Annotated in this window: 106 protein-coding genes, 1 tRNA gene and 1 pseudogene; 67 read left to right on the top strand and 41 right to left on the bottom strand. The window is 70.8% G+C overall.

Going from position 1 to position 104998, the window contains the following annotated elements; genetic code table 11:
• Positions 1-95: 95 nt before the first annotated feature.
• Together AB0N03_RS36725 and AB0N03_RS36730 are read right to left on the bottom strand one after the other, a co-directional pair.
• Positions 96-2363, bottom strand: coding sequence for a helicase-associated domain-containing protein (locus AB0N03_RS36725; protein ID WP_364381885.1), 2268 nt, complete (start codon positions 2361-2363; stop codon positions 96-98).
• Between the two features lie 14 nt (positions 2364-2377).
• Positions 2378-3136: an excalibur calcium-binding domain-containing protein gene (locus tag AB0N03_RS36730; protein ID WP_364381888.1), complete on the bottom strand. Its 759-nt coding sequence runs from the start codon at positions 3134-3136 to the stop codon at positions 2378-2380.
• 192 nt (positions 3137-3328) lie between these two features.
• On the opposite strand from AB0N03_RS36730, the gene AB0N03_RS36735 reads away from it, so the two are divergent.
• Positions 3329-4720, top strand: a complete 1392-nt coding sequence (locus AB0N03_RS36735) for an exonuclease domain-containing protein (RefSeq protein WP_364381891.1) — start codon at positions 3329-3331, stop codon at positions 4718-4720.
• A 70-nt stretch (positions 4721-4790) separates the two neighbouring features.
• A complete protein-coding gene (locus AB0N03_RS36740) occupies positions 4791-5129 on the top strand; it encodes a DUF3024 domain-containing protein (protein WP_364381894.1) in 339 nt (112 codons plus the stop codon).
• Here AB0N03_RS36740 and AB0N03_RS36745 read toward each other — a convergent pair.
• Positions 5126-5449 (bottom strand): nucleotide pyrophosphohydrolase, encoded by a 324-nt coding sequence (locus tag AB0N03_RS36745; protein ID WP_364381897.1) that lies wholly within the window; start codon positions 5447-5449, stop codon positions 5126-5128. The two genes, AB0N03_RS36740 and AB0N03_RS36745, sit on opposite strands and share 4 nt — an antisense overlap.
• A 133-nt stretch (positions 5450-5582) precedes the next feature.
• Between AB0N03_RS36745 and AB0N03_RS36750 the strand changes: the two genes are divergently transcribed.
• From AB0N03_RS36750 to AB0N03_RS36760, 3 genes are all read left to right on the top strand, one after another.
• Positions 5583-6503: a nitrate- and nitrite sensing domain-containing protein gene (locus tag AB0N03_RS36750; RefSeq protein ID WP_364381900.1), complete on the top strand. Its 921-nt coding sequence runs from the start codon at positions 5583-5585 to the stop codon at positions 6501-6503.
• An 88-nt stretch (positions 6504-6591) separates the two neighbouring features.
• Positions 6592-7917 (top strand): hypothetical protein, encoded by a 1326-nt coding sequence (locus AB0N03_RS36755; RefSeq protein WP_364381902.1) that lies wholly within the window; start codon positions 6592-6594, stop codon positions 7915-7917.
• Between the two features lie 189 nt (positions 7918-8106).
• Positions 8107-9618, top strand: a complete 1512-nt coding sequence (locus tag AB0N03_RS36760) for a hypothetical protein (RefSeq protein WP_364381905.1) — start codon at positions 8107-8109, stop codon at positions 9616-9618.
• A gap of 31 nt (positions 9619-9649) precedes the next feature.
• Here AB0N03_RS36760 and AB0N03_RS36765 read toward each other — a convergent pair whose 3' ends face one another.
• The 3 genes from AB0N03_RS36765 to AB0N03_RS36775 form a co-directional block, all read right to left on the bottom strand.
• Positions 9650-9838, bottom strand: coding sequence for a hypothetical protein (locus AB0N03_RS36765; protein ID WP_364381908.1), 189 nt, complete (start codon positions 9836-9838; stop codon positions 9650-9652).
• A 229-nt stretch (positions 9839-10067) separates the two neighbouring features.
• The gene (gene coaA / locus AB0N03_RS36770; protein ID WP_364381911.1) at positions 10068-11000 is read right to left on the bottom strand and encodes a type I pantothenate kinase; all 933 of its coding nucleotides are present in this window, start codon (positions 10998-11000) and stop codon (positions 10068-10070) included.
• A gap of 113 nt (positions 11001-11113) precedes the next feature.
• Positions 11114-11728 (bottom strand): macro domain-containing protein, encoded by a 615-nt coding sequence (locus AB0N03_RS36775; protein ID WP_364381914.1) that lies wholly within the window; start codon positions 11726-11728, stop codon positions 11114-11116.
• Between the two features lie 98 nt (positions 11729-11826).
• On the opposite strand from AB0N03_RS36775, the gene pheA reads away from it, so the two are divergent.
• The 3 genes from pheA (at position 11827) to AB0N03_RS36790 (ending at position 14110) form a co-directional block, all read left to right on the top strand.
• The gene (pheA, locus tag AB0N03_RS36780) at positions 11827-12735 is read left to right on the top strand and encodes a prephenate dehydratase (protein ID WP_364381917.1); all 909 of its coding nucleotides are present in this window, start codon (positions 11827-11829) and stop codon (positions 12733-12735) included.
• Positions 12732-13349, top strand: a complete 618-nt coding sequence (locus tag AB0N03_RS36785; protein ID WP_364381920.1) for a histidine phosphatase family protein — start codon at positions 12732-12734, stop codon at positions 13347-13349. Before pheA ends, AB0N03_RS36785 begins: the two co-directional genes overlap by 4 nt.
• A gap of 113 nt (positions 13350-13462) precedes the next feature.
• On the top strand, positions 13463-14110 hold the full coding sequence (locus tag AB0N03_RS36790; RefSeq protein ID WP_364382157.1) for a DUF4232 domain-containing protein: 648 nt from the start codon (positions 13463-13465) through the stop codon (positions 14108-14110).
• Here the strand turns inward: AB0N03_RS36790 and AB0N03_RS36795 are convergent.
• From AB0N03_RS36795 to AB0N03_RS36810, 4 genes are all read right to left on the bottom strand, one after another.
• Positions 14107-14589, bottom strand: a complete 483-nt coding sequence (locus AB0N03_RS36795) for a hypothetical protein (RefSeq protein WP_364381923.1) — start codon at positions 14587-14589, stop codon at positions 14107-14109. The two genes, AB0N03_RS36790 and AB0N03_RS36795, sit on opposite strands and share 4 nt — an antisense overlap.
• A gap of 38 nt (positions 14590-14627) precedes the next feature.
• Positions 14628-15872 (bottom strand): MFS transporter, encoded by a 1245-nt coding sequence (locus tag AB0N03_RS36800; protein ID WP_364381926.1) that lies wholly within the window; start codon positions 15870-15872, stop codon positions 14628-14630.
• Positions 15873-15972: 100 nt separating this feature from the next.
• On the bottom strand, positions 15973-16323 hold the full coding sequence (locus tag AB0N03_RS36805; RefSeq protein WP_155548455.1) for a metallopeptidase family protein: 351 nt from the start codon (positions 16321-16323) through the stop codon (positions 15973-15975).
• Positions 16323-17369: a septum formation family protein gene (locus tag AB0N03_RS36810; protein WP_364381929.1), complete on the bottom strand. Its 1047-nt coding sequence runs from the start codon at positions 17367-17369 to the stop codon at positions 16323-16325. The genes AB0N03_RS36805 and AB0N03_RS36810 overlap by 1 nt, the downstream gene beginning before the upstream one ends.
• Before the next feature lie 95 nt (positions 17370-17464).
• Here AB0N03_RS36810 and AB0N03_RS36815 point away from each other — a divergent pair, with 95 nt between their 5' ends.
• The 4 genes from AB0N03_RS36815 to AB0N03_RS36830 all read left to right on the top strand — a co-directional run bounded on the left by AB0N03_RS36815 (position 17465) and on the right by AB0N03_RS36830 (position 20713).
• Positions 17465-18076: a hypothetical protein gene (locus tag AB0N03_RS36815; RefSeq protein ID WP_364381931.1), complete on the top strand. Its 612-nt coding sequence runs from the start codon at positions 17465-17467 to the stop codon at positions 18074-18076.
• Positions 18077-19243 (top strand): glutathionylspermidine synthase family protein, encoded by a 1167-nt coding sequence (locus AB0N03_RS36820; protein WP_364381934.1) that lies wholly within the window; start codon positions 18077-18079, stop codon positions 19241-19243. It begins immediately after the preceding gene.
• Positions 19244-19287: 44 nt separating this feature from the next.
• The gene (locus tag AB0N03_RS36825; protein ID WP_364381937.1) at positions 19288-19740 is read left to right on the top strand and encodes a DUF350 domain-containing protein; all 453 of its coding nucleotides are present in this window, start codon (positions 19288-19290) and stop codon (positions 19738-19740) included.
• Between the two features lie 67 nt (positions 19741-19807).
• Positions 19808-20713, top strand: a complete 906-nt coding sequence (locus tag AB0N03_RS36830) for a haloalkane dehalogenase (RefSeq protein WP_364381939.1) — start codon at positions 19808-19810, stop codon at positions 20711-20713.
• 71 nt (positions 20714-20784) lie between these two features.
• On the opposite strand, the gene AB0N03_RS36835 is transcribed toward AB0N03_RS36830, so the two are convergent.
• A complete protein-coding gene (locus tag AB0N03_RS36835) occupies positions 20785-22077 on the bottom strand; it encodes an aspartate aminotransferase family protein (RefSeq protein ID WP_364381941.1) in 1293 nt (430 codons plus the stop codon).
• Between the two features lie 119 nt (positions 22078-22196).
• Here AB0N03_RS36835 and serS point away from each other — a divergent pair, with 119 nt between their 5' ends.
• Both serS and AB0N03_RS36845 read left to right on the top strand, forming a co-directional pair.
• Positions 22197-23456 (top strand): serine--tRNA ligase, encoded by a 1260-nt coding sequence (gene serS / locus AB0N03_RS36840; RefSeq protein WP_364381944.1) that lies wholly within the window; start codon positions 22197-22199, stop codon positions 23454-23456.
• Positions 23457-23525: 69 nt separating this feature from the next.
• A complete protein-coding gene (locus tag AB0N03_RS36845) occupies positions 23526-24530 on the top strand; it encodes a DUF3558 family protein (RefSeq protein ID WP_364381947.1) in 1005 nt (334 codons plus the stop codon).
• On the opposite strand, the gene lhgO is transcribed toward AB0N03_RS36845, so the two are convergent.
• Positions 24527-25714, bottom strand: coding sequence for an L-2-hydroxyglutarate oxidase (gene lhgO, locus AB0N03_RS36850; RefSeq protein WP_364381950.1), 1188 nt, complete (start codon positions 25712-25714; stop codon positions 24527-24529). The genes AB0N03_RS36845 and lhgO overlap by 4 nt on opposite strands.
• An 11-nt stretch (positions 25715-25725) precedes the next feature.
• The gene (locus AB0N03_RS36855; RefSeq protein ID WP_364381953.1) at positions 25726-28866 is read right to left on the bottom strand and encodes a BTAD domain-containing putative transcriptional regulator; all 3141 of its coding nucleotides are present in this window, start codon (positions 28864-28866) and stop codon (positions 25726-25728) included.
• Positions 28867-28994: 128 nt separating this feature from the next.
• On the opposite strand from AB0N03_RS36855, the gene AB0N03_RS36860 reads away from it, so the two are divergent.
• The 5 genes from AB0N03_RS36860 to AB0N03_RS36880 are packed head-to-tail and all read left to right on the top strand — an operon-like array spanning position 28995 to position 33600.
• Complete coding sequence (locus AB0N03_RS36860) at positions 28995-30167, top strand: DegT/DnrJ/EryC1/StrS family aminotransferase (protein ID WP_364381956.1); 1173 nt, start codon at positions 28995-28997, stop codon at positions 30165-30167.
• A 23-nt stretch (positions 30168-30190) separates the two neighbouring features.
• On the top strand, positions 30191-31120 hold the full coding sequence (locus tag AB0N03_RS36865) for an NAD-dependent epimerase/dehydratase family protein (RefSeq protein ID WP_364381959.1): 930 nt from the start codon (positions 30191-30193) through the stop codon (positions 31118-31120).
• Between the two features lie 32 nt (positions 31121-31152).
• Positions 31153-32349, top strand: coding sequence for a glycosyltransferase family 4 protein (locus tag AB0N03_RS36870; protein WP_364382160.1), 1197 nt, complete (start codon positions 31153-31155; stop codon positions 32347-32349).
• Entirely contained in the window at positions 32336-32965 is a 630-nt protein-coding gene (locus AB0N03_RS36875) for an acyltransferase (RefSeq protein ID WP_364381961.1), read from the top strand. The genes AB0N03_RS36870 and AB0N03_RS36875 overlap by 14 nt, the downstream gene beginning before the upstream one ends.
• 59 nt (positions 32966-33024) lie before the next feature.
• On the top strand, positions 33025-33600 hold the full coding sequence (locus AB0N03_RS36880; RefSeq protein WP_364381964.1) for a Uma2 family endonuclease: 576 nt from the start codon (positions 33025-33027) through the stop codon (positions 33598-33600).
• Here AB0N03_RS36880 and AB0N03_RS36885 read toward each other — a convergent pair.
• The gene (locus tag AB0N03_RS36885) at positions 33597-33788 is read right to left on the bottom strand and encodes a hypothetical protein (protein WP_364381967.1); all 192 of its coding nucleotides are present in this window, start codon (positions 33786-33788) and stop codon (positions 33597-33599) included. The two genes, AB0N03_RS36880 and AB0N03_RS36885, sit on opposite strands and share 4 nt — an antisense overlap.
• A 22-nt stretch (positions 33789-33810) precedes the next feature.
• Between AB0N03_RS36885 and AB0N03_RS36890 the strand changes: the two genes are divergently transcribed.
• Complete coding sequence (locus AB0N03_RS36890; protein WP_364381970.1) at positions 33811-33957, top strand: hypothetical protein; 147 nt, start codon at positions 33811-33813, stop codon at positions 33955-33957.
• A gap of 61 nt (positions 33958-34018) precedes the next feature.
• On the opposite strand, the gene AB0N03_RS36895 is transcribed toward AB0N03_RS36890, so the two are convergent.
• Positions 34019-34609, bottom strand: coding sequence for a hypothetical protein (locus tag AB0N03_RS36895; RefSeq protein WP_364381973.1), 591 nt, complete (start codon positions 34607-34609; stop codon positions 34019-34021).
• A 118-nt stretch (positions 34610-34727) separates the two neighbouring features.
• Here AB0N03_RS36895 and AB0N03_RS36900 point away from each other — a divergent pair, with 118 nt between their 5' ends.
• Genes AB0N03_RS36900 through AB0N03_RS36910 form a run of 3 tightly spaced genes read left to right on the top strand, consistent with a single transcriptional unit; the run spans position 34728 to position 37400 of the window.
• Positions 34728-35240, top strand: coding sequence for a SigE family RNA polymerase sigma factor (locus AB0N03_RS36900; RefSeq protein WP_364381976.1), 513 nt, complete (start codon positions 34728-34730; stop codon positions 35238-35240).
• The gene (locus AB0N03_RS36905; protein WP_364381979.1) at positions 35237-35953 is read left to right on the top strand and encodes a hypothetical protein; all 717 of its coding nucleotides are present in this window, start codon (positions 35237-35239) and stop codon (positions 35951-35953) included. The genes AB0N03_RS36900 and AB0N03_RS36905 overlap by 4 nt, the downstream gene beginning before the upstream one ends.
• 55 nt (positions 35954-36008) lie before the next feature.
• The gene (locus AB0N03_RS36910) at positions 36009-37400 is read left to right on the top strand and encodes a M20/M25/M40 family metallo-hydrolase (protein ID WP_364381981.1); all 1392 of its coding nucleotides are present in this window, start codon (positions 36009-36011) and stop codon (positions 37398-37400) included.
• On the opposite strand, the gene AB0N03_RS36915 is transcribed toward AB0N03_RS36910, so the two are convergent.
• A complete protein-coding gene (locus tag AB0N03_RS36915) occupies positions 37397-38353 on the bottom strand; it encodes a Gfo/Idh/MocA family oxidoreductase (protein WP_364381984.1) in 957 nt (318 codons plus the stop codon). The two genes, AB0N03_RS36910 and AB0N03_RS36915, sit on opposite strands and share 4 nt — an antisense overlap.
• On the bottom strand, positions 38350-39456 hold the full coding sequence (locus tag AB0N03_RS36920) for a DegT/DnrJ/EryC1/StrS family aminotransferase (protein ID WP_364381987.1): 1107 nt from the start codon (positions 39454-39456) through the stop codon (positions 38350-38352). Before AB0N03_RS36920 ends, AB0N03_RS36915 begins: the two co-directional genes overlap by 4 nt.
• A gap of 149 nt (positions 39457-39605) precedes the next feature.
• Here AB0N03_RS36920 and AB0N03_RS36925 point away from each other — a divergent pair, with 149 nt between their 5' ends.
• Genes AB0N03_RS36925 through AB0N03_RS36955 form a run of 7 tightly spaced genes read left to right on the top strand, consistent with a single transcriptional unit; the run spans position 39606 to position 45973 of the window.
• Positions 39606-40325, top strand: coding sequence for a UDP-N-acetylglucosamine acyltransferase (locus tag AB0N03_RS36925; RefSeq protein WP_364381990.1), 720 nt, complete (start codon positions 39606-39608; stop codon positions 40323-40325).
• A gap of 11 nt (positions 40326-40336) precedes the next feature.
• Complete coding sequence (locus tag AB0N03_RS36930; RefSeq protein WP_196425827.1) at positions 40337-40579, top strand: acyl carrier protein; 243 nt, start codon at positions 40337-40339, stop codon at positions 40577-40579.
• Positions 40572-41303: a glucose 1-dehydrogenase gene (locus tag AB0N03_RS36935; RefSeq protein WP_364381993.1), complete on the top strand. Its 732-nt coding sequence runs from the start codon at positions 40572-40574 to the stop codon at positions 41301-41303. Before AB0N03_RS36930 ends, AB0N03_RS36935 begins: the two co-directional genes overlap by 8 nt.
• Positions 41300-42694 (top strand): AMP-binding protein, encoded by a 1395-nt coding sequence (locus tag AB0N03_RS36940; RefSeq protein ID WP_364381996.1) that lies wholly within the window; start codon positions 41300-41302, stop codon positions 42692-42694. The genes AB0N03_RS36935 and AB0N03_RS36940 overlap by 4 nt, the downstream gene beginning before the upstream one ends.
• Positions 42691-43743: an acyl-protein synthetase gene (locus AB0N03_RS36945; protein WP_364381999.1), complete on the top strand. Its 1053-nt coding sequence runs from the start codon at positions 42691-42693 to the stop codon at positions 43741-43743. The genes AB0N03_RS36940 and AB0N03_RS36945 overlap by 4 nt, the downstream gene beginning before the upstream one ends.
• Positions 43740-44984 (top strand): acyl-CoA reductase, encoded by a 1245-nt coding sequence (locus AB0N03_RS36950; RefSeq protein ID WP_364382002.1) that lies wholly within the window; start codon positions 43740-43742, stop codon positions 44982-44984. The genes AB0N03_RS36945 and AB0N03_RS36950 overlap by 4 nt, the downstream gene beginning before the upstream one ends.
• An 11-nt stretch (positions 44985-44995) precedes the next feature.
• Positions 44996-45973: a lysylphosphatidylglycerol synthase transmembrane domain-containing protein gene (locus AB0N03_RS36955; protein ID WP_364382005.1), complete on the top strand. Its 978-nt coding sequence runs from the start codon at positions 44996-44998 to the stop codon at positions 45971-45973.
• A 309-nt stretch (positions 45974-46282) separates the two neighbouring features.
• Here AB0N03_RS36955 and AB0N03_RS36960 read toward each other — a convergent pair.
• A pseudogene (locus tag AB0N03_RS36960) lies at positions 46283-48170 on the bottom strand (DUF6541 family protein).
• Positions 48171-48300: 130 nt separating this feature from the next.
• Here AB0N03_RS36960 and AB0N03_RS36965 point away from each other — a divergent pair.
• Genes AB0N03_RS36965 through AB0N03_RS36975 form a run of 3 tightly spaced genes read left to right on the top strand, consistent with a single transcriptional unit; the run spans position 48301 to position 52247 of the window.
• On the top strand, positions 48301-50073 hold the full coding sequence (locus tag AB0N03_RS36965; protein WP_364382008.1) for a hypothetical protein: 1773 nt from the start codon (positions 48301-48303) through the stop codon (positions 50071-50073).
• Positions 50070-51509 carry a hypothetical protein gene (locus AB0N03_RS36970; RefSeq protein WP_364382011.1) on the top strand — a complete coding sequence of 480 codons (1440 nt, stop codon included), beginning with the start codon at positions 50070-50072 and terminating at the stop codon, positions 51507-51509. Before AB0N03_RS36965 ends, AB0N03_RS36970 begins: the two co-directional genes overlap by 4 nt.
• A gap of 9 nt (positions 51510-51518) precedes the next feature.
• Positions 51519-52247 (top strand): lysophospholipid acyltransferase family protein, encoded by a 729-nt coding sequence (locus tag AB0N03_RS36975; protein ID WP_364382014.1) that lies wholly within the window; start codon positions 51519-51521, stop codon positions 52245-52247.
• Here the strand turns inward: AB0N03_RS36975 and AB0N03_RS36980 are convergent.
• Entirely contained in the window at positions 52244-53041 is a 798-nt protein-coding gene (locus tag AB0N03_RS36980) for an HAD family hydrolase (RefSeq protein WP_364382163.1), read from the bottom strand. The genes AB0N03_RS36975 and AB0N03_RS36980 overlap by 4 nt on opposite strands.
• 150 nt (positions 53042-53191) lie before the next feature.
• Between AB0N03_RS36980 and AB0N03_RS36985 the strand changes: the two genes are divergently transcribed.
• On the top strand, positions 53192-54079 hold the full coding sequence (locus tag AB0N03_RS36985) for an LLM class flavin-dependent oxidoreductase (RefSeq protein WP_364382017.1): 888 nt from the start codon (positions 53192-53194) through the stop codon (positions 54077-54079).
• Between the two features lie 168 nt (positions 54080-54247).
• On the opposite strand, the gene AB0N03_RS36990 is transcribed toward AB0N03_RS36985, so the two are convergent.
• Entirely contained in the window at positions 54248-56257 is a 2010-nt protein-coding gene (locus AB0N03_RS36990; protein ID WP_364382020.1) for a DUF6541 family protein, read from the bottom strand.
• 79 nt (positions 56258-56336) lie between these two features.
• On the opposite strand from AB0N03_RS36990, the gene glf reads away from it, so the two are divergent.
• From glf to AB0N03_RS37015, 5 genes are all read left to right on the top strand, one after another.
• A complete protein-coding gene (glf, locus tag AB0N03_RS36995) occupies positions 56337-57560 on the top strand; it encodes a UDP-galactopyranose mutase (protein ID WP_364382023.1) in 1224 nt (407 codons plus the stop codon).
• The gene (locus tag AB0N03_RS37000; protein ID WP_364382026.1) at positions 57553-58071 is read left to right on the top strand and encodes a phosphatase PAP2 family protein; all 519 of its coding nucleotides are present in this window, start codon (positions 57553-57555) and stop codon (positions 58069-58071) included. The genes glf and AB0N03_RS37000 overlap by 8 nt, the downstream gene beginning before the upstream one ends.
• Positions 58068-59063, top strand: a complete 996-nt coding sequence (locus AB0N03_RS37005; RefSeq protein WP_364382029.1) for a decaprenyl-phosphate phosphoribosyltransferase — start codon at positions 58068-58070, stop codon at positions 59061-59063. Before AB0N03_RS37000 ends, AB0N03_RS37005 begins: the two co-directional genes overlap by 4 nt.
• 106 nt (positions 59064-59169) lie before the next feature.
• Complete coding sequence (locus tag AB0N03_RS37010) at positions 59170-59760, top strand: hypothetical protein (RefSeq protein WP_364382032.1); 591 nt, start codon at positions 59170-59172, stop codon at positions 59758-59760.
• Between the two features lie 71 nt (positions 59761-59831).
• The gene (locus AB0N03_RS37015) at positions 59832-61349 is read left to right on the top strand and encodes a hypothetical protein (RefSeq protein ID WP_364382034.1); all 1518 of its coding nucleotides are present in this window, start codon (positions 59832-59834) and stop codon (positions 61347-61349) included.
• Here the strand turns inward: AB0N03_RS37015 and AB0N03_RS37020 are convergent.
• From AB0N03_RS37020 to AB0N03_RS37035, 4 genes are all read right to left on the bottom strand, one after another.
• Positions 61331-61951 (bottom strand): VC0807 family protein, encoded by a 621-nt coding sequence (locus tag AB0N03_RS37020; protein ID WP_364382037.1) that lies wholly within the window; start codon positions 61949-61951, stop codon positions 61331-61333. The genes AB0N03_RS37015 and AB0N03_RS37020 overlap by 19 nt on opposite strands.
• 50 nt (positions 61952-62001) lie before the next feature.
• Positions 62002-62616, bottom strand: a complete 615-nt coding sequence (locus tag AB0N03_RS37025; protein ID WP_364382040.1) for a VC0807 family protein — start codon at positions 62614-62616, stop codon at positions 62002-62004.
• An 89-nt stretch (positions 62617-62705) separates the two neighbouring features.
• A complete protein-coding gene (locus AB0N03_RS37030; RefSeq protein ID WP_364382043.1) occupies positions 62706-63461 on the bottom strand; it encodes a decaprenylphospho-beta-D-erythro-pentofuranosid-2-ulose 2-reductase in 756 nt (251 codons plus the stop codon).
• Positions 63458-64831, bottom strand: coding sequence for an FAD-binding oxidoreductase (locus AB0N03_RS37035; protein WP_364382046.1), 1374 nt, complete (start codon positions 64829-64831; stop codon positions 63458-63460). The genes AB0N03_RS37030 and AB0N03_RS37035 overlap by 4 nt, the downstream gene beginning before the upstream one ends.
• Before the next feature lie 125 nt (positions 64832-64956).
• Between AB0N03_RS37035 and AB0N03_RS37040 the strand changes: the two genes are divergently transcribed.
• Together AB0N03_RS37040 and AB0N03_RS37045 are read left to right on the top strand one after the other, a co-directional pair.
• On the top strand, positions 64957-65430 hold the full coding sequence (locus AB0N03_RS37040) for a GtrA family protein (RefSeq protein WP_364382049.1): 474 nt from the start codon (positions 64957-64959) through the stop codon (positions 65428-65430).
• Between the two features lie 8 nt (positions 65431-65438).
• Positions 65439-67358, top strand: a complete 1920-nt coding sequence (locus tag AB0N03_RS37045) for a glycosyltransferase (protein ID WP_364382052.1) — start codon at positions 65439-65441, stop codon at positions 67356-67358.
• Between the two features lie 55 nt (positions 67359-67413).
• Here the strand turns inward: AB0N03_RS37045 and AB0N03_RS37050 are convergent, their stop codons facing one another.
• On the bottom strand, positions 67414-67659 hold the full coding sequence (locus AB0N03_RS37050; protein ID WP_364382055.1) for a hypothetical protein: 246 nt from the start codon (positions 67657-67659) through the stop codon (positions 67414-67416).
• 114 nt (positions 67660-67773) lie between these two features.
• On the opposite strand from AB0N03_RS37050, the gene AB0N03_RS37055 reads away from it, so the two are divergent.
• The 9 genes from AB0N03_RS37055 to AB0N03_RS37095 all read left to right on the top strand — a co-directional run bounded on the left by AB0N03_RS37055 (position 67774) and on the right by AB0N03_RS37095 (position 75287).
• Positions 67774-68535, top strand: coding sequence for an ESX secretion-associated protein EspG (locus AB0N03_RS37055; protein ID WP_364382166.1), 762 nt, complete (start codon positions 67774-67776; stop codon positions 68533-68535).
• 124 nt (positions 68536-68659) lie between these two features.
• Complete coding sequence (locus AB0N03_RS37060) at positions 68660-69106, top strand: hypothetical protein (protein WP_364382058.1); 447 nt, start codon at positions 68660-68662, stop codon at positions 69104-69106.
• Between the two features lie 4 nt (positions 69107-69110).
• Positions 69111-69683 (top strand): DUF3558 domain-containing protein, encoded by a 573-nt coding sequence (locus AB0N03_RS37065; protein WP_364382061.1) that lies wholly within the window; start codon positions 69111-69113, stop codon positions 69681-69683.
• Positions 69684-69692: 9 nt separating this feature from the next.
• Positions 69693-71174 (top strand): hypothetical protein, encoded by a 1482-nt coding sequence (locus AB0N03_RS37070; protein ID WP_364382064.1) that lies wholly within the window; start codon positions 69693-69695, stop codon positions 71172-71174.
• 103 nt (positions 71175-71277) lie between these two features.
• The gene (locus AB0N03_RS37075; protein WP_364382067.1) at positions 71278-71781 is read left to right on the top strand and encodes a YbaB/EbfC family nucleoid-associated protein; all 504 of its coding nucleotides are present in this window, start codon (positions 71278-71280) and stop codon (positions 71779-71781) included.
• A gap of 13 nt (positions 71782-71794) precedes the next feature.
• Entirely contained in the window at positions 71795-72613 is an 819-nt protein-coding gene (locus AB0N03_RS37080; protein WP_364382070.1) for a WXG100 family type VII secretion target, read from the top strand.
• A gap of 1 nt (position 72614) precedes the next feature.
• Positions 72615-73916: a hypothetical protein gene (locus tag AB0N03_RS37085; protein ID WP_364382073.1), complete on the top strand. Its 1302-nt coding sequence runs from the start codon at positions 72615-72617 to the stop codon at positions 73914-73916.
• Entirely contained in the window at positions 73909-74322 is a 414-nt protein-coding gene (locus tag AB0N03_RS37090) for a hypothetical protein (RefSeq protein ID WP_364382076.1), read from the top strand. The genes AB0N03_RS37085 and AB0N03_RS37090 overlap by 8 nt, the downstream gene beginning before the upstream one ends.
• Positions 74319-75287: a hypothetical protein gene (locus AB0N03_RS37095; RefSeq protein WP_364382079.1), complete on the top strand. Its 969-nt coding sequence runs from the start codon at positions 74319-74321 to the stop codon at positions 75285-75287. The genes AB0N03_RS37090 and AB0N03_RS37095 overlap by 4 nt, the downstream gene beginning before the upstream one ends.
• On the opposite strand, the gene AB0N03_RS37100 is transcribed toward AB0N03_RS37095, so the two are convergent.
• The 3 genes from AB0N03_RS37100 to AB0N03_RS37110 are packed head-to-tail and all read right to left on the bottom strand — an operon-like array spanning position 75281 to position 77963.
• A complete protein-coding gene (locus AB0N03_RS37100) occupies positions 75281-76189 on the bottom strand; it encodes a glycosyltransferase family 2 protein (protein WP_364382082.1) in 909 nt (302 codons plus the stop codon). The two genes, AB0N03_RS37095 and AB0N03_RS37100, sit on opposite strands and share 7 nt — an antisense overlap.
• Entirely contained in the window at positions 76189-77004 is an 816-nt protein-coding gene (locus AB0N03_RS37105; protein ID WP_364382085.1) for an ABC transporter ATP-binding protein, read from the bottom strand. Before AB0N03_RS37105 ends, AB0N03_RS37100 begins: the two co-directional genes overlap by 1 nt.
• 5 nt (positions 77005-77009) lie before the next feature.
• The gene (locus AB0N03_RS37110) at positions 77010-77963 is read right to left on the bottom strand and encodes an ABC transporter permease (RefSeq protein ID WP_364382087.1); all 954 of its coding nucleotides are present in this window, start codon (positions 77961-77963) and stop codon (positions 77010-77012) included.
• Between the two features lie 144 nt (positions 77964-78107).
• Between AB0N03_RS37110 and AB0N03_RS37115 the strand changes: the two genes are divergently transcribed.
• From AB0N03_RS37115 to pseI, 4 genes are read left to right on the top strand one after another with little or no spacing between them, the layout of a single operon-like run.
• The gene (locus AB0N03_RS37115) at positions 78108-78734 is read left to right on the top strand and encodes a glycosyltransferase family 29 protein (RefSeq protein ID WP_364382168.1); all 627 of its coding nucleotides are present in this window, start codon (positions 78108-78110) and stop codon (positions 78732-78734) included.
• 31 nt (positions 78735-78765) lie between these two features.
• Positions 78766-79200, top strand: a complete 435-nt coding sequence (locus tag AB0N03_RS37120) for a hypothetical protein (protein ID WP_364382090.1) — start codon at positions 78766-78768, stop codon at positions 79198-79200.
• Position 79201: 1 nt separating this feature from the next.
• A complete protein-coding gene (locus tag AB0N03_RS37125; RefSeq protein WP_364382093.1) occupies positions 79202-79654 on the top strand; it encodes a GNAT family N-acetyltransferase in 453 nt (150 codons plus the stop codon).
• A 26-nt stretch (positions 79655-79680) separates the two neighbouring features.
• Positions 79681-80730, top strand: a complete 1050-nt coding sequence (pseI, locus tag AB0N03_RS37130; RefSeq protein WP_364382095.1) for a pseudaminic acid synthase — start codon at positions 79681-79683, stop codon at positions 80728-80730.
• Here pseI and AB0N03_RS37135 read toward each other — a convergent pair.
• Both AB0N03_RS37135 and pseB read right to left on the bottom strand, forming a co-directional pair.
• Complete coding sequence (locus AB0N03_RS37135; protein WP_364382098.1) at positions 80727-81857, bottom strand: aminotransferase class I/II-fold pyridoxal phosphate-dependent enzyme; 1131 nt, start codon at positions 81855-81857, stop codon at positions 80727-80729. The genes pseI and AB0N03_RS37135 overlap by 4 nt on opposite strands.
• Positions 81850-82833: a UDP-N-acetylglucosamine 4,6-dehydratase (inverting) gene (gene pseB / locus AB0N03_RS37140; protein WP_364382101.1), complete on the bottom strand. Its 984-nt coding sequence runs from the start codon at positions 82831-82833 to the stop codon at positions 81850-81852. Before pseB ends, AB0N03_RS37135 begins: the two co-directional genes overlap by 8 nt.
• A 41-nt stretch (positions 82834-82874) precedes the next feature.
• Here pseB and AB0N03_RS37145 point away from each other — a divergent pair, with 41 nt between their 5' ends.
• Both AB0N03_RS37145 and AB0N03_RS37150 read left to right on the top strand, forming a co-directional pair.
• The gene (locus AB0N03_RS37145) at positions 82875-83621 is read left to right on the top strand and encodes a glycosyltransferase family protein (protein ID WP_364382104.1); all 747 of its coding nucleotides are present in this window, start codon (positions 82875-82877) and stop codon (positions 83619-83621) included.
• Between the two features lie 980 nt (positions 83622-84601).
• Positions 84602-85744: an epoxide hydrolase family protein gene (locus AB0N03_RS37150; RefSeq protein ID WP_364382171.1), complete on the top strand. Its 1143-nt coding sequence runs from the start codon at positions 84602-84604 to the stop codon at positions 85742-85744.
• A 57-nt stretch (positions 85745-85801) separates the two neighbouring features.
• Here the strand turns inward: AB0N03_RS37150 and AB0N03_RS37155 are convergent, their stop codons facing one another.
• Positions 85802-86344, bottom strand: coding sequence for a bacterial proteasome activator family protein (locus AB0N03_RS37155; RefSeq protein WP_364382107.1), 543 nt, complete (start codon positions 86342-86344; stop codon positions 85802-85804).
• Positions 86345-86478: 134 nt separating this feature from the next.
• Between AB0N03_RS37155 and AB0N03_RS37160 the strand changes: the two genes are divergently transcribed.
• Positions 86479-87678, top strand: coding sequence for a cysteine desulfurase-like protein (locus AB0N03_RS37160; protein WP_364382110.1), 1200 nt, complete (start codon positions 86479-86481; stop codon positions 87676-87678).
• On the opposite strand, the gene AB0N03_RS37165 is transcribed toward AB0N03_RS37160, so the two are convergent.
• Positions 87675-88652: an NAD(P)H-quinone oxidoreductase gene (locus AB0N03_RS37165; RefSeq protein ID WP_364382113.1), complete on the bottom strand. Its 978-nt coding sequence runs from the start codon at positions 88650-88652 to the stop codon at positions 87675-87677. The two genes, AB0N03_RS37160 and AB0N03_RS37165, sit on opposite strands and share 4 nt — an antisense overlap.
• A gap of 82 nt (positions 88653-88734) precedes the next feature.
• Between AB0N03_RS37165 and AB0N03_RS37170 the strand changes: the two genes are divergently transcribed.
• Positions 88735-90276, top strand: a complete 1542-nt coding sequence (locus AB0N03_RS37170) for a M28 family metallopeptidase (RefSeq protein WP_364382116.1) — start codon at positions 88735-88737, stop codon at positions 90274-90276.
• Positions 90277-90338: 62 nt separating this feature from the next.
• Here AB0N03_RS37170 and AB0N03_RS37175 read toward each other — a convergent pair whose 3' ends face one another.
• Entirely contained in the window at positions 90339-91265 is a 927-nt protein-coding gene (locus AB0N03_RS37175) for a neutral zinc metallopeptidase (protein ID WP_364382119.1), read from the bottom strand.
• Between the two features lie 599 nt (positions 91266-91864).
• Between AB0N03_RS37175 and AB0N03_RS37180 the strand changes: the two genes are divergently transcribed.
• Positions 91865-92338, top strand: coding sequence for a MarR family transcriptional regulator (locus AB0N03_RS37180; protein WP_364382121.1), 474 nt, complete (start codon positions 91865-91867; stop codon positions 92336-92338).
• A 35-nt stretch (positions 92339-92373) separates the two neighbouring features.
• Here the strand turns inward: AB0N03_RS37180 and AB0N03_RS37185 are convergent.
• The 3 genes from AB0N03_RS37185 to AB0N03_RS37195 all read right to left on the bottom strand — a co-directional run bounded on the left by AB0N03_RS37185 (position 92374) and on the right by AB0N03_RS37195 (position 93677).
• Positions 92374-92460: transfer RNA gene (locus AB0N03_RS37185), tRNA-Ser, on the bottom strand.
• A 64-nt stretch (positions 92461-92524) separates the two neighbouring features.
• Entirely contained in the window at positions 92525-93364 is an 840-nt protein-coding gene (locus AB0N03_RS37190; RefSeq protein ID WP_364382124.1) for a patatin-like phospholipase family protein, read from the bottom strand.
• Positions 93365-93395: 31 nt separating this feature from the next.
• Positions 93396-93677 carry a DUF2277 domain-containing protein gene (locus tag AB0N03_RS37195; protein WP_364382127.1) on the bottom strand — a complete coding sequence of 94 codons (282 nt, stop codon included), beginning with the start codon at positions 93675-93677 and terminating at the stop codon, positions 93396-93398.
• Positions 93678-93779: 102 nt separating this feature from the next.
• Between AB0N03_RS37195 and AB0N03_RS37200 the strand changes: the two genes are divergently transcribed.
• Positions 93780-94721 carry an Ldh family oxidoreductase gene (locus AB0N03_RS37200; RefSeq protein ID WP_364382130.1) on the top strand — a complete coding sequence of 314 codons (942 nt, stop codon included), beginning with the start codon at positions 93780-93782 and terminating at the stop codon, positions 94719-94721.
• On the opposite strand, the gene AB0N03_RS37205 is transcribed toward AB0N03_RS37200, so the two are convergent.
• Together AB0N03_RS37205 and AB0N03_RS37210 are read right to left on the bottom strand one after the other, a co-directional pair.
• Entirely contained in the window at positions 94718-94942 is a 225-nt protein-coding gene (locus AB0N03_RS37205; RefSeq protein WP_364382133.1) for an RNA-binding S4 domain-containing protein, read from the bottom strand. The two genes, AB0N03_RS37200 and AB0N03_RS37205, sit on opposite strands and share 4 nt — an antisense overlap.
• Positions 94943-94959: 17 nt before the next feature.
• The gene (locus AB0N03_RS37210; protein ID WP_364382174.1) at positions 94960-95763 is read right to left on the bottom strand and encodes a trypsin-like peptidase domain-containing protein; all 804 of its coding nucleotides are present in this window, start codon (positions 95761-95763) and stop codon (positions 94960-94962) included.
• Between the two features lie 142 nt (positions 95764-95905).
• Between AB0N03_RS37210 and AB0N03_RS37215 the strand changes: the two genes are divergently transcribed.
• Positions 95906-96724, top strand: coding sequence for an SDR family NAD(P)-dependent oxidoreductase (locus AB0N03_RS37215; protein ID WP_364382136.1), 819 nt, complete (start codon positions 95906-95908; stop codon positions 96722-96724).
• A gap of 133 nt (positions 96725-96857) precedes the next feature.
• Positions 96858-97487 (top strand): hypothetical protein, encoded by a 630-nt coding sequence (locus tag AB0N03_RS37220; RefSeq protein ID WP_364382139.1) that lies wholly within the window; start codon positions 96858-96860, stop codon positions 97485-97487.
• Position 97488: 1 nt separating this feature from the next.
• On the opposite strand, the gene AB0N03_RS37225 is transcribed toward AB0N03_RS37220, so the two are convergent.
• Together AB0N03_RS37225 and AB0N03_RS37230 are read right to left on the bottom strand one after the other, a co-directional pair.
• On the bottom strand, positions 97489-98148 hold the full coding sequence (locus AB0N03_RS37225; protein ID WP_364382142.1) for a response regulator: 660 nt from the start codon (positions 98146-98148) through the stop codon (positions 97489-97491).
• Positions 98145-99722, bottom strand: a complete 1578-nt coding sequence (locus AB0N03_RS37230; protein ID WP_364382177.1) for a sensor histidine kinase — start codon at positions 99720-99722, stop codon at positions 98145-98147. The genes AB0N03_RS37225 and AB0N03_RS37230 overlap by 4 nt, the downstream gene beginning before the upstream one ends.
• A gap of 190 nt (positions 99723-99912) precedes the next feature.
• Between AB0N03_RS37230 and AB0N03_RS37235 the strand changes: the two genes are divergently transcribed.
• The 4 genes from AB0N03_RS37235 (at position 99913) to AB0N03_RS37250 (ending at position 103606) form a co-directional block, all read left to right on the top strand.
• Positions 99913-100719 carry an ABC transporter ATP-binding protein gene (locus tag AB0N03_RS37235; protein WP_364382145.1) on the top strand — a complete coding sequence of 269 codons (807 nt, stop codon included), beginning with the start codon at positions 99913-99915 and terminating at the stop codon, positions 100717-100719.
• Positions 100709-101596, top strand: coding sequence for an ABC transporter permease (locus AB0N03_RS37240; RefSeq protein WP_364382148.1), 888 nt, complete (start codon positions 100709-100711; stop codon positions 101594-101596). Before AB0N03_RS37235 ends, AB0N03_RS37240 begins: the two co-directional genes overlap by 11 nt.
• 1 nt (position 101597) lies before the next feature.
• Positions 101598-102653, top strand: a complete 1056-nt coding sequence (locus tag AB0N03_RS37245) for an ABC transporter substrate-binding protein (RefSeq protein WP_364382151.1) — start codon at positions 101598-101600, stop codon at positions 102651-102653.
• 227 nt (positions 102654-102880) lie between these two features.
• Positions 102881-103606, top strand: coding sequence for a G1 family glutamic endopeptidase (locus tag AB0N03_RS37250; protein WP_364382154.1), 726 nt, complete (start codon positions 102881-102883; stop codon positions 103604-103606).
• Between the two features lies 1 nt (position 103607).
• Here the strand turns inward: AB0N03_RS37250 and AB0N03_RS37255 are convergent, their stop codons facing one another.
• Positions 103608-104216, bottom strand: a complete 609-nt coding sequence (locus AB0N03_RS37255; RefSeq protein ID WP_364382179.1) for a hypothetical protein — start codon at positions 104214-104216, stop codon at positions 103608-103610.
• A 454-nt stretch (positions 104217-104670) separates the two neighbouring features.
• Between AB0N03_RS37255 and AB0N03_RS37260 the strand changes: the two genes are divergently transcribed.
• The coding region (locus AB0N03_RS37260; RefSeq protein ID WP_364382182.1) for a transposase at positions 104671-104998 on the top strand (328 nt) is incomplete at its 3' end.

Raw genomic sequence — 104998 nt, forward strand, 5'->3', positions numbered from 1 at the left:
CGCGATCCGCTCATGCACCCGGTCCAGCTGATCCATCACCACATCGACCACCACCAGGATGATCTACCACACGCCACCCGACTGCCGTTGCAGTACTAACCCAGGTCGATCCGCGCCAGCTCGAGCCGGCGGTACGCGCGGTCATCGAGCGACCAGACGTCCAGGACGTCGCCGTCGAGCTCCGGGTACGCGATCACGAGCCGGGCGGGACCGTCGTCCGCCCGGTAGACGACGTCCGCCGGGATCCCGGCTTCGAGCTGCCAGCAGAGTTGTTGCTGCTTCGGCGTGAGACGTCCGGAGTAGCGGTCGCTCATCGCCCGCGCGACCTGCCCGCGCAGCAGGTTCGGGCCGCTCGCGGGCGCCGCGAGCAGTCGTTCGGCGTGATCGAGGGGAGAGGGTGGCCGGTCACCGGGGCCGGCGTCGCGGACGGCGACCCGGGGCGCGGCCGCTTCGGCTTCGCGGGCGGGCAGCACGATGCTGCCGTCGGCGGCGTGGTGGGTCGGCGCGTAGCCGGCTCCGCGCAACGCGGCGAGCGTGCCGGCAGCGTCCACTGTGGACGTCAGGACGGTCGGCGCCACCGAGCGCAGGCCGAGCTTCGCGAGCTTGCGGTGCGCGGCCAGCTCGGCGAGCAGCGCGGGTTCGCCCACGACGACGCTCGCGACGTCCAGTACCCGCGCCTCACCGTGGCGCCGCGCGACGTCGTTGACCAGGTACACCAGCGGTTGCGGCAGCTCGCCCGCGGCGATCGCGCCCAGCTCATCGAGGAGCCCGGCCGCCGTGGCGCCCTGGTCGAACGCCCGCCGGACGCTCGCGGGGGAGAACCGCCAGCTGGTCGCGGTGCCCTGGGCCTCCCGGTCGGCGACGCGGTCGAGCGAAGCGGCGAGCCGGGCGTCCGGGGAGCCGGGCACGATCGCGGTCAGGTCGGTGCCGAACAACGCCGTCGTGCGCGCGCGGGCGACCAGCTCGTCGGTGACTTCGACGAGCCCGTCTTCCTCGAGGAGGGCGCGGCCGGTTGCGGTGACGGCGCCGTGCGCGACGACGCCGAGGAGTTCGGCCGCGTCGAGTGCGTCCCGGACGTAACCGGCGAAGTCCTCGGTCGCCAGCATCGGCGCGTGCCACGCGGCGAGGCGGGTCAGCGCGTCGGCGTCGACGATCGCGGCGCCGGGCTCGAGCCGCGCCAGCAGCCGCACGACCAGGCGTCGCACCAGCGCGTCGACGTCGGTCCCGTACTCCGGCGGCGCCGGCTCCCACCAGGTCGTCAGCAGGAGCCGGTAGAGCAGCGCCGGCGCGGGCCGGGCGAGGCCGGGGTCCAGCGCCAGCGTGGGCGGCGACGCCTTCTGGCCGCGGCGCGGCGCCGGCGGCTCGTCGGCCAGCAGCAGCCCGGCCTGCGCCGCGAGGTCGATGGCCAGCTCGATCTCCGCGGGCGTCCCGCCGGTGTCCTTGGCGAGCTTCTTGACGAGGCGAGCGCCGATCGTGCCGTCCTTGAGCAGCGGGAGCGGCTCCGCGCCGGCGCGGTCCAGGACGGCCGAGACGCGGTCGAGCAGCCGCAGCGCGGCGGCCGACGAGGTGGCCTCGGCCGGCTCGGCGCCGACGTGCGTGACGGCGTACTCGGGTTCGTCGGGCGTGAACGGCAGCTGGTGCTCCGGGCCGCGCAGGGCGAGCGACACCTCGATCGGCATGACCGCGCTGCCGTAGTAGGTGCCGAACAGGAAACCGTGGTCGAACGCCCAGCCCTCCGCGGTGTGGAAGGGCAGCACCACGCCTTCGGCCTCGGGGACGCCGTCGGCCATGTCCTGCAGCAGTTTCCGCGTCGGCTCGGGAGCGGTGCGGAACAGCTCGCGCACGCGGTCGCCGTCGCGGAAGAAGTGGACGAGTTCCTTCAGGCCTTCGGGCAGTCCGAGGGTTCGGGACAGGTGCGCCGCGCGGCTCCGGCCGATCTCCCCGAGCAGTTCGGCGACGGGGAGACCGAGGCCTTCGTCGCTGAAGTTCGCCTTGTGCAGGAGTCCCGGGAGCCGGATGCCGTCGGGGTCGTGCCACAGCAGGGCCCGTTCGGCGAGTTCGTCCACAAAGGACTCGACCGTTGCGGGTGCCGCGTCGAGGAGCTTCGCGACTTCGCCGATGGGGGTCGGCCGCCGCCCGAGCGCGTGACAAAGCTGGACGGCGCTCAAGACCTGCGCTTGGGGCGAGGACAACCCGAGCACGGCATCTTCCACGGACTGCACAGAGGCAAGCCGGGCCGCGACGACGTCGAGCCGCCGCGGCCACGGTTCCTGCAGCACGTCCGGCCGGTGCGCCAGCACTTTCGCCAGCTCTTTACGGCTCAGGGCGGCGAGCCTGCCGAGCAGGTCGTCGGCGGTGGTCATCGGTCCAGGTTAGATCACCGTTCGCAGGCCACGCCGTCGCCGTCGCGATCGAGCGCGGCCCGGTAGCCGGGCTCGCCGCGGTGCAGCGGTGCGGCTCCGGCGGCCTTCGCGGCCGTGCAGTTCTTGTAGTACGCGGCGGAATCGGGTTCTGGGGTGGGTTCCGCTTCGGTGGTCTGCACGGGTGGGGCCGCCTTCGTGACCGGCGGTTCCGGGGTCGGCGTCGGCGTGGGTGTCGGTGCCGGGACGTCGATGGTCCCGTTGCACGGCGGTCCCCACAGCCCGCCGGCCGCCTGCTTCGCCGCGCTCTCGGCGGCCGCGAGCGCGGGCAACGCGGCGTCCGTCGCGTACTTGAGATAACCCCGTTGAATCGCGAGGGCCGCGTAGTCTTCGCCGCCGGCCAACGTCACGGCGATGCCGTGCGCCGTTTCCGCGCCGAGCGTCACGGCTTTGCCGGAAAGCGTCGTGGTGGCCCAGGCGAGCGATTCCGCCGAGTAGCACCCGGTGGTGACGACCGGTGGTGTGACGCCGAGGACGTGCACCGTTTTACTGGTGCCGTCACTGCCGTTCACCACCACGGTCGCTCCGTCCGTCACGGTCCCGATCGTGTAGGTGACGGGAGCCGGAGCCGCGCTGCTCGCCGTGGTCGCCGGGGGTGCCGGAGATGCGACGGCCGCGGGCTTCGGCTCCGGCGCCTTCCCGAAGATCGCGCCCAGCACGAACAGGACGGCGAAAGCGGCCAAGACGATCTTCAGCCAGTTCGGAAGGCGTTTCATCCCGGATTCCTCGTTCCTCGAACGCGACGTGCCGACGGTGTACTCGGGAAAACTCCCGCCCTTGTTACGCAGGGGCTCGTGATCGCCCATCAGTCGTTATCGGACGGATTGTTGCCGTCACGATCGCGTCACGAACCACGGCCGCGCGCCGAAAAGCTGTCACAAGACGCCGCGGGGAAACGACCAGCGGACGTGATCGAATCCCTCTCGCTGCTCGGCGCGGGCGGCTACCCCGCGCACGGAATCGACTTCACCGCGGTGGACGTCCGCACGACCGGGCTGCGCCCCGGCCGGGTGGTCGAGGTCGCCGCGGTGCGGGTCCACGCCGACGGCTCGATCGTGGGTGAGCTGACGACGCTGGTGGATCCCGGAGCCGGGCTGCCGCCCGGTCCGGCGCTCGTGCACGGCATCACGCGCGGCGAACTCGACGACGCGCCGTCGTTCGGCGAGGTGCTGGGGCCGCTGCTCGATCTGTGCGCGGGCAGTGTGATCGTGGCCCACGACCTGGCGTCCGTCACGGCCTTCCTCGACTCCGAGGTCAAGTTCCTCGGCGTCCGGATGCCCGTGCTGCCGGGCGTCTCGACGTTGCCGGCCGCGCGGTCGGTCGTGCGGCTGCCCAACTACCGGCTCGCCACCGTGGCCCACGCGCTGGGCGTGTCCACGCGGCCCGGCCAGTCGGCGCTGTCCGGCGCGAGGACCGTCGCCCAGCTCGTCACCGGCATGTTCGGGCGGTACGGGTTCACGTTCGCGTCGCCACCGGTCTTTCCCGGTCTGCCGCGGTTCGCCGGCGGCCGGCTGCTCCCGCGCGCCGAGGCGTTGCCGGCCGAGCCGGGGTGGATGGCCGAGGCGCTCGAGCGGATCGCCGCCGGCCGGAGCGGGGACGCTTACCTGGACCTGCTCGCCGAGGTCGTCTCGGACCAGCACCTGTCGCGGGAAGAGGTGGCCGCCTTGGCCGCGTCGGCGACCGAGGCGGGGCTGTCCGACGCGCAGGTGCGGGCGACGCACGAGCAGCTCGTGACGGCCCTGCGGGAGATCGCGGAACGCGACGGCGTCGTGACCGCCGCGGAGGCGCACGAGCTGCGCCAGGTGGCGACGGCGCTCGGCGTCACGGGCGCCGGCGACCTGCGCCCGGTCGCGGGCGGCAAGCCGGCCCGGGTGCTGGTGCTCGGCACGACGGTGGCGGCGGACCGCATGCGGGCGCGGGTGCTCGCCGAGGGCGTCCAGCTGGCCAAGAAGCTGACCGCGAGCGTCACGCACCTCGTGGTCGACGCCACGACGCCGGCCGACGAGCCCCGGCTGGCCCGCGCCGCCGAGCTGGGCGCCGAAGTGCTCGACGTCCGCACCGCACCGGTGGCGCTCGGCTTCGAGCCACCGCCGGCACCACGGGCCGCGTCCGCCGCGTCCGGTCGCCTGGCGAAGGTGGTCGGCGGCCGGATCCTGATGGGCGCCGGGCTGCTGCTGATGGTCATCGTCGTGCTCGCGATGTTCGCCGGCTCACCACTGGCGGCGGGCATCTTCCTGGCGGCGCTGGGGGTCGGCGCGCTGCTCGGCGGGTGGCGGATCGCCGAGCCCGCGCCGCGGTGACCGGAAGCGGACGACGGCCGGGCCCGGGGCCGGGGAGGCGGGCGCCCGCGGGCTCGGGTTCACTGTGACCATGGCGGGAATTCCGGAACTCGCGCTCCGGCAGATCGAACGGTGGTGCTCGCGACGCGTCCCCGAGCACCTGCACGACCAAGTTCGTGTCGAGTGCCGGACCCGGGGCCGGGCGGTCACCATCGTCGAATGCCGCGCGCCGTGGTCGCCGCAGGCCGGGCCCGAGTGGACCGAACAGAAGATCGCGCAGCTCCGGCTCGACGAGTTCGGGATCTGGTCGGTGCGCTGGTCCGATCGGAACGGGCGGTGGCTGACCTACCCGGACGCTCCCGTCGCGAGCACGCCGACCCCGCTGCTCGCCGAGGTCGAGCGCAACCCGGACGGGATCTTCTGGGGCTAGCTCGCGTCCGGGGGCGGGAACCGGAGCTCGTTGCGGTCGATCTTCGCGTGGGCCGCGGCCGTCAGGTCCACGCCCAGGCGGTCGGCCAGCTGGAGCAGGTACAGCGTGACGTCCGCGATCTCGTCCAGGACGTTCGCTTCCAGCGCGGGATCCTCGCGCCACGCGTCCGACTCCGCCGGCGTCAGCCACTGGAACAGCGAGGTCAGCTCGCCGACCTCGCCGGACAACGCCATCACGAGGTTCTTCGGGGTGTGGTAGGGCTCCCAGGCGCGGGCCGCCGCGAAGCCGCGGAGGCGCTGGGTCACGTCGTCGAAGGTCACCCGGTGATTGTCCTCGGTGGTCACGGTGCGCTAACGGCCGTATGGCGGACCGGCGTTGACCGGTGAATCTCTCACTCAATAGGTTGAACTTCGTCGGGATGCCTGCGGGGCTCAAAGCACGGAAAGGCACGCCTTGAAGTACCTGCGATCCGTCCGCGGCCGCATGCTGTGCATCGCGTTCGTGCCCGGTGGCGCGCTCGTCGTCGTCGCCGTCGTGATCGCGTTCTTCCTGGTCCACCAAGCGAACCGGACGTGCGACAGCGCCATGGACACGGCCGGCGCGGCGGGGCGGACCGCCCGCGCCGTCGTCGCCCTGCAGGGCCAGCGCAGCGAAGCGATGTCCGTGCCCGACCAACGGACCGCCGCGTACGCGAATTTCACCCAGCGGATCGATACCGCCATCGCCGGCCTCCGCGACAACGCCCGCCACGCGCCCGACGCCGAATCCGGGTACCAGCAGACCACCGCCGTCGAGCTGCTTTCCGTCGCCGAAGGCATGGATCGCTCCGATTCCCTCGCCCTGGCGGGGATCGACGGCGTGACGCGGCGGCCGTTCGCCGAGGCCGTGGCCGCTTACCGGGCCCAGCTGGACCGGATCGCCCCGCAGCTCACCGAAAGTGGCCGTATCGCGTACGAATCGCTCACCCGCAGCGCCGATTGGAGCAGGCTGGCGGCCGTCGAGGACGCGTTCGCGGCCGGCGAGCCGTTGCCCGTCCCCGAATCCACGTGGCGCGGCTCCGCCTACACCGTCTCCCGGCAGCTCGGCCTCCTGTACTCGCAGCAAAGCCAGTACGCCGTGCAGCTCACCCTCGACGACGGCCGCCGCACGCTCGCCGCCGCGATCGCCGCGAGCTCGGCCCTGCTGCTGTGCGCCGCGCTCCTGCTCGTCGTCGTGCGCCGGCTCGTCGCGCGGGTGCCCGTGCCGGTCGTGCCGATCATGGTGCCGACGATGCGGGCCGCGATCCCCCGGCCCCGGCACACACGGTCACGACGGCCGCGGATGCCGGAACCGTGGCCGATGAAAGCCGTGCTCGACGACTTGCGGCGCCCATGAAACCGTCACGCAAAGTCAAGGATTACGCCGAAAAGAGCACGCGGTTGGCCCACACGCGCGCTTGCCGGGCTCGGGCAGACTGGTCCGCGTGAGTCCCCCCTCGGATCTCCGCCCTTACCTGCGCACTTTGGACGCGGAGACGCTGGCGGACCTGCTGCACGCCCAGGCTGAGCGTGACCCTGAGTTGTGGCATTCCCTCGAATTGCGCGCCGCCACCCAATCCGGTGACGTCAGCGAGGCGCACCGGCTGCTCGACACCGCGGTGACCGACGGGAACGGCGAGTACACCGCGAAAGTCGGCGCGGTCCTCGACACGCTGCGGCGGATGCTCGACGCGGGCAGCCGCGCCGACCTGGCCCCGCTGGCCCGCCGGACGGTCGACGACATCAGCGAGGTGCTCGAGCAGTCCGGCGACCACGCCGGCGACCTCGGCGACCGGCTGGACCGCGCCGTGGAGCTGTACGCCCGCGCGTGCGCCGCCCGGCCGCCGGACCCGGAGAAGCTGGCCGACTGGATCCTCGAGGTCGAGTTCGACGGCCCGGGCCGCCCGTCGATCGACCTCGCCGGCTTCGCGACGGCGCTGGGCGAAACCGGCCTGCGCCGGATCAAGTCCACTGTGGACGACGTACTGACGGCGAGCGGGCCCGGCCACCGCCGGGACGTCGCCGAACGACTGCGGGAACAGCTGGCCGAGGTCCTCGGCGACGTCGACGAGCTGGTCGCGATCCTGTCCGCCAAGCCGCCGCGCCGCGACGTCAGCCTCAAGATCGTCCGGGTGCTGCGGGCCGCCGGGCGGCACAGCGAGGCCATCGCGCACGCCGCCCGCGCGCTCACCCACGACAAGAACCCGCCGCCGCCCGGACCCGAGGACGAAACCTCCCGCCGTCGCAAGGCGTTCGACGCCGGGCCGGACCGCGAGACGTTCGCCGCGCTGCGCGAAGCCGCGACCGCCGACGGGAAGTGGACGACGCAGCGCCGGGCCGCGCTGGCCCGCCTGCGCGAGCTGGCCGCCGAGAGCGTCGGGCACGCCGACGAGCTGGCCCGCGTCCTGCTCGACGACGGCCGTCCCGACGAAGCCTGGCGCGCGTGCGTGCGGTTCGGGGCGTCGCCGGAGCTGAAGCTCGAACTGGCCGAGCAGCGGGCCGCGGAGCACCCGGCCGAGCCGATCCCGGTCTTCCGCGAGCACGTCGAGGAGCTCATCGAGCGCAAGGACCCGGAGGCCTACCGCGAAGCCGCGCGCCGGCTGAAGCTGTTGCGCACCTTGCACAAGCGCGCCGAAACCCCGGACGAATTCACCGCTTACCTCGCGACGTTGGTGGAAACCCACCGCCGGAAAACCCGGCTGATCACGGAAATCCGGACCGCGCGCATTGCTTTGCCCAAAGCCGTAACCCCTCCGCGCGCACCTCGTTGACGGAGGTGAACCGGTGTTTCACGTGCACCGGGACAGCGAAGTTCCGCCAAGGCGGTCACCTCCTTGGCCAGCGATGTCGCGGTGGTCCTGTTCCGCCGTCCGGCTCGGCGCCTCCCCGTCGAGCACGCGGCGGGACCCGCGCCAGGGCCACCGCGACCGTCTCGCTCAAACGCATGGAAGCATGAGCGCATGTCTCCGGTCAGCCGCGCCCGCAAGAAAGCCCCGCAGCCCGTCACCCACAGCGTGACCGGCTTGTTCAAGGACGTCCTGAACGACTTCTCGGCGCTGGGCGCCGACCCCGCGCCGGTGGACGTCGAGCTGCTCGCCTCCGAGGTCCTCGGCCAGTTCCACGACGTGCCCCTCGAAGAAGGCGACGAGCCGCTCGGCCTCGAGCTGATCGCGTTCGCGCAGCGCAAGATCACCCCGGCCGCCGCCGCGCTGCTGGCCGCGCTGAAGGTCGTCGCGGAGACCGACGTCGAGCGCAAGGCCGCCGAAGACGGGCTGCAGGTCGTCCTCGGCCGCGGCATCCCCGCGCCGGCCTGGGCCGCGGACCTGGGCCAGGTCACCGCCGGCGAGTGCTGGCGGACCGGTGACGTCTACGGCGACGAGTCGTCCCTGCTCTGCGTCTTCGGCCACGGCGACCAGGCGCACGGCCTGCTCGCGCTGCTCGACTTCACCGAGGGCGGCCGCGTGCGGGACCTCGTCGTGATCGAGCAGCCCGGCGAGGTCCTCGCCGAGATGCGGGCGCAGGCCGACGCCGACCCGGAGCTGGTCGTGGCGGAGGCCGTCGACCCGGCCGAAGCGCACCGCCTGCTCTCGGACGGCCTCGACGCCACCGATCACCTCGACGAAGCCGACGTCAGCGAGGACTACGCGCGCTTCCACGCGATCGCGCTGACGTGGTCCCGCGCACTGCCGGAACCCGCGCTCGTCCCCGAGGTCGCCGAGTGGTCCGACGCCGAGCGGGCCGCCGTCGTCGAGCAGTTCGTGACGGCGAGCGGTGAGGACGCCGGCGCCGCGCGCGCGATCGGGCGCCTGCTGCTGGAGCACGGCCTGGCCACCGACCCCGCGAACCCGCTGCGCGTCGGGCCGGAGAAGATCGCGCGGTTCCTCGAAGGGCTGCTCGGCGAGGAGCTCGAGCTCGACGCCGACCACGAGGAGGCCGTGGAGCCGGTCGTGCTGGCCTGGGTGCAGTGGACGGGGGAGCGGGCCGGGCTCACCGAGACGGCGATCGCCGCGCTCGACGAGGCCGTCGCCGACTACCTGAGCGAGTACGCCGACGAAGACGACTCACCGCTGGAGCGCTACTTCGGCGACGTCGGCGACCTGTCGCCGACCGAGCTGGCGGACGCGCTGGAACGCCGGATGTTCGCGGTGCCGTCGCTGACCACGGAGATCGAGGACGAAGAGGTCGACCTCGATCCCACCGACCCCGACCAGCGCCGGGCGCTCGTCATCGCCGAGGCCGACGAGGACGAGGAAGAGCAGCGGCTGGTGCTGCGCGCGACGATCGTCGACCAGCTGTGGGACGACGAGCCCGCCGAAGCCTGGCTGGCCGTGCAGCGCCTGCAGGAGGGCGAACTCGACCGCGACGAGGTCTTCGAGCAGCTGATCGACGCGCTGGAAGGCACCCTGCTGGAGTCCGAAACGCTCGAATACGACGCCGATGGCTACCTCGAGGCACTCGCCGAGCTGGGCTGATTCAGGGGAGCGGGCCCGCCGGTTCGATCGGCTACCCGGGATTTCGGGGGTTCCGGGTGGCGAAGCCCCCGGCCCGGGGCGAAGCCCCGGAGGTCACAGTCTTGCGACGGCGCTCCTGCAGCCTGTCGTCGAAGTCCACGGCGAACGTTCCGGCGGCCATCGCGACCAGCAGGGCCAGACCGAGCACCGCACCGACCCACGTGAGGATCATCGTGAACATCGTGGGCCTCCTCCCCAGCTCAGAGTCGTTTTCCTGACTCCTTCAGGGTCGCTTTCGCGGGAGGCGCCCGGTATCGGCCAACCGGTTACGGCAGCTCGGCCGATCGGCCGGGTTCCGGCGCGGAGAGTCGCGGGCGTGCAACAACGAGTGCCCGGACGTTCGCCCAGCGTGGAAATGAGTCGCATGTGGGTGACGGGCCGCGTCACCGATCCGACGAATCCGGCCGGCGTCAGAGCTTGCGCAGGCGGACCCGGTTGATGGTGTGGTCGGCGTCCTTGCGCAGCACCAGCGTGGCCCGTGGGCGGGTCGGCTTGATGTTCTCCATCAGGTTCGGCTCGTTGATCGAGCGCCACAGGTGCCGCGCTTCGGCGCGGGCCTCGTCGTCGGGCAGGCCGGCGAAGTGGTGGAAGTGCGACGCCGGGTCGGCGAACGCCGTGTGCCGCAGCTCGAGGAACCGCTCGATGTACCAGCGCTGGATGTCGTCGGTGTGCGCGTCGACGTAGATCGAGAAGTCGAAGAGGTCGGACACCATCAGCCGCGGGCCCGGCTGCAGCACGTTCAGGCCCTCGAGGATGAGGATGTCCGGCTGCTGCACCACCTGCTCCTGGCCCGGCAGGATGTCGTAGGCCAGGTGCGAGTACACCGGCGCGGTGACGCGCTCGGCCCCCGACTTCACCTCGGTGACGAACCGCAGCAGCGCGCGGCGGTCGTAGCTCTCGGGGAAGCCCTTGCGGTGCATGATGCCGCGCCGCATCAGCTCGGCGCGCGGGTGCAGGAAGCCGTCGGTGGTGACCAGGTCGACGCGGGGGTGGTCCGGCCAGCGGGCGAGCAGCGTGCGCAGGATGCGGGCGGTGGTCGACTTGCCGACCGCCACGCTCCCGGCGATGCCGATCACGTACGGGACCTTCGTGCCGCGGGAGTCGTCACCGAGGAACGTCGTGGTCGCTTCGTAGAGCCGCTGGCGCGCGGCGACCTGCAGGTTGATCAGGCGGGACAGCGGGAGGTAGACGTCGGCCACCTCGGCCAGGTCGACCTGCTCGCCGAGCCCGCGCAGCCGCAGCAGCTCGGCCGCGGTCAGCGGCAACGGCGTCGAACTTCGCAGTTCTTTCCACTGTTCCCGGTGCAGCTCGACATACGGGCTGAGTTCGCGGACCCGGGTCATCGCATACTCCTCCGGCCGTCGCCTGCACTGGCGGACGTTCACCTGCGTGATTAACGGTAGGGCTTACGGCCGGTGAACGCGCTGTGATGTAGTCCACGCCGGGTTTCGGTTGATCACCGCGAGTTACGGAAGACCTCGTCCCACGCCGCCGCGACCTGACGCGCGCACGTCGCGGGGTCGACGCCGCCGACGCCCGTGCCGAGGCCGGGCATCGCGATCGTGTCGACGAACTCCCGCACCGGGCCCTGGTCGAGCCGGCCGTCGCGCCACTGCAGGAACACCGCGCGCGCCGCGAGGTAGGGGTGCACGGTGTCGGCGGGCAGCCGCTCGCCGGGCTCGCGCATGGTCGGCGCGCTGATCAGCCACGCCGGCTCGGCCTCGCCGGTCGGGACGATCACGGATTCGCCGATCGGCAGTTCACCGCCGTGAAATGCCAAAACGGCACTTCGGACGCTCTGCTCCACGCCGGGGAACGCCCGCGCGTAGACGGCGTCGATGCCCCCGCGCATCCAGCCGTAGGAGTTGGCCGGGCTGACCACGGCCTGGGCGACGACGTCGAGCACCGACCCGCGGTGCACCCGGACCCGGCCCGCCACCGCTTTCGCGGCGGACGTCCAGGCGGTGGCGAGTGGTTCATCGACGGCGCACAGCACCAGCTCCGGTGTGCGAGGGGAGACCGGCGGGTGCGTGCCCTCACGGCCGGTGTGCGTGCCCGAGTCGGCGGTCACGTCCCTAGCATCGCAAAAAAAGCCACCCGGCGTAACCGGTTCTGGTACCGGCTGTCCGAGTGAAAGTCACCACGGTGCTGACCCGTAACCTGGGTGTTGTGTCACGGATCGCATACTTCGGCCCCCAGGGGACCTTCACCGAACAGGCCGCGCGGGCCCTCGCCGGCGGCGAAGAACTGATTCCGGTCGAGACCGTCCGGCTGGCGATGACGGCCGTCCGCAAGGGCGAGGCGGACGCCGCGTGCGTCCCCATCGAGAACTCGGTCGAGGGCGTGGTGCCCACCACGCTCGACGCGCTCAGCGAGTCGACCCCGCTGGTCGCCGTCGCCGAACACATCCTGCCGATCCACTTCAGCGTGCTGACGCGCCGCGGCGGCGGGGACATCAAGACCGTCGCCAGCCACCCGCACGCGCTCGCCCAGGTCCGCGAGTGGCTGGAAGCGAACCTGCCGGACGCCCACCCGGTGGCGTCTTCGTCGACGTCGGCGGCCGCGGTCGGCGTGCTCGAGGGGCAGTTCGACGCCGCGGTCTGCGCGCCGGTCGCCGTCGAGCACTACGACCTCGAGGTGCTGGCCACCGAGGTCGGCGACGTCAGCGACGCCGCGACGCGGTTCCTGCTGGTCCGCCCGCCGGGTGAGCTGCCAGAGCCGACGGGCGCCGACCGGACGTCCGTCGTCGCCGCGGCCGTGAACCGCACCGGCACGCTCGCCGAGCTGCTCACCGCGCTGGCCGACCGCGGGATCAACCTCACCCGGCTCGACGCCCGCCCGACGCGCAACAACTTCGGCGAGTACCGCTTCTTCATCGACTTCGAGGGCCACGTGGCCGAGCCGCGGATCCTCGACGCGCTGACGGCGTTGCGCCGGCACTGCCGCAACCTGCGGTTCCTCGGTTCGCACCCGCGTGCCGACGGGACGCGCACCACGATCGAGCCCGGAGCCGGCAACGACGACTTCGTCGACGCCGCCGTGTGGGCCGACGCGGTTCGCAAGGGGGACCTGGCGTGAGGCTGCTGCTCATCCGCCACGGTCAGACCGACGGGAACGTCCGCGGCGCGCTCGACACCACCCTGCCCGGCCCGCCGCTGACCGAGCTCGGCCACACCCAGGCCGCCGACCTCGCGTTCCGGCTGTCGGAGGAGCCGATCGTCGCGGTCTACGCGTCGCAGGCCACCCGCGCGCAGCAGACCGCGGCGCCGCTGGCCGCCCAGTTCTCGCTGGAGGTGCAGGTCGTCGACGGTGTCCACGAAGTCGTCGCGGGTGACCTCGAAGGGGCGACCGACCACGAGTCGATCCGCACCTACATGGAGACGGTGCGGCGGTGGACGCTCGGCGAGCTGACGCCGTCGCTGCCCGGCGGCGAGAGCGGCACGAGCGTGCGCACCCGCATGCTCGACGCGGTCGGCCGGCTGCGCGCCAAGCACGAGCAGGCCGACCCGGACGGGGTGATCGCGCTGGTCAGCCACGGTGGGGCGATCCGGCTGTCCGCCGAGTGGCTGGCGCCGAACGTCCACGCGGACGTCGCCAACGCGGCGCTGATCCCGAACACCGGCCTGGTGGAGCTGAACGCCCTTCCGGACGGCCAGTGGCGCTGCCTGAGCTGGGTCGACACCCCGCTCTGACCGTCCCGAGTGTGATCCCGTCACGTTTAGAACACTTTTGGTGGGGAATTAACGGTTCGAACAACCTGCCGGAGATCCGTACGTCTACCCAGTAGCACCACACCAGGGAGGCGATTGACATGGTTCGGACGAAGCTCTCACGGTTGCTGCCGGTCGTCGCGGCTTCGGCGGGCGTCCTCGCGCTTTCCGCCTGCGGAAGCGGCGGGACCACGAACGCGGCGAGCAGCTCGACGCCGTCGACCACGGCGTCGCCCACCTCGACCACCGCCACCGCGGCCGAGCCGAGCCCGAGCAGCCCCGCGCCGGCTTCGTCGCCGGCCGCCCAGCCGGTGGACAACGGCCTCTGCAAAGCCGGCGACGTCACGCTGTCGCTCGGCCAGGGCGACGCCGGCGCCGGTTCGACGTTCCGGCCGCTGCTCATCAAGAACGCCAGCTCCAAGCCGTGCGAGATCCAGGGCTTCCCCGGGGTCTCCTACGTGGCGGGCAACGACGGGCACCAGGTCGGCAAGGACGCGTTCCGCGAAGGCACCAAGGGCAACGCGGTGAAGCTGAACCCGGGCCAGACGGCGGTCGCCGACATCCAGTTCGTGAACGTGCAGAACTTCGACTCGGGCACCTGCCAGCCGACCGCGGTGAAGGGCCTGCGCATCTACCTGCCGCAGGAGACGGCGTCGAACTTCGTGCCGACCGACGGGACCGCCTGCGCGAGCACGAAGATCCCCGGCAACCAGCTCTCGGTGAAGACGGTCCACACCTCCTAGAGGCGGCCGCAGATTTCTTGGGCCTGGACCAGGTGCCGCTGGCCGGAGATGTCGTTGAAGTGCAGGCTGAGCACCATGCGGCTGACGCCGTCGATGTGGTCGGCCAGCGGCTGGTAGGCCGCGTTGACCTGGGCGGCGGCCGCGGACAGCTCGCGGGCCGCCGTCATCCGGTGCAGCCGTTCGGGCGTGAGGCCGGGCGTCAGCGACGGCTGCGCGTCCCGGCTCGTGTCCGGCAGCTCGCCGACCCGGTCGAGGGACTGGCACGCGGCCAGCGCGTCGTCGAGCGCGCCCGCGTGCACGCCGGACAGGCCCCACAGCAGCCCGAGCACGCCGCCGCCGAGCACGAACCCGGCGACCGCGCACAGCACGAGCATCCGGCGTGACTGCGGCGGTGCCGCCTTGACCTCCCCGGACTCGGTCGGGGACTCGTCGAAATCGGGCTCGGCGTCGGTGCCGGTGCCCTGGTCCACGGTGCGCATAGCCGCCTCCCACCACCCGGGTGATGAGATATTTCAGCTCACAAACCCGGATCCTGGTGCCGTAGCGCCCCGGCTGAGTCCGATTCGTCATCGAGCGAGGAGCGCCGCAGCGCGACGGAGGCGAACCCGGCGATCACCAGCATCGCCAGCCCGGACACCGCGAACGTGTGCGCCGCGGCGCCGAGCGCCTCGGTCAGCACGCCGCCGAGCAGGGCGCCGAGCGGGATCGCGCCCCAGACGACCGTGCGCCACACCCCGAGCACCCGGCCGAGCAGCTCGCCGGGCACCAGCGTGTGCCGGGCCGTGGCGAGCACGACGTTCACCGCGACCACCGCGGCCGCGAACAGGCCGAACAGCGCCGCGCCCGCCACCGGCGAGCGCACCAGGCCCATCCCGCCGAACCCGGCACCGCAGCAGAGGATCCCGCCGGCCACGACCACGCGCCGGTCGGCCGCGCGCACCAGCCGCGGCGCGACGCCCGCGCCGAGCAGCCCGCCGATGCCGCCGACGAACGCGAAGAGCCCGAAGGTCGCGTCGGACAGGTGGAGGTCGTCGAGCGCGTAGAGCACCAGTTGCGCCTGCGCGAGCTCGCTGACCAGGCTGAGCAGGCCGGCGATGACGACCAGCCGCTTGAGCAGCGCGTTCCCGCGCAGCCAGCGCAGGCCGTCGGCCAGCTCGGTGCGCAGCCGCGTGGGCCGGTGCACCGCGGCCTGGCCGCGGTAAGTGCCGGCGAGGCCGAGCAGGACCGCGGCCGCGATCGCGAAGCCCGCGGAGTTGAGGATGAACGGGAAGGCGGCGAAGAGCGCGAAGGCCAGTCCGCCGAGCGGGCCGCCGAGGAACGTCTGGCCGACGATCTCGCACGCCTGCAGCTTGCTGTTGGCCGCGTCGAGCGAGCCGTCGCCGACGACCGCCGGGACCAGGGCGTTGGCCGCGCTGTCCGCGATCGTTTCGGCGGTCCCGATGACCAGCGCCGTCAGGTAGACCAGCCAGATCGTCATCCCGCCGGTGGCGACGAGCACCGCGAGGGTGCCGACCGCGACGGCGCGGGCGGTGTTGGCGGCGATCATCGCGCGCCGCCGGTCGATCCGGTCGACCAGCGCGCCGGCGACGGCGGCGAACAGCAGCCAGGGCAGGAACTGGGTGGCGGAGAGCCCGGCGATCAGCACCGGATCGCGGGTCAGCGTCGTCGCCAGCAGGGGCAGGGCCACCTTGCCGATGCCGTCGCCCAGGTGGGAGGCGGCGCTCGACGTCAGCAGCCACGTGAGTCTTCGAGCAGGGTTCACCGGAGCCCCCAGCACTCATCGCGATCACCCAATGACTTCGAGTAACAGAATAAGGGTGATGTCACTCGATGGTGGTCACGGTGTCACTACTAGTGCGCGCTCAGCCCCAGCCGAGCTCGTGCAACCGGGCGTCGTCGATCCCGAAGTGGTGACCCAGCTCGTGCACGACGGTGATGAGGACCTCCTCGACGACCTCGTCCTCGTCCTCGCACATCGAGAGGATCGGCTGCCGGTAGATCGAGATCCGGTCGGGCAGCACCCCGCCGTACGACGACGTCCGCTCGGTCAGCGCGATCCCGTGGTAAAGCCCGAGGATGTCCGGAGCCTCGTCGTTGAACTCCTCGACCAGCACGACGACGTTGTCCATCGCCTTCGCGAACTCGGCCGGCACCTCGTCCAGGGCTTCCGAGACCAGTTCCTCGAACCGCTCCCGGCTCATCTCGACCGGCATCAGCCGTTCTGCTTCGACGTCGGCGGGGCGGAGCTCGACGTCGCCGGCCCGCCGCCCCCGTCCGAAGGCGGGCCGCCGTCCTGCGGCTGGCCGCCGTCCTGGGGCTGGCCACCGTCGGCGCCCGCCGGGGCCGCCTTGACGCTGCCGGTCACGGCCTGCAGGCCGCTCTTGTCCGGCAGGAGCGCCGCCACCTTGCAGTTGACCTTGGTCGACCCGGCGTCCCAGCTCTCCTGCTCCCGCAGGTCCCAGGTCAGGATCAGCTTCTTCGCGTCCAGGTCGGCGCCGCCCGTGTAGTCCGACGCCTGCTTGGTGCACTCGGTGTCGAGCCAGGCCTTCTGGTCGTCCTGCGACGGGTAGGTGTCCTTGAACTTCGTCTTGAGGTCGAGGGTCGCGATGATCTCGTAGGAGTGCGGCTTGGTGCACTCGAGCGGGTCGCCGACGCCCTTGCCCAGCAGCGCGAGGCAGGTGCCCGGCTCGAACACCAGCGACTGGTCCTGCTCCTTCGCCGGCCCGGTGGTCGTCAGCAGCGTGCCGCCGGGGCCCGCCCACTGCAGGCCGCACCGCAGCTGGCGGTCGCCGTCATCCCACTGTGACGGCGTCGGGCGCAGCAGGTTCGTCGTGAGCTTGCCGTACGGATCGAGGTTGTGGCCGAGGTACGGCTTCACGTCCGACGTGCACTTCTGCTGCGCTATCTGCTGCCATTGGTCCAGCGACGGCACCGGCGCGCCCTCCGGGAACTGCGCGCCGATGTCCACGAGCGCGGTGACCTCGAACTTGTGCGGCTGCGTGCAGGCCACCTTGTTCGCGTCGCTCGCGTCCGGGTTGGTCCAGGTCAGGCAGCTGCCGGGCGGGGAGTGGAAAGCCTCCTCGGCCTCCGCCGAGAGCTTGCCGGCACCGCCGCCGGACCCGCCGGTGACGCCGTCGCTCCAGGAGAACACGACGCTGAGGGCGAGCGCGATGAGCGCGCCCGCGAAGATCCCGCCCATCACGACGCGGGTGCGCAGCGTCTGCGTGGCGGCGGGGAACCGATCGGCGCTGGGAGACATCGCAGTCCATGATGCCCGCGCCGCGCGCGACGTGCGCGACCTAGGGTGGTTAGGGTGGGTCACGGTTTCGTGGTGGCCGGGATTACGGAGCGCACATGACGCAGGACAGCAACACTGGGGACCAGCCGCCCCCCGAGCCGCCGAAGCGCGGTTCGATGAGATTTCAGGACGCGAACACGCAGCCCAAGGAACCCTCTCTCGCCGAGCAGCGCGCGCGTCAGCAGGCGCTGGTGCAGGAGGAGCGCGACGAGGAGGTGGCCCGCCAGGCCGACGCCAAGGCGGCGACCCGGCGCAAGATCCTCATCGGCAGCGGCGTCACGGTCGGGCTCGTCGGCCTGGTCGCAACGTTCTACACGGTCGCGAAGCCGGCCGGCGACGTCACCGCCGTCTGCACCGACGCGAGCGGCGTCGTCCAGAACGACGACAACTGCGACGAGAACTACGTCACCAGTCACGGCGGCTACAACAGCGGTGGCTTCCTGTTCCTGCCGATCGGCGGTGGCGGCTACAACAGCTACCGCTACAACTACGGCGGCACCGGCGTCATCGGGCAGCGCGTGACCGGTGGCTCGTACGACGCGCCGTCGTCGCGCACCAACGTCAACACGAAGTCCGGCAAGTCCGTCCAGCGCGGCGGCTTCGGCATCAGCGGGAAGAGCGGCAGCACCGGGGGCACCGGCGGCAGCGGCAAGAGCGGGGGATCTTAGGTGTACCGGGACCGGCGTGAGCCGCGGCGCGACTGGCAGCGGATCGTCGAGGAGCAGGGGCTCGTCTACGGCACGCCGGCCCGCGACAGCAGCGGCCGGGTGCGGCCGTACTGGGACGAGTCCGTGCACTACGTCTTCGACATGGACGAGGTCCTCTCGCTCGAGGCCGACGTCGAACTGCTGCACTCGATGTGCCTGGAGGCCGTCGACAACGTCGTGACGACCGAGGGCTACCAGCGCTTCGGCATCCCGGAATGGGTCTGGCCGCACATCGCCGAGTCGTGGAAGCGGCAGGACCCGCACGTCTACGGCCGGTTCGACCTGCGCTACGACGGCAAGTCGCCGGCGAAGCTGCTGGAGTACAACGCGGACACGCCGACCACGCTGCTCGAGGCGTCGCTGCTGCAGTGGCACTGGAAGACCGACGTCTTCCCGGACGACGACCAGTGGAACTCGATCCACGAGAAGCTCGTCGAGCGGTGGGCGTTCCTGCAGGACAAGCTGCCGTCGAACGAGCTGCACTTCACCTGGTCGGCGGCCGACCCCTCCGGCGAGGACAACGTCACCACGGCGTACCTCCAGGAGACGGCGGCCGAGGCCGGGCTCGACACGGTCGGACTGGCGATCGAAGAGATCGGCTGGGACCCGGTGCTCAAGCGGTTCGTCGACCTCGAAGAGCGGCAGATGGCGACCGTGCTGAAGCTGTACCCGTGGGAGTGGGCGGTCGACGAGGAGTTCGGTCGCCACGCCGTCGAGTCGCTGCCGCGGACGCTGTGGATCGAGCCGCTCTGGAAGATGATCCTCTCCAACAAGACGCTGCTGGCGATCCTGTGGGAGAACTACCCGGGCCACCCGAACCTGCTGCCCGCGTTCGCCGACGACCCCGGCCTGCTCACCGAGTACGTCCGCAAGCCGAAGCTGGGCCGCGAGGGCGCGAACGTCCAGATCGTCGCGACCGGCTACGAGACCCAGACCGACGGCGTCTACGGTGCCGAAGGCTTCGTCTACCAGGCGTTCGACCCGCTCCCCGAGTTCGACGGCTACCGGCCGGCGCTCGGCGCGTGGATCGTCGGCGACAGCGCCGCCGGCCTGGGCATCCGGGAGACCGGTGGCCTGGTCACCGACGACGGTGCGGCATTTGTCCCACATCGCATCCCCGAAGCGTGATACAACACCGCTGCTGATCAGCTCTTTCTCCTGGGAGACAACTCGTGAACACGACCCTTGCGCTGTCCGACACGTTCGGCTCCGACCTCGTGCGGGGGATCGGCGCGATCCTGCTGTACGGCGTCATCGGCCTGCTGCTGATGTTCGCCGGCTTCTACGCGATCGACTGGACCACACCGGGCAAGCTGTCGAAGCTCGTGCACGCGGGTCTGCCGAACGCGGTGATCGTGACCGCATCCGGGCTGCTCGCGATGTCGTTCATCGTCGTCGTGGCGATCTTCAACTCGGCCAGCGACCTCACCGAGGGGCTCATCACCTCGCTGGTCTACGGCCTGATCGGGATCATCGTCCAGGTCGTCGCGGTCCGGCTGCTGGAGTGGGCGACCCGCATCGACGTGGCGTCGACCATCGAGAGCGAGAAGTTCGCCCCGGTGAGCATCGTCGTCGCGGCCGCGCACATCGGCCTGGGCCTCGTGGTGGCGGTCGGCATCTCCTGACCCGCCTTTGTGAGCCGGGTCACGCGACGCGTGGCCCGGCTCTTCCATTCGCACTAGCGTGGGGTTCGTGCGCCTGCTGAGGACACCGGACAACCGGTTCACGGACCTGCCCGACTTTCCCTTCGAGCCTCGCTACGTCGAACTCGACGACCCGCACGGCGGCCGGATCAGAGTCGGCTACGTGGAGGCGGGCCCGGCCGACGGCCCGCCGGTGCTCCTGCTGCACGGCGAGCCCAGCTGGTCCTTTCTGTACCGCAAGATGCTTCCGGTGCTGGCCACGGCCGGCCTGCGCGCGATCGCCCCGGACCTGGTCGGCTTCGGCCGGTCCGACAAGCCCGGCGACCAGGTGGACCACACGTACGCGCGCCACGTCGAGTGGATGCGCGGCTTCGCGTTCGACGCGCTGGACCTGCACGACGTGACGCTGGTCGGCCAGGACTGGGGCGGCCTGATCGGCCTCCGGCTGGTGGCGGAGAACCCGTCGCGGTTTTCGCGGGTCGTGGCGGCCAACACGGGGCTGCCCACCGGAGACGTCGACATGCCGCCGGTGTGGCACTCGTTCCGCGAGGCCGTGAAGAAGGCCCAGGTGCTGGATGTCGCACGGTTCGTCCAGTCGGGGTGCCGTTCGTCGCTGTCCGAGGCGGAGCGGGCGGCTTACGACGCGCCGTTCCCGAACGAGATGTACAAGGCGGCCCCGCGGGCGATGCCTTCGCTGGTGCCGTACCGGCCGGACGACCCGGCGTCCTCGGCGAACCGGGACGCGTGGAAGACGCTGACGGAGCTGGAGATCCCGTTTTCGGTGGCGTTCTCCGACGGCGACCCGATCACCGGCGGGATGGCACCGATCCTGAAGCGCTCGATGCGGGGTGCGCAGGGGTTGGAGCACCCGGTCATCGCCGGTGCGGGGCACTTCCTGCAGGAGGACGCGGGCGAGGAGCTGGCCGAGCACGTGGCGCGCTTCGTGCGGAGCTGAGCAGCCCCCGATTTCCACGCTAACGGAGGGCACCGACGGAATCGGTGCCCTCCGTTCGCGTTGTCCACAGGTCAGGTGAGCGCCGCGTGGGTTGCCGCCAGTGAGTCGACCAGGATGTCGAGCCCCTCCTGGGCCTCCTCCGCCGTCAACGTCATCGGCGGGCCCAACCTCAGGACGTTGCCGTGCAAACCGCCCTTCCCGACCAGCAGCCCGCGTTTCTTCGTCTCTTCCAGCATCCTCGCCGCCGCGGCCACGAAAGGCTCCGTCGTGCCCGGCTTGATCAGCTCCACCCCGATCATCAGCCCCTTGCCGCGCACCTCGGCCACCAGCGGGCTGCCGGAAGAACGCAGACCGGACAGCAACTGCGCACCCCGAGCCGCGCAGTTCGCCTGCAGGTCGTGGTCCTTGATGTAGTCCAGCACCGCCGTCGCGCCGGCCATGGACACCGGGTTGCCGCCGAACGTCGAGAACGACTGGGCCTGGAAGCAATCCAGGACGTCCCCGCGGGCCACCACCCCGCCGACCGCGAGCCCGTTCCCCAGGCCCTTCGCGAACGTCATCATGTCCGGCGTCACGCCGTGCGCGTCGATGCCCCAGAAGTGCTCGCCCGTGCGGCCCCAACCGGTCTGGACCTCGTCCGAAATGAACAGCACGCCGTAGGAATCCAGGACCTCCTTCATCGCCCGGAACAGGCCGTCCGGCGGGAGGCTGAACCCGCCGACGCCCTGGATCGGCTCGGCGATCAGGCACGCGACGTCGCCCGCCGTCGCCGTGTCCAGGACGTCCACCAGGTCCGCGACACACGCCTTGATGTAGTCGGCGTCCGACATGTCCCGGAACGGGCTTCGATAGCGATAACCGCCGTGGACGTAGTTGACCTTGACCGGGCTCAGCGCCGACGCCGACCAGCCGCGGTTGCCGGTGATCGCGACCGTTCCGAACGACCGGCCGTGGTAGGAGTTGCGCATCGCCAGCACCTGGTTGCTGCGCCGGAACTGCGTCGCCAGCATCAACGCCGTGTCGTTGGCCTCGCTGCCGGAGTTGGTGAAGAACACCTTCGCGTCCGGGATGTTCGAGAGCTTGGCGATCCGCTCGGCCAGCTCGACCTGCGACCGGATCAGGTACAGCGTCGAGGTGTGCAGGATGCCCGTGTCGAGCTGCTTGCGGACCGCGTCGCCGATCTCGGCGACGTCGTAGCCCATCGAGTTGGTCAGCACCCCGGCGAAGAAGTCGAGGTAGGTGCGGCCCCGCGAGTCCGTCATCCGCCGGTCGTGCGCGTGCACGATCTCGATCGGCTCTTCGTAGAGCAGGGACATCCAGGACGGCATGACAGCGCGGTGCCGGGCGAGCAGCTCATCGGTCATCGGGGCGCCTCCTCCGTGTTTCCTGGAGTATGAGGACGCCGTGAACAGCGCTTCAACGATCAGACTGTCGGGATAACCCAGTAGGGACGCACAGTCTGTACGGACTACCCTCTGTCTTCGTGATTGACCCCAGGACTCTGCGCGATGACCCGGAAGCCGTGCGCGCGTCGCAGCGCGCCCGTGGCGAGGACGAAGGAGTGGTCGACAAGCTGCTCTCGCTCGACTCCCGCCGCCGCTCTTCCATCGCGGCCGCCGACAAGCTGCGCAACGAGCAGAAGCTCCTGGGCAAGCAGATCCCGAAGGCCCCGCCGGCGGAGAAGCAGCAGCTGCTGGCCACCGCCAAGGAGCTCGCCGCGCAGGTCAAGGCCGCCGAGGCGGAACAGAACACGTCGTCGGAGGAGTTCGACCAGCTCTTCCGCACCGTGGCGAACCTCGTGCACCCGGACGCGCCGGTCGGCGGCGAGGACGACTTCGCCGTCGTCAAGCACGTCGGTGAGCCGACGAAGTTCGACTTCACCCCGAAGGACCACCTCGAGCTGCTCGAAGCGCTCGGCGGCGTCGACATGGAACGCGGCGCGAAGGTCTCGGGCTCGCGGTTCTACTTCCTCACCGGCGTCGGCGCGCAGCTGCAGCTCGGCCTGCTCAACATGGCCATCGCGCAGGCCCTCGAGAACGGCTTCACGCCGATGATCACGCCGTCGCTGGTCCGTCCGGAGATCATGGCCGGCACCGGCTTCCTCGGCCAGCACTCGAGCGAGATCTACCACCTCGAGGACGACGACCTGTACCTCGTCGGGACGTCGGAGGTGCCGCTGGCCGGCTTCCACTCCGACGAGATCCTCGACCTGACCGACGCCAAGCGGTACGCGGGCTGGTCGTCCTGCTACCGGCGCGAGGCCGGCTCGTACGGCCGGGACACCCGCGGCATCATCCGCGTCCACCAGTTCGACAAGGTGGAGATGTTCGTCTACACCAAGCCGGAGGACGCCGAGGCCGAGCACGAGCGGCTGCTCGGCTGGGAAGAGCAGATGCTCGCGAAGATCGAGGTGCCCTACCGGGTCATCGACACCGCGACCGGCGACCTCGGCACGTCCGCGCACCGCAAGTTCGACTGCGAGGCGTGGATCCCGACGCAGGACACCTACCGCGAGCTGACCTCGACGTCCAACTGCACGACGTTCCAGGCCCGCCGCCTGGCGATCCGCTACCGCGGCGAGAACGGGAAGCCGCTGATCGCCGCGACGCTCAACGGCACCCTGGCCACCACCCGGTGGATCGTCGCGATCATCGAGAACCACCAGCAGGAAGACGGCTCGGTCCGCGTGCCGGAGGCACTGCGCCCGTTCGTCGGCGGCAAGGAAGTCCTCACGCCCCGCTGATTCGGCCTTATGCCAGGTGCGCCCCCGTTCGGCCCAGTAGTGTCCGAGCCGAACGGGAGGATCCTTCGCATGCGCATGAAGTGGCAGGCCGTGGCGTCGCTGGCGGCCCTGGCCGTGGTGGTGTCCGGCTGCACGGTGGCCGTCGGCGGTTCGGCGTCGCCGGTGCCGGGCCAGGGCCCGATCGTCAAGGCCGTCGACGCCTGCTCGCTGCTGGACGAGGGCCAGCTCGACGCCCTCGGCTACGAGGCCAAGGGCCGCTCGGTGCCGGAGAACAAGGACCGGAACCAGTCGGCGATGTGCCTGTGGAACACGAAGGACGACGTCGAGCCGTCAGCCATCCTGAACGTCGGCTACACGACGGACATCGACTTCAACGAGTACATCGCCGGGGCCGTCCCGAAGGGCGACCCGCAGCAGATCGCCGGCTTCAGCTGGCGGCAGTATCCGTCGCTCCTCTCCGACGACTGCGTGCTGTACGCCCTCCTCGGGGACAAGTCCTTCGCGTACGTCAGCGTCTCGGAACCGCCCCTCGAAAAGTCGTGCGAGCTGGCCAAGGCGGCGGTCCCGCAGGTCGCGGCCCACCTGCCCGGCGGCCAGGACGCGCCGTCGATCACCCCGACGGCGCCGGCCAAGACCGAGCCGGGTGGCCCACTGCTCTCGGCCGACCCGTGCGCGACGTTGAAGCCGGACCAGGTGGCGCAGCTGAAGAACATCTCGCCCACTGGTGAGAAGGACAACTCGTCGGCGGTGCCCAACGCGACCTACTGCCTCTGGGACGACACCGACGGCGACGAGGGCCAGAAGGCGTTCGAGGTCTGGTTCGGTCCCAGCACGCCGGTCGGGGACTGGCCAGGCGCGAACAACGTCGCCCCGACCGAGACCGTCGACGTCGGCGGGAAGAAGTGGGGCGTCTTCCCGAACATGGGCGGCCTGCGCGCGACCTGCGGCGCGACCCTGCCGATCACCGACACGTCGTCGGTGCAGGTGGTCAGCGGGTTCATCGGCGACGACACCAAGACGTGCGACGCCGTCAAGCAGGGCCTGCCGCTGGTGACGGCGAACCTGCCGAGTTAGGCCTCTGAGACCTGGTCGGCGATGTGGCGCGCGATCTCGAGCGCGCTCGTCGCGGCCGGCGACGGCGCGTTCAGGACGTGCACCTGGTCGCGCGCGGTTTCGATGAGGAAGTCGTCGACGAGCGAGCCGTCGCGGCGCATCGCCTGCGCGCGCACGCCGGAGCCGTGGCGGACGATGTCGTCCTCGGTGACGGCCGGGACGAGCCGGGCGAGGCTCGCGGCGAACCGCTTCTTCGAGAACGAGCGGCGGACCTCGTCGAGCCCGGTCGGGAACGCGTACTTCTTCGCGAGCCGCCAGACGCCGGGGAAGGTCGCGACCTCGGCGACGTCCTTGGCGGAGAAGTCGGCCCAGCGGTAGCCCTCGCGGCGCAGCGCGAGCACGGCGTTCGGGCCCGCGTGCACGCTGCCGTCGAGCATCCGCGTGAGGTGCACGCCCAGGAACGGCAGCGTCGGGTCGGGCACCGGGTAGATCAGGCCCTTGACCAGGCCGCGGCGTTCGGGCTTGAGCTCGTAGTACTCCCCGCGGAACGGCACGATCTTCGCCGACGGCGTCAGCCCGGCCAGCCGCGCGACGCGGTCGGAGTGCAGGCCGGCGCAGTTCACGAGCCCGTCCGCGACGATGACGTCTTCGCCGGTCGCGACCTCGACGCCGCCGTCGCTCCCGGCGCGGATGGCCAGCGCGGGGCTGTTCAGCCGGAGGTCGACGCCGGCTTCGTCGAGCAGCCGGACGAGCGCCTGGCAGACGCCGGGGAAGTCGATGATCCCGGTGGACTCGACCCGCAGCGCGGCGACGCAGGCGACCTCGGGCTCGTGTTCGCGGGCTTCGGCGGGGGAGATCTTCTTCGCCGGGACGCCGTTGGCTTCGGCCCGCTCGGCGAGGGTGTTCAGCGCGGGGATCTCCTTCTCGTCGGTGGCGACGACGAGCTTCCCGCAGACCTCGACGGGCACGCCGTACTGGCGCGCGAAGTCCACGATGGACCGGTTCCCGGCCACGGACATGCGTGCCTTGAAGGACCCCGGCTTGTAGTAGAGCCCCGCGTGGACGACGTTCGAGTTGTGCCCGGTCTGGTGCGCCGCCCAGCGCGGCTCCTTCTCCAGCACCGTGACGTCCAGCCCGCGCCTGGTCAGCTCCCAGGCCACGGCCAGACCGACGATCCCGCCCCCGACGACCACCACGTTGCGCACGATCGACCAGGCTACGCGAGCGGCGAAGGGCGCGGACCAGCGGCTGAGCCGGAACGCGGCTGCTCGCCGTCCAGTCCGGCCGCGGTCAGCGCCTTCTGCGCGCTCATCCCCAAGCCCGTCCGGTAAGCCCGCTCGAACCCGGCCGTCCCCAGCGACTCCGCGACCCGGGACCGCACCGACGAGGCGTCCGGGTCGCCGGCGATCGACGTCCCCCGCACGCCCGCCGCCGCGCCGAGCAGGGTCGCCGCCTGCGCCGGCCGAGCCACCCCGGCCAAGCCCTCCAGCGCGAACGCCACGACGTCGCCCGCGTGCCACTGCCGTCCGGTCAGCAGGGCCGAGCGGTGCAGCCGGGCCGCTTCGGCCGGACGCCCTTCGGCCAGCGCCAGCCAGCCCAGCGAGATCAGCGCCATCGCGCGGACCGTCTCCGCCGCGAACGAGCCGCCCGGGCACTCCGCGAGCGCGCGCTCGCACCACTCCCGGGCCGCGGCCAGCTCGCCGGACAGGCGGGCCAGGTTCGCCAGCCCGACGTGAGCCGCCGCGCGGGACTCGGGCATCCCCGTGCGGCGAGCCGTCGCCGCCGCCAGTTCGTAGTCGGTGCGGGCGCCGGCCGGGTCGCCCGACAGCAGCCGGGTCCAGGCGCGGCGGCAGATCAGGTCGGCGGCGTCGTCCGTCGCGCCGATCTCGTGGATCAACCCCAGCGCCTCGTCCATCAGCGGCAGCGCGGCGTCGTGCTCGCCGCGCCACGTGAGCAGCTGGGACAGGTGGTCCAGCGCCATCGACAGGCCCCACCGCTCACCCAGCGCGCGGAACTGCGCCGCGCCCTCGCGAAGGCCGTCCTCGGCCCCGGTCAGGTCGCCGGACATCATCGCCCGCAGGCCGATGCCCGTCGGCAGCAACGCCCAGCCCCAGGCGTCCCCGGCCGCCAGCAGCCCCTCGCCGCGGCCGGCCAGCTCGTCGTCGTCGGCGGGCGGGCCCACGACGACGCCGAGCAGCATCACCAGCATCGGGTTCCGGGGCGACCAGTCGCCGTCGGTCGCGTAGCGCCGCACCAGCGGCAGGTACTGCTCCAGCGACTCGTGCGGCGAGCCCGACATCGCCCCGAGCACGCACACCAGGAACTCCTCGACGTACTCATCGCGCAGCTCCGGCGTGACCCGCGAGACGACCGCGAGCGACAACCCGGCGCCCTCGAACCGCCGTCCGCGCATCCACCAGTACATCGCCAGCAGCGGAACCAGCCGCAGCGCGAGCGCGACGTCGTGCTCGGTCGCCCAGCGCAGGGCGGCCAGGAGGTTGTCGTACTCGGCGTCGAGCCGGTCCAGCCACGCCAGCTGCGCGGCGGTCCGCAGCATCGGGTCGGCTTCCTCGGCGAACCGCAGGAAGTACTCGGCGTGCGCGCGGTGGACGGTCTCGGTCTCGCCCGCTTCGGCGAGCTTCTCGGCGCCGAACGCACGGATCGTCTCCAGCATCCGGAACCGTCCGCCGACGGCTTCGACCAGCGACTTGTCGGCCAGTTCGAGCAGCAGGTCGGAGTCGGCGCCGCAGACCTCGGCCGCCGCGGCGAGCGTCGCGCCGCCGGGGAACACCGTCAGGCGCCGCGCCAGCTCGCGTTCGTCGTCGCCGAGCAGGTCCCAGCTCCACTCGACGACCCCGCGCAGCGAGCGGTGCCGCTCCTCGGCCGTCCGGCTGCCGCGGGCGAGCAGGCGGAACCGGTCGTCGAGCCGGGCCGCGATCTCGCCGAGGTCCAGGCTCCGGACGCGCGCCGCGGCCAGCTCCAGCGCCAGCGGCAGGCCGTCGAGGGCCGCGCAGACGTGCTGGACGTCGCCGATCGTCGCCTCGCCGACGGTGAACGCGGGATCGCTCGCGGCCGCGCGTTCGGCGAACAACCGGATCGCCGGGTACGCCAAGGCCTCCGGGGCGGGCGTCCCGGGCGGCGGCACGGCCAGCCGCGGCACCGGCGCCAGCTGCTCGCCGGTGATGCCGAGCGGCTCGCGGCTCGTGGCCAGCACCCGCAGCCCGGGACACGCGCCGAGCAGCCGCGCGGCCAGCCGGGCCGCGACGTCGACGACGTGCTCGCAGTTGTCGAGCACCAGCAGCGCCGCCCGGTCGCGCAGCGCCGAGATCAGGCGGTCGGCCGGGTCCTGCGGGCCGCCGCGCGAGCTTTCGCGCAGGCCGAGCGCGCCCAGGACCGCCCCGGCGACACCGGGACCGTCGTGCGGGGCCAGCTCGACGAACGCGACCGGCCCGGCCTCGGCCGCGGCTGCTTCGACGGCCAGCCGCGTCTTGCCGGTACCGCCCGGCCCGGTCAGCGTCACGAGCCGGCTGCGTTCGAGCAGCTCGGCCACCTGCCGCAGCTCGTCGTCCCGGCCGACGAAGCTGGTCAGCTGCGCGGGCAGCGCGGACATCGCCGGCTTCTCGGTTTCGCCGCGAAGCACGGCGAGGTGGGCTTCGGCGAGGTCCGGGCCCGGGTCGGCGCCCAGCTCGTCGGCCAGCGTGCGGCGGGCGTCTTCGAACGCGGCCAGCGCGTCGGCCGGTCGGCCCGCGGCGGCGAGCGCCCGGACGAGCTGCGCGCGCGGGCGTTCCCGCAGCGGCTGCGCGGCGACGGTCTCCCGCAGCTCGGCGAGGACGTCTTCGGCCTGCCCGAGGGCCAGCCGGGCCTCGACGTGGTCGTCCGCCGCGTCGGCCCGCAGCTCCTCGAGCCGGGCGGCCTGGGCGGCGGCGAACGGCGCGTCGGCCAGGTCGGTGAACGCCGTCCCACGCCACAACGCCATCGCTTCGCCCACTGTGGACGCCGCTCGTGCGTGCTCGCCGCTCTTCAGCAGCGCCCGGCCTTCGCGCGCCAGACGTTCGAAAGCGTGAACGTCCACTTCGTCCGGTTCGACGACCAGGCGGTACCCGGCCGCGGTGAACTCGACCGGTGCCAGCTCCTTCAACGCCGTCCGCAGCCGGGACACCTGTGATTGGAGCGCGTTGGCCGCGCCGTCCGGCGGGTGCTCGCCGTACATGCCGTCGATCAGCCGTTCGGCCGGGACGAACCGCCCGGCCTCCAGGGCGAGCAGCGCCAGCAACATCCGCGACCGCGGGCCGCCCACCGCCACCGGCGTGCCGTCCCGGCTCCACGCGGCGACGGCCCCCAGTACCCCGAATCGCATGGGCCCCAGCCTAAGACGTCCCCCGACCTGGGGAAGTCTTCACACCGTGGTGGTCTTCGGTGTGGGGCTGTGAATCACCTGAGAGAGCGTCTATACACTTCGCCGGGTCCCCACGCAATGGGAGAGGTATGTCGACCGACAGCATCAGTAGCCGCCTCCGCGGGAAAGAGCACGTCGGCGGGATTGCCCTCGGCCAACCCACCGTGGGCGAAGAAGAGCTCGCCGCCGTGGCCGAGGTCTTCCGATCCGGCTGGCTGGCCGGTGCCGGCCCGGCGTGCCGCCGCTTCGAGGAGCGGTTCGCCCAGGTCACCGGCACCGCGCACGCGTTGACGACCGCGAACTGCGGTTCCGCGCTCTTCCTGGGCCTCAAGGTGCTGGGCGTGCGGCCCGGCGACGAGGTCATCGTCGGCGACTACACCTTTCCCGCCACCGGCCACGCCGTGGTGCAGGCCGGCGCGACCCCGGTGTTCGCCGACATCCGCCCGGACGTCTTCAGCGCCGACCCGGCCCACGTCGAGTCCCTGATCACGTCGAAGACCGTCGGCATCCTCGTCGTCGACGTCGCGGGCCAGCCGGGCGACTTCGACGAGTACCGCGCGATCGCCGACAAGCACGGCCTCTGGCTCTTCGAGGACGCCGCGTGCGCCGCCGGCGCGACGTACAAGACGCGCCCCGCCGGCAGCCTCGCCGACCTCGCCGCGTTCTCCTTCCACGGCCGCAAGGGCATCACCGCGGGCGAAGGCGGCGCGCTGGTCTCCGACCGCGAAGACCTCATCGCGCACGCCCGCAAGCTCCACACCTACGGCATCGAGCCGGCGATCAGCCGCGAAGGCTCCGACACGCTGCCGATCCCGGAGTTCCACGAGCTCGGCTACAACTTCCGCATGTCGGACGTCCAGGCCGCGATCATGAACGTCCAGCTCGACCGGCTGCCGGACCTCCTCGCCGCCCGCCGGTCCGTCGCGAAGCGCTATCACGAGGCCTTCGAGGACGTCGACGCGCTGACCGTCCCGGTCGAACTGTCCGATCGGGAGCACCCGTGGCAGGCCTACCTGCTCACGGTCGCGCCGCAGGTCAGCCGCGACACTCTCGCCCTGCGCGTCCGCGAGCGGGGCGTCCAGTGCAACTTCGGCACCTACGCCTCGCACCTGCAGCCGATCTACGGTCCCCAGGCCCCGCTGCCCGTCTCGGCGGACGCGTTCGCGCGTCAGCTCGCGATCCCCATGCACGCCAACCTCACCGACGCCGAGGTCACCCGCGTCGGCGAGGTCGTGCGCGAAGCCGTGCAGTCCCTGTCCTGAAGCCGCCTACCGAGGAGAAATTGGTGTCCGACAAGAAGGTGCTCTTCACCGGGGCTGGCGGGTTCATCGCCGCGCACGTGATCCCGCTGCTCATCGAGGGCGGCTACACGGTGCGGATCTTCGACAACATGACCCGCGGCGACCGCGCCCGCGTCGACGAGTTCGTCGCCACCGGCAAGGTCGAGCTCGTCGAGAAGGACGTCCGCTACGGCGGGGCGGTGCGCGAGGCCATGCGCGGCTGCACGCACGTCATCCACTTCGCGACGGTGTCGATCAACAAGTCGATCGCCGACCCGCACGAGTCGATCGACATCAACATGGTCGGCAACCACAACGTGTTCGCCGCGGCGGCCGACGAGGGCGTCGAGCGCCTGGTGTTCGCTTCGACCGCGTCGGTCTACGGCGAGCCGAAGCGGCTGCCGATGCACGAGGACGACGAGCTCAAGCCGCTCACGCCGTACTGCATCTCGAAGCGCGCCGGCGAGGACATGCTCGGCTTCTACGAGCGCACCAAGGGCCTGTCCTGGAACGCGCTGCGGTTCTTCAACGTGTACGGCCCGGGCCAGAAGATCGAGGCCTACTACACGTCGGTGATCAACCACTTCATCCAGCGCCTGCGCGCCGGCCAGCCGCCGATCATCGACGGCCGCGGCGACCAGTCGATGGACTTCGTGCACGTCGCCGACCTCGCGCGCGCCGTCGTCGCCGCGCTGGAGTCGGAGCGGGCGAACCTGCCGATCAACATCGGCACCGGCATCGACACGTCGATCGCCGCGCTGGCGAAGATCCTCATCGAGGCCGTCGGCGTCGACGTCGAGCCGCTGTTCAACGAGCGTGACGTGCTGGTGTCGCGGCGCGCCGCCGACATCAGCCGCGCCCGCGAGGTGCTCGGCTGGGAACCGCGGATCACCGTCGAAGACGGGATGCGGGAACTGGTCAAGGAAACCGAGTGAGTGCCACGGCGGGGCCGGCTCGGGGACGCGCGATGCGCATCGCGGTGGTGAACAACTTCTTCCCGCCGCGGGTGGGCGGGAGCGCGCACATGTCGGCCTCGCTGGCGGCGCAGTTCGTGGCGGCGGGGCACGAAGTCCTGGCGATCACGGCCGCCTACGCCGACGCCCCGGCCGAGGAGGAGCGCGACGGCTACCGCGTCGTGCGCGTCCCGGCGGTGAAGATGCCGCAGGTCGGCCTGTCGATCGACTTCGACATGAGCTTCGCGTCGCCGCGGCCGGGCAACTGGCGGCGGCTGTGGAAGCTGCTCAACGAGTTCCAGCCGGACGCGATCCACCTGCACGGCCAGTTCTTCGACCTGTCGTGGCTGGCCGGGATCTACGCGCGGCGGCGGGACATCCCGGTGCTGCTCACCATCCACACCCTGCTGATCAGCGACAACAAGCTGTACGGCGGGGTGTTCCGGATGCTCGACGCGGTCCTGGTCCGGCCGATCCTGAAGTACATCCGGCCGAAGTACGTCATCCTCGACAAGCTGGGCGTCGACTACTGCGTCGAGCGCTACGGCACCAGCGACGCGAACTCGGAGTACTTCCCGATCGCGGTCGACACGGGTCACTTCGCGAAGCCGGTGACCAAGGACGTCCGCGCGGAGCACGAGATCGGTGACGCGCCGCTGATCGTCTCGCTCGGGCACGTCATCCCGCTGCGCAACCGGCTGCCGTTGATCGAGGCACTGCCGTCCATTTTGGACAAACACCCGGGCGTGCGCGTGGTCATCGTCGGCCGCGTCTACCACGACGCGTTCCTGAAGCGCGCCGCCGAACTGGGTGTTTCGGACGCGCTGGTGGTCACGGGCGCGGTGCCGAAGGCTGACGTCCCGGCGTACTTCGCGGCGGCGGACATCGTGACGCACGACCTCAACGGCGGCTGCGGTACGGCGTCGCTGGAGGCGATGCTCTCCGGCACGGCGACGATCGCGTCGGTCACCGAGGACAACTACCCGGGCATCGAGCTGCGCAACGGCGAGAACGTGCTGCTCGTGCGCCCCGACGACGCGGAAGCCGTCGCGCGCACGGTGATCGAGCTGCTCGACGACCCGGATCGCCGGGCCCTGATCGCGCAGCGCGAGAGCGAGCTGGTGCGGTCGAACTTCGGCCTCGACGTCGTCGCCGAGGAACACCTTCGTACGTTCGAGAAACTGGTGTCGGAAGCGGATGTTCTTCGATGACGAGCGCAGCCACCGGCTGCGCCCGCAGATCCTGACCGAGCTCGTCTCGCAGTACCTGAACGACGCCGAGCGGGCGGCTTTCTACGGCCTGCCGGAAACGTGCCGGGTGCGCGAGCGCGTCAAGATCATCAGCCCCGAGAACCTGAAGATGGGCGACCACTGCTGGATCGGCGAGGGCGCGGCCCTCGACGCGAGCGGCGGCCTGGAGATCGGCGAGCACACCAGCATCGGGCTCAACACGCTGATCTTCACGCACTCGAGCTGGCTCGCGAACATGACGCTGCAGAACCATTCGGGCAGCGACCTGATCGAGCGCAAGCCGGTGAAGATCGGCAAGGGCTGCTTCATCGGCGGCCTGGTGGTGATCATGGCGGGCGTGACGATCGGCGACTTCGCGACGGTGCAGCCGAACTCGGTGGTGGCGAAGGACGTTCCGCCGCGGACGTTGGTGGCGGGCAACCCGGCGCGGGTGTTCCAGCGGTACGACGAGGAGTACATCCAGTCCGAAGTGGACCGGGTGCGCGCGGAGAACGCGCGCCGCCGGGAGATCGCGGAGTCACACGGGCAGAACACATCGGGCTGGGGAGCCCCATCGGGCGACTACTCAGAGCACTAGCCTTCCGGCAGGATGACGTGGGAAGATGACGGCCAGTAACTGACGGCGAGGAGAAGGCGATGAGTGTCATGGAGTGGCCTCACCACCTCCTGTCCCTCGAAGACTGGATCGATCTGCCGGAAACCCCGGAGTACCAGGTCGAAGCGGTCGAAGGGGTTCTTGTCGTGGCACCGCGTCCGATTTCGTTCCACCAGCGAGCTGTTATCCGGCTGGGCTACTTGCTCAATGAGCAGCTCGTGGACGAGTACTGCGCGCTGAGCGAAGTCGAGATGGTCGTCGGTGTATCGCCGCTCACCGTTCGGGTGCCTGATGTGCTGGTGGCCCCAGCCGCTCTGGTGGAGACGAATCCGGCTCGGTTGAGCGTCGGCGACGTGCGGTTGGTGATCGAGGTTCTCTCCGAAGGCACCAAGCGGACCGACCAGGTCACGAAGTTCTCCGAGTACGCCGAAGCCGGGATCGAGCACTACTGGATCGTGGATCTCGATTCCCTGGTCAGCATGATCACCTACCGGCTGGTGGACGAGGATTACGAGAACTTCGGCGAGTTCTCCGGAGCAGCCGAGCTCGAGTTCGCCGGTACTGCGCTCGCCATCGACCTGAACGCCCTGACGACTCGGCGGGCTCAGCGACTCTAGAGCCGGTCCGCCAGCGGCTTTCCGAGCTGCGTGAAGGTGTCGTCGCGGCCTGAGGGTGTCTCGCACCCCGACTTCGCGCCCGCGATGAACCGGGCCACCGACGTGTCCGGGCCGATGAACAGCTCAGCGGTCTGGCCGGCGCCGTACTCGCACACGTAGTCGCTCAGGAACGGACAGGCGGCGGTCACCTCGGCCGGCGAGGCGGCCGGCGTGAAGGTCGGAGCCGTCGGCTTCGGCTTGCTCGCCGAAGTGGATGACGGCGGCACCGACGTCGTCGCCGGCGCCGCCGTCGTGGAACCGCCCGAACACGCTGTGACGCAGGTCAACAGGCGTGCGGCGGCGAAGATTCCCCCGTGAAGCGCACGCAAGACAATCTAGCCCTCGGTAACCGAGCGCAGGATTGCGGTTACGCAACGTTTCAGCCGTGCCCGACGTCGGGGTTGCCCCCGGGCAGCTTGTCGCCGGCCGCGTCGTAGGCCTTCAGGCGTGCCGGGTCGGGCGTTCCCGGGTCGAACCAGAACACGACCACGTTGGGGTCCGCGCTCCAGCGAGCCTGGTGCGCGACCCCCGCCGAGCTCGTGATCTTCGCCGCCGGGCCGACGTAGTAGCCGAAGCCCGGTACGTCGTGGCCGTTGACGTTCATGCCCCCGGTCACCGCGTGGAAGCCCGGCGCCTTGTCGGAACCCGAGGTCTCGTTCGCGATGACCAGGTCTCCGCCGGCGCGCGTCCCGGCCATGATGCCGAACGTCGTCCGCGGGAGCCGCGGTTCCCGCACCTTCACGCCGTAGAAGACCAGGTCGCCGAAGCCCGACGGGATCACCTCGCCCAGCACCTCGTGCTCGGGCTCGGCAACGCGGGTCGGCGGTGGTGAGACCGGCGCGGCCGCGAGCGCAACCGGCGCGGCCGCGAGCGCAACCGGTGCGGCGTTCGCGCTGGTCAGCACGCCGGACACGGCCAGCGCGCCGCACGCGGCGACGACGGTTCCGGCGATGACGAGGCGTTTCCTCATGCGGTTCCTCCCTCGGAGACAAGATCGTCCGGGGGAACGACGGGCGTACGCTCGAAAAGGTTGAGAGCAACCTTTCCGCGGCCCGGCCGTCGCTGGGAGAGACGGAATGAGGTGACGCATGGCGCGCGGCGACGACGAGTTCGCGGACTTCGTGCGCGCGTCCTCGGCCCGGCTCACCCACGCCGCCTACCTGCTCACCGGTGACCGCCACCAGGCCGAAGACGCCGCGCAGACCGCCTTCACCCGCACCTACGCGGCTTGGTCGCGGGTCCGGCACAAGGACGCCTACGGCTATGCCCGCACCGTGCTGATGAACCACGTCATCGACGGCTGGCGGCGCCCGATCCGCGAGTACGCCACCGAGGCGATGCCCGACCAGCAGGACCGGCTCGACGTCGACAAGGTCGTCACCCAGCGCGCGTGGCTCACCGCCGTGCTGCGGACGCTGAGCGCCCGCGAACGCGCTGTCGTCGTGCTCCGCCACTTCTTCGACCTGCCCGAAGCCGACGTGGCTCGTGAACTCGGCGTTTCGCTGGGTACCGTGAAGAGCACCAACTCGCGGGCGCTGGCCAAGCTGCGCCTCGAGGCCGACACCGACGAGGACACGCTGATCGGAGGGAGCGGACGATGAACGACCTCGACGACTTCCGCGCCGCCCTCCGGCAGCCGCCCGCCGAACCCTTCGCGGAGCCGGACCTGGCCAAGATCATGGCCGGCGGCACGCGCATCCGGCGTCGCCGCCGCGTGCTGACGACCACCGCCGGCGCCGCCGCCGCGGCCGTCGTCGTGCTGGTGGTCGTGTTCGCCGTCCAGCTGCGGCAGCCCCCGCCCGCCCCGGTCGCGCAGCCGCCGGCCCCGCCGACGTCGGCCGCACCGGCGTCGACCACCACGCCGCCCGAAAAGTCGCCGATCGGCGACGTCGTCGGCACCGGCATCCAGACACAGGCAGGCGAGATCGTCTTCTTCGCGTGGGCCGTGGACCAACCGCAGCTGCTGCCGGACATCCACTTCGGCCTGGTGGCCGGGTTCCGCTCCGGCACGTCGCTGCGGGCCGCGCTGGCCACGAACGAGGTCCGCGGCTCCGACCGGTCGTTCGGCTTCCACGCCACCGACGGCGGCGAGGTCCTCCAAGACCAGCTCATCCCGGTCTTCGGCTACTTCGCCGGCCCGGCGGCCCGGATCACCACGACGGTGCACGGCAAGACCGTCGAGGCCAGCCTGACCAAGTGGACCGAAGACCCGAACGTGGTCTTCTTCTGGTTCGACCCCGTCGCCGTGCCGGACTCGGCGTCGCTGACCCCGCTGATCGCCTACGACCCCAACGGCCAGCGGCTCACCAAGTAGCCGGGCGTCCGGTCGGCGGTACACGGCGGGCCCGTGCTGGCGTAAGACCGGATCCGTGACCTCTCGACGAGCGTTCCTCACCGCTTCAGCCGTGCTGGGAGCCGCTTCCGCGGTCGGTGTCCCCGCCGGCGCCGCCGAACTCGGGGACCGCGGGCCCGGCGGCCCGGTGCGGCCCCAGCGTCCCGGCCCGGACCTGCGGGCGCTGCTCCGGCAGGTCGACGAACGGCGGATCGAGGCGACCGTGCGGCGGCTGGCCGCGTTCGGCACCCGGCACACGCTGTCCGCGCAGGACGACCCGCTCCGTGGCATCGGTGCCGCGCGCGACTGGCTCTACGCCCAGTTCCAGCAGGTCGCGGCCGCTTCCGGCGGCCGGATGACCGTCGAGCTGCAGTCGTACGTCCAGCCGCCGGCCGACCGGATCCCGGTCCCGACGAAGATCACGAACGTCGTCGCGACGCTGCACGGGTCCACCGAACCCGGCCGCGTGTACGTCGTTTCGGGGCACTACGACTCGCGTCGCACCGACGTCATGGACTTCACCGGCGACGCGCCGGGAGCGGACGACGACGCTTCGGGCGTCGCCGTCTCGCTGGAGCTGGCGCGGGTCCTCTCGACCCGGCAGCCGGCCGCGACGATCGTCTTCGCCGCCGTCGCGGCCGAGGAACAGGGTCTCTACGGCTCGCGGTACATGGCGCAGCGGTTCAAGGCCGCCGGCACCGACGTCCAGGCGATGTTCACCGACGACATCGTCGGCTCCAGCCGCGCCGACGACGGCGCGCGGGACCCGACGACGATCCGCCTCTTCGCCGAGGGCGTCCCGACCGCGGAGACGCCGGCCGAGGCGAACCTGCGGCGCAGCATCGGCGGCGAGAACGACTCACCGCCGCGGCAGCTGGCCCGGTTCGTGAAGTCCGTGGCGGAGAACGACGCGACCGGCATGAACGTCCGGATCATCTACCGCCGCGACCGCTACCTGCGCGGCGGCGACCACATCGGCTTCCTGGAGCAGGGCTACCCGGCGGCGCGGTTCACCGAGCCCGCCGAGGACTTCGCGCACCAGCACCAGGACGTGCGCGTGGAGAACGGCGTCCAGTACGGCGATCTGCCGGAGTTCTGCGACTTCCCGTTCATCGCCCGGGTCGCGCGGGTGAACGGCGCCGCGCTGTGGTCGCTCGCGACCGCGCCAGGCACCCCGAAGGGCGTCAAGATCCGCACGGCGGCGCTGACGAACGACTCGGAACTGCTGTGGGACGCAACGCCGGGCGCCGTGGGCTACGAGGTCCTCTGGCGCGAGACGACGGCGCCGGACTGGACGCACGCGATCGGCGTCGGCCCGGCGTTGACAGCGAAGATCGACCTGTCCAAGGACAACGTCTTCTTCGCCGTCCGCGCGGTGGGCCAGGAAGGCCGCCGGAGCCCGGCGGCCTTCCCGGCGCCGGTGAGCTAGGCCGCGGCCTGCGTCAGGACCTGCTCGACGACGTGGTGCGAGGGCAGGATCAGGTCGCGCTCGGTGTCGGCGTCGACCTTGCCCTCCAGCAGGTCGCAGAACCGGTCCAGCTGCGAGGCCAGCGGCTCGCGGGCCGTGATCAGCTCGGGGATCTCGATCACCGTCTGCTGCCGGTAGCCGAGGCCGTCCGGGGTGACGGAGTCGTGGGAGATGTGCCGGTAGATCGTGACGTCGCGGCGGAGCAGGTCGATCTCGATCGAGCGGTCGATTTCGGACACCACCAGCGACCGGACTTTCCGCTGCCCCAGCCGGGAGGCCGAAACCGTGGCCAGGCCGGTGTCGAACGACAGCACCGTCTCGATGGTGTCCTCGGCACCTTCGACCGACGACGGGTGGAAGTACCCCGCGCCGGACGTCACACGCGACGGCGTCGCGCCGCCGAAGAACTGGATCGCCAGGTCGACGTCGTGCACCAGCAGGTCCCACGCGACGCCGGTCTTGATGCGTGGCGCGTACGGGCCGTGGCGGCGGGCCATCAGGTGGATCGGCTCCTGCACCAGTGCCCGCGCGGTCATGACCGCCGGGTTGTAGCGCTCCAGCAGCCCGCACATCAGCGCGACACCCTGCTTCTTCGACAGCGCGACGATCTCCTGCGACTTCTCGAAGCTGTTGCACACCGGCTTTTCGACCAGCATCGGCTTGCCCTGGCCGAGGATCTCCTGCGCCAGGTCGTAGTGCACCTCGGTGGCCGAGGCGAGCACCACGGCGTCCACATCGGACAGTGAGCCGATCTCCGGCGTCCACTGCGTTTCGTACCGCTCGGCGACGGCCTTGCCGGCCTCCTCGCGCGGATCGATCACGCGGACCAGCTCCACGCGTTCGTTGCCGGCGAGCACACGAGCGTGGAGGGAACCCATGTTCCCGGTTCCGACAAGAGCGATCCGATGCGTCATGCGCCCAGTACCTCGCGAACGGTCTCGATGATGGTGTCCAGTTGGGACTCGGTCAGGTGCGGGTGCACCGGCAGCGAAAGCGCCTGGTCGGCGACCGACTTCGCCACGGGGAAGTCCTCGACGCGCGCGCCCGGGATCAGGTCGTGCCCGCGGTAGCAGTCGTAGTCGAAGACGATCTTCGGGTAGTAGATGCCGTTGCCGATGCCGCGCTCGGTCAGCGCCGCGGCCAGCTCGTCACGCGAGAGGAACGCGTGCGGCCCGACCAGCACGGTGTACTGGTGCCAGACGTGCTCGCGGCCCGGAAGGACCTTCGGAACCTCGAGGCCCGGCGTACCCGCGAGGCCCTCCGAAAGCCGCTTCGCGTTCGCCTGGCGGGCGGCGGTCAGCTGGTCGAGTTTCTCGAGCTGCGGGATGCCGACCGCCGCGTGGAGGTCGGTCATCCGGTAGTTGTGCCCGGCGACCTCGTACTGGTAGCGGGCGCGCATGCCCTGGTTGCGCAGCACGCGCAGCTTGTCGGCCAGCGCGTCGTCGTCGGTCGTGATGACGCCGCCCTCGGCGGTCGTGATGTTCTTCGTCGCGTACAGCGAGAAGCAGCCGATGCCGAACGAGCCGGCCTGCTTGCCCTCGAACGACGCGCCGACGGCCTGCGCGGAGTCCTCGATGACCTGGAGGCCGTGCTCGGCGGCCAGCGGGGCGAGCTTGCCCATGTCCGCGGTCTGGCCGTAGAGGTGCACCGGCATGAGCACCTTCGTGCGGTCCGTCACGACCTTCGCCACGGCGTCGGTGTCGATCGCGAAGTCGTCGCGCCGGATGTCGGCGAAGCGGACGGTCGCGCCGGCCTCGAGGATCGCGTTCAGGGTCGCGACGAAGGTGAACGGCGACGTCACGACCTCGTCGCCCGGCTTCAGGTCGAGCACCTGGAGCGCGGCGACCAGCGCGGTGGTCCCGTTGTTGACCGCGATCGCGTGCTTCGTCCCGGAGACGGCCGCGAAGGCGTCTTCGAAGCGCTTGACCATCGGTCCCTGTGCGATGGCGCCGGAGCGCAGCACCTCGACGACGAGGTCCTCCGCGTCGCGGACGTCGACCACGGTGATGGGGATCATGGGCTGTCTCTCTCGGCAGGCGATTTCGGCGCGTCCGGTACAGTGAGCTGCCGGTTCTGCGCCCGGCCGCCCTGCATGAACGCGGGCCACACGTTACCGGGCGCGGTAGCACGCCCAGTACCCAGCCGCCGACGAACGGATACCCGCCCGTGGCCAACCGCATCCACCCGACCGCCGTCCTCGGCGAAGGCGTCGAAATCGGGGACGACAACGTGATCGGGCCGTTCGCGGTGATCGTCGGCCCGGCGCGGATCGGCGACGGCAACTGGATCGGCCCGCACGTGACGATCGGCACGCCCGGCGAGGACCGCGGCCGCCCCCACCCCGCGGCCTGGGACGAGGCGCCGACGGGTGACGCGGATCACGACGGCCACGGCGTCGTCATCGGCAGCCGCAACCGGCTCCGCGAGTACGTGAGTGTCCACCAAGGGACCTGGCGGACGACGACGATCGGCAGCGACGGCTACTTCCTGCGCAACTCCCACGTCGCGCACGACTGCCTGGTCGGCGACGGCGTGACCGTCGCGTCCAACGCCGTCACCGGTGGCCACTGCCACATCTGGGACGGCGCCAACCTCGGCATGGGCGCGATCCTGCACCAGAAGGTCGTGATCGGGCCCGGCGCGATGATCGGGATGGGCTCGGCGGTGCGGCGCGAGATCGGCGCGTTCACGATCGCCGTCGGCAACCCGGCCCGCGTCACCGGCGTCAACGTCGTGGGCCTGTCCCGCCGCGGCGTCGACGAGGCGACGATCGAGGCGCTCGGGCCGTGGCTGAAGGGCAAGGAAGGTCTCCCGGACGTCACGCTGCCCGGCGACCTCTCTACCTTGGTCAAGGCGTGGGACGCCCGCCCGCGCGAGGAACACTAGGAGTCATGGCTATGTCGGTTGCCCCCAAGCTGCGCGAGGTCTTCGTCGAGGCGCTGGACCTCGACGCGGACGTGGACGTCGAGAACCTGAAGTACCGCGACCTCGAGGCGTGGGACTCGGTCGGCCACATGGCGCTGGTCGCGGCCATCGAGGACGAGTTCGACGTCGAGTTCGACACCGACCAGGTGATCGACATGTCGAGCTTCAAGGTCGCCGTGGACATGGTGACCGAGCTGCAGGCGAAGAATGACTGATCTGTCCGGTCGCGTCGCGCTCGTCACCGGCGGGACGCGGGGGATCGGCCTGGCCACCGTGCGCGCTTTGGTGAACGCGGGCGCGACGGTGGTGCTCACCGGCCGCGACGAGGCCCGGGCCAAGGAAGCGGCCTCCTCGGTGGGCGCCGCGGCCGGGCTCGCGCTGGACGTCACCGACGCGAAGGCAGTGTCTTCGCTGGTCAGAGGCGTCGCGAAGGAGCACGGCAAGCTGGACATCGTCGTCGCGAACGCCGGGATCATGGAGGACGCGCTCCTCGGGATGATCCGCGAGGACCTGGTCGACACGACGCTGAGCACGAACGTCGCCGGCACGCTGCACACCGTCCAGGCCGCGGCCCGGGCGATGATGCGCAAGAAGACCGGCTCGATCGTGGTGCTCGCGTCGATCGTCGGCGAGTACGGAAGTGCCGGTCAGACGGTGTACGCGGCGTCGAAGGCGGCGGTGGCGAACATCGCGAAGTCGGCGGCGAAGGAGCTCGGCCGGTCCGGGATCCGGGTCAACGCGGTCGCGCCGGGCGTGATCGAGACCGACCTGACCGCGGGCCTGAGCGAGGACGCGAAGACGGAGAACGCCGGCAAGACGCCGCTCGGGCGCCTGGGCCGGGCGGAAGACGTGGCGAACGCGATCCGGTTCCTGGTGAGTGATGAGGCGTCCTTCGTCACCGGCCAGGTGCTGGGCGTCGACGGAGGCTTGGTGCTGTGACTTTGCTGGGTGCGGGAGCTCGGCTGGTGGACGTGGCCGGGGGCCGCACACTGGCGGGCGCGGAACTGTCGGCCGAGGTCGGCCGGCGGGTGGAAGAGCTGGCCACGCTGCCGGTCGGCGTCGTGTTCGCGCGGATGTCGATCGACCTGCCGAGCGTGCTGACCTACCTGGGCGCGTTCGAATCCGGGCGGGCGATCGCGCTGATCGACCCGGCGCTGGACGCCGACGTGCTGGCCGGGCTGATTTCGCGCTTCCGCCCGGCGGCCGTGCTGGCGGCTTCGGGTGACGCCCCTGAGGGGTACTCGGTGCGAGGCCCGGACTGGGTCCGCGACTCCGCCGAGGGCGTCGCGCCCCACCCTGACCTCGCCGTGCTGCTCCCGACCAGCGGGTCCACCGGGAACCCGAAGCTCGTCCGGCTCTCGCGGCCGGGGCTGCTGGCCAACGCCGACGCCATCGCGCAGGTGCTGCACATCGACGCCGACGAGGTCGCGCCGACTTGCCTGCCGCTGCACTACAGCTACGGCCTTTCGGTGCTGAACTCGCACCTCGTGCGCGACGCGACCGTCGTGATCGAGCCGTCCGGCGTGCTCGGCCGGGGGTTCTGGGACGCCGTGACCACCTACGGCGTCACGTCCCTCTCGGGTGTCCCGTACCACTACGAAATGCTGCGGCGGCTCAAGTTCGACCCCGCGAAGTACCCGACGCTGCGCACGCTGACGCAGGCCGGCGGGAAGCTGCGCGACGAGCTGATCACCGAGTTCAACGACAAGATGCTGGCCGTCGGCGGCCGGATGTACGTCATGTACGGCCAGACGGAAGCCGCGCCGCGGATGACGACGGTGCCCGCCGAAAGACTGGCCGAAAAGCTCGGTTCCGCCGGGCCGGCGCTGCCGGGCGGCAAGTTCGCGGTCCGTCGTGACGACGGGTCGGAGACCACGCATCCGAAAATTGTCGGTGAGGTCGTCTACCGTGGGCCCAATGTGATGCTGGGTTACGCGGACGACGAGTCCGGCCTGGCCAAGGGCGACGAATGCGGCGGCGTGCTCGCCACCGGTGACCTCGGATACCTCGACGAAGAGGGGTACCTGTTCATCACCGGGCGGCTCAAGCGCATCGGCAAGGTGTTCGGCAACCGCATCAGCCTCGACGACCTCGAACAAGCCGCGCGCACGGCGGCGGTCGGGATCGACGTGGTGGCGGCGGTGCCCGCCGGCGACAAGGTGGTGCTGTTCGCCGAGGGCGTCGACAAGGACATCTGCAAGGACGCGTCGCGGGCGCTGTCCGAGCGGCTGCACCTGCACGCCAGCGGGTTCGACGTCCGCCCGATCGACACCGTGCCGCTGCTGGCCAGCGGCAAGATCGACTACCGGTCATTGGAGGCGAAGGTATGAACGTGTTCACTCGGTCGCAGGCCGACCGGGAGGCGTTGCTGCTGCCCGAGCTCGCCTCGTTGACGGCCCACCACCGGGCGAACTCCGAAGGTTACGAGCGGATCCTGTCGTCGCTGGGGATCGCGCCATCCGCTTCCTTCGCGACGATCGCCGACCTGCCCTGGCTGCCGGTGCGGATGTTCAAGACGCACGACCTGAAGTCCGTCCCGGACAGCGAGGTGTTCAAGACCCTCACGTCGTCCGGCACCACCGGCGCGGGCGCGTCGCGGATCTACCTGGACAAGGAGGCGGCGGGCGCGCAGACCAAGCAGCTGGGCGCGACGCTGCAGGAGGTCCTCGGCGGCGAGCGGCTGCCGATGCTGATGGTCGACACGATCGGCATCATCAAGAACCGCCGGTCGTTCTCCGCGCGCGGCGCGGGCGTGCTGGGCATGGCGAACTTCGGCCGCAAGCACACGTACGTGCTCGACGAGAACGACCAGCCGGACGTCGAGGCGGTCAAGAAGTTCCTGGCCGAGTACGGCGGCAAGCCGTTCCTGATCTTCGGCTTCACGTTCATGGTGTGGCAGTACCTGTACGAGGTCGCGCGCGAGCACGGCTTGGACCTGTCGAACGGCATCCTCATCCACAGCGGTGGCTGGAAGAAGCTGATCGACCGCGCGGTGGACAACGCCGAGTTCCGGCGGCGGTTCAAGGAAGACACCGGGCTCACCCGGATCCACAACTACTACGGGATGATCGAGCAGATCGGCACCGTGTTCCTCGAAGGGCCGTCCGGAAACTCGCTCTACTGCCCGGACTTCGCCGACGTCGTGATCCGGAACCCCGAGACGTGGGAAGAGCAGCCGGTCGGCGAGCCGGGCGTGATCGAGGTCGTCTCGACGCTGCCGCGGTCGTACCCGGGGCACGTGCTGCTGACCGAGGACCTCGGTGTCTACAACGGAATCGACGACGGCGACTGGCCGGGCAAGCACTTCTCGGTGCTGGGCCGGCTGCCCAAGGCCGAGGCCCGCGGCTGCTCGGACACGTTCTCTGGAGCGGCGGCGTGACTTCCCTGACCCAGCGTTTTCCTTTGTCGGATGCGGTTTCGGTAGCTGACCTGGTCGACGAGCTGCGTGCGTCGCCCCCGGGCGGCCGGTTGCGCGTGGGCGATCCGCGGATCGTCGAATTCATCACGAAGTTCGCCCGCAAGCTGCTGGCCCCGGCCACCGCACGCCGGTTCCCGGAGCTGGCGTCACTCGGCTTCTTCCTGCGCAAGGGCGAGATCGCCAAGGCGTTGTCCACGCTGGACACCTCGGGTGATTCCCTGCGGTTCCCGCGCGGGCTGGTGTTCCACGTGCCGCCGGCGAACGTCGACACGATCTTCGTCTACTCGTGGGCGTTGTCCGCGCTGGCGGGCAACCACAACGTCGTGCGGGTGTCGTCGCGCTCGGCCGGCGCCGCCGAGGCGGTGCTGGACGCGCTGAACGCGGCACTGTCCGAAGTGGACGCTTCGGTGGCGGAGGCCATCACCGCGACCCAGCGGATGGTGACGTACGACCGGAGCGACGAGGTGAGCGGCGCCCTGTCCCTGGCCGCCGACCTGCGCGTCATCTGGGGCGGCGACGGTTCGGTCGCGGCGCTGCGCAAGTACCCGCTGGCCCCGCACGCGCGTGACCTGACGTTCCCGGACCGCTCGTCGTTCGCCGTCGCGTCGGTGGCGGGCTGGCAGCGAGCCTCCGAAGCGGAGCGCCGCACGGCCGCCGAAGGCTTCTACAACGACTCGTACTGGTTCGACCAGGCCGCTTGCTCGTCCCCGCGCGCGGTGTTCTGGGTCGGCGACGCGGCGGGCGCGCAGACCGCGGGCCAGGAGTTCCGGACGCTTCTGGCGGCGGTGCTGGCGGCGAAACAGCACGTCACGGAGCCGGCGATGGCGGTCCAGAAGCGCGTCTCGGCGTACGGCGCGGCGGTCGACGGGCTGGTCAAGGAGATCGACTTCCAGGGCAACGGGCTGGCCACGCTGGAGCTGGCCGACCCGGCGGTCCTGCCGCGCGAGTGGCTCGGCGCGGGCACGTTCGCGAACGCGCGAGTGTCCACTTTGTCGGACCTGGTGCCGATCGTCCTGCGGAAGGACCAGACGGTCACCCAATTCGGCTTCGCGGCCGAGGAGCTGACGGCATTCGCGCACGAGCTGGCGGGCCGCGGCGTCGACCGGATCGTCCCGTTCGGCAGTGCCTTGACGTTCTCCGCGGTGTGGGACGGTTACGATCTGCTGGCCGAATTCAGCCGCCTGGTCACGGTGCAGGCCTGAGGAGACCGTCGATGACGACCGTTGAGAGCCCGGAGGACGTTCCGGCTGCCGGAAAGCAGCGGAAGTCCGCCAAGGCGAAGATCCTCGACGTCGTCCGGTGGGTCGCGATCCTGCTGGTCATCGGCTTCGCGGCGAAGCAGCTGGCCTCCAACTGGGGTGAGTTCTGGCACACCCTGCGTGACGTGGCGTGGCAGTCGTCGCTGCTCAGCCTGGTGGCCCTGGTCGCGGCGATCCTGGTGTCGACCTGGGGCTGGCAGATGATGGTCGACGACCTGGGCAAGCCGATCGGCTACGCCAGGGGAGCGCAGATCTGCCTGGTCGGCTCGCTCGGCAAGTACGTGCCGGGGTCGGTGTGGGCATACCTGCTGCAGATGGAGCTGGGCCGCAAGGCGGGCCTGGCCCGCGCGCGGATCTTCACGGGTTCCCTGATCCAGCTCGGCGTGGGCGTGGTGTCGGCGCTGGTGGTGTCCCTCCTGGCGGCGCCGGCGGTGTTCAGCAACAGCCCCCGCGCGCTGTGGCTGTTCGTGCTGATCCCGGTCGGCCTGGCGATGCTGCACCCGAAGATTTTGACGTGGGGCACGTCCCTGGTGCTGCGGTTGTTGCGCCGCCCCCCGCTGCAGCACCCGCTGGGCTGGCGCGTGGTGGGCAAGGTCTTCGGCGCCTCGACGGCGGCGTGGTGCCTGCAGGGAGTTCACCTGTGGCTCCTGGCGAACTCCGTGGGCGCACCCGGCTTCGGCGGCTTCGTCCTGTGCGTCGGCGCGATGGCGGTGGCGATGACGGTGGGGACGTTCGCGTTCATCCTCCCGAGCGGAGTGGGCGTCCGCGAGGTGGCGCAGGTGGCGGTGCTGACGGCGAGCGGGTTGACGGTCGGCCAGGCCACGGCGTTCGCGGTGGCGTCCCGGGTGATGTTCACGGTGGCGGACTTGGTGACGGCGGGCTTGGCAGCGGTAGCGGCCCGCTCGGCTCGCCCGGCGGTCACGCCCGCCTGACCCGCCCGGTTCGGCAGGCCTGCTCGACGGTCATGCCGGTCTGACCCAGCTCGCTCGGCGGTCACGCCGGCCTGGCCCGGCTCGGTCGACTTGCTCGGCGGTCGGCCAGCCTGGCTCGGCCCGCCGGTCACTCCCGGCCCGGCCCGCCGACTCGCCCAGCGGCCCGTCCGCCCGGCCCCGCCCGGCTTGCGGCCACGTCCGGCCGTCACGCCCGCCTGACCCGGTTGTCCACCGGCTGTACCCAAGTTGTCCACAGCCGTTACGCACATGTGGACAACTCCACCTCAGTGGCGGTCGTGAATCACCAACTCAGGGCAGCAACCGATAAACAACCGCATCGGAATTGCGCCAGCTCTCCTTCAGGAACGGCTCCCCGGCCAACCCGGTCAACCCCGCCTGATACGGCTTCCCCGGCTCGGTCGAAGGCTTCCCCAAGATCACCCAATGAATGTTCAGCCGCCGAACCGCCGCCCGGACCTCGGGATCGGTCCGGTAGTCCCGGAACCGCCCGGCCAGCACCAAAGCGTCCTTCGGCAGCAACGTCTCGTCGAAATGGCCGGCCACCGTCCGGACGCCCGACAGCGCGTAAGTCCAAGCCGTTCCGTCGAAGCGGTCGTTCATCGCCCACTCGCCCGGCGCCGCCAGCTTGCCCAGCTCCTCCATCGCCGCCTCTTCGCCCGGCGTCACGCGCAGCTGAGACGGGTCCGCCGCCTGGTAGCCCGGGTACACGCGGGCTCCGTTCGACCTGAAGTACAAGCCGTTCGAAAGCGCCACGAAACCCAGCAGGACCACCACGGCGACCGCCACCGCCGGCACGCGCGCGGGCAGCCGGTCTCTCAACCACGCCTGCGTCGACGCCAAGCCGTGGGCCGCCAGGACGCACAGCGGGATCGCCGCCATCGCGAAGAACCGGTACGGGTCGTCCCACCACGGCCGCGACAACGCCATCACCAACGGCGCGTTCGACGATGCCACCGCCAGGTACGCCAGGCCCGTGACCCCCGCCGTCAGGCCGATCCAGCGCAACGCTCCCGCCCGCGCGAAGAACACGATTCCCAGGAACAGCGCCACCGACAGCCACACCTGCGGGTGCGCTTCGAAGTGCTGGAACCCCAGCAGCGCCCCCAGCGCCGTCGTCGCGCGCCACTCGCTCGGCCAGCCGTAGTACGGTACGTCGCTCGTCGCCAGGCCCAGCGCCCCGAACAACTGCAGCCACGCCACCAGGAGCGATGCCACCGCGATCGGCAGCAGCGCCGGCAGGTCGCGGCCGATCCGGCGCCAGTCCGAAATCCAGCGCTGCACCAGCAGCGGCCCGGCGAACAGGATCCCGCCGAACAACGTCGACGAATGGACGCACAGCAAGCCCACCGCCGCCAGCAGCAGCACGAAACCCGTGTCCGGCGCGACGCGCTCCAGGTACCGCCGCAACGCCACCGCGGCCGGCGGGGTCAGCGTCACGCCCAGCGCGAACGGCAGCAGCGGCCCGCGGTCCATCGACTCGTAGACGCCCACCACCGGCGCCACCGCCGTCAGCGCCACCGCGCCCGCCAGCACCGCGCGCCCGCGGAACTCGCGGACCAGGGTCACCAGCGACAACGCCAGCAAACCCGGCAGCAGCAGTGTGTTCGCGTCCAGCGTCGACGGGATCGACGCGCCGCTCACGCGGTACGTCACCGCCGCCAGCAGGTGGTAGGCGTTGGGGTAGAACACCGGTGCCGCGTCGCCGTACCAGTTCACGTGGCTCGTGCCGAAGAGGCTGCCGTCGCCGGTGTCGGCGATGTAGCGGACAGCATTCCCGTGGTACACCGCGTCGAAGCCCTGCGGCAGCGCGCCGATGTGGCCCAGGCCGCGCAACGTCGCGTAGAAACCCACCGCCGCCCCGAAGAGCAGGCACGCGCCGACGGCGATGTGCCCGCGACGCGCCCACAGCCCGGGCTCCGGCTCGGGGTGCCCGACGCCGGACCGTCAGTTTCCGGACACCGTAAGCGATCGCGGCGAACACCACGGTCGAAATCGCGTACGTCCACGGGGTGAACGACCAGCCCGCCGCTGCTGTCCACGGCCCGGTCAGCCCGCCGATGGCGTAGCTCAGCAACGGAGCCAATCCGGCCAGGGCCCAGCCGCGCAATCCCGCGGCGAGTCCCGTCAGGACGCCCGGGACCGCGATGACGACAATGGCGACGGAGACGGTGAGCACGGACGAGACTAAGCCGTCCGAACGGGACGATTCGCGAATTTCTCTTCGCGATACCCGAACGGGTTATATTGAGCCGTGCGTTTCCCTGCTTGACTGACGCCGGGCGGAGCGATCTTCACGAGGGGGCCGGGTGGTCTACGCGGTCGTGGTGGCGTGGCTGGCCCTCGCCGCGATCGTGGTGCTGACCTGGAACCGGCTCGACACCGACCGCGGCCGGCGCGGTTTCGTCCTCACGCTCACCCTCGGCCTTTCGCTGCTGCACCAGCTGTTGTTCGCGACCGTCACCGAGGACGCGCTCGTATCGTTTCGCTACGCGCAGAACATCGCCGACGGAAACGGCCCGGTCTTCAACCCGGGAGAACGCGTCGAGGGTTATACGAACTTCCTCTGGCTGGTGCTGATCGCCCTGCCGCGGGCCGCGTTCGGCGCCGACGTGCGAACCGCCGCCGTCGTGTTCGGCGTCGTCGCCGCGCTCGGGTGCGTGCTCGTTTCCTACCTCTTGGTGAACCGGATCGTCGCCGGCACCGGCGCCGAGCCGCGGCCGGCGATCGGCGTCGCGGCCGCGGTGCTGACCGCGAGCGCCGGCGGCCTCGCCGTCTACGGCCCGTCGGGCTCCGAGGTCCCGCTGTTCGTGCTGCTCCTGCTCGCCGTCTGCTACTCGCTCGCGGCGCGCCGCCCGGTGGTCGCCGGGGTGCTCGTCGCGTTCGCCGTGATGACCAGCCCGGAGGGACTGGTGGTCGCCGTGCTGGCCGGTCTCTGGCTGGTCGGCGCCGCGCTGAAGAAGAAGCACAGCTGGTGGGCGCCGGTGGGGTACGTCCTGGGCGCGCTGGTGTTCCTGATCCCGCGGCTGGCCTGGCGCGCGACGTTCTACCAGCACTTCGTCCCCGCGCCGCTGGCCGTGAAGCTCGGCAGCCCGCTCGGCTCCCAGCTCGCCGCCGGCTGGCCGTACCTGTCCGGGTTCGCCTTGGCGCACCAGGGATTCCTGCTGCTCGGACTGGTCGCCGCGGTCGCGCTGCTGCTGCGTCGCACCGAACCCGCGTTTCGGGGGTTCCGGGTGGCGGAGCCCCCGGGCCGGGGCGAAGCCCCGGTTGTCACAGCCTTTCGGGGGTTCCGGGTGGCGGAGCCCCTGGCCCGGGGCGAAGCTCCGGTTGTCACAGCCGTCGAGGCTCGCGCCCTGATCTGGCTGTTGTTCGTGATGGCCGCCGCCGTCGCCGCGGCCGCGGTGCTGATCGGCGGTGACCCCGGACCGTCGTGGCGGCTGCTGGCCCCGGTGCCGCCGCTGATCGCCGTGGCGGCCGTCAGCGCGTACGGCGTGCTCACCGCGGACGTCGAGGCGAAGCCGTCGCCGCGGCCGAGGGCGTGGCCCGCCGCGACGCGTCTCGTCCCGGTGACCGCCTGCGGGCTCGCCGGCATCGCGGTGCTCGTCTCGGTGTTCAGCCCCGAGATGCTCGACCGCGTGCGCGACTGGCGCGCGCACGGTACCGAGCTGACCGAGATCGGCGGCTGGCTCGGCGAGTACCTGCCGCCCGGGTCGGTCGTCAGCGGCGCCGCACCCGGCGCGCTCGCGGCTCACGGTGGGCAGCTGCTGATCATCGACGTCCTCGGCCGCACCGACGACTACATCGCCCGCGAGGGACACCACGACGGCGGCGTCGCGACCGATTACGACTACGTCGTCAACGGCCGCCGCCCGACCGTCGCCGTGCCCGCCGACAGCGGCTACGCCGATCGCCAGCACTGCGCAATCGACCCGGTCTACGCGGGCAAGTACGAGGTCGCCACGTTCCGCCGCATCGGCACGCCCTACTGGGTCTCGGTGTACCCGCGCGCGGAGCAGGCGAAGTCGGTGGTCACCGACCTCGACCAGGGCCCGGACTTCCGCTACGTACCCTGTCCTTCGTGAAGCTCGAGGTCCCGAAACGCCGGCTGGGTGCCGAAGCGAAGCTCGGGATCGGGGTGTTCGGGACGTCGTTCGCGCTGTTCGTGCTGCGGTTCCTGGTGCCGCGCCCGGTCGCGATGTCCAACAACGGCGACGGCGGCCGCGTGCTGTGCGGCGCCGGGATCACCTGGAAGGGCCTGCCGGAGGCGTTCGTCCGCCTCGCCTACGCGCCCGCGCCCAGCGCGGTGCCGTGCCGGCCGACCTACCTGCTCACGCAGAGCTGGCTCGCGGACCTGGCCGTCCGGATCGGCGGGCTGATCGGCCTGCCCGGGACGCTCAGCCTGGTCGTGCTCGGCCTGCTGAGCAGCGTCATCGCCGCGGCGGCGATCGCCGCGATCGTGCTCGGCTTGCCGCACTCCTACCGCGCACGGCTGGCCGTGGCGGCCGGGCTGCTGCTGGTCGTCGCCGACTCGGCGTTCTTCGGGTACTTCGCCGCGGTGCTCGGGGAGGGCGCGGCGTTCCTCGGCCTGCTGCTGGTCGTCGGCGGCCTGCTGCTGACCGCCCGCGAGGGCTGGTGGAGCTACGCGGGCATGGCGGTGACGCTCGCCGGCGGTGTCCTGGCGGTCAACGCCAAGGTCCAGACGCTGACGATCCTGCCGATCCTCGCGCTCGCCGTCCTCCTGGTCCGGCCGGGCACGCTGCGCGGGCCGAAGCGGTGGGCGGCGGCGGTGCTGGTCGTCGGCGCTCTCGGCGTCGTCACGCTGTACGCGCAGCAGAGCGTCGAGCCGGCCGTCGCGCCCGACGGGACGCTCGCCGAGTTGCCGGGCGACGACTCGCGTGAGATCAACGTGTTCAACTCGGTGTTCCTGAACATCGTCGACGGCAAGCACGACACCCAGGCCGACCTGGCCGAGCTCGGGCTGCCGCCGTCGTTCGCGCAGTACGCGGGCAACGGCTGGTGGCACCCGCACCCGGCGACGATGGATCCGCTCTACCCGCGCTACCGCGGCCGGATGACCCGCGGGAACGTCGTCGCGTACTTCGCGAGCCACCCCGGCCGGACGCTGGAGGTGCTGAACCGGGCCGCGACCGACCAGCTCACCGCCCGCCCGGACTACCTCGGCAGTTTCGACCAGGACGCGGGCTTCGCGCCGCACGCGCAGGAGTACCGGGTGCCGGTGGTGTCGGGGCTGACCGGCCTGATCGCCCCGCTGGGGTTGTTCGCGCTGGTGCCGATCTGGCTGTTCGTGCTGGTCAGGGCGTGGCAGCGACGCCGTGGCGCGCTGGGCGTCGTGCTGGCGTTCCTGCTCGCCGTCTCGCTGACGCAGTTCGGCACCGCGGCCATCGGAGACGGCATCGAAGGCGTCAAGCACCAATCCGTCGCGCTGTTCACGATCCTGCTGGCCCTCGTTTTGTGTTCTCCCTCGCTGAACAGCCGTCAACAACCTACGGTCCCGTAACCTTGCCGGATGGCTGACCTGGTTTACCCGCCCGTGATCGCCGCGGCCCGGACGATGTTCCGGGTACTGGACAACCGCATCACGATCGACGGCGCGGAGCACATCCCGCGCCGCGGCGGTGCGGTCATCGCGTGCAACCACGTGAGCTACCTCGACTTCATCTTCTGCGGCCTCGGCGCGCGCCCGGCCAAGCGGCTGACGCGGTTCATGGCGAAGAAGGAGATCTTCGACAACAAGATCGCCGGGCCGCTGATGCGCGGGATGCACCACATCTCCGTCGACCGCTCCGCCGGCGTCGCCTCCTACCGCGAGGCCCTCCAAAAGCTGAAGGACGGCGAGGTCGTCGGCGTCTTCCCCGAAGCCACCATCAGCCGATCCTTCACCGTCAAGGAGATCAAGTCGGGCGCCGTCCGGATGGCCGCGGCGGCGAACGTCCCGGTCGTGCCGATGGCGTTGTGGGGCTCCCAGCGACTCTGGACGAAGGGCCGGCCGAAGGACCTGACCCGCCGGCACGTGCCGATCTCGATCCTCATCGGCGAGCCGATGCACCCGGCGAAGGGCGACGACTGGGACCTCGTGACGAAGGAGCTGCGCGACCGGATGAGCGCGCTCGTCGACCGCGCCCAGGCCGAGTACCCGGACCAGCCCGCCTCCGACGAGGAACGCTGGTGGCTGCCCGCCCACCTGGGCGGGACGGCGCCGACGCCGGAGGAAGCGGCCGAGCTCGACCGCCGCTAGAACCAGCGCTCGAGGACCTGCGCGACGCCGTCCTCGCCGGCCGGGCCGGTGACCTCGTCGGCCACCGCCAGCACTGCCCGGTGGCCGTTCTCCATCGCGACCCCGTGGCCGGCCCAGCGGAGCATCTCGACGTCGTTGGGCATGTCGCCGAAGGCGATCACCCGCTCGCGCTCGACGTCCAGCCGCTCGGCGACGTCGGCGAGGCCGGTCGCCTTCGTGATCCCGTGCGCGGACAGCTCGACCAGGCCGCCCGACGACGAGTACGTGACGTCGACGTCGCGGTCGAACAGCGCGTTGATCGCGTCGGCCATCTCCTCGGACGACATCCCGATGTGGCTGACCAGCAGCTTGATCGCCGGGTGCCCGAGGACCTCGGCGCGCGGGGCGGTCCGGCCCTCGCCGTCGCCCCACGGGTTGTGGTACTTCGGCTCGATCACGAAACTGCGCATTTCGTGGTCGGCGTCGGTGCTGACGCGCTCGGCGGCCAGCCGGCAGCCGGGCAGGGCCTTGTCGAGCGCGTGCGCGATGTCGAGGAGCAATTCCGGCCGCAGCAGGCCGTGCACGGCGACGACCTCCTCGCGGCCGCAGTCGTACAGGACGGCGCCGTTCGCGCACACCGCGTACCCGGTCAGCTCGAGGGGCTTGGCCACCGGTGCGATCCAGCGCGGCGGGCGGCCGCTGGCCAGCACGAACGGCACGCCCGCCTCGATCGCCCGGCGGACGGTCGCGATCGTGCGGGCGCTGAGGGATTCGGAGGGGCCGAGCAGGGTGCCGTCGACGTCGGACGCGATCAACTGGGGTCTCTCCACCCCGCCATTGTCCCTGACACGTCCGGGTGGCCTCGTCCCCGTCCGAGCGATTGTCGGTGGTTACCGATACCTCCGCCTCCCTCCCCACCACCACCCTCAACGGAGAAGCTTCGCTTCACTGTTACGTTCCGCAGTGTGCGAGTAGGCATCGTGATTCTTCCGGAAGATCGTTGGTGGGCGGCCGAGCCGAAGTGGCGCGCCGCCGAGGAATACGGCTTCGACCACGCTTGGACGTACGACCACCTGGGCTGGCGAAACCTGGTCGACGGTCCGTGGTTCTCCGCGGTCCCGACCCTGACGGCGGCGGCGATGGTGACGTCCCGCATCCGGCTGGGCACGTTCGTGGCGTCCCCGGTCGCGCGGCACCCCGTGCCGTTCATGCGCGAGCTGACCACCCTCGACGACATCTCGGACGGCCGGTTCGTCCTGGGCGTCGGCGCGGGTGTCGACCACCAGCACTACGACGGCGCGGTCCTCGGCGCTCCGGAGCTGACGGCGAAGCAGCGCGCCGACCGGTTCTCCGAGTTCGTCGAGGCCCTCGACGGGCTGCTCATGACGGACAAGTTCGACTTCGACGGCGAGTACTACCGGGCCCGCGGCGCCCGCAACCTGCCGGGGACGGTCCAGCGCCCCCGGCTGCCGTTCGTGGTCGCGGCGAACGGCCCCCGCACGATGACCCTGGCGGCGCGCTTCGGCGCGGGCTGGGTCACGACGGGCCGGGGCGGCAAGACCGAGGACGACTGGTGGGGCGGCATCAAGCAGCTCACCGAGCTCTTCGACCAGCGGCTGGACGCGGTGGGCCGCGAGCGGGCGAGCATCCAGCGCCACCTGAGCCTGGACGCGTCCCCGGTCTTCTCGCTGAGCAGCGTCGAGGCGTTCCGCGACGCTGCCGGCCGCGCGGGTGAGCTGGGCTTCACCGACATCATCGCGCACTGGCCGCGGTCGTCGTCGCCGTACGAAGGCCGCGAAGCGGTGCTGGAGCAGGTGGCGAGCGACGTGCTCCCGGAGCTCCACGCCGGCTGATCGTTACGCCGAACGGGTGACATCCGGGTCGGCGGGAAACCGATTGCCGTTCCCCGGGCGTCCTTCACAGCAGACGTCAGAGATCACCCCGGGGGGTGGTTGGGGGACGGAGGGCCCTCGTGGCCGCGGCACGGGGCGCCGCGGCCACGAGGGCTTTGTCCTGCCGGGCTACTTCACGATCCGGTAGATCACCGCACCCGGGTTCCGGTAGACCTGCTTGACGAAATCGTGCCCGTCGAGGTGCTGCAGCCCCGGCGCGATCGGCGTGTCCCGCCGGATGGTGCCGCTGCCGACCAGCACGTAGTGGATGTTCAGCCGCCGCGTGGCCGCGCGCACCTGCGGGTCGCTGTCGTAGTCGCCGAAGTGCAGCGCCAGGTAGAGCGCGTCCGGGGGAGCGATCCCCGCGTCGTAGTGGCCGGCCACCGGGTGCACGCCGGTGAGCGCGTACATCCACGCCGTGCCGTCCATGCGGTCGTTGAGCACCTTCTGGTCGGCGGGGATCCCCAGCGTGCCGAGGTGGTCCATCGCGTCGATCTCGTCCTGGCTGACCGGCGGGACGGTCTCGCCGGGCAGGCCGTTGTAGTACAGCAGCGAGACGGTCTTGGCGTTGGCCGCGCGGTAGAACCCGCCGGTCAGCACGCCCATCGCGACGACCAGCAGCACCGCCGTCGCCAGCCCGACCCGGCCGGTCAGCCACGGCCGCGCGCGCACCCAGGCGCGGCCGCTCGCGACCTTCGCCAGCCACTGCTGGGCCTCGCTCATCCCGTGCGCGGCGAGCAGGCACATCGGGATCGCCGCCAGCGCCATCAGCCGGAACCGGTCGTTCCACCAGGGCCGCGACAGGCTGATCACCCAGTCTTCGCCGCCGAAGCACGCGACCAGGACGAACAGCGTGGACAGCCCGATCGCCGAGAGCACCACCCAGCGCATCCGCCGCAGCCGGCCCAGCGTGAACACGCCGAGGGCCAGGAACACCGTCAGCCAGATCTGCGGCACCGGCAGGACCTGCTTGAACGTCGCCAGCATCGCCAGGGCCTTCCACACCGCCATGTGGGAGCCCCAGGGGTGGTACGGGTACGACCCGGACGTGAAGGTGAGCGCGCCGAGGATCATCGGCGCGGCCAGTACGCCCGCCGCCACCATCACCGGAACCATCCGCAGGACGTCGCCGACGGCCACCCGCCAGGCCGCGCGGCCCTCGGGCACGCCGTCGATCGGGCGTCGGCGCAGCGCCCGGTACCAGCGCTGCACCACCACGGGGAACGCGAACAGGAGCGCCCCGAACAACGCGCTCGAGTGGGCGGCGAGCAGGCCGGTGGCGCTCAGCGCCAGCACCGCGCCGGTGTCGACGCCCGGCCGCACGACGAACCGCTGCAGCGCGACCACCGCCAGCGGCGTCAGCACGATGCCGAGCGCGAACGGCAGCAGCCCGCTCGACACCGACTCGTACGCCCCGGTCGTCGCGCCGCCCGCGACCAGCGCCACGCAGCCGGCGAACACCGCGCGGCCGCCGAGCTGGCGCACCAGCGCGACCATGGCCAGCGCGAACAGCCCGGCGATCGGCATCGTGACGGCGTTGAGCGTGACCGGGACCGACGTCCCGGACAGCTGGTAGACCAGGGCGCCGACCAGGTGGTAGGCGTTCGGGTAGAAGGAGCCGTCGGGGTACCAGTTGATGGTGCCCATGCCGGTCAGGGAGCCGTCGCCGGTCTCGGCGATGTAGCGGATGCCGTTCGCGTGGAAGACGGTGTCCCAGCGCTGGAACACCGCGGTCGTCCCGCCGCGGCCGGTGACCACCACGGCGATCGACACGGCCGTGGCAACCGCGACGCAGGCCCCCACGGCCAGGTGCGCCCGGCGCGTCCACGGGTGCGGCGGCTCCTCGGCGCCCGGCGTCATCCAGCCGCGCGCGATCGAGAGCCGGCGAAGGCCGTAGAGCACGGCGGCGAGCAGCAGGGTGCAGACGGCGACGCTCAGCGGGCCGTACGGCACGTGCACGATCGCCAGCCAGGGGCCGGCCAGGCCGGTGATGGCGTAGCTGAGCAGCGGCGCGAGCCCGGCCAGCGCCCAGCCGCGGACACCGGCCGCCCGGCCCACGATGCCGCCAGGCACCGCCAGTACGGCCAGATAAGTGGCCACTGCGGCGAAGTAGCTCCAGAAGTCCTCGGGTGCAGGCACTGCTTTCCAGGTGTGTCGTAGGCCGAAATGTGATAGTCGGGTGCGAGCCGGGTCAGCGACCCCCGTACCCTCGACGCCCGTGAGCGCGCACACGAACCCCGCACAGATTACTGAAGACGATTTCGCAGGTTACGACCTCGTCGTCGTCGGGTCCGGTTTCTTCGGCCTGACCGTTGCCGAACGGGCCGCGGCCGAGCTGGGCAAGAAGGTCCTCATCCTCGAGCGACGCAGCCACCTGGGCGGCAACGCGTACTCCGAGGCCGAGCCCGAGACCGGGATCGAGGTGCACAAGTACGGCGCGCACCTGTTCCACACGTCGAACAAGCGCGTCTGGGAGTACGTGAACCGGTTCACCGGGTTCACGAACTACCAGCACCGCGTCTTCGCGCGGGTCAAGGACCAGGTCTACTCGTTCCCGATGAACCTGGGCCTGATCAACCAGTTCTTCGGCAAGTCGCACACGCCGGACGAGGCACGCGAGCTGATCGCCAAGCAGTCGTCGGAGTTCGAGACCTCGGCCGCGCAGAACCTCGAGGAAAAGGCCATCTCGCTGGTCGGCCGTCCCCTCTACGAGGCGTTCATCCGCGGGTACACCGCGAAGCAGTGGGAGAACGACCCCAAGAACCTGGGGGAGAACATCATCACGCGCCTGCCGGTCCGCTACAACTTCGACAACCGGTACTTCAACGACACCTACGAGGGCCTGCCCGTCAACGGGTACACCGCGTGGCTCGAGAAGATGGCCGAGCACGAGAACATCGAGATCCGGCTGAACGTCGACTACTTCGACGTGCGCGAGCACATCCCGGCGGGCACCCCGACCGTCTACACCGGGCCGCTGGACCGCTACTTCGGCTACTCGGCGGGCCGGTTCACCTGGCGCACCGTCGACTTCGAGTCCGAGGTCGCCGAGACCGGTGACTTCCAGGGCACCTCGGTCGTCAACTACAACGACCAGGAAGTGCCCTACACCCGCATCATCGAGTTCCGCCACTTCCACCCGGAGCGGGACTACCCGAAGGACAAGACGGTCATCTTCCGCGAGTTCTCGCGCTTCGCGACCGAGGAAGACGAGCCGTACTACCCGATCAACACGCCGGAGAACCGCGAGAAGCTCGAGGCCTACCGCGAGCTGGCCAAGACCGAGGCGCGCGAGAAGAACGTGCTGTTCGGCGGCCGGCTGGGCACCTACAAGTACCTCGACATGCACATGGCCATCGGGTCGGCGCTCTCGGCGTTCGACAACAAGATCGCCCCGCACCTGACCGACGGCGCGCCGCTCGACGGGTCCCTCGATGCTTGAGAAGGGGCAGCCCACCGGAGAGGTGGCGGTCCTGGCGAAGGCGCAGGGCTTTCTGAAGAGTGACGTTTCGGTGAAAGCCGCGCGCGGCATGTCGCACTTCGGCGAGCACGCGATCGGCTGGTTCAGCCTCGGCCTGATCGGCGCCGCGGTCGACAAGAAGCGACGCAAGGACTGGCTGGTCGCCTCGGCCGGGGTGGTCGGGGCGCACGCGGCGTCCATCGCGGTGAAACGCGTGGTCAGGCGGCCGCGGCCGGACCACCCGAGCGTTGAGGTGCTGGTCGGCACGCCGAGCAAGCTGAGCTTCCCGTCGTCGCACGCGACGTCCACGACGGCGGCGGCGGTGCTCTACTCCGGATTGACCGGGCGTAACCTGGTGCCCGCCCTGGTACCGCCGATGCTCGCCTCGCGGCTCGTGCTCGGCGTTCACTATCCGACAGACGTTCTGGCCGGTGCGGCCCTCGGGGGGCTCGTCGGTGGTCTGATACGACGGAAGCTGAAGAAGAACCCATGAGCGAGACGACCGAGCAGCGCAACAGCGACGATGCGGCCGTGACTCCCGAGGCACCGGAGACCCCGGTGACCGAGGAGGCGGCGGAGGCTTCGCCGGTGACCGCGGCACGCGGGCCGCTGGGCCTCGCCGGCGGCGTCATCAAGACGGCGCGGCCGCGGCAGTGGGTGAAGAACGTGCTGGTCTTCGCGGCCCCGTTCTTCGCGTTCTCGAAGTCGACCGACCGCACGGGCCTCCTGCTCGACGCGATCGTCGCCTTCGTGGCCTTTTCGCTGGTGGCGAGCTCGGTCTACCTCATCAACGACGCCGTCGACGTCGAGGCCGACCGGGCCCACCCGACCAAGCGGAACCGGCCGATCGCGGCCGGGATCGTGCCGGTCCCCGTCGCGTACGGGGCCGCGGTCGTGTTCTTCCTGGCCGGTCTCGGCGTGTCGTTCTTCGCGAGCTGGCAGCTGGCGATCGTGCTGGGCGTCTACGAGGCCGTCCAGCTCGGCTACTGCTTCGGCCTGAAGCACCAGCCGGTGGTCGACCTGGCCATCGTCGGCTCGGGCTTCCTGATGCGCTCGATCGCCGGCGGTGTCGCGGGCGGCCTCGCGCTCTCGCAGTGGTTCCTGCTGGTCACGGCGTTCGGCTCGCTGTTCATGGTGGCGGGCAAGCGCTACGCGGAAATCATGCTGTTCGAGCGCACGGGTGCGAAGATCCGGTCGTCGCTGAAGAAGTACTCGGCCAGCTACCTGCGGTTCGTCTGGGCGACGTCGGCGGCGATCCTGATCATGTCGTACTGCCTGTGGGCGTTCGAGATCCGGCAGACCGAGCACAACTCGGTGTGGGCGCTCATCTCGATGGTGCCGTTCGTGGTGGCGGTGCTGCGGTACGCGGTCGACGTCGACGGCGGCATCGCGGGCGAGCCCGAGGAGATCGCGCTCAAGGACCGCGTGCTGCAAGTGCTCGGCGCGACCTGGGTGGCCACGCTGTTCCTCTCGTTCTACCTGTGACTCATGGCGGATCGACAGGTTCGTTTCAGGTGACGCACAGCTGAGCGGCGCACCCTGAGGTGGTGGGGGCGGGCAGTCGCCCGTCCCCGTGACCACAGGAGCCACGATGAACGACCAGCCGCGCGAGGAGAAGGCCCCGGAAGGGGCCGGCGACCCGACCGTCGAGCAGCCCACGGCCCAGTCCGCGGCTGACCAGCCGACCACCCAGCAGCCGGCCGCGCAGAGCCCGCAGGGCGAGCCCGCGACCACCGCGTTGCCGAACGCCGCGCCGGGCCAGGCCGCCGGCACCACGGCGTTGCCGAACGCCGCGCAGGCGGGCGACCAGACCGCCGCCCACGGCCAGCCGCCGCCGGCACCGCCTACTCCGCAGCTCTCCCAGTCCGGCCCCGGCCGGCCCTACGGCGCCTGGGGCCCACCCCAAGCCGCCCCGCGGCAGCCCGGCGGCTTCCGGCGGTTCGTCGGCCACCGCGCCACCCAGCTCGTCGCCGTCGGCGTCCTCGGCCTGCTGATCGGCGGGGGCATCGTCGGCGGGATCGCCGCCGCGACGTCGCACGGTCCTCGCGGCGACCGCCCCGGCATCCACCGCCAGTACTCCGGCCCCGGCAACCAGGGTCCCGACGGCCGCGGCTTCCCGGGTCGCGGCGGCGGCGGAAACTCCGGCAACTCGGGTGATTCCGGCTCCGGGAACGGCATCTGATCGCTGTGGTCTGAGCCACCCCTACCCCGCTCAGATCACAGAATCATTACGAGCGGGGTACGGTGCTCGAGATGCGAAGCGCCTCCGCAGAACTCTCGAGGACCGCCGGTGCGCTGCCGGCGGCCGTGCCCCTTGCCCGCTCGTGGGCCCTGCCGACGGGGGCCGCGGCGGCTTCCGCGCTGGTGTTCGCCCTGGTCAGCAGCCATCTCATCGATGACACCTACATCACGCTGTCCTACGCGAAGAACCTCGCCTTCCACGCCCACTGGGGCCTGATCGAGCAGGGGACGGCGAACACCGCGACGTCGCCGCTGAACGTCCTGGCCCTGGCCGCCGTCACGTTCTTCGTCCGCGACGCCGTGCTGGCCGCCGGGATCGTGTTCGTCGCCGCGCAGGTGCTGCTCGTCCTCGGCCTGCGCCGGCTGGGCGAGCGCACCGGGCTGCCGGCGCCGTTCGCGCCGGTGACGTTCGCGTTGCTGCTGGTCAACCCGCTGCTGCTGTCGTCGGTCGGGCTGGAGGTCGCGCTCGGCGCCACCGGTGTCGTCTGGACGCTGGTCTACGCGGGGGAGCGCAAGGCCGGCCGGCTCGGCGTCGTGATCGGGCTGCTCGCGCTCGTCCGGATCGACCTGCTGCTCATCGCGGCGGTGCTGTTCGCGGCCCGCCGCGAGTTCTGGACCGGCATCTGGCGCACGGCGTTCGCCGCCCTCGCCGTGACGCTGCCGTGGTTCGGGTTCAGCTGGTTCGTGCTCGGCTCGGCCGTGCCGGACACGCTCGTCATCAAGATCAGCCAGCAGTCGTGGGGGCCGTTCAGCTTCACCAACGGCCCGCTCCTGTACTGGCGCAACTTCCCGGCCGAGGCCGCGCTGTCGTTCCTGCCGCTGCCGCTCGCCGGCGTGGTGGGCGTGGCGTGGTTCGTCCGGTACCGCCGCGGTTCCGAGCTCGCCCGCCGCCTGACGCCGTTCGCGGCGCTGGCTCTCGCGGGCGCCCTGCACTACCTGGCGTACAGCCAACTCGGCGTGCCGCCGTACCACTGGTACTACGCGCCCAGCATCATCGGCGCGACGATCTTCCTGGCGGCGTGCGCGTGCGCGGTGCCGGAGCGCCTCCGCCGCGCGACGTGGACGCTGGCCGGCGGAGTCCTCGTGGCGAGCCTCGTCGTGTACGCGCTGCCGGGCCTCCCGCGTCAGTTCGCGCCGATCACCAGCAACCACGCGTCGACGACGGAGTACCGCGAGATCGGCCAGGAACTGGCCTCGATCGCTCACGGCCGCAAGGTGGAGACGGCCGGCGAAGTCGGCGCGCTCGCGTACGCGTGCGACTGCGAGCTGGTGGACGAGTTCTCCGACCGCGGCGCGGTCGACCCGGCGATCGCGGAGACGAAACGCCGCAGCGGCGACCTCGGCCGCGCGCTGCTGGAGGCCAACTTCCACAACTTCGACCACAGCGTCGCCCCGATCAGCCCCGATCTGGTCCTGGCGACGACGCGGCGCACCCCGCCCCCGACGGCGCTGGCCAGCTGGCGGATCGACTCACCGTGGATGGGCACCCAGAACCTGTACCTGATGCCGGCTCACGCGGCCGGCAGCTGATCCCGGCCGCGGAACACCCGGGTCATCGTCCCCTCCCGGGCCAGCAGCACCTGCGTGATCACCTGCAGCACCACGAAGCTCCCGATCGACAACGCCGTGTCCAGCCCCGGCACCACGTCCACCGGCAGCGTGTACGCCATCGCGATGCTCCCCGCGCTGTGCAGCAGCCCGCCGACGCCCCACACGATCGTCAGCACCCACCAGACCCGCCGGAACGACGGCGTGTCCGCCCAGCGGGCTTCCAGCGTCGAAGCCCGGCCCGGGAGCAACGCCAGCGTCGCCTGGTACGTCGTCGGGCGGCGGCCGATCCGCAGGCTCGCCAGCATCCACCCGCCGATGAGCACGCTGAACCACGCGCCGCGGACCAGCTGCAGCCGCGCGTCTCCGGTCAGCAGCGACGTCGCGAACCCGATCGCCACGATGGCCAGCACGAACACGCCCATGCCGTCGACCCGCCGGTGCCGCGCCCCCAGGTACAGCACCCGCAGCGCCGGCGGCAGGCCGCTCAGCGTCAGCGCCCAGATCGGGGCCACGTCGAACGCCCGCAGCAGGTAGTAGCCGCCGACCGGGGCGGCGATGTCGCAGAGCAGCGTGCCGAGCATGCTTCGAGCATTCGTGATCCGCGCCGTCCGGACCATCGTCGAGCCGGCTATTACGCATCAACCGTCCGGTGGATGCTCATCCGCTGCCGCGTGAGCTTCACGCCGAGCACCACGCTCCCGATGGTCAGCGCGGTCTCGAGGAACGGCACGACGTCCACCGGCAGCGTGAACGCCATCACCACGACGGCGCAGGCCAGCAGGACGCACCCGGCGCCCCACCAGAGCGTCACCGAACGCCACCGCTGCCGGAACGGCGCGGAGACGCCCCACCGCCGCTCGAGGTCGTCGGCGCGGGCCGGCTGGAAGGTGCACGCCGCCCGGAACAGGAGCGGCCGGCGACCGATGAGCAGGCTTCCCAGCAGGACCACGCCGAACGGCAACGTGATCCAGGCGCTGCGGACGAGCAGCAGCCGGGGGTCGCCGGAGAACACCGCCACCGCGCCGTTGACCAGCAGGACGGCCAGCACGAACGCGCTGACCGGGTCGATCCGCCGGTGCCGCGCCAGGACGTAGCCGGTCCGCAGCACCGGCAGCACGGCGCCGGCCAGCAGCGCCCACACCGCGTCGACGTCGAAGGAGCGCAGGACGTAGTACAGGGCCATCGGGAGCGCGACGTCGCGGAGCAGCATCGTGAGCCCCGCGCGTTTGCTCGTCGTAGTTGTCATGGTGACAGTCTGTTTCGACGAGCAGACCGGCACATCGGCGTGCGGACCGGGCCCGGATGGAACTCCGCCTCAACCTCCGGGTGGAGGTGTCAGATCGGGAGCTTGCGGAAGATCGGCCGCGGGACGTGCCGCAGGGCCGACATCACCAGGCGGAACGGCGCCGGCGCCCAGATCAGGTCCTTGCCCGCGCGCGCGGCCGCCACGGCCTGCTCGGCGACCTGGTCGGCGTTCTGGGTCAGGGGGGCGTCCTTCAGGCCGTCGGTCATCTTCGTGCGGACCTGGCCCGACCGGACGACCGTCACCTGCACGCCGTGCGGCGCGAGGGCCTCGCCGAGACCCAGGAAGAAGCCGTCGAAGCCGGCCTTGGTCGAGCCGTAGACGAAGTTCGACCGCCGGACGCGCTCGCCGGCCACCGACGACAGCGCGATCACCGTGCCGTGGCCCTGGGTCTTGAGCTTCTCCGACAGCGCGACGCCGACGGACACCGCGGCGGTGTAGTTCACCGTCGCCGCCTCGACCGCCTTCGCGTGGTCTTGCCAGAGCTCTTCGGGGTCGCCGAGCAGGCCGAACGCCACGACCGCGACGTCGACGTCGCCGCCCTCGAACGCCTTGTCCAGCACGCCGGGGTGCGAGGCCAGGTCCTTCGCGTCGAAGTCCACGGTCGCGACCTCGGCGCCCTTGTCCTTCAGGCGCTGCGCGGCCGCGTCGAGCCGCGGCGAGGGGCGTGCCGCGAGCACGACCCGCAGCGGCTTCTCGGCCAGGTACTTCTCGGCGATCGCCAGCGCGATGTCGGACGTGCCGCCGAGCAGCAGCAGGGACTGGGGGTTGCCAACAGCGTCGATCACAGCTCGAGCCTCCGGCTCATGTCAGAGGCGAAAACGCCTTCGGGGTCAACGGCGGCGCGCACCTTGCGCCACTCTTCGAGGCGCGGGTACATCTTCGCGAACGTCTCGGGCGAGGTGCGCGAGTCCTTCGCGGTGTACAGCCGCCCGCCCGCGGCGAGCACGTCCTCGTCCAGCTCCGTGCAGAAGCGGCCCAGGCCGTCCTTGATCGGGAAGTCGACGCTGAGCATCCAGCCCGGCGACGGCCACGACATCGGCGCGGGGTTCGCGTCGCCCATCCGCTTGAGGACGTTCAGGAACGAGTAGTTTCCCGACGTCGAGATCTTGCGGCAGATGGCCTTGAGCTGGTCTTCCGCGCCGAACGGCACCGAGAACTGGTACTGCAGGAAGCCCTTCGAACCGTAGGCGCGGTTCCACTCGCTGATCATGTCGAGCGGGTGGTAGAACTGCGTCAGGTTCTGGATCTTGCCGCGCGCGCCCTTCTTGGGCACCGTCTTCTGCCACAGCTCGTTGATCAGGCCGAACGTGAGCTTGTTGCCCAAGCCGTTCGGGAAGACGTCCGGCAGCGTCAGCAGCTGCGGCGCGTCGAACTTCAACGGCTCGCTGCGCAGCTTCGGCGGCAGCTGGTCCACGGTCGCCAGCGAGCCGCGGGAGAAGGTGGCCCGGCCGAGCCGGCCGTCGGAGGAGATCAGGTCCGGCACCGACATCGAGTAGTCGTAGCCGAGGTCCGAGCCGTCGGTGAACAGCCCGAGCGTCTCGTCCAGGTTCGCCGTGCGGTCCGCGTCGACGCAGAAGTACGCGGTCTCGGTCTTCTTCATCCGGATCGTGGCCCGGACGATGATCCCGGTCAGGCCGATGCCGGCGACGGTCGCCCAGAACAGCTCGGCGTCCGGGCCCTCCGGCGTCAGTGTGCGGACCTTGCCGTCCGCGGTGACGAGGTCCATCGACACGACGTGGTTGCCGAAGCTGCCCGCGCTGTGGTGGTTCTTGCCGTGGATGTCGTTGGCGATCGCGCCGCCGATGGTGACCTGGCGCGTGCCGGGCAGGACCGGGACCCACAGGCCGTACGGCAGCGCCTCGCGCATCAGCTGGTCGAGGCTCACCCCGGCGTCGAGCACGACGAGGGCGCTGTCCGGGTCGATCGAGTGGATCCGGTTCAGCGCGGTCATGTCGACGACGAGGCCGCCCGCGTTCTGCGCCGGGTCGCCGTAGGACCGGCCGAGGCCGCGCGCGATCACGCCGCGCTCGCCGGCCTGGGCCACGGCGCGTGCGATGACCTCGACGTCCTCGGTGCGGAGCACGTCGGCGATGGTCGGTGACGTCCGCGCCCAGCCCGTGAGCGTGCGACGCTGTGTCTCGGGTGCTTGGGTCACCCGACCAGGGTAGCCACGCCGAACGACGCCCGGAACGTGACCCTGAAGTGCTCGCTTCTACACTTTGCGCATCAAGGCACAAGCGCCCGCGCGGGTGACCATGACTCAGGCAACGAGGTAATGCAGTGGTGGCGACCGATCCGCAAGCCGACATCGCAGGTGCTCAGCCGTCCTCCATCGGACTGCTGGGGCAGCTCATTCGCTTCGCCCTGATCGGCGGCTTCTGCGCCCTGGTCGACCTGGGCACGTATACCCTGCTGACCCAGGTCGCCGGGATGGCCACTTCACCGTGGGTCGACGTCGCTCGCGCTATCAGTTTCATCGTGGGCACCACCACGGCGTTCTTCCTGAACCGCAAGTTCACCTTCTCCGGCGGGCGCCGCGACGGCAAGGCCCAGGTCGGCTCGTTCGTCCTGCTCTACACCGTGACGTTCTTCGTCGCGGTCGGGGTGAACCAGCTGATGCTGCAGGTGCTGCCGGAGTCCGCGTGGCAGCACACCCTGTGCTGGGCCGTGTCGCAGGCCACGGCCACGGTGATCAATTTCGTGATGCTCAAGTGGGTCGTCTTCCGCGAAGCCCCGTCGACTGAGGAGAACTGAGGAACTTCATGCCCGGTAAAACAGCCACCCCGGCGCCGACCACCCAAGCCGGCGCGGCCGCCGAGACGCGGTTCACCGAGCACACTCCGCAGGGTCGCCTGACGGCGCAGCGCGGTCTCTACGCCGGTCCGGCGCCGATCGTCAGCAAGGACCTCTACGCCGAGCTCGAGTGGGGCGCGGCCGTGCGGGAGCGTGCGGTGATCACCCTCGAGCCCGCCTCCAAGGTGTCGGGCAACACGTACTTCGGCCGGTTCCCGGCCAGCTACTGGCAGCGCTGGTCGACGGTGACCGAGGTTTCGGTCGAGGCCGTCGTCACCGGCACGGGCCTGCTGTCGATGGGCGCGTCCGACGTCGAGGGCGAGCCCCGCGCCGTCGCCGCCGAGCAGGTCGCGGACGCCAAGCAGGCGAAGGTGACGCTGACCTCGCCGCTGGACAAGTTCTACGACGGCGGCGCGCTCTGGCTGGACCTCGAGACCGAGGGCGGCCAGACGCTGCGCGTCGAGCAGGTCCGCTGGACGGTCGAGGCCCCGGAGAAGATCCGCCCGACCGCGGTGACCATCTGCACGATGAACCGCGCCGACGACTGCCTGAAGAACCTGCAGGCCCTGGCCGCGGACGTCTCGTCGCTGGAGACCCTGGACGCGATCTACGTCGCCGACCAGGGCACCGACCTCGTCGAGTCCCGCGACGGGTTCGAGCAGGTCGCGAAGGACCTCGCCGACAAGCTGCACTACATCAAGCAGCCGAACCTCGGCGGCGCCGGCGGCTTCACCCGCGGCCTCTTCGAGGTGGCCGGGCACACCGCCACCGAGCACGCGAACGTCCTGTTCATGGACGACGACGTGCTGCTGGAGCCGGACCTGGTGATCCGGATGACGGCGTTCTCCAACCGCGCCGCCAACCCGATCATCGTCGGCGGCCAGATGCTCAACCTGTTCCACCCGAACCAGCTGCACGTCGGCGCCGAGTACGCCCGGCTCAACACGCTCGAGCCCGGCCAGCCGGTCGAGCACTCCCTGACGACGGCCGACCTGCTCGGCGTCGACGAGGAGACGCTGAAGCCGAACCGCCAGGAGCGCCGCCTCGACGCCGGCTACAACGGCTGGTGGTCGTGCCTGATCCCCTACGAGGTCGTCCAGGCCACGGGCTACCCGATGCCGTTCTTCTTCCAGTGGGACGACGCGGAGTACTCCTACCGCGCCCGCGCGCACGGCTTCCCGACCGTGACGCTGCCGGGTGCGGGCGTGTGGCACGCGGACTTCCACATGAAGGACTGGGACGAGTGGCACCGGTACTTCAACCTGCGCAACTCGATCATCACGGCGGCGCTGCACTCGCCGTTCAACCTCAACCTGCTCTCGCGGGTTCTGCTCGCGCAGCTGGTGCGCTACCTGCTGGGCATGCAGTACGGCCTGTCGGCGACGCTGATCAAGGCCGTCGAGGACTTCCTCGAGGGGCCGGAAATCCTGCGTGACGGCGGCGTCGAGGCGATGAAGGAGATCCGCCGCATCCGCGACCAGTACCCGGAGACCAAGCGCCACAAGGCGACCGACGTCCCGGGCATCGCGTCCAACGACATCGGCATCATCAACAGCGCGCCGCGGCCCAGCATGCAGCGCCTGGTGCTGATCAAGCGCGTCCTCGACCGGGTCCTCGGCCGCAGCCGCTTCGGCCTCGGCGCGGTGCCGATCGACGAGGCGAACTGGTGGCACATTGCCCTGTTCGACACCGCGGTCGTGACGGACGCGAACCAGGAAGGCGTCCGCGTCCGCTCGTACGACAAGGTCAAGATGTTCGACCTGGCCAAGCGCGGCGCGAAGGTGGTCCAGCGGCTGCGCAAGGAAGGCGCCGGCGTGCAGGAGCAGTACAAGCGTGCCATGCCGGAGCTGACCTCGCGCGAGAACTGGCAGCGCCTGTACAAGCTCTGATCCACGGTGTCGCCGAAGGCCGTCTCACGCTCGTCGTGAGGCGGCCTTCGCCGTCTCAGCCGTGCATGCCGAACACGGTGCTCTTCCGGGTGAGGTCGTCGACGTACGCGGCGGCCACGTGGGCGAAGTTGATCGCGACCTCCGAGTGGTCCTTGGTGGTCACCGTCTCGACCGCGCCGGCCCGCACGAGCTGGGTGAGCCTGCCCGTCAGCTTGGCGGATTCTTCGGTCGTCAGTGCGAACAGCAGCGGTTCCCCGCCGGTGGCGAGGTGCAGCACGAGTGCGGGTTTCGGATCGGCCATGCGTCCATCGGACCAGCGGCGATCTTGCCTCGGCAAGCGGGTTCGCTGAGGGCGCAGAGCGGGGTGCACTACCGTTTCCCCCAGTCCGGAAGAACCCTCGGGGGGATGGAAGCGATGCCGCACTCGTTCTCGCTGTCGCTGGCAGCGGTGGACATCCTGCTGGAGCAGCTGGGCCTCGGCCACGCGCCGACGCCGTTCGAGGTCCCGCACATCGGCACGACCGTCGAGCAGCGCGCGATGATCCGCGACGCCGTCGTCCGCGACCTGACCGGCCGCGGGCTGTGGAGCCGCGGCCGCCTCGACCCGGACGCCGAGCTGGCGCTGGCCACGTTCGTGCGGGGCAGCGTGGTGATCAACGCGGCCGCCGAGCTGGGCGACCGTCACCTCTTCGCCCGCGTCGCGTCCGACGGCCAGTTCGCGGTGCTCGCCCGCCAGGACGAGAACCTGATCGTCTTCGAGGAGGTCCGCCCGACGGGCATCGTCCCGGCGATCGTCGACCTGCTCCCGCTGACTCCGGCGGCGCCCGGCCAGTCGGTCACCATCTCGCGCCCGGCGGAGCAGCCGCGCCACCAGCGCCGCGACGACGCCTACGACCCCTTCGCCGGTGTCACCGGTCCGCGTGCCCAGAGCAGCGGCGGCCCGCAGCTCCGGATGATCGAGCGCGTCTTCCAGGAGCCGAAGAAGCGCGTGGGCCAGTTCACGACCCAGACCCGCGGTGGCACGTTCCCGCCCCTGGCCTGGTTCGACACCCCGTCCGGCCGCTGGTTGATGTCGTCACGCGCGGCCGCGGACGGCCAGCGCTGGGTCACCTACGCCCCGGCGGACAACGCCCGCTTGGCCCAGCAGCTGTACGCGCAGCTCGAAGGCCAGTTCTGAGGGAACCGCCGGTCGCCGCCCCGCGTCACAGGTGAAGATCGGCGAACGGCAGTGGCGCAGGGTGCCCGGCTAGTAGACTTCCGGGTGCACACGCTTGGGCTGAGTGATTCGGGGTGGAACAGCGATGTTGTTAGCTGACGGCGGCGGCGGCTCGATGTCGGACATCGTCAACCCGCTCTCCTCTGCCGGTATGGGTGCCGCGGTGCAGGCCGTCACGGCCGAAACCCAGAAGCTGGTCGATGCGGCCAAGGGCGGCGGCTTCAAGATCACGCCGGAAGGCGTCAAGCCCCTTCGCGACGCGCTGACCGCCCTGGTGACCGACCTCGACGGCCTGGGCTACAAGGCCGCGGCGCTGGACCAGGCCCCTCAGCTCGGCAGTCACCCGTACGGGCAGACTGTGGCCACGCACGACCAGAAGGGCGCGACGGAAGCCGAAGGCTCGGCGCGGTCGGTGCTGAACCAGCTCAAGACGGTCGCCCAGCAGGCCGACGAAGCCCTGGCCCGGGCAGCGGGCCTGTACGACGAAACCGAGAACCAAGCCTTCTCCTCGCTCCGGACCAAGCAGGCCTGAGGTAATGAAGAAACTCCTCATTCGTGTCGTTCTTCCGCTCGTCGCCGGCGGAGCGCTGCTGGCCGGCTGCACCACCACCCAGGGTGGAACGGCGTCGCCCGCGCAGTCGCCGTCGGCCGGCGAGCCGAGCACGCCGGAGAGCTCTTCCTCGGGTGGGGGCGGGACGCAGTCGATCACCGATCCCTGTTCGCTGCTCGAACCGGGCGATCTGACCGGCTACGGCGAGTTCAACCCGCCGGAGAACGACACCCTCGGTGGCGCCCGCGTGTGCAGCTACCAGAAGAAGATCGCCTCGGCGAGTGACAAGGGCATGGTCGTCGGCGCGAACGTCCGTGACGACGCCACGATCGACCAAGTCCGGGACACCGGTCGCGGAGTGGTCGACAAGGAGATCAACGGCCGGAAAGCGAAGGAATCGCTGGATGGAGCCGCTCCCGGGTGCACGCTCGGTCTGGCCGTCGGCGCTTCGTCCCGGGTGGACGTGGCGGTGACGGCGGTCGAGTCGTCCGAGGAGGCCTGCCAGATCGCCGAGGAAGTGGCCACGAAGGCCGTCGAACCCCGGTTGCCGAAGGGATAGGGGACCCAGATGACGACGCGACAGGGGCCGCCACCGAAGACCCCGGACAAGACGCCCCAGCAAGTGCAGGACATGGCACCCGCCGAGCGCGACGCCTACCTGCAGAAGAAGGCCGACGAGGGTGTCGACCCGGGTAACTGGCTCTTCGGGCCGCTCCAGCAGTGGGTGGCCCAGCAGAAAGCCAAGAACCAGTCCCAGGAGATGGGCGACAAGAACGTCGCCGAAGCCACCAAGGGCCGTGACGTCGAGTACGTCACCGGCTTGAACGCGCCGAACGCGGACTACAAGGGAACCGACCACACGCAGCTGCAGGCGTTCCTCGAGAGCAACCTCAACGTCGAGCAGGTTTCCGACGTTTCGACCGCGTACCACCAGGTCCACCAGGTCTTCGACAAGTTCGCCACTTCGATGAACACCGCGGTCAACGCCTCCAAGGGCACCTGGGAAGGCACCGCGGCGACCAACGCGCAGCAGTACTTCACCAGCCTCGGCACGTGGTCCGACGCCAACTCGCAGAACGCGAAGCTCGCGTCCGAGACCATCTACGACCAGGGCCAGGCGGCCTCCACGGCGAAGAACTCCATGCCGGCCCCCATCCCGTTCTCCTGGGGCGACGAGTTCAAGTCCTGGGCGACGTCGAATCCCTTCAGCCTGCCGGACAACGTCGACAAGTCCCTCCAGAAGCAGAAGGACAGCCAGGCGGCGCACGACGAGGCCGCCGGCGTCATGTCGGCCTACGACAAGAACCTTTACCAGGCCGCGTCGAAGCAGCCCGCCTTCGCGCCGCCGCCCAGCTTCAGCACCGGTGGCGGCACCGGCGACCCCAACGGGACCGGGGACAAGAACGGCATCAACACCCCGTCCAGCGTCGACGTGCCGGGTTCGAACACGGGGACCAATCCGGGGGGCGGCACCAACTTCACCACCGGCAACATCCCCGGCCCCGACATCACGCCGCACATCTCCGGGCCCGGTTCGACCACCGGCGCGGGCCTGCTCCCGGCCGGCACCACCACGCCGTCCGGCTTCACGCCGGGTTCGGTCCCGGGTGGGTCGGCGTCGAACCCGAACCAGTCCTTCGGCGGCATGCCGCCGATGAGTCCCATGCCCATGGGCGGCGGCATGAACTTCGGCGGCGACGAGGCCTACAACTCCAAGGTCGGCGGCGGCCGCGGGGCCGGCGGTGGCTTCGGTCCCGGCGGCTCGGGCGGTGCGGGCAGCTCGACGGGTGCGGGTTCCGCCTCGGGCGCGGCCCGGCCGGGCGGCATCGGCGCGGCCGAAGCGGCCGCGGGACGCGGGATGGGCGGCCTCGGCTCGGGTGGCGCGGGCGGCCGCGGCAGCGGCATGGGCGGCGGCGGCATGGGCCGCGGCCAGAAGGGCGAGGGCGACGAGGACACGGAGCACTCGCGCCCGACGTACCTGGTCGAGGGTGACCCCGACGAGGTCTTCGGCACCGACCTGCGCACCGCCCCGCCGGTCATCGGCGAATAACGGACAACGGCGAAACGGCCCCGGGCGACCGGGGCCGTTTCTCGTTCGAGCCGGACGTGGAACCCGTAACCTTCGCTGCGCGTCGGAGACCGCGGAGGCGACGATGACCCCTGAGGAATGGCTGGCGAACTTCGAAACGAAGATCGCCGACGTGCGTGAGAAGGTGGAAGAGTTCCGGGCCGGGCTGGAGGCCTCCGGGACGACCGTCGCGTCGCCCGACGGCACCATCCGCGTGGGCGTCGCGCCGAACGGCTCACTCACCGAGCTGCAGCTCACCGACTCGGCGCTGACCGGCAAGTCCGGGGCCAAGCTCGCCGAAGAGATCCTCAAGCTCGCGCGCAAGGCGCAGCGCGGTGCCGCCGTCAACGTCGCCGCCGCCTTCGCGCCGCTGGGCGGGGACACCGAGGCGATGCACATGGTCACCGGCTACGTGCCGCCGGAGGAGCCCGAGGAGCCGGTCGCGCCCGAGCCGTCGCAGGAACGCCGGCTCTGGCAGCACGACGAGCCGGAAACCCCGCCGCCGCCACCGCCGGTCCGCCGCCCGCCGAGGCCGCCGCGCGACGACGATGACGACTTCGGGGACAACACGTTCATGCGCCGGGACTGAGGGGACCGAAACCATGACCACCGCTACCTCGGGTGCCGGCATCGTCGACACCTACGCCGGGCTCGTCGACTCGATCAAATCGGACTCCGAGTCCGAAGGCGAACACGTCCTCGGGGTCGCCGTCAGCGCCGCCGGCGCGGTCGTCGACACCGTCGGCGCCGTGATCGACCCGCTCGGCGCCGTCCTCAACGCCGGCGTCGGCTGGCTGCTGGAACACATCAGCTTCCTGCGCGAGCCGCTCGACGCGCTGCTCGGCAACCCCGACGAGATCAACGCCAACGTCGACCAGCTCAAGTCCGCCGCGGCCGAGATGCACACGCTCGCCCAGGAGCACCGCGACGACCTCCGCAGCGTCGCCGAATGGACCGGCCAGGCCGCCGACGCCTACCGCGACAGCCTCACGAAGATGGCCGAGGAGCTGGAGTCCCTCGGCAAGACGCTCGACGGGACCGCCGCGGTCGCGGGCATCTCCGGCATGCTCGTCTGCACGCTGCGCGGCATCGTCTTCGGGCTCATCTCGTCGGTGATCGCCGAGCTGATCCGTGACGCGCTGATCGCGGCCGCCTCGGCGGTGGTCACGTTCGGCGGCTCGATCGCCGCGTTCTGCGGGGTGGCCTCGGCGCGCGCCGCGGCGACGGCGTCGAAGATCGCGGGCAAGATCAGCAAGCTCCTCGAAGGCTTCGCGCGCCAAGGCGGCCGGCTGGCCAAGCTGATGGAGGCGATGGAGAAGCTGACCAAGGGCCTCGACCGGTTCTCCACGGCCGGCGGTCTCGCGATGGGCGCGTACCAAGCCGCGAAGCCGTACGACACCCAGCAGCCGGCGGAGGCCTGAGATGGCCACCCACCACACGAGCACGCCGCACCACACCAGCGCGCCCCACCACCCGAGCACGTCCCACCACGAAACGCCGCACCCGACCGAGCCGCACCCGGTGCGCGAACCGCACTCGACGGGTGGCGGGAGCGGCGGCGGGTACGCGCTGCACACGGACTCGCTCGGCACCATGGAGGGCCACCTCGGCCGGACGAAGGACAAGGTCCACGCGGTCGGCCAGACGGTGGCGGGAGCGAACTTCGGCGCGAAGTCGATGGGGATCGTCGGGTCGGGGATGACCGGCACGCTCAACGGCACGGTGTCGGCGGCCAAGGAGCACGTCGCTCGCGCGGGCCAGGCGGTCGACGACGCGGGGACGCGGACGAAGGCCGTCAAAGAGCATTACCAGACGACCGAGGCGAACAGCGCGGCCGCGATCGCGGCCGCGGGCAAGCCGGTCGATGCCCCCAAGACGGCCGCGGCCGGTGGCGGCGGTAACCCGCCCCCGAAACCCCCGCCGCCCCCGGCTTCGGACCCGCCGGACCCGCCACCGGGCGGCATGCGCAACGACCAGGGCCACCACGCGTCGGACGACGAGCTGCGAGGTCAGTACACACGCGAGTCGATGCAGACGCGCCCGACGTCGACGGACGACCAGATCCGCGCCGCGGCGAGCCGGTTGGGCCACGACCCGGACCAGCACCTGGCGATGACCCTCAAGCCGACGGCGGACCTGACCCCGGCCCAGCGCGCGGAGATCGTGGCGGTCCGCAACGAGCTGAGGGCCGACCCGGGCGAGATCATGACGAAGGTGGTCAAGCCGGAGATCGGCGAAAGCACGTTGCTGAACCCGACGCCCACGAGGGACTTCGACCCGCGGCAGGTCGGTGGTTCGGTCGCCCGCGGCAGCGACACCTCGCAGTACGGGACGCCCCAGGAGTTCCGGGACAAGCTCGCCCTCGACGACAACGGCGCGGGGTGGACCCCCATCAAGGCGGGCGCCGGCGAGGCGTACCAGCTGCGGTTCCCGGCCTCGGACAACCCTCGTGCCATGGAGATCAGCTACGGCGGCACGGATCCGGTGACCGCACACGAAATGCAGGGGCTGTCCGGGCAACCCGGGCCTCGCGAATGGCAGCCACCGTTCCTTGGCACCGGATACACCGGCGGAGGTGTGCCCGAGTGGATCCACACGAGGCAGGGCTACGAGGGCCGTGGTGAGATGTGGCTCGTGCACGCGGATGGGACCGAATCCCTGGCCGGGGTGTACCTGGACGGACGAGGGTGGTTCGACGTGCGCGGAGGAGGATCCGGTGCCTGAGATTTCGCCGCGCGACTGCGCGGTCCATCAAGGCGAGGTTTACCGGGCTTCCGGGCGGCCACCGGGCAAGGTCGCGTTGCGCCGCGAAGGTGTTTCCGAGCAGGTGGTGCCGATCGCGGACCTCGACGAGTGGTACACGGTCCGCACCTGGGGGACCTTCCTCGGGCACGAGTTCGAGATCTACTTCGAGGACGAAGACGGGTACACCATCGGCGTGGTCGGGACCGGCGACGGGCACTGGCTTGCGGCGACCTGGGCCAAGCCCGAAGAACACCCCGAGGTGCGGTTCCGGCAGATGGACCGGTTCACCTACGAGGCTTCGGTCCCGAAGCACATGGTCAGCGACATCCACGAGGTCCGCACCGACAGCCTCGGACCGTGGCGAGAACAGCAGGGAAACCGATGAGTCCTGACGCTCCCGCCGGTCTGCTCGGCGGCACCGTCGTCCAGCTGCCGGTCAAGCCCGGGCTCGTCGGCCTCTACCTCGGCAACGTGCTCGTCCCCGGCCGCTTCGAACCGCACCGCGTCCAAGGTTTCGCCGGGCGTGTCGAGGACGTCGCCGAGCTGGACACCGCCGATGCCGTCCGGAACTACGGCCTCGCGAAGATCCCCGGCTGGGGCCCGCTCGACGTGCTCTACCTGCTCCGCTTCACCGCCGGGCACACCTTCCCGTTCCGCACCTCCTACGGCTCCTCGGACCGGGAAATCTCCGCCGAGCTGGGTGTCGCGCGCGTTTACCCGCCGCCGTACCTCGGGACCGGGTACTTCCCCGGCGTCGACCACCCGCTGCCCGAGTACGTCCTGCGGCTGGTCGAACTCCCCGTCGGCGCCGAGCTCCTGGTGCACCGGGCCGACAACACCGAGGAGCGGCTGGGCCAGTACCACAGCCGGAAGGTCGGCTGGATCCCCGAACAGAAGGACGCGTTCGGCGAAGCCGCGTTCTTCCCGCCGCCGGTACCGCTGCCGCCGCTCGTGCGGCGCGGCTACACCGCCCGGTACCGCGGGGGCGACTTCGATGCCGAGTTCGCCGGGCCGGCCCGGCTCGTGCTGCACCCCTTGCCGGGAGCCGTCGCGCCGGCCGACTTCGGGGAGACCTACGGCTTCCGGATGAAGACCGTCGACCAGGTCGAGCTGGACGAGCTCACCTTCGTGCGGACCCTGTGCCGGTGGCGCGGGGGCACCTTCGAGCTCCTCGGCCGGACGCGCGACACCGCCGACCTGCACCTGGTCGACGAGGACTACCTGCTCGCGCGCGACCTCGAGCTGTCCGAAGTGGACTATCGGGTGTGGCGCCGGAGCGTGCCGGGCGCCGAGCTCACCGACGTCCGGACCGAAGCCGTCCCCGTGCCGCTCGAAGGGCAGTTTCAGTAGCGGTAGAACTTCTCCGCCCGGCCCTGCCGCACCAGCTTCAGCCACTGCAGGAACGCCTTCGGGTCGCGCTTCACGCCCACGAAGTACAGTCCGAACCGGACGAACTCCAGCGCGCCGATCTTGCGCATTCCCGGCTGGGACAACAGGTATCCGCGGTTGCGGTACGTGTAGTACCGCTTGACCTCGTTCTCCGGGTCCTGCGCGTGGAACTTGCCGCCCAGCATGGGCTTGAACTCGTCCGAGCCGTCCGGGTGCAGGTACTTCGTCTTCAGCGAAGTGCCGAACGGCAGCCCCGAGCGCACCAGCCGGCGGTGCAGCTCGACCTCGTCGCCGCGGAAGAACAGGCGCAGGTCCGGCACGCCGACGACGTCCAAAGTGGACGCGCGGAACAGTGCGCCGTTCATCAGGGACGCGATGCCCGGCAGGAAGTCGGTACCCAGCTCGGACTGCGAACGCTTCCACGTCAGGCCGCGGCGCAGCGGGAACGCGAGCTTCTCCGGGGCGTCGATGTTGGACACCACCGGCGAAATCTCCGCCAGGTTCCGCTTCTCCGCCTCGGCCAGCAGGATCGCCAGCACGTTCTCGTCGGCCGGCCGGCCGTCGTCGTCGGCCAGCCAGATCCAGTCCGCGCCCAGGGACAGCGCGTGCAGCATGCCGAGCGCGAACCCGCCCGCGCCGCCGAGGTTGCGGTGCGAAGGCAGGTACGTGTGCGGCAGCGGGTAGTTCTCGACGACTACACGGGCCGAGTCGTCCGGCCCGTTGTCCACCACGACCAGGTGGTCGACCGGCCGGGTCTGGGCCGCGATGATCTTCAGCGAGTCCGCCAGCAGCTCGCGCCGGTGCCGCGTGACGACCACGCCGACGACCGCGCCGTCGGGCAGCTGCCGGGTCTCGCTGGCCATCATTCCCCGCCGTTCGTCGTCGCCACCGGCTCGATGCCCAGGCGCTGCAGCGTGTCCTTGCTCATGTCCACGAACGGGTCGCGGCCCTTGTACCCGGTGAGAACGTCCCGCAGCGAGCCCTGTTGCTTGAGGTGACCTTCGTCCATCCAGAGGGCCGAGTCGCACAGCTCGAAGAGGAACTCGTCGGAGTGGCTGGCGAACACCAGGATGCCCGAGCGCTTCACGAGATCCTTGAGCCGGTCGCGCGCCTTGTTGAGGAACGCCGCGTCGACCGCGCCGATGCCCTCGTCGAGAATCAGGATCTCCGGGTCGATCGAGGTGACGACACCGAGCGCCAGCCGCACCCGCATGCCGGTGGAGTACGTCCGCAGCGGCATCTGCAGGTAGTCGCCGAGCTCGGTGAACTCCGCGATGTCGTCGACCCGCTTCTCCATCTCCTTGGCCGTCATCCCGAGGAAGAGGCCGCGGATGATGATGTTCTCCTCGCCGGAGATCTCCGGGTCCATGCCGATGCCGAGGTCGAAGACCGGGGCGATCTTGCCGGTGATCCGCGACGAGCCGCGGGTGGGCTCGTAGATCCCGGCGAGCAGCCGCAGCAGCGTGGACTTGCCGGCGCCGTTGTGCCCGACCAGGCCGACCCGGTCGCCCTCGCGGAGGTTGAGGGTCACGTCGTGGAGGGCCTCGATGATCGGCACCTTGGTGTCGGTGCCGATCTTGCCGCCGACCTTGCCGAGGACGCGTTTCTTCATCGACCGGGTCTTCGCGTCGAAGATCGGGAAGTCGACGAAGGCGTTCTGAACGTCAATGCTGACCATTTGTGTCACACCCAGTAGGAGACGCGGGCACGGTAGTTGCGCATCGCGACGAGCGCGAGCGCCCAGCCGACGATGGTGATGGAGACGACCACGATCCAGTTGCCGAGCGTGAACGACTGGCCGAGCAGCGGCGCCCGGACCACCTGCATGAAGTGGTACAGCGGGTTCAGCTGGATGATCGGCAGCACCCACGAGATGCTCGCGCGGGCCCCGCCACCGAGCAGCTGGTCGACCGGCCACACGATCGGCGTCCCGTAGAACAGCAGCTGGATCAGCGAGTTGATGACCTGCGGGATGTCGCGGAACCGGGTCGAGATGATGCCCAGCAGCAGCGTCACCCAGCCCGCGTTCAGCGCCAGCAGGAAGAACCCCGGAATGGCCAGCAGGATGTTCCAGCTCAGGCCCGGGTGGCAGAACAGGTCCCCGTGGCAGAGGCCGTCCGGGGAGCCCAGCGAATACGGGTTGTCCAGCGCGCTGAAGAAGATCACGAGGATGACCACGTAGACGATCATGTTGTGCGCGAGCAGCAGCGTCTGCCGCCACACCGTGCGCAGCATGTAGACGCTCAGCGGCGCCGGGAGCTGCTTGATCATCCCCTCGTTGGCGATGAACGTCTCCATGCCCTCGGCCAGGCAGCCGCTGATGAAGCCCCAGAGGATGAAACCGGTGGACAGGTAGGGCAGGAACACCTCGATGGGCGAGTGGAACAGCTGTGAGTACAGCAGCCCGAGCCCGAGCGCGATGACCGCCTGGCTGATCGTGATCCAGAAGGGCCCGATCACCGACCTGCGGTAGCGCTGCTTGATGTCCTGCCAGCCGAGGTGACCCCACAGCTCGCGGGCTCCGAAACCGGCCTTGATGTCGGCGAAGGCGCGCGCGAACGTCTTGCTGTCCGACATCGGCGGTGCCGAGGTCGTCACGGGCGAGTCCGCGGCCTGAACCGTGCTGGTGGCATGCACGTGGACGAGGGTACCGATGGGATGAGCGGCGTCCGGGCCACCCCGCCCGTGTGGTAGAGGTTAGGGACCGCTACGCGGTGGGGCGTGTCCTGTGTGCTGGTACTTTCTCGGCTTATGACTGCTGCTCTCGGCGCGGCGAGCTTGATGGTCAACCTGCTCGCGGCCTACGCCGACCGGCCCGACCCGCGTTCGGTGGCCGTCGTCGGAAACCAGCCGCTCCCGCCCGACCCCCAGCGGGCGAAGGCGATCGACGCGTGCGACCTCGTGATCCGCGTCAACGGCTTCGTCGTCGACAAGCCGGGCGAGGAGGTCGTCGGCTCCCGGACGCACGTCGTGGTGTTCAACCGGGCGATCCGGGCCACCCCGTACGTCTTCCAGGACTACCGGAAGCGGCTCTACCTGCTGGTCGAGCCCGGCCGGATGCACTGGGAGCCGGAGGACGTGCCGGGCTGGTGGCCCGCCGACCTCGGCGCGGTCCCGGTGTCGAACCGTGAGGTGGTGCTGCCGCTGTCGGACGCGCTGGGCCTGCCGACCCGCGACGAGCCGACGTGGTCGACCACCGGCACGCTGGCCGCCTGGATCGCGCGGACGTCGTTCCCGACCGCCCAGCTCGTCCTCACCGGGTTCTCGTTCATCGACAACCCGGACCAGACCTCGTGGGAGCACGCCGCCGGCGACTCCTGCATCGTCGGGCCGGAGCACCAGATCGCCGCCGAAGGGCGGCTGCTGGACTCCTGGACCAAGACCGGTGACACCACCCTCCTGCGCTAGACGCGCGTCCCACCCAGGTAAGGAACTCTCCATGGCAGTGCAGAAACTGGGCAGAGGCCTGCTCGAGCGGATCGTCCGGGTCGTCGACTTCCGCGTGGACGAGCGCACGCGCGGCCTGGCCGAGCGCGTCAACAACCTCGAGCACGCGACCGCCGACCACCGGCGCCGGCTGGACAACGCCGAGCACAACCTCGAGCAGGCCCGCGGCGACCTGCGCTGGACCCGCGCCGAGCTCGACCGCCTGATCCCGCACGTGGCCGCGCAGGAAGGCCGCCTGGAGACGCTGCGCGAGTCGATGTCGCTGGTGCCCAGCACCGACAGCGCCCAGATCTCCGAGGCTCGCACGCTGATCGAGGAGATCCAGCGCCAGCACGCCCAGATCCGCGTCCGGCTCGCCGGCATCTCCCGCTACGAGGACCGGCTCCGCCGCCTCGAGGACCGGGTCGAAGAGCCCGTCAGCCAGTAGGTTGCGCGCCCGGGAAGCCACCGAAGCGGACGCCGGGCTGCTGCTGGGCTGGCGCAACGACCCGCGCACGCGGCAGTCGTCGCGCTCGACGGCCGTGGTCTCCCTGGCGGAGCACCTCGCGTGGCTGCGCGGGGTGCTCGCGGATCCGGCCCGGCTGCTGCTCGTCGTGGAGCACGAGGACGCGCCGGCCGGCACCGTCCGGTTCGACCGCCGGGACGGCGACGGCTGGGAGGTCAGCATCACCCTCGCGCCGGAGCAGCGCGGACGCGGCCTGTCCGGCGCGGTGCTCGCCGAGGGCGAGCGGGCGGCGCGGGAGCGCCTCGGCGTCCGGGTCGTGCTGGCCGCCGTCCACCAGGACAACGCCGCTTCGGCGAAGCTGTTCGAGCGCGCCGGGTACGCCGAAGCCGCGCCTGCCGTCAGCGGCTTCCGGCAGCTGCGCAAGACTCTGAGCTGACCCGCAGTCCACCCCGGGGAGGCACCATGCACGACATCCGGTTCGGCGCGCACCAGATCGGTCCGGGCCACGCGCCGTTCGTCATCGCCGAGATGTCCGGCAACCACAACGGCGACCTCGACCGGGCGCTGGCCATCATCGACGCCATCGCGGAGACCGGCGCGCAGGCGGTCAAGCTGCAGACCTACCGCCCCGACACGATCACCATCGACGTCGACACCCCGGCGTTCCGGATCGGTGACTCGCATTCCCTCTGGGGTGGCGAAAACCTCTACAAACTGTACGAAAAGGCCCACACGCCCTGGGAGTGGCACGAACCGCTCTTCGAGCGCGCCCGTTCGCACGGCCTGGAGATCTTTTCGAGTCCCTTCGACCCGACGGCGGTCGAGCTGCTGGAGTCGCTGGACGCGCCGGCGTACAAGATCGCGTCGTCCGAGATCGTCGACCTGCCGCTGGTCGAGCTGTGCGCCCGGACCGGCAAGCCGCTGGTCATCTCCACCGGCATGGCGAACGTCGCCGAGATCGACGCCGCGGTGCGCACCGCCCGGGCCGCGGGCAACGACCAGCTCATCGTGCTCGGCTGCACCGCGAGCTACCCCGCGTCGCCGTCCGAGAGCAACCTGCGCGGCCTGCCGCTGCTGGCCGGCCTGACGCAGACGCTGGTGGGCCTCTCCGACCACACCCCGGGAATCGGCGCGCCGGTCGCCGCCGTCGCGCTCGGTGCGGTGGCCATCGAAAAGCACGTCACGCTGGCCCGGGCCGACGGCGGCGTCGACTCCGAGTTCTCGCTGGAGCCGTCGGAGCTGGCCGCGCTGGTCACCGAGACGCACCGGGCGTGGGAAGCGCTCGGTCAGGCGGTGCTGGGCCCGCGCGAGAGCGAGAAGGAAGGCCTGCGGCTGCGCCGGTCCCTCTACGTCGTCGAAGACGTTCGCGCTGGTGACGAAGTGAGCGCGCGGAACGTCCGGTCGATCCGGCCCGCGGGTGGACTGGCCCCGGCCGAGATCACGGCCGTGGTGGGGCGCACCTTCCGCGTCGACGCCGCGAAGGGCACGCCCCTGACCTGGGACCTGATCTAGAAGAACGCGCGGACGGCGTCGACGACGCGGTCGACGTCGTCATCGGTCAGCGACGGGAACAGTGGTAGCGAGAGCTCCTGCTCGTAATAGGCCTCGGCGTTCGGGCAGAGCCCGCGCCGGTAGCCGAGGTCCTCGAACACCGGGTGCCAGTAGGCCGGGATGTAGTTGACCTGGACGCCGATGCCGACGCCGCGCAGGTGCTCGAAGAGCGCTTTGCGACGGCCCTCGAGGACCCGCAGCGGGTAGAGGTGCCACACGGGGTCGGCGCCCGGGCGGCTCGGCGGCGTCGCCACGCCGTCGACGTCGGCCAGGGCCGCGCTGTAGCGGGCGTGGATCTCGGCGCGGCGCTTCTTGAACTCCGCGAGCCGCGTGAGCTGGCTGCTGCCGAGCGCGCAGAGGACGTCCGGCAAGCGGTAGTTCAGGCCGAACTCGTGCACCTCCTGGTGCCAGCCGCCTTCGTCCGGGTAGCGCTGCTCGGCGCGGTCGCGGACCAGGCCGTGGTTGCGGAACTTCCGCGCCCGGTCCAGCAGGCTCGCGTCCGGCGTGACGACGGCGCCGCCTTCGGCCGTCGTGAGGTTCTTGGTCGGGAAGAACGAGAACGTCGTCAGGTCGGCGATCGAGCCCACCGCGCGGCCCTGCCAGGAGCCGCCGACGGAGTGCGCCGCGTCCTCCAGGAGCAGCGCGCCCGCGTCGTGGGCTGTCTTGGCGAGCGCGTCCAGCTCGGCCGGGTGGCCCGCGTAGTCGACGGCGGCGACGACCTTCGTGCGTTCGGTCACCGCGGCTTTCGCCGCCTCGACCGAAAGGTTCCCGGTATCCGCTTCGACGTCGGCGAAGACCACCTTCGCGCCGTGCAGTGCGGCCGTCGCGGCCGTGGCGACGAACGTCATCGGCGACGCGACGACCTCGTCACCGGCCTTGAGGCCGGCCGCCGCGTAGGCGACGTGCAGGGCCGCGGTGCCCGAGGTGACGGCCACCGCCGGGGTCCCGCCGGTGTGCGCCGCGAGGTCGTTCTCGAACTGCTGGACCGCGGGCCCGGTGGTCAGCCAGTCGCCGCGAAGCACGCCGACGACGGCCTGGATGTCCTCTTCGCTGATCGACTGGCGACCATACGGAAGAAAATCAGGCATGCTGCCCGACCAGTTCGCGCAGCTCCTCGCCGTCCAGCCAGAGGTCGTTGGTGTCCGAGCGGTAGGCGAAGCCCTCCGGCATCGGCGTGCCGTCCGCCGGCGGCTGGAAGCCCCAGCCGGCGAGGTGCGGCTGCACGACGTAGCGGTCCTTGAGCTGGACCGTCCGGCGCGCGTCGTCGGGGGCGATCATCTCCTCGTGCAGCTTCTCGCCGGGGCGGATGCCGACCTCGTGCATCTCGCTGCCCGGCGCGATCGCCTGGGCCAGGTCGACCAGCCGCATGCTCGGGATCCGCGGCACGTACAGCTCGCCGCCGTGCATCTGGTCGAACGAGTCGACGACGAACCGCACGGCCTGGGGGAGCGTGATCCAGAACCGGGTCATGTCCTTGTGCGTGATCGGCAGCGACTCGCCCTTTTCGGCCAGCTTGCGGAAGAACGGGATGACGCTGCCCCGCGAGCCCATCACGTTGCCGTAGCGGACCACCGAGAAGCGCGTCACGTGCGCGGCCGCGTAGTGGTTGCCGCTGATGAACATCCGGTCGGCGCACAGCTTGGTGGCGCCGTAGAGGTTGATCGGGCTGGACGCCTTGTCGGTCGACAGCGCGACGACCTTCTTGACGCCCGTGTCGATCGCGGCCTCGATCACGTTCTGCGAGCCCATGACGTTGGTCTGGACGAACTCGAACGGGTTGTACTCACCGGTGTCGACCTGCTTGAGCGCGGCGGCGTGCACGACGTAGTCGACGCCGTGCATGGCGCGCTCGAGCCGGCGCCGGTCGCGGATGTCGCCGATGAACCAGCGCAGGCGCGGGTCGTCGTTGAACAACTGCCGTGCCTCGTACTGCTTCAGCTCGTCGCGGGAGAGCACGACCAGCCGGCTCGGGTTCAGTTCGGCGAGGGCGTGCGCGATGAACGCCTTGCCGAAGGAACCGGTCCCGCCGGTGAGCAGGATGCTGGAGCCATCCAGCTCGGACATCGTTGACCTCCGCGTTTCGGTGACTGTGGCCGTCGGCCATCATGTCACCCATGCGTGCAGCACCCGTGGTCAACGCCGTCATCCAGGCCCGGTCGTCGTCGACCAGGCTCCCCGGCAAGGTGCTGCGCCCGTTGGCGGGCCGCAGCGTGCTGGGCTGGGTGGTGCGGGCCGCGGCGGCCGCACCCGGCGTCGACCAGGTGGTGGTCGCGACGTCTTCGGACGCTTCGGACGACGACGTCGCTTTTGAAGCCGCTCGCTGTGGAGCCGCGGTGGTCCGGGGTCCCCTCGACGACGTGCTGGGCCGGTTCGCGGTGGCGCTGCGCGAGCACCCCGCCGACGCCGTGATCAGGCTCACCGCCGACTGCCCGCTGCTGGACCCGGCGCTGATCGGCCAGCTCGCGACGCTGTGGCGGGCCCAGCCGTCGCTGGACTACGTGAGCACGACGCTGGTCCGGACGCTGCCGCGTGGCTTCGACGCCGAGCTGGTGCGGGCCGCCGTGCTGGTCGAGCAGGTCTCGACGGCCACCGGGGCGGATCGCGAGCACGTGACTTCGGGGATCTACTCGCAGCCTTCGCGCTACTCGTGCTCCGGAGTCGTGGTGAGCCCGGCGGCCGACGACCTGCGCGTGACGTTGGACACCGCGGAGGACTGGGAGCTGCTGTCCGCGATCGTGGCCGAGCTGGGTGCCGGCGTCGGCGACTGGCGGGCGGTGGTCGCCCTGCTGCGGTCGCGGCCGGACCTGGTGGCGCTGAACGCGCACGTCGAGCAGAAGAAGGTCGGTTCGTGAGGCTGCTCCTGCGCGCGGACGCGTCGGCGTCGATCGGCGCCGGGCACGTCTCGCGGGCGGTCGCCTACGCCGAGCGGGCGGTGGCGCGGGGTTGGCAGGTGGCGTTCTCGGGCCGCGTCGACAACGCGGAATGGCTCGCTTCGCGGTTCGACGAGCTGGGCGTCACGCGGCTCGGTTCTTGGGACGTCTCCGGGTTCGACGCGGTGCTCGTCGACCACTACGGCCTCGGTGACCTGCGTCCTGAGGTCAACGCGGCGGGCGCGCTGCTCGTCTCGATCGAGGACGACGTGTTCGGGCGCCGGCCCGCGGACATCGTCGTGGACTCGGGCTTCGCGCCGGGCCCGCGTCCGGACGACGGCTCGGACGTCCTGCTGCGGGGGATCGCGTACGCGCCGCTTCGGGACGTCGTGCGGTCTACGCGCCGGGTGCTTTCCGGACCGCCGCCGCACGTCACGGTGGCTCTCGGCGGCGGCGACCAGTGGGCGCCGGCGGTCGGGTTGCTGCTTCGCGCGCTTCGCGACACGGAACTGCCGTTCGCGGCGGACGTGCTGGTGCGAGGTAAGCCTTCTTTGCCGGCGTTGCGGCCGGACCAGTCGATCCGGGTCGCGGCGCCGAGCCCCGCGCTGCTGGAGCTGTTCGCGACGACCGACGTCGCGGTGAGCGCGGCCGGGGTGACGTTCGTGGAGCTGTGCTGCCTCGGCGTCCCGACGGCGGCGGTGCGGCTGGTGGACAACCAGGAACCGGGCTACCGGGCCGCGTTGGAGCTGGGCTTGGCGGCCGGGCTCGGCCCCGCGGAGTCCTTGGCGGAGCGGCTGCCGTCGGTGACGGCGGTCTTGCGTTCGCTGTTGTCCGACGTGGCTCTCCGACGCCGGTTGTCGGCGGCGGCTTCGTCCACAGTGGACGGCCTCGGCGTCGATCGCGTGCTGGATCAGGTGGAACCGAGGACCGGATCTGTCCGCGAGGCTTCCTATCGTCGAGGCATGACCTCAGAGATCACGCCGTTCCGCATCGACGTCCCCCAGGCCGCCCTCGACGACCTCCGCGCGCGCCTGGCGAACACGCGCTGGCCCGACCAGCCCGCGGACGCCGGCTGGCGGCTCGGGGCGCCGGTCGACTACGTGCGTGAGCTGGCCGAGTACTGGCGGACGGGCTTCGACTGGCGGGCGCAGGAGGAGCGGCTCAACGCGTTTCCGCAGTTCACGACCGAGATCGACGGCACGAAGGTGCACTTCCTGCACGTGGTCTCCCCGGAGCCGTCCGCGACGCCGGTGCTGCTGACGCACGGCTGGCCGGGCTCGATCGTCGAGTTCCTGGACGTGATCGGCCCGCTGACGGACCCGCGCGCGTACGGCGGCGACCCTTCTTCGGCCTTGACCGTGGTGGTGCCGTCGATCCCGGGCTACGGCTTTTCGGGCCCGACGCCGACGCCGGACTGGGGCCCGGACCGGATCGCGCGGGCGTTCGCCACGCTGATGAGCCGCCTGGGCTACGAGAAGTTCGGAGCTCACGGCGGCGACTGGGGCGCGATCATCTCCCGCGAGCTGGCGGTCCGGTTTCCGGCGCGGGTGCTGGGGATCCACGTGACGATGCTGGCGTCGGCGGTGGCGCGGACAGAGGCGGACCTCTCGGAGTTGCCGGACCAGGAGCTCGGCCGGCGTTCGCTGGAGAAAGGCCAGGCGTTCTCGGCGTCGGGAACGGGCTACGCGATCATTCAGGCGACCAAGCCGCAAACGCTTGCGTACGGCCTGCACGACTCGCCGGCCGGACAGCTGGCCTGGATCGCGGAGAAGTTCCGGTCGTTCTCGAACACCACGGCCGACCTGATCGACCGCGACGACCTGTTGGCGGACGTGTCGATCTACTGGTTCACGGAAACGGCCAACTCATCGGCCCGCCTGTACGCGGCGTTGACGGGCGGCTGGGGAGCACCGCCGGCTTCGAACACGGTCCCGACGGGGGTGGCGGTCTTCCCGGACGACATCGGCCTGCCGATCCGGACACTGGCGGAGCGCACGGACAAGATCGTCCACTGGACGGAGTTCCCGCGCGGCGGCCACTTCCCGGCGCTGGAGGAACCGGACGCGCTGATCGGCGACATCCGGGAGTTCTTCAGCGGCCGGTAGTTGTCCACAGGGGTTGTCCACATCCCCGCCGGTCTGTGGACAACCCCGGGACCACCGTCAGAGGTACTGGCCCCCGGGCCCGTGCGGCTCATGGCCCCCACCGGCGGCCGAAGGCCCGGCCGGCAACCCGCGACGCATCTGCTCGAGCTGCACCCGCGCCGCCATCTGCTGCGCGAACAAAGCCGTCTGGATCCCGCTGAACAGCCCCTCCAGCCACCCCACCAGCTGAGCCTGCGCGATCCGCAGCTCCGCGTCCGAAGGCGTCGAGTCGTCCGTGAACGGGCGGACCAGCCGCTCCAGCTCCTCCTGCAGCTCCGGCGCCAGCGAAGCGGCCAGCTCCTTCACCGACGTCTGGTGGATCTCGCGGACCCTGGTGCGGGACGCGTCGTCCAGCGGGGCCGCGCGGACTTCTTCGAGGAGCTGCTTGATCATCGTGCCGATCCGCATCACCTTCGCGGGCTCTTCGATGAGCTCGCCCACCGCCTCGGCGTGCTCCGCGCCGTCAAGCGGCGAGCCGTCCTGCCCGACTACCACCACGTGGGGTGAAGATTCCTGGTCGGGGTCACCGGCTGTGAAGTTCGGCTCGGTCATGTGCTCCATCCTGGCTCGCGTTCGCCACGCTCCGCGACACCCGCGGGGTGTCCGTCTCCGAGCGTAGCGGCTATCGGGGTTCCCGGTGGCTCTCCACCCAACCCCGGACGCACGGCGAAACCGCACGTCCGTACGGTGTCCCCATGGCGTTCGACGTCGCTCGTATCCGTGGGCTCTTTCCCGCGCTGGGTGACGGCTGGATTCACTTCGACGGCGCCGCCGGAATGCTGGTCCCGGAACAGGTCGCCTCGGCCGTTTCGACGGCGATGCGCGCCCCGGTGTCCGGGCCGGGTGGAGCGTTTCCGGCCTCACAGCGCGCGGAAAGCATCGTGACCGCGGCCCGCCGGGCCGTGGCCGACCTGGTCGGGGCCGACCCGGCCGCCGTCGTGCTCGGGCCGAGCTCGCCGGTGATGCTGCGCCGCCTCTGCGACGCGCTCGCCGAGCGCTGGACGATCGGCGACGAGGTCGTCGTGTCGAGGCTCGACGAACAGGCCAACCTCGCGCCGTGGCAGCGCGCCGCGAAGCGCGTCGGGGCCGTCGTGCGGTGGGGCGAGATCGACATCGAGACCTGCGAACTGCCCGCGTGGCAGTACGAGCAGCTCGTGTCGGCGCGCACGAAGGCCGTCGCGGTCACACTCGCGTCCGGCTCCGTCGGCACCCGGCCGGACGTCCCGACGATCATCGAGTTCGCCAAGCGGGTCGGCGCGCTGGTCGTCGTCGACGCCACCTACGCCGCGCCGTTCCTGCCGCTGGACATCAACGCCCTCGGCGCCGACGTCATGGTCGTCTCCGCCCAGGCCTGGGGCGGCCCTTCGGTGGGAGCGCTCGTCTTCCGCGACCCCGAGCTGATCGAGCGGATCGCGTCGGTCTCGCTCGACCCGATGGCGCGCGGCGCCGCCCGTCTCGAGCTCGGCCCGCACGCCTACCCGCTGCTGGCCGGGCTGATCGCGTCCATCGACTACCTCGCGGGCCTCGACGACGCCGCGTCCGGATCGCGCCGCGAGCGGCTGGTCACCTCGCTGGGCTCGGCGAAGTCCTACCACGCCGGCTTGCTCGCCCAGCTGTCGACGGAACTGTTGTCGTTGCGGCACATCATGGTCATCGGCAACGCCATGCGCCGCATCCCCGCGCTCGCCTTCGCGGTCGCCGGCAAGAAATCGCCCGAGGTCGCCGAGTATCTGGCTTCGCAGGGGCTGTGCGCCTTCGCCGACGACGGTGCGGCCGGCGTCTTCGCGTCACTCGGCGTCGGAGAAGTGGGCGGCGCCGTGCGGATCGGGCTCGCCCACTACTCCAACGTCTTCGAGATCAACCAGCTCGTGCGGGTTCTCGAAGAACTCCGCTAGGACTTCGCGGCCAGCAGGATCTTCCCGAACACGCTGCCCTCTTCCAGGGCCCGGTGCGCGGACGCGGCTTCGGCCATCGGCACGACCTGGCCGACGATCGGCTTGACGAGACCGTCGGAAACCAGCGGCCACAGGCCTTCCCGGACGTCGGCGACGATCGCCGCCTTCTGGTCCAGCGGCCGGAACCGCAGGCCCGCCGCGAACACCGAAGCCCGCTTGCCGAGCAGCGCGCCGACGTTCACCTCGCCCTTGACGCCGCCCTGCATGCCGATGATCACCAGCCGGCCGTCCTGCTGCAGCGCGTCCACATTGCGGCCGAGGTAGGACGCGCCCATGTTGTCGAGGATGACGTTCGCGCCGCCCGTCTCCTTCTTGAGCACCTCGACGAAGTCTTCGTCCTTGTAGTTGATCGCGAGGTCGGCACCGAGCTGGCGACAGCGGTCGAGCCGGTCCGCCGACCCGGCGGTCACCGCGACGGTCGCGCCCAGGGCCTTGCCGACCTGGATGGCGTGCGTGCCGATGCCGCCGGCGCCGCCGTGGACGAGCAGCACTTCGCCTTCGGCGAGCTTCGCGTGCATCACGACGTTCGCCCACACCGTGCAGGCCACCTCGGGCAGCGCGGCCGCCGTGATCAGGTCGATCTCGCCCGGTACCGGCAGCAGCTGCCCGGCCGGGACGACGGCCTTCTCCGCGTAGCCGCCGCCGGAGAGCAGCGCGCAGACCTCGTCGCCGATGGTCCAGCCCTCGACGCCTTCGCCGAGTTCGGCGATCGTGCCCGAGCACTCCAGGCCGATCGTCTCGCTGGCGCCGGGCGGCGGCGGGTAGTGGCCTTGACGCTGCAGGAGGTCCGCCCGGTTCACCGCGCTCGCCGCGACGTCCAGCAGCACCTCGCCGGGGCCGGGTCGCGGATCCGCGACCTCCGCCCACTCGAGAACGTCCGGGTCACCTGGTTCACGGATGGTGATCGCGTACATGTGTCGACTGTATACCGGCTAACGAAGTTCCCGCCGAATGACGCATTGACGTACTACTCATTCGGAACAAAGGTGAGCAACCATGTCACTCTTCAGAAAGAGATTCCTCCCGCCGATGGCCCTGGCCGCCGGCGCGACGCTGGTGCTCGGCCTGACCCCGGCCGCCGCCGCGAACACGGTCCCCGACGGTCCCGCTCTCGCCAAGCAGATTGTCAAGAAGGTCGACGTCAACGGCGTCAACCGGCACCTCATCGCCCTGCAGCGCATCGCCGACACCAACGGCGGCACGCGGGCGGCGAGCACCGACGGCCACAAGAAGTCCGCCGAGTACATCGCGACCAAGCTCGAGGCGGCCGGCTTCCAGGTGACCCGCCAGGAGTTCCCGTTCACCTACTCGGAGACCCTGGCCGAAAAGCTGACCGCGGGCGGCCGGAACGTCCCGGTCATCGCGATGGAGTACACCGTCTCGACGCCGGTCGGCGGCATCACCGCGCCGCTCGCGGTGATCCCGGTCGACGACACCAGCGGCTGCGAGGCCACCGACTACACCGCCGACGTCGCCGGCAAGATCGCGCTGATCAAGCGCGGCGGCTGCTCGTTCGCGCAGAAGCAGGAGACCGCCGCGGCGGCCGGCGCGATCGGCGCCATCGTCTACAACAACACCGACGGCGACCTGAACGGGACCCTGGGGGACCCGGCCGCCGCGAAGATCCCGACGGGGGGCGTGACCGCGGCGAACGGGGCGCAGCTGGCCACCCTCGCCGGGCAGCCGGTGACCCTGGAGCTGCGCGCCTTCCAGGAGGCGCGGACCAGCTACAACGTCATCGCCGAGACCAAGACCGGGCGCAAGGACAACGTCGTGATGCTGGGGTCGCACCTCGACAGCGTCCCGGCCGGCCCGGGCATCAACGACAACGGCACCGGCTCGGCGACCCTGCTCGAGACGGCGCTGCAGCTGGGGAGCAGCCCGAAGGTCAACAACGGCGTCCGCTTCGGCTTCTGGAGCGCGGAGGAGTTCGGCCTGATCGGCTCCACCTACTACGTCGACCAGCTGACCTTCGAGCAGCAGCTCGACATCGCGCTGTACCTGAACTTCGACATGATCGGCTCGCCGAACGCCGGGTACTTCGCCTACGACGGTGACGACTCCGACGCCGTCGGCGCGGGCCCCGGCCCGTACGGCTCGGCGCAGATCGAGAAGACCTTCGTCGACTACCTGCAGGCCGCGCGAGGCGTGTCGCTCGAAGGAACCGACTTCACCGGCCGTTCGGACTACGGCGAGTTCATCGCCGTCGGCATCCCGGCCGGCGGCCTCGACACCGGCGCCGAGGTGCTGAAGACTCCGGCGCAGGCGGCGAAGTGGGGCGGCACGGCCGGCATCGCGTTCGACCCGTGCTACCACCAGGCCTGCGACAACCTGGGCAACATCGACCGGGTCGCGCTCGACCGCAACGCGGACGGCGTCGCCTGGGCCCTCGGCGTCTACGCGACGAGCACCGAGAGCGTCAACGGCGTGCAGCCGGGCAAGAGCAAGACGGCCAAGCAGAAGGCCGCCGACCGCGGCGCTCAGCGGAACTTCTCCGCCCGCGCCGTCGCCGGTGACCCGCACGCGCTGACCGCCTGACAACACAGAAGGGGGCCGTCCCGGGCTGGGACGGCCCCTTCGTCGTCTCACAGTGCCCAGGCCTAGCCCAAGTTGCTGGTGCCGAAGGTGTCGCAGCGGGCCGGTTCGCCGGTCTGGAAGCCGGTGGTGAACCACTTCTTGCGCTGCGCGGACGTGCCGTGGGTGAACTGCGAGCTGTTGACCTGACCGCCGCCGAGCTTGGTCTGGATGTAGTCGTCGCCGATGCGGGACGCGGTGTCCAGCGCGGAGGCGACGTCGTCCTGGGTGACGTCGGTGATCAGCGGCTTGCCGCTCTCGGTCGGCGTCGTCGAGGCGTGGTTGGCCCAGACGCCGGCGTAGCAGTCGGCCTGCAGCTCCAGGCGCACCGAACCCGACGTCGGGCCGGTGCCGGTGCCCTTCTTCGACGTGCCGAGCAGGTTCTGCACGTGGTGCCCGTACTCGTGGGCGAGCACGTACGCCTCGGTGAAGAGACCGCCCTGCGCGCCGAAGCGGGTCTTCAGCTCGTCGAAGAAGGAGAGGTCGATGTAGACCTCGGAGTCGGCCGGGCAGTAGAACGGCCCGGTGTCGGAGGTCGCGCTGCCGCAGCCGGTGCGCACGCCGCCGTTGAAGAAGTTCGTCGGGGCCTTCCGGTAGGTCGAGCCGGAGCGCGCGAACTGCTGCGTCCAGTAGTCCTGGACGGAGTTGACGATCGCGACGATCGCGCAATCGTGGTTCTTGTTGGCGTCCGCGCCGGTCCGGCACTCGCTGGACAGCTTCGAGTTGTCGACCTGCTGGCCGGAGCCGACGCTGCCGAGACCGCCGCTCAGACCGCTGCCGCCGGTGCTCACCCCGCCGAGCTGGGAGAGCACGAAGTAGATGATCAGCCCGACGACGCCGAGCCCGCCACCGCCGAGCGCAACGCGGCCGCCGATCCCGCCGCCGCCTCCACCGCTTCCGCGCAGGTCCTGGACTTCGGAGGCGTCCAGGCCGGCGTTGTCGTCGAATCTCACCGGCAAATGGTAACGAGCCTGGGTGCGGCCGTCGCGCTGGCGGCCACACCCAGGCTCTGTACCGAGGTTGTGTCTTTGGTCGGCGGTTGGCCGCGACCGGGCCGGCGTTCAGGCGCTGTCATCACGACTGCCGAGGTCGTGACCGGATACAGGCCCGATCGACGCCGTATGCGTGAACGCATGGAAGCCCGAGTGGTGCTGTTCACGGTGAGGATTGCTGTGCCGTCGGCCGGCGCATCACTTCCGACAAACCCCGCGTCTGTGCGTGGGGTGCACCGGCCTGACCACAACGACCCTCAAGTCGCGCCCGGCCCGTTCTTGAGCCGTTCCGGTCGCGGGGACACAGCGGGCGGTCAACCGCGAGAATCACCCGCCACGCAACCACCTGACCTCTCCCGGCGGGGAGCCGGGGCCGGCGCGTCACCGTCGCCGCGCCATACCCTGGCCGACCATCCGCAGACAAGCAGAATGCGCCTTTTCCGGCCGAGTCTCAACCTTTTCGTAACCCCACCTTCGGGCGATGTTGCGACGGCATTTTTACCGGCATCCAGTTCGGACTCGGACCGCGCGGTCCCTTGATCAGCGTTCTAGGCTGCCTTATGACCGAGGAGCGGCCTGTGCGTTGGTTGAACGAAGCCGAGATGGCGGCGTGGCGCTCCTACATCGTGGCGACCTTGAAACTGCGGCAGGTGCTGCACCGCGAGCTGGCCGACCGGCACGACGTGTCGCTGACCGACTACGAAGTGCTCGTCTGCCTGGAGATGCAGGCCGAGCAGCGGATGCGGATGTCGGAGCTGGCGGTGCTGATGGGGTCCACGAAGAGCCGGCTGTCCCACCAGGTCGGCCGGCTCGAGGACGCGGGCATGGTCCGGCGCGTGCGCGACCCGGAGGACAAGCGCGGTGTCATCACGGAGCTGGCCGAGGAAGGCAGGGCCCTGCTGGGAAAGGCGGCGCCGACCCACGTGGAAGGGGTGCGCGAGCACCTCATCGACCTGCTGAGCCCCGAGGAGCAGGCGACGATCGCCGCGGCGTTCGACCGGGTGCTGGGCCACCTGTCCGAGGTGGAGGGCTGACCCGGGCGCGGCTACCCCGCGCCCGGGGCCCGGAGCGGTAGCGGTGGGATTCGAACCCACGGAGAGGTTGCCCCCTCGCATGTTTTCAAGACATGTTCCTTCGGCCGCTCGGACACGCTACCTCGCTCCACGAGGGTAGCCGACGGCGTCCGGGCGCTCCCCGGCGTGGGACGGTCCGGCCGCGGCCTACTGCCAGGTGAGGGTCAGCGCCGCACCCTGCGCGCGCCCCGCCTCGGCGGCCGGCGTCCGGGTCGACGGGGCCAGCGGGTTCTCGCCGATCGCCGCCAGCGACGCCTCGTCCGGGGTGATCAACGCGACCTCCGCGCCCGCCGCGCGCAGGTCTTCCAGCACCGTCAACAGCGGCTTCTCCATCGGCAGCGGGGAATCCGCCCCCAGCGGCGACACCACCGTGACGCGGGTGCAGCCCGCCGCGTAGTCGGCGTTCTCGGCCGAGCGGACGCCGCCGTCGACGTACCGGCGGCCGTCGATCGTCACCGCCGGCCAGATGCCCGGGACCGCGCAGCTCGCCGCCACCGCGTCGACCAGGGACGCCCCGGACGCGCGGTCGAAGCGGCGTGGCTCGCCGGTCTCCGCGTCGACCGCCACGATCAGCAGGCGCTGCTCCGGCCACTCGTGCACCGGCAGCCGCGCCTCGATCACGGCGCGACGGTCCACTTCGGACACCGTCTCGGCCGCCAGCGCGAGCCGGCCCACCGCGCGCCGGACCTCGGCCGGCGACGTCGAGCCGGTGACCGCGCCGCCGAAGTCGGCCGCGAACTTCTCGAAGTCGATCTCGGCGGGGATCTCCGGCGTCTGACGCGCCGGGTCCGCCTGCCGCGCGAACAGCTCCGCCAGCGGAACCCCGCTGGTCACCTGCGCCGCGACGGCCGCACCCGCGGACGTCCCGACGAGCAGGTCCGCACCGGTCAGGTCCTGGCCGTGGCCGGCCAGCCCGGTCAGCAACCCCGTCGTCCACGCGATCCCGGCGACCCCGCCGCCGCCCAGCACCAAACCCTGTCCGCCCATGCGGCCAGCTTAGCGACGGGGTCCGACAGTTTCAGGAGCTCTTGAGCGCCTTGGCCGCGATCCGCGCCTGCACCTCGGGGCGCCGCAACGGCGGGACGGTCGGCGGCGGCTGGCGGCGTTCCGGCAGCTGCTCCAGCAGCCGCGTGGTGATCTCCGTGATCTCGGCGACCGCCGCTTCGAACGGTTCGCGCGTCGCGTCCGACAGCGACTGCACGCCGGTCACCTTGCGGACGTACTGGCGGGCCGCGGCCTCGATCTCCTCGCCCGTCGCGGACGGCTGGAGCCCTCGGAGGGTGGTGATGTTTCGGCACATGCCGACCAGGGTACGACTCTTCGGAGGTTTCGATCACACGGTCGGGTAGGCCCGGGCCCACCTCGTTGACGCCGGATCCCGCCGTTGGGCAGTGTCGGGGAAGTGCCTCTCAGACCGCGTCCCTTCCGCTCCGCCCGCCCCGAACCCGTGCTCGCCGAAGAAGGAACGCCCGAAACCCCGATCCCGGAACAGGCCTGGCCGCGCGTGCGGGCCGATGAGCTGGTCACCCTCGTGGCGCACGTCTTCGCCGCCCACGGCTTCCCGGAGCCGCGCGCCCGCATCGCCGCGGAGGCCCTCTGCCACGGCGACCTGACCGGCTCGCCGGAAACCGGCGTCGCCGACCTGACCCGGGTCCACCTGCCGATGCTGAAGACCGGGCACGTCGTGCCGCACGCCGAGCCGCTGATGATCGCCGACCGTGGGGCCGCCGCGCTGCTCGACTACCGCCGCGCCTCCGGGCTGTGGGCGGTCGGCGACGCGATGGACCGGGCGGTGACGCGGGCCGGCCGGTTCGGCGTCGGGCTCGTCTCGCTGCGCGGTGTCGGGCCGTTCGGCCGGGCCGGGCACCACGCCGCGCGGGCGTTGCCGCACGCGATGATCGGGCTGGTGCTCGCCGCGGGCGGCGAGCCCGGCCAGCCGATGAACCCCCTGGGCATGGCCGCGCCCGGGGGCGCGTACCCCGAGTTCGTCTTCGACATGGACCGCTCCGGCTCGGAAGGCGCCGGGCTGACGCTGCTGGTCGAGGTCCTCGCCGGGGTGCTCTCCGGCGTGGCCGACCACGAGCACGACACGGGCCTGCTGGTGCTGGCGATCGCGCCGACGACGCTGCGCAGCGCCGACGGCTTCTACCGCGCGGCCAGCGCGCTCTTCGGCAGCATGCTCGGCTGGGATGGCGGCGCGCCGATCCGCTACCCCGGCTGGCGCGAGGCCCAGCACCTGGAGCAGTGCCGGGCGCTGGGGGTGCCGCTGTCCGGCCCGGTGCGCCGCGAGCTGGACGCGCTGGCGGCGTCGATCGGCCTGCCGCCGCTGACCAGCGTGGGTTAGCGCACCAGGACGACCTTGCCGCGGTTACCGCTGACCGCCACGACGTCGCCGTCGGTCAGCTGGCGGCCGCGGCGGGTCTCGACCTCGTCGTTGACGGTGACCTCCTCCGCGTCGAGCAGGTCCTTCGCGTGGGAGCCGTCTTCGGCGAGGCCGGCCAGCTTGAGGAACTGGCCGAGCCGGATCGGCTCGCCGGTGATCGGTACGTCGACGGGGTCGCTCATACCCCGCATCATGCCGTTCAGGTGCGGGCGGTCGTCTGCCGGTACAGCGCCTGCACGTCCGTGTCGAAGTAGCTCGAGTACGACGTGTCCGGGTCGTCGCCGCCGTACTCGAAGCCGCCGATGACGCCGATGACCGTGCCGAGGTGGGTCTTCGGGTCCGGCGCGGTGACCCACGGGCCGCCGCTGGTGCCCGTCGGGAAGCCCGCGCAATCCACCTTCAGCTGGTAGGTGTCCTGCCGGCTCGTCGTGTTGCGGCAGACGGCCGGGACCTCGGAGTCGTCCGGGTAGCCGGTGAGCGTGATGGCCTGTTCGAACTCGGTGCCCGTCGCGAGGGTGTTCGCGCCGACCAGGCTTTCCAGGGGTTTCGCGGCCCCGGCCTGGTGGGCGGTGGCGAAGCCGACGTCGAGGTCCGGGTCCGACGACGCACTCCAGCCGGGCGCGACGAGCTCGTCGGACACCGTCCAGAAGCCGAACGGCGCGACGCCGTCGTGGTAGGCGGGCGCGAACGTGACGCCGGCGAGGTAGCCGCCGCCCTCGCCGTCGTGGATGCAGTGGGCCGCGGTCAGCAGCACGTCGCCCTGGTCGCTGTGGACGACGCTGGCGGTGCAGTAGTGCGAGCCGTCGAGGAACAGCGCGCCGACCGCCGGGCTGGACACCGCGGGCAGGTCCGGCGTCGACGCCGGCGCCGCTTCGCCGACCCCGGCGTCCGGAGCCGATGCGTTCGCCGACCGCGGCTGCCGGGCCGCGAAGACCACGAAGGCCGCGCCGAGCAGCAGGACCGCGGCGAGGGTGAGCAGGACGGCGGGCCGCCGCACGGGCATCGCCTCCTCGTCGTACTCGCCCCCGGGTTTCGTCCCCATCACCTTAAGGCGCCACACCGACACGATCGGCACACCCACAGCAAGCTCACAGCCGCTAATGTCCGTAACTCGTGGGTAACACTGTGTAGGACCTGGAGGGCCGATGAAGCAGTTCGCGGACAAGGTCGTGGTGGTCACCGGGGCGGGCTCGGGGATCGGGCGGGCGCTGTCGCTCGAGTTCGCCCGGCGCGGGGCGCGTGTCGCGCTGTCCGACGTCAACGCCGCGAACGCCGAGGAGACGGCGAAGCTGGCCGGCGACAACGCCCGCGCGTACGTCCTCGACGTCGCCGACCGCGCCGCCGTGCTCGCCCACGCCGAAGAGATCGCGGAGGAATTCGGCCGCGTCAACGTCGTCGTGAACAACGCCGGCGTGGCGCTCGGCGCGACCGTCGAAGAGATGACGTTCGAGGACTACGACTGGCTGATGGGGATCAACCTCGGCGGCGTCGTGAACGGTACGAAGGCCTTTCTGCCGCACCTGATCGCTTCCGGCGACGGGCACGTCGTGAACATTTCCAGCGTCTTCGGCTTCGTCGGCGTGCCGACGCAGAGCGCGTACAACGCGGCGAAGTTCGCGGTCCGCGGATTCACCGAAGCACTGCGCGAAGAAATGCTGATCGCGCGCCACCCGGTCGGGGTCAGCTGCGTGCACCCCGGCGGGATCAAGACCAACATCGTGCGCAACTCGCGAAGTGGCGCCGACGACCAGGAGAAGGCCGCGCAGGGCTTCGAACGGATCGCGAGGACGACGCCGGAGAAGGCGGCACAGACGATCCTGCGCGGGATCGAGAAGAAGTCGGCGCGGATCCTCATCGGACCGGACGCCTACGTCATCGACGCCATCCCGCGCGTGCTCGGCTCGGCCTACCAGCGGCCGCTCGCGGTGCTCGCGCGCAGGGGACTCAAGCAGATGGAAAGCTGAATCGCTTTCAGACTACGACTTTCGGGTTGCCTTGCCGGAGCACGCTTCACTCAATGGAGTTGCGTTTCTGACAGGGCCGTCCGAAATGGTCCAGAATGCGTGGGGTCCGTGAGCCCCGTCCCGGAGGTCCCCGATGCTTCGCACCGCACAGCGCAGTGCGACCCGTCCGTCCAGCGCCCGCACCGCGGTCGAGTTGCTCGACCGCACCGGCATCGTCGCGGCGAGCCTGCCCCGGCGCCGCCGCACCGATGACGACGTCGCGGCCGTCGAGCCGATCTACACCCGGCCGCCGGTGTGCGACCAGGACCTGCGCCCGAAGTCCGTGGTGATCCGGCGCCGCGCCCGCACGTGGCTCGGCGGCGGCGCCGCGGTGCTGCTCGTCGCGGTCGGCTGGCTGGCCGGCGGGATGGTCACCGGGAGCCTGTTCGCCTCGGACCGCGACAACGTGGCGCAGCTCGACTCGCGCCCGGCCGTCGCCGAGGCGCCGGCGCCCGAGGTCCCCCAAACCCCGCAGGCGCCGGTCGCGACGCCGGCCCCGACGACCGTGTTCGTGCCAGTGCCCGCCAAGCCGGCCACGAAGCAGGTTCAGGCGCAAGCGAAACCGCAGCCGAAGAAGGCCGTGCCGGAAGAAGACGAGGCGCGCGTCGACCTGCCTTCGCCGGCGCCGACGTCGGCGAACCCGGTGCAGTCCTGGGTGAACGTGGCCGAAAGCATGATGCAGCAGTACCAGTACCGCGCGGAGACGACGACCACCCGCCGCTGATTCAGACGCCGGACCAGCGGTATTCGTGCTCCGGGCGCCCGGTGGCGCCGTAGCGCAGGCGCATCCGGACGGTGCCCGACTCGGCCAGCGCCGTGAGGTACCGCTGCGCCGTCGCGCGCGCCATGCCCAGCTCACCGGCGACCTCCGCGGCCGACAGCGGGCGCCCCGCCCGGCGCAGCTGTTCCGAGACGAGGCGGGACGTCGCCGTCGACTGGCCCTTCGGCGCCGACGTGCGGTCCTGGTCGTGCAGCACCCGGTACGCGCGGTCGACGTCGTCCTGGCCCATCGCGCGGTCTTCGGCGAGCAGGCCGCGGAAGCGCGCGTACGACGTCAGCCGTTCCGCGAGCTGGCGCGTGGTGAACGGCTTGATCAGGTAGTTCAGCGCGCCGGCGCGGATCGCCGCCGCCACCGACGCGCTGTCGGTCGCCGCGGATAGCACGATCGTGTCGGTCTGCAGCTCCGGCAGCACCGCGAGGCCGGACTCGTCGGGCAGGTAGACGTCGAGCAGGATCAGGTCCGGCGCGAGCTCCCGGACGCGGGCGCGGGCCTCCGCCGCGGTGTGGGCGGTGCCGACCACCGCGAAGCCGTCGACCTCCTCGACGAACCCGGCGTGCACCCCGGCGACGCGGAAGTCGTCGTCGACGATGAGCGTGCGGATCATCCGTCCTCCGTCAGCATTCCGGGCAGTTTCGCGACGAACAGAGCACCCGTCTCGCCGTCGCCGGGGCCGGCCAGCCAGACGTCGCCACCGCGCGCCCGCGCGGCTTGGCGGGCCAGCGCCAGCCCGAGTCCGTGGCCGGGCGCGATCTTCGTCGAGACGCCTTCGTCGAACAACGTCCGTCGCAGGTCTTCGGGCACCCCGGGCCCACTGTCCACAACGGACAGGTGGAGCGTCCCGCCCTCGGCGAGCAGGCTGATCTCGACGGTCGCCGGCCGCCGCGGGCCCATCCGGGCGGCGTGCAGCGCGTTGTCGACGAGGTTGCCGATCACGGTGTTCGCGGCGATCGGGTCGGTCACGGTCGTCGGCACCCAGGTGTCGTCGGCGAGCTTGAGCGTGAGGCCCTTTTCTTGCGCCTGCTCGGTTTTCGCCACGAGCAGCGCCTGCAGGTACGGGTCGGCGACGGCGTCCCCCAGCTCGCTCGGCCGCGCCGACGACGAGTCGGTGAGCGTCTGCAGGTACTCGACGGCCTCGGTGTGGTGGCCGAGCTGGAGCAGCCCGTAGAGCGTGTGCAGCCGGTTCGCGAACTCGTGGCGCTGGGCGCGCAGGCCGTCGGACAGCACGCGGATGCCGTCCAGCTCGCGGGTGAGCGTGTCGAGGTCGGTGCGGTCGCGGAAGGTCAGCACGGTGCCGATGTCCCGCTCGTCGAGTTGCACAGCCCGGCTGTTGATGACGAGCACCCGGTTTCCGGCCACCGCCAGGAGGTTGTCGACCGGCAGTCCTTCGGCGACGGCCTTGTGCACCCGCGGGCTGAGTTCCAGCTCCGCCAGCGCCGCGCCGATCGGCAGTTCGGTGCCGAGCAGGCGTTCGGCTTCGTCGTTGCGCACCGAGACGCGGTTCGCCTCGTCGACCGCCAAGACGCCTTCGCCGATCCCGTGCAGCACGGCTTCGCGTTCGTAGAGCAGCTCGGTGAGTTCGTGCGGTTCGAGGCCGTGCGTGACGCGTCGCAGCCGCCGGTTCAGCAGCGCCGACGCGCCCGCGCCGAGCAGCAGCGCGCCGCCCGCGAACAGCAGTGTGTAGACCAGCAGCTGGTAGAACGCGCCGGTCGGATCGGCCACGTCGAACCCGACGCTCACCTCGCCGACCACGCGCGTGCCCTGCCAGATCGGCGTCTTGCTGCGCACGGACAACCCGAGGGTGCCGCTCTGCACGGCGCTGATCTCGTCGAACCCGGCGAGGGCCCGGTCCGCCGGGGTGCTGACCCTCTTGCCGATCTCGCTCGCCGTCGGGTGGGCCAGCCGGATGCTGTTGTTGTCGGTGATCACCACGAACAACGCGTCGGTCCGCGCGCGCACGGCCAGCGCTCGCTCCTGCAGTGCCCCGCCGCGGAGCTTCGCGGCGGTGTCGGCGACCACGACCGGATCCGCCGCCACGGACTGGGCGATGGCCAGTGCACGGCGGCCGTACTGGTCGTTGAGGGTGTTTCGCAGCAGGACGCTGACCAGCGCCACCCCGATCCCGACGACCAGGGCGACCACGCCGATCTGCAGCAGCAGCACCTGCCTGCTGAACCGCATCCGCGGGAAGAGCGCCCACTTTGGCATGGCTGGGAACATACCCCCAGGTCAAGACCGTGCGCTAAATGAGCGAAACATTCAGAACGCACAGCTCGCGCGGAGAACGTCGACAAGCTTCACCTGGCCGCCACGCCTGCTTAACGTGCCTCCCAACGTGACCCCCACCACGTGACGAAGGAGTCACCTCCCCATGGTTCCCCCACTGATCGAACTCACCGGAGCCACCAAACGGTTCCCGAGCGGGTCCGGTTCCGTGCACACGGCCGTCCGCGACCTGACCATGACCGTCCAGCCCGGCGAGTTCGTCGCCGTCGTCGGCCCCACCGGCTGCGGCAAGTCGACGACGCTCTCGCTGGTCTCGGGGCTGCAGCCGCCGTCCGCCGGCCGGGTGCGGGTGAACGGCGAGGACGTGAAGTCCATCCCCGACGGCGTCGGCTACATGTTCCAGACCGACGCCGTGATGCCGTGGCGTTCGGTGCTGGAGAACGTCGCCTCCGGGCCGCGCTTCCGCGGGGTGCCGAAGGCCGAGGCTCGCGCGCAGGCCGTCGACTGGATCGCCCGCGTCGGGCTCGCCGGGTTCGAGAAGTACTACCCGCACCAGCTCTCCGGCGGCATGCGCAAGCGCGTCGCGCTGGCCCAGACGCTCGTCACCAAGCCGAAAATCATGCTGATGGACGAGCCGTTCTCGGCGCTGGACGTCCAGACGCGGGCCCTGATGCAGGACGAGCTGCTGCGGCTGTGGTCGGGGTCCGGTGCCGCGGTGATCTTCGTGACGCACGACCTCGACGAGGCGATCGCGCTGGCGGACAAGGTCGTCGTGCTGACGTCGTCGCCGGCCACCGTGAAGGACGTCTTCGAGATCCCGCTGGAGCGGCCGCGGAAGGTCGAGGAGCTGCGGCTCACCGAGGAGTTCCGCAAGCTCTACGCCGACATCTGGGAATCACTGCGCAGCGAGGTCGACAAGGCCCGTGAGAAGGGAGCGAGCAATGTCGCTTGAGACGCCGGCGGCCACGTCCGCACCCTTGCCGGTCCTGGAGACCGAGCAGGACATCCTGGCCCGCGCCAAGCAGGCTTCTTCCCGGCGCAAGCGCAACATCTGGCTGCTGCGCCTGGCGATCGTCGTCGTCTGGCTGGGCAGCTGGGAGCTGACCGCGACGTACTGGATCGACCCGTTCTTCTACTCGAAGCCGTCGAAGATCTGGGAGCGGCTCGTCGAGTGGTTCAGCGCCGGGACCGACTTCGGTTCGATCTGGTACCAGATCCTGGTGACCGTCGAGGAGGCCGCGATCGGCTTCGTCATCGGCGCCATCGCCGGTGTCGTGTTCGGCGTCATCCTCGGCCGCAGCTCCTACCTCGCGCAGGTGCTCGCGCCGTTCATCAAGGCCGCCAACGCGTTGCCGCGCATCGTGCTCGCCGCGCTGTTCGTCATCTGGTTCGGGCTCGGGCTGTCGTCGAAGGTCGCGACCGTCGTCGTGCTCGTGTTCTTCGCGGTGTTCTTCAACGCCTTCACCGGCGCCCGTGAGGTCGACCGGAACCTGATCGACAACGCCCGCATCCTCGGCGCGACGCGCGGTCAGGTGCTGAAGTCGATCGTGCTGCCGAGCGCGACGTCGTGGATCCTGTCGTCGCTGCACGTCGCCTTCGGGTTCGCGCTGATCGGCGCGGTCGTCGGGGAGTACACCGGCGCGAAGGCCGGCATGGGCTTCCTGATCGCCAACGCACAAGGCACGTTCGACACGGCGGGCGTGTACGCCGGCATGCTGATCATCACCGTGGTCGCGCTGCTCGCGGAGTGGGGCATCAGTTCGCTGGAAGGCAGGCTGCTGCGGTGGCGCCCGCCGTCCGCCGCCGACGTCGCGCACGGAGTGGTCTGACATGCGTCTGAAGAGGACAGTCGGCGTGGTGGCCGCGCTCGCGGTCACCTTGGCCGGGGTCACGGCGTGCCGCGACTCGCGGGAGATCTCCCTCGGGGACACCGGTCAGCCGCACATCAAGATCATGATCGGTGGCATTTCGAAGGTCATCTACCTGCCCGGCCAGCTGGCGCAGCAGATCGGTGCGTACAAGCGCCAAGGGCTCGACGTCGAGCTGTTCGACCAGCCGTCGGGGGCCAACGCCGAGACGTCGCTGCTGGCGGGCGAGGTGCAGGGGGTCGTCGGGTTCTACGACCACACGATCGACCTGCAGGCCAAGGAGCAGTGCATCCAGAGCGTCGTGCAGTTCGCGAACGTGCCGGGCGAGGCCGAGATGGTCGCCACCGGCAAGGCGGGCGAGATCCGCTCCGGCGCGGACTTCAAGGGCCGCAACCTGGGTGTCACGTCGCTGGGTTCGTCGACGGACTTCCTGACGAAGGCGCTGGCCGCGCGTGGCGGCGTCAGCTCGAAGGACTACACGCCGGTCAAGGTCGGCGCCGGGCAGACGTTCATCTCGGCGATGAACCAGGGGTCGATCGACGCCGGGATGACGACGGACCCGACCATCGCGCAGCTGACGAACACCGGCCAGGCGAAGGTGCTCTACGAAATGCGCACGGTCGAAGGCACGAAGGCTGCTTTGGGCGGTTTGTACCCGGCCAGTTCGCTGTACATGGGGTGCGAAATCGTGAAGCGGTACCCGGACATCGTGCAGAAACTGGCCAACGCGTACGTCGAAAGCCTGAAGTGGATTTCGACGCACACGCCGGAACAGGTCGCCGACATCATGCCGCCGTCGTTCGCCGGCGGGGACAAGGCGCTGTACGTGAAGTCGTTGAAGGACAGCCTGCCGATGTTCACGAAGGACGGCCGGATGGACCCGGCGGGCGCGCAGAACGTCCTGAAGGTGCTGGGTGAGTCGTCCAGCAACGTGAAGCCGAAGAAGGACAAGATCGACCTGTCGCAGACGTACACGACGAAGTTCGTGGACGCGGCTCGCGCGCAGGTCCAGCAGTAGCCCCGCTCACCTGACCGGGCGGTTGGTGAGCGACATGACCCGTGAAGGCCTCTTCCCCCGCGGAGGCCTTCACGGGTCTTTTCGTTCAATCGGGTAGAAATCCGGCAAATTGGTGAGTATTTCCCGGAAAGTTAAGACCCTTCGAAAGTAGCTACCTTCTTTTTGGTGTGGCTCCAACACTTGGGGACACGGTTTTCCCGGTCCCCATCGGTGAACGGAGTCCCCGCATGTCCAGAATCCTTGCGTCGCGCGCTGTCCGCGTCCTCACGGCGGTTGCCGCGGCTGCTGCCGGCTTGGCCGTCTCGGGCACGGCCCACGCCGCGGTCGAGTACGGCTCACACTCTTTTAATGCGCAGAGCCACGGGCACCAGTTCTCCGGCGGCAACTGGGGCGGTTACGTCAGCTTCGGCAGCTTCACCACGGCGACGGCGAGCTGGACCGAACCGTCGGTGACGTGCCGGTCGAGCAACGACCTGTTCGCGCCGTGGGTCGGCATCGACGGCGACGGATCGTCCACAGTGGAGCAGACCGGCGTCGAGACGGACTGCTCCAGCGGCCGGGCGGTGTACTCGGCCTGGTACGAGATGTACCCGGCCGCGCCGGTGTACTACAACGTGTCGGTCAGCGCGGGTGACCAGATCACCGCGACGGTGACGCGCACCGCCACGAACACCTACCGGCTGGACCTTTCCGACACGACCAAGGGCTGGACGAAGACGACGACGAAGTCGCTGACGTCGAAGCACGCGTCGGCGGAGGCGATCATCGAGTCGCCGACCGACTCCTACCCGACGATCTCCGGCGGCATCAAGTTCACCGGCGTCAAGTTCAACGGGACGAACCTGGCCTCGACCGGCCCGTCCGCGCTGAACGCCGACGACCGCGGCACGAACACCTGGATCCCGGGCGCGATCGGCTCGGACGGCCAGAGCTTCACGATCTCGCGGCACTGAGCTACTTCAGGTTGTTGATCGCCCACGCGACCACCATCACCGCCAGCACCAGCGAGACGACGGCCTGCAGCATCATCGTCATCTTCGCCCAGATCCGCAGGGGCATGACGTCGGTGGGGCTGAAGGCGGCCGCGTTGGTGAAGGAGAAGTAGAGGTAGTCCAGGTAGGACGGTTCCCAGTCCTGGTGCGCCAGGTCCGGGTCGGCCATCTGCGGGAACTGCAGGTCGGGGAACTCGGCCCGGCCTGCGGCCCGCCGGCCCGGGCCGCCGCGGTCGAACTCCCAGTACCAGAGGGAGAAGGCGACGACGTTCGTCCAGTAGACGATCCCGCCGGTGACCAGCACGGCCCCGGCGCGATCGCCGATGGAGCTGGTGACGATGCCGTAGACGAGCTGCACCGCGGACGCGCCGTTCACCGCGGTGACGGCCGCGACCAGCAGCAGCGAGATGACCCGTTCGACGGCGCTGAACTGCGACATCCGGCCCGGGTTGACCAGCAGCAGCGCGACGACGAGCAGCCCGGAGACGGCGGGCAGCAGCCACTTGGGGTGCAGCGCCATGTCATCGGGCAGGGCGACCTGCAGAACGAGCGTGGCGACGACGACGCCCATCGCGGGCCACCGGGTCTCGCCGGAGGTCCGCCGGCGCCACGCGGGAAGGGCTGCTTCAGTCACGCGCTCAAGGTAAAGCGGTCACCGCGGGCCCGCCAGTGAGCCCGGCCGAGGACATGAACGACTCGTTCATGTCGCCAGACGTCATGAACGACCCTAATCAGTTCTGGGAGTGAGTTATCCGGCACACTCCTGGTCGGTAGCCGGCTGGCAGGTGAGCACTCGTGGACCCTGGACGCGTGAGTCCTGGTGAAAGACCGTGTCCCTGTCGGGTGGCTGGGAGAATGTGATCGCTGCTGGGATGTCGTGCTGCGCGTGGTGGTGGCGTGAGCACTGTGTGATTAGGTCGCTGATGGTTCTCCCCGCCGGCTGCTCAGGGTGATCGGGATCGGGAGGATCGGTGCGGCTGTTCGTAGGAGACGACTGGGCTGAGGACCATCACGATGTGGAGGTGATGGACGGTTCCGGGCGTCGGTTGGCCAAGGCCCGGCTGCCCGAAGGCGTGACGGGGATGGCCCGGTTGCACGTGATGATCGGCGAGCTGGCCGCCGACGACGCCGACGAGGACGTGGAGGTGCTGGTCGGGATCGAAACCGACCGCGGCCCCTGGGTCGCAGCGCTGGTCGCTGCCGGATACACGGTGCTGGCAGTCAACCCGTTGCAAGCGGCCCGCTTCCGCGACCGGCTGGGTGTCTCCGGCGCCAAAAGCGACGCCGGTGACGCGCATGTGCTGGCCGACATGGCCCGCACTCACGCCCACGAGCTGCGGCCGGTCGCCGGTG

It is taken from the genome of Amycolatopsis sp. NPDC051061, from assembly GCF_040682935.1.
Taxonomy (GTDB): domain Bacteria; phylum Actinomycetota; class Actinomycetes; order Mycobacteriales; family Pseudonocardiaceae; genus Amycolatopsis.

Bases quoted from the DNA above. Each gene is read 5' to 3' on its own strand.
- AB0N03_RS36725 (WP_364381885.1), bottom strand. From the start codon at position 2,363: ATGACCACCGCCGACGACCTGCTCGGCAGGCTCGCCGCCCTGAGCCGT.
- AB0N03_RS36730 (WP_364381888.1), bottom strand. From the start codon at position 3,136: ATGAAACGCCTTCCGAACTGGCTGAAGATCGTCTTGGCCGCTTTCGCC.
- AB0N03_RS36740 (WP_364381894.1), top strand. From the start codon at position 4,791: ATGGCGGGAATTCCGGAACTCGCGCTCCGGCAGATCGAACGGTGGTGC.
- AB0N03_RS36760 (WP_364381905.1), top strand. From the start codon at position 8,107: ATGTCTCCGGTCAGCCGCGCCCGCAAGAAAGCCCCGCAGCCCGTCACC.
- AB0N03_RS36765 (WP_364381908.1), bottom strand. From the start codon at position 9,838: ATGTTCACGATGATCCTCACGTGGGTCGGTGCGGTGCTCGGTCTGGCC.
- coaA (WP_364381911.1), bottom strand. From the start codon at position 11,000: ATGACCCGGGTCCGCGAACTCAGCCCGTATGTCGAGCTGCACCGGGAA.
- AB0N03_RS36795 (WP_364381923.1), bottom strand. From the start codon at position 14,589: ATGCGCACCGTGGACCAGGGCACCGGCACCGACGCCGAGCCCGATTTC.
- AB0N03_RS36805 (WP_155548455.1), bottom strand. From the start codon at position 16,323: ATGCCGGTCGAGATGAGCCGGGAGCGGTTCGAGGAACTGGTCTCGGAA.
- AB0N03_RS36810 (WP_364381929.1), bottom strand. From the start codon at position 17,369: ATGTCTCCCAGCGCCGATCGGTTCCCCGCCGCCACGCAGACGCTGCGC.
- AB0N03_RS36815 (WP_364381931.1), top strand. From the start codon at position 17,465: ATGACGCAGGACAGCAACACTGGGGACCAGCCGCCCCCCGAGCCGCCG.
- AB0N03_RS36835 (WP_364381941.1), bottom strand. From the start codon at position 22,077: ATGACCGATGAGCTGCTCGCCCGGCACCGCGCTGTCATGCCGTCCTGG.
- AB0N03_RS36845 (WP_364381947.1), top strand. From the start codon at position 23,526: ATGCGCATGAAGTGGCAGGCCGTGGCGTCGCTGGCGGCCCTGGCCGTG.
- AB0N03_RS36855 (WP_364381953.1), bottom strand. From the start codon at position 28,866: ATGCGATTCGGGGTACTGGGGGCCGTCGCCGCGTGGAGCCGGGACGGC.
- AB0N03_RS36860 (WP_364381956.1), top strand. From the start codon at position 28,995: ATGTCGACCGACAGCATCAGTAGCCGCCTCCGCGGGAAAGAGCACGTC.
- AB0N03_RS36870 (WP_364382160.1), top strand. From the start codon at position 31,153: ATGCGCATCGCGGTGGTGAACAACTTCTTCCCGCCGCGGGTGGGCGGG.
- AB0N03_RS36875 (WP_364381961.1), top strand. From the start codon at position 32,336: ATGTTCTTCGATGACGAGCGCAGCCACCGGCTGCGCCCGCAGATCCTG.
- AB0N03_RS36880 (WP_364381964.1), top strand. From the start codon at position 33,025: ATGAGTGTCATGGAGTGGCCTCACCACCTCCTGTCCCTCGAAGACTGG.
- AB0N03_RS36895 (WP_364381973.1), bottom strand. From the start codon at position 34,609: ATGAGGAAACGCCTCGTCATCGCCGGAACCGTCGTCGCCGCGTGCGGC.
- AB0N03_RS36900 (WP_364381976.1), top strand. From the start codon at position 34,728: ATGGCGCGCGGCGACGACGAGTTCGCGGACTTCGTGCGCGCGTCCTCG.
- AB0N03_RS36905 (WP_364381979.1), top strand. From the start codon at position 35,237: ATGAACGACCTCGACGACTTCCGCGCCGCCCTCCGGCAGCCGCCCGCC.
- AB0N03_RS36915 (WP_364381984.1), bottom strand. From the start codon at position 38,353: ATGACGCATCGGATCGCTCTTGTCGGAACCGGGAACATGGGTTCCCTC.
- AB0N03_RS36920 (WP_364381987.1), bottom strand. From the start codon at position 39,456: ATGATCCCCATCACCGTGGTCGACGTCCGCGACGCGGAGGACCTCGTC.
- AB0N03_RS36930 (WP_196425827.1), top strand. From the start codon at position 40,337: ATGTCGGTTGCCCCCAAGCTGCGCGAGGTCTTCGTCGAGGCGCTGGAC.
- AB0N03_RS36935 (WP_364381993.1), top strand. From the start codon at position 40,572: ATGACTGATCTGTCCGGTCGCGTCGCGCTCGTCACCGGCGGGACGCGG.
- AB0N03_RS36945 (WP_364381999.1), top strand. From the start codon at position 42,691: ATGAACGTGTTCACTCGGTCGCAGGCCGACCGGGAGGCGTTGCTGCTG.
- AB0N03_RS36955 (WP_364382005.1), top strand. From the start codon at position 44,996: ATGACGACCGTTGAGAGCCCGGAGGACGTTCCGGCTGCCGGAAAGCAG.
- AB0N03_RS36975 (WP_364382014.1), top strand. From the start codon at position 51,519: ATGGCTGACCTGGTTTACCCGCCCGTGATCGCCGCGGCCCGGACGATG.
- AB0N03_RS37000 (WP_364382026.1), top strand. From the start codon at position 57,553: ATGCTTGAGAAGGGGCAGCCCACCGGAGAGGTGGCGGTCCTGGCGAAG.
- AB0N03_RS37005 (WP_364382029.1), top strand. From the start codon at position 58,068: ATGAGCGAGACGACCGAGCAGCGCAACAGCGACGATGCGGCCGTGACT.
- AB0N03_RS37010 (WP_364382032.1), top strand. From the start codon at position 59,170: ATGAACGACCAGCCGCGCGAGGAGAAGGCCCCGGAAGGGGCCGGCGAC.
- AB0N03_RS37015 (WP_364382034.1), top strand. From the start codon at position 59,832: ATGCGAAGCGCCTCCGCAGAACTCTCGAGGACCGCCGGTGCGCTGCCG.
- AB0N03_RS37020 (WP_364382037.1), bottom strand. From the start codon at position 61,951: ATGCTCGGCACGCTGCTCTGCGACATCGCCGCCCCGGTCGGCGGCTAC.
- AB0N03_RS37025 (WP_364382040.1), bottom strand. From the start codon at position 62,616: ATGACAACTACGACGAGCAAACGCGCGGGGCTCACGATGCTGCTCCGC.
- AB0N03_RS37045 (WP_364382052.1), top strand. From the start codon at position 65,439: ATGCCCGGTAAAACAGCCACCCCGGCGCCGACCACCCAAGCCGGCGCG.
- AB0N03_RS37050 (WP_364382055.1), bottom strand. From the start codon at position 67,659: ATGGCCGATCCGAAACCCGCACTCGTGCTGCACCTCGCCACCGGCGGG.
- AB0N03_RS37055 (WP_364382166.1), top strand. From the start codon at position 67,774: ATGCCGCACTCGTTCTCGCTGTCGCTGGCAGCGGTGGACATCCTGCTG.
- AB0N03_RS37060 (WP_364382058.1), top strand. From the start codon at position 68,660: ATGTTGTTAGCTGACGGCGGCGGCGGCTCGATGTCGGACATCGTCAAC.
- AB0N03_RS37065 (WP_364382061.1), top strand. From the start codon at position 69,111: ATGAAGAAACTCCTCATTCGTGTCGTTCTTCCGCTCGTCGCCGGCGGA.
- AB0N03_RS37070 (WP_364382064.1), top strand. From the start codon at position 69,693: ATGACGACGCGACAGGGGCCGCCACCGAAGACCCCGGACAAGACGCCC.
- AB0N03_RS37075 (WP_364382067.1), top strand. From the start codon at position 71,278: ATGACCCCTGAGGAATGGCTGGCGAACTTCGAAACGAAGATCGCCGAC.
- AB0N03_RS37080 (WP_364382070.1), top strand. From the start codon at position 71,795: ATGACCACCGCTACCTCGGGTGCCGGCATCGTCGACACCTACGCCGGG.
- AB0N03_RS37085 (WP_364382073.1), top strand. From the start codon at position 72,615: ATGGCCACCCACCACACGAGCACGCCGCACCACACCAGCGCGCCCCAC.
- AB0N03_RS37095 (WP_364382079.1), top strand. From the start codon at position 74,319: ATGAGTCCTGACGCTCCCGCCGGTCTGCTCGGCGGCACCGTCGTCCAG.
- AB0N03_RS37100 (WP_364382082.1), bottom strand. From the start codon at position 76,189: ATGGCCAGCGAGACCCGGCAGCTGCCCGACGGCGCGGTCGTCGGCGTG.
- AB0N03_RS37105 (WP_364382085.1), bottom strand. From the start codon at position 77,004: ATGGTCAGCATTGACGTTCAGAACGCCTTCGTCGACTTCCCGATCTTC.
- AB0N03_RS37115 (WP_364382168.1), top strand. From the start codon at position 78,108: ATGGTCAACCTGCTCGCGGCCTACGCCGACCGGCCCGACCCGCGTTCG.
- AB0N03_RS37120 (WP_364382090.1), top strand. From the start codon at position 78,766: ATGGCAGTGCAGAAACTGGGCAGAGGCCTGCTCGAGCGGATCGTCCGG.
- pseI (WP_364382095.1), top strand. From the start codon at position 79,681: ATGCACGACATCCGGTTCGGCGCGCACCAGATCGGTCCGGGCCACGCG.
- AB0N03_RS37135 (WP_364382098.1), bottom strand. From the start codon at position 81,857: ATGCCTGATTTTCTTCCGTATGGTCGCCAGTCGATCAGCGAAGAGGAC.
- pseB (WP_364382101.1), bottom strand. From the start codon at position 82,833: ATGTCCGAGCTGGATGGCTCCAGCATCCTGCTCACCGGCGGGACCGGT.
- AB0N03_RS37145 (WP_364382104.1), top strand. From the start codon at position 82,875: ATGTCACCCATGCGTGCAGCACCCGTGGTCAACGCCGTCATCCAGGCC.
- AB0N03_RS37150 (WP_364382171.1), top strand. From the start codon at position 84,602: ATGACCTCAGAGATCACGCCGTTCCGCATCGACGTCCCCCAGGCCGCC.
- AB0N03_RS37155 (WP_364382107.1), bottom strand. From the start codon at position 86,344: ATGGAGCACATGACCGAGCCGAACTTCACAGCCGGTGACCCCGACCAG.
- AB0N03_RS37160 (WP_364382110.1), top strand. From the start codon at position 86,479: ATGGCGTTCGACGTCGCTCGTATCCGTGGGCTCTTTCCCGCGCTGGGT.
- AB0N03_RS37165 (WP_364382113.1), bottom strand. From the start codon at position 88,652: ATGTACGCGATCACCATCCGTGAACCAGGTGACCCGGACGTTCTCGAG.
- AB0N03_RS37170 (WP_364382116.1), top strand. From the start codon at position 88,735: ATGTCACTCTTCAGAAAGAGATTCCTCCCGCCGATGGCCCTGGCCGCC.
- AB0N03_RS37180 (WP_364382121.1), top strand. From the start codon at position 91,865: ATGACCGAGGAGCGGCCTGTGCGTTGGTTGAACGAAGCCGAGATGGCG.
- AB0N03_RS37190 (WP_364382124.1), bottom strand. From the start codon at position 93,364: ATGGGCGGACAGGGTTTGGTGCTGGGCGGCGGCGGGGTCGCCGGGATC.
- AB0N03_RS37195 (WP_364382127.1), bottom strand. From the start codon at position 93,677: ATGTGCCGAAACATCACCACCCTCCGAGGGCTCCAGCCGTCCGCGACG.
- AB0N03_RS37205 (WP_364382133.1), bottom strand. From the start codon at position 94,942: ATGAGCGACCCCGTCGACGTACCGATCACCGGCGAGCCGATCCGGCTC.
- AB0N03_RS37210 (WP_364382174.1), bottom strand. From the start codon at position 95,763: ATGCCCGTGCGGCGGCCCGCCGTCCTGCTCACCCTCGCCGCGGTCCTG.
- AB0N03_RS37215 (WP_364382136.1), top strand. From the start codon at position 95,906: ATGAAGCAGTTCGCGGACAAGGTCGTGGTGGTCACCGGGGCGGGCTCG.
- AB0N03_RS37220 (WP_364382139.1), top strand. From the start codon at position 96,858: ATGCTTCGCACCGCACAGCGCAGTGCGACCCGTCCGTCCAGCGCCCGC.
- AB0N03_RS37225 (WP_364382142.1), bottom strand. From the start codon at position 98,148: ATGATCCGCACGCTCATCGTCGACGACGACTTCCGCGTCGCCGGGGTG.
- AB0N03_RS37230 (WP_364382177.1), bottom strand. From the start codon at position 99,722: ATGCGGTTCAGCAGGCAGGTGCTGCTGCTGCAGATCGGCGTGGTCGCC.
- AB0N03_RS37235 (WP_364382145.1), top strand. From the start codon at position 99,913: ATGGTTCCCCCACTGATCGAACTCACCGGAGCCACCAAACGGTTCCCG.
- AB0N03_RS37240 (WP_364382148.1), top strand. From the start codon at position 100,709: ATGTCGCTTGAGACGCCGGCGGCCACGTCCGCACCCTTGCCGGTCCTG.
- AB0N03_RS37245 (WP_364382151.1), top strand. From the start codon at position 101,598: ATGCGTCTGAAGAGGACAGTCGGCGTGGTGGCCGCGCTCGCGGTCACC.
- AB0N03_RS37250 (WP_364382154.1), top strand. From the start codon at position 102,881: ATGTCCAGAATCCTTGCGTCGCGCGCTGTCCGCGTCCTCACGGCGGTT.
- AB0N03_RS37255 (WP_364382179.1), bottom strand. From the start codon at position 104,216: ATGGGCGTCGTCGTCGCCACGCTCGTTCTGCAGGTCGCCCTGCCCGAT.